77 protein-coding genes are annotated in these 86,104 nt (G+C 73.6%); 35 read left to right on the forward strand and 42 right to left on the reverse strand.

Annotation, left to right across the window (positions count from 1 at the left end; translation table 11 throughout):
- Positions 1–740: 740 nt before the first annotated feature.
- The 4 genes from E8D34_RS18765 to E8D34_RS18780 are packed head-to-tail and all read right to left on the reverse strand — an operon-like array spanning position 741 to position 7,052.
- The gene (locus E8D34_RS18765; protein ID WP_240771458.1) at positions 741–3,338 is read right to left on the reverse strand and encodes a non-ribosomal peptide synthetase; all 2,598 of its coding nucleotides are present in this window, start codon (positions 3,336–3,338) and stop codon (positions 741–743) included.
- Entirely contained in the window at positions 3,335–4,399 is a 1,065-nt protein-coding gene (locus E8D34_RS18770) for an ABC transporter ATP-binding protein (RefSeq protein ID WP_136596194.1), read from the reverse strand. The genes E8D34_RS18765 and E8D34_RS18770 overlap by 4 nt, the downstream gene beginning before the upstream one ends.
- Entirely contained in the window at positions 4,396–6,048 is a 1,653-nt protein-coding gene (locus E8D34_RS18775) for an iron ABC transporter permease (protein WP_240771459.1), read from the reverse strand. Before E8D34_RS18775 ends, E8D34_RS18770 begins: the two co-directional genes overlap by 4 nt.
- Positions 6,045–7,052, reverse strand: a complete 1,008-nt coding sequence (locus E8D34_RS18780; RefSeq protein ID WP_240771460.1) for an iron ABC transporter substrate-binding protein — start codon at positions 7,050–7,052, stop codon at positions 6,045–6,047. The genes E8D34_RS18775 and E8D34_RS18780 overlap by 4 nt, the downstream gene beginning before the upstream one ends.
- Before the next feature lie 232 nt (positions 7,053–7,284).
- On the opposite strand from E8D34_RS18780, the gene E8D34_RS18785 reads away from it, so the two are divergent.
- Complete coding sequence (locus E8D34_RS18785) at positions 7,285–7,719, forward strand: VOC family protein (RefSeq protein ID WP_136596195.1); 435 nt, start codon at positions 7,285–7,287, stop codon at positions 7,717–7,719.
- A 12-nt stretch (positions 7,720–7,731) separates the two neighbouring features.
- Here the strand turns inward: E8D34_RS18785 and E8D34_RS18790 are convergent, their stop codons facing one another.
- Positions 7,732–8,181 carry an Lrp/AsnC family transcriptional regulator gene (locus E8D34_RS18790; RefSeq protein WP_136596196.1) on the reverse strand — a complete coding sequence of 150 codons (450 nt, stop codon included), beginning with the start codon at positions 8,179–8,181 and terminating at the stop codon, positions 7,732–7,734.
- A 158-nt stretch (positions 8,182–8,339) separates the two neighbouring features.
- On the opposite strand from E8D34_RS18790, the gene E8D34_RS18795 reads away from it, so the two are divergent.
- On the forward strand, positions 8,340–11,924 hold the full coding sequence (locus tag E8D34_RS18795) for an indolepyruvate ferredoxin oxidoreductase family protein (RefSeq protein WP_136596197.1): 3,585 nt from the start codon (positions 8,340–8,342) through the stop codon (positions 11,922–11,924).
- Between the two features lie 43 nt (positions 11,925–11,967).
- Here E8D34_RS18795 and E8D34_RS18800 read toward each other — a convergent pair whose 3' ends face one another.
- Positions 11,968–12,507: a hypothetical protein gene (locus E8D34_RS18800; protein WP_136596198.1), complete on the reverse strand. Its 540-nt coding sequence runs from the start codon at positions 12,505–12,507 to the stop codon at positions 11,968–11,970.
- A gap of 49 nt (positions 12,508–12,556) precedes the next feature.
- Between E8D34_RS18800 and E8D34_RS18805 the strand changes: the two genes are divergently transcribed.
- Both E8D34_RS18805 and E8D34_RS18810 read left to right on the forward strand, forming a co-directional pair.
- Positions 12,557–13,249: a response regulator transcription factor gene (locus tag E8D34_RS18805; protein ID WP_136596199.1), complete on the forward strand. Its 693-nt coding sequence runs from the start codon at positions 12,557–12,559 to the stop codon at positions 13,247–13,249.
- A complete protein-coding gene (locus E8D34_RS18810) occupies positions 13,249–14,535 on the forward strand; it encodes a HAMP domain-containing sensor histidine kinase (RefSeq protein WP_136596200.1) in 1,287 nt (428 codons plus the stop codon). Before E8D34_RS18805 ends, E8D34_RS18810 begins: the two co-directional genes overlap by 1 nt.
- Before the next feature lie 4 nt (positions 14,536–14,539).
- On the opposite strand, the gene E8D34_RS21170 is transcribed toward E8D34_RS18810, so the two are convergent.
- Positions 14,540–15,076, reverse strand: coding sequence for a hypothetical protein (locus E8D34_RS21170; protein WP_206056801.1), 537 nt, complete (start codon positions 15,074–15,076; stop codon positions 14,540–14,542).
- Between the two features lie 131 nt (positions 15,077–15,207).
- Between E8D34_RS21170 and E8D34_RS18820 the strand changes: the two genes are divergently transcribed.
- The 8 genes from E8D34_RS18820 (at position 15,208) to E8D34_RS21450 (ending at position 21,009) form a co-directional block, all read left to right on the forward strand.
- Positions 15,208–15,687 (forward strand): hypothetical protein, encoded by a 480-nt coding sequence (locus tag E8D34_RS18820; RefSeq protein ID WP_136596201.1) that lies wholly within the window; start codon positions 15,208–15,210, stop codon positions 15,685–15,687.
- A gap of 2 nt (positions 15,688–15,689) precedes the next feature.
- Positions 15,690–16,613, forward strand: a complete 924-nt coding sequence (locus E8D34_RS18825) for an FAD:protein FMN transferase (RefSeq protein WP_136596202.1) — start codon at positions 15,690–15,692, stop codon at positions 16,611–16,613.
- Entirely contained in the window at positions 16,610–17,182 is a 573-nt protein-coding gene (locus E8D34_RS18830; protein WP_136596203.1) for a ferric reductase-like transmembrane domain-containing protein, read from the forward strand. The genes E8D34_RS18825 and E8D34_RS18830 overlap by 4 nt, the downstream gene beginning before the upstream one ends.
- Complete coding sequence (locus tag E8D34_RS18835) at positions 17,179–18,426, forward strand: NADH-ubiquinone oxidoreductase-F iron-sulfur binding region domain-containing protein (protein ID WP_136596204.1); 1,248 nt, start codon at positions 17,179–17,181, stop codon at positions 18,424–18,426. Before E8D34_RS18830 ends, E8D34_RS18835 begins: the two co-directional genes overlap by 4 nt.
- Positions 18,423–18,617: a ferredoxin gene (locus E8D34_RS18840; RefSeq protein WP_136596205.1), complete on the forward strand. Its 195-nt coding sequence runs from the start codon at positions 18,423–18,425 to the stop codon at positions 18,615–18,617. The genes E8D34_RS18835 and E8D34_RS18840 overlap by 4 nt, the downstream gene beginning before the upstream one ends.
- A gap of 100 nt (positions 18,618–18,717) precedes the next feature.
- Positions 18,718–19,755 (forward strand): class I fructose-bisphosphate aldolase, encoded by a 1,038-nt coding sequence (locus tag E8D34_RS18845; protein ID WP_136596206.1) that lies wholly within the window; start codon positions 18,718–18,720, stop codon positions 19,753–19,755.
- The gene (locus tag E8D34_RS18850; RefSeq protein WP_136596207.1) at positions 19,755–20,132 is read left to right on the forward strand and encodes a hypothetical protein; all 378 of its coding nucleotides are present in this window, start codon (positions 19,755–19,757) and stop codon (positions 20,130–20,132) included. Before E8D34_RS18845 ends, E8D34_RS18850 begins: the two co-directional genes overlap by 1 nt.
- A gap of 4 nt (positions 20,133–20,136) precedes the next feature.
- Positions 20,137–21,009 (forward strand): universal stress protein, encoded by an 873-nt coding sequence (locus tag E8D34_RS21450; protein ID WP_136596208.1) that lies wholly within the window; start codon positions 20,137–20,139, stop codon positions 21,007–21,009.
- Positions 21,010–21,037: 28 nt separating this feature from the next.
- On the opposite strand, the gene E8D34_RS18860 is transcribed toward E8D34_RS21450, so the two are convergent.
- Together E8D34_RS18860 and E8D34_RS18865 are read right to left on the reverse strand one after the other, a co-directional pair.
- The gene (locus E8D34_RS18860) at positions 21,038–21,433 is read right to left on the reverse strand and encodes an Hsp20/alpha crystallin family protein (RefSeq protein ID WP_168929534.1); all 396 of its coding nucleotides are present in this window, start codon (positions 21,431–21,433) and stop codon (positions 21,038–21,040) included.
- 140 nt (positions 21,434–21,573) lie between these two features.
- Positions 21,574–22,653 carry a histone deacetylase family protein gene (locus E8D34_RS18865; RefSeq protein WP_168929535.1) on the reverse strand — a complete coding sequence of 360 codons (1,080 nt, stop codon included), beginning with the start codon at positions 22,651–22,653 and terminating at the stop codon, positions 21,574–21,576.
- A 48-nt stretch (positions 22,654–22,701) separates the two neighbouring features.
- On the opposite strand from E8D34_RS18865, the gene E8D34_RS18870 reads away from it, so the two are divergent.
- The 3 genes from E8D34_RS18870 (at position 22,702) to E8D34_RS18880 (ending at position 26,931) form a co-directional block, all read left to right on the forward strand.
- Positions 22,702–23,778 (forward strand): P1 family peptidase, encoded by a 1,077-nt coding sequence (locus E8D34_RS18870; protein ID WP_136596211.1) that lies wholly within the window; start codon positions 22,702–22,704, stop codon positions 23,776–23,778.
- Positions 23,775–25,739 carry a CocE/NonD family hydrolase gene (locus E8D34_RS18875; protein ID WP_136596212.1) on the forward strand — a complete coding sequence of 655 codons (1,965 nt, stop codon included), beginning with the start codon at positions 23,775–23,777 and terminating at the stop codon, positions 25,737–25,739. Before E8D34_RS18870 ends, E8D34_RS18875 begins: the two co-directional genes overlap by 4 nt.
- Before the next feature lie 229 nt (positions 25,740–25,968).
- Positions 25,969–26,931 (forward strand): TerC family protein, encoded by a 963-nt coding sequence (locus tag E8D34_RS18880; protein WP_136596213.1) that lies wholly within the window; start codon positions 25,969–25,971, stop codon positions 26,929–26,931.
- Between the two features lie 23 nt (positions 26,932–26,954).
- On the opposite strand, the gene E8D34_RS18885 is transcribed toward E8D34_RS18880, so the two are convergent.
- The 12 genes from E8D34_RS18885 to E8D34_RS18940 form a co-directional block, all read right to left on the reverse strand.
- Entirely contained in the window at positions 26,955–27,248 is a 294-nt protein-coding gene (locus E8D34_RS18885; protein ID WP_136596214.1) for a winged helix-turn-helix domain-containing protein, read from the reverse strand.
- 204 nt (positions 27,249–27,452) lie between these two features.
- Positions 27,453–27,890 carry a hypothetical protein gene (locus E8D34_RS18890; RefSeq protein ID WP_136596215.1) on the reverse strand — a complete coding sequence of 146 codons (438 nt, stop codon included), beginning with the start codon at positions 27,888–27,890 and terminating at the stop codon, positions 27,453–27,455.
- 50 nt (positions 27,891–27,940) lie between these two features.
- Positions 27,941–28,714 (reverse strand): hypothetical protein, encoded by a 774-nt coding sequence (locus tag E8D34_RS18895; RefSeq protein ID WP_136596216.1) that lies wholly within the window; start codon positions 28,712–28,714, stop codon positions 27,941–27,943.
- Positions 28,711–29,208 (reverse strand): SigE family RNA polymerase sigma factor, encoded by a 498-nt coding sequence (locus E8D34_RS18900; protein WP_136596217.1) that lies wholly within the window; start codon positions 29,206–29,208, stop codon positions 28,711–28,713. Before E8D34_RS18900 ends, E8D34_RS18895 begins: the two co-directional genes overlap by 4 nt.
- Before the next feature lie 118 nt (positions 29,209–29,326).
- Positions 29,327–30,529, reverse strand: a complete 1,203-nt coding sequence (locus E8D34_RS18905; RefSeq protein ID WP_136596218.1) for an SRPBCC family protein — start codon at positions 30,527–30,529, stop codon at positions 29,327–29,329.
- A gap of 28 nt (positions 30,530–30,557) precedes the next feature.
- Positions 30,558–31,706: an N-methyl-L-tryptophan oxidase gene (gene solA, locus E8D34_RS18910; protein ID WP_168929536.1), complete on the reverse strand. Its 1,149-nt coding sequence runs from the start codon at positions 31,704–31,706 to the stop codon at positions 30,558–30,560.
- Positions 31,699–32,853, reverse strand: a complete 1,155-nt coding sequence (locus tag E8D34_RS18915; protein WP_206056802.1) for an aromatic ring-hydroxylating dioxygenase subunit alpha — start codon at positions 32,851–32,853, stop codon at positions 31,699–31,701. The genes solA and E8D34_RS18915 overlap by 8 nt, the downstream gene beginning before the upstream one ends.
- Positions 32,850–33,878, reverse strand: a complete 1,029-nt coding sequence (locus E8D34_RS18920; protein ID WP_136596220.1) for an ABC transporter ATP-binding protein — start codon at positions 33,876–33,878, stop codon at positions 32,850–32,852. Before E8D34_RS18920 ends, E8D34_RS18915 begins: the two co-directional genes overlap by 4 nt.
- A complete protein-coding gene (locus tag E8D34_RS18925; protein ID WP_136596221.1) occupies positions 33,875–34,843 on the reverse strand; it encodes an ABC transporter ATP-binding protein in 969 nt (322 codons plus the stop codon). Before E8D34_RS18925 ends, E8D34_RS18920 begins: the two co-directional genes overlap by 4 nt.
- On the reverse strand, positions 34,840–35,772 hold the full coding sequence (locus E8D34_RS18930) for an ABC transporter permease (RefSeq protein ID WP_136596222.1): 933 nt from the start codon (positions 35,770–35,772) through the stop codon (positions 34,840–34,842). Before E8D34_RS18930 ends, E8D34_RS18925 begins: the two co-directional genes overlap by 4 nt.
- Positions 35,769–36,818, reverse strand: coding sequence for an ABC transporter permease (locus E8D34_RS18935; protein WP_136596223.1), 1,050 nt, complete (start codon positions 36,816–36,818; stop codon positions 35,769–35,771). Before E8D34_RS18935 ends, E8D34_RS18930 begins: the two co-directional genes overlap by 4 nt.
- A gap of 61 nt (positions 36,819–36,879) precedes the next feature.
- Entirely contained in the window at positions 36,880–38,775 is a 1,896-nt protein-coding gene (locus tag E8D34_RS18940) for an ABC transporter substrate-binding protein (protein ID WP_168929537.1), read from the reverse strand.
- Between the two features lie 251 nt (positions 38,776–39,026).
- Between E8D34_RS18940 and E8D34_RS18945 the strand changes: the two genes are divergently transcribed.
- From E8D34_RS18945 to E8D34_RS18955, 3 genes are all read left to right on the forward strand, one after another.
- The gene (locus E8D34_RS18945; RefSeq protein WP_136596225.1) at positions 39,027–41,096 is read left to right on the forward strand and encodes a prolyl oligopeptidase family serine peptidase; all 2,070 of its coding nucleotides are present in this window, start codon (positions 39,027–39,029) and stop codon (positions 41,094–41,096) included.
- Positions 41,093–42,499 carry a M20/M25/M40 family metallo-hydrolase gene (locus E8D34_RS18950; protein ID WP_136596226.1) on the forward strand — a complete coding sequence of 469 codons (1,407 nt, stop codon included), beginning with the start codon at positions 41,093–41,095 and terminating at the stop codon, positions 42,497–42,499. The genes E8D34_RS18945 and E8D34_RS18950 overlap by 4 nt, the downstream gene beginning before the upstream one ends.
- A gap of 67 nt (positions 42,500–42,566) precedes the next feature.
- Complete coding sequence (locus E8D34_RS18955) at positions 42,567–43,940, forward strand: aspartate aminotransferase family protein (protein WP_136596227.1); 1,374 nt, start codon at positions 42,567–42,569, stop codon at positions 43,938–43,940.
- An 84-nt stretch (positions 43,941–44,024) separates the two neighbouring features.
- Here the strand turns inward: E8D34_RS18955 and E8D34_RS18960 are convergent, their stop codons facing one another.
- A complete protein-coding gene (locus tag E8D34_RS18960; protein WP_206056803.1) occupies positions 44,025–45,689 on the reverse strand; it encodes an FAD-dependent oxidoreductase in 1,665 nt (554 codons plus the stop codon).
- A 37-nt stretch (positions 45,690–45,726) separates the two neighbouring features.
- Between E8D34_RS18960 and E8D34_RS18965 the strand changes: the two genes are divergently transcribed.
- The 3 genes from E8D34_RS18965 (at position 45,727) to E8D34_RS18975 (ending at position 50,191) form a co-directional block, all read left to right on the forward strand.
- Entirely contained in the window at positions 45,727–46,578 is an 852-nt protein-coding gene (locus tag E8D34_RS18965) for an aldo/keto reductase (RefSeq protein ID WP_136596229.1), read from the forward strand.
- Between the two features lie 66 nt (positions 46,579–46,644).
- Entirely contained in the window at positions 46,645–48,783 is a 2,139-nt protein-coding gene (locus E8D34_RS18970; protein WP_136596230.1) for an ATP-binding protein, read from the forward strand.
- 67 nt (positions 48,784–48,850) lie between these two features.
- Positions 48,851–50,191, forward strand: coding sequence for a monooxygenase (locus E8D34_RS18975; RefSeq protein WP_136596231.1), 1,341 nt, complete (start codon positions 48,851–48,853; stop codon positions 50,189–50,191).
- A gap of 31 nt (positions 50,192–50,222) precedes the next feature.
- On the opposite strand, the gene E8D34_RS18980 is transcribed toward E8D34_RS18975, so the two are convergent.
- Entirely contained in the window at positions 50,223–50,684 is a 462-nt protein-coding gene (locus E8D34_RS18980) for a nitroreductase/quinone reductase family protein (RefSeq protein ID WP_136596232.1), read from the reverse strand.
- A 110-nt stretch (positions 50,685–50,794) separates the two neighbouring features.
- Between E8D34_RS18980 and E8D34_RS18985 the strand changes: the two genes are divergently transcribed.
- Positions 50,795–51,673 (forward strand): alpha/beta fold hydrolase, encoded by an 879-nt coding sequence (locus tag E8D34_RS18985; RefSeq protein WP_136596233.1) that lies wholly within the window; start codon positions 50,795–50,797, stop codon positions 51,671–51,673.
- Between the two features lie 75 nt (positions 51,674–51,748).
- Here E8D34_RS18985 and E8D34_RS18990 read toward each other — a convergent pair whose 3' ends face one another.
- Entirely contained in the window at positions 51,749–52,408 is a 660-nt protein-coding gene (locus E8D34_RS18990; protein ID WP_136596234.1) for a hypothetical protein, read from the reverse strand.
- 262 nt (positions 52,409–52,670) lie between these two features.
- On the opposite strand from E8D34_RS18990, the gene E8D34_RS18995 reads away from it, so the two are divergent.
- Together E8D34_RS18995 and E8D34_RS19000 are read left to right on the forward strand one after the other, a co-directional pair.
- On the forward strand, positions 52,671–53,660 hold the full coding sequence (locus E8D34_RS18995) for an aldo/keto reductase (protein ID WP_136596235.1): 990 nt from the start codon (positions 52,671–52,673) through the stop codon (positions 53,658–53,660).
- Positions 53,661–53,719: 59 nt separating this feature from the next.
- Positions 53,720–54,646, forward strand: a complete 927-nt coding sequence (locus E8D34_RS19000) for an SDR family NAD(P)-dependent oxidoreductase (RefSeq protein ID WP_206056804.1) — start codon at positions 53,720–53,722, stop codon at positions 54,644–54,646.
- A 42-nt stretch (positions 54,647–54,688) separates the two neighbouring features.
- Here E8D34_RS19000 and E8D34_RS19005 read toward each other — a convergent pair whose 3' ends face one another.
- The 14 genes from E8D34_RS19005 to E8D34_RS19070 all read right to left on the reverse strand — a co-directional run bounded on the left by E8D34_RS19005 (position 54,689) and on the right by E8D34_RS19070 (position 71,056).
- Complete coding sequence (locus E8D34_RS19005; protein WP_136596236.1) at positions 54,689–55,357, reverse strand: GAP family protein; 669 nt, start codon at positions 55,355–55,357, stop codon at positions 54,689–54,691.
- Positions 55,358–55,463: 106 nt separating this feature from the next.
- Positions 55,464–56,786, reverse strand: coding sequence for a DUF1254 domain-containing protein (locus E8D34_RS19010; RefSeq protein WP_206056805.1), 1,323 nt, complete (start codon positions 56,784–56,786; stop codon positions 55,464–55,466).
- A gap of 170 nt (positions 56,787–56,956) precedes the next feature.
- Positions 56,957–57,247 carry a hypothetical protein gene (locus tag E8D34_RS19015; RefSeq protein WP_136596238.1) on the reverse strand — a complete coding sequence of 97 codons (291 nt, stop codon included), beginning with the start codon at positions 57,245–57,247 and terminating at the stop codon, positions 56,957–56,959.
- Between the two features lie 228 nt (positions 57,248–57,475).
- The gene (locus tag E8D34_RS19020) at positions 57,476–57,940 is read right to left on the reverse strand and encodes a GyrI-like domain-containing protein (protein WP_136596239.1); all 465 of its coding nucleotides are present in this window, start codon (positions 57,938–57,940) and stop codon (positions 57,476–57,478) included.
- Between the two features lie 93 nt (positions 57,941–58,033).
- Positions 58,034–59,671, reverse strand: coding sequence for a helix-turn-helix domain-containing protein (locus E8D34_RS19025; protein ID WP_240771461.1), 1,638 nt, complete (start codon positions 59,669–59,671; stop codon positions 58,034–58,036).
- Between the two features lie 70 nt (positions 59,672–59,741).
- Entirely contained in the window at positions 59,742–60,866 is a 1,125-nt protein-coding gene (gene menC / locus E8D34_RS19030) for an o-succinylbenzoate synthase (protein ID WP_240771463.1), read from the reverse strand.
- A complete protein-coding gene (locus tag E8D34_RS19035) occupies positions 60,863–61,660 on the reverse strand; it encodes a GNAT family N-acetyltransferase (protein WP_136596241.1) in 798 nt (265 codons plus the stop codon). The genes menC and E8D34_RS19035 overlap by 4 nt, the downstream gene beginning before the upstream one ends.
- Positions 61,657–62,817, reverse strand: a complete 1,161-nt coding sequence (locus E8D34_RS19040; RefSeq protein WP_136596242.1) for a M20 family metallopeptidase — start codon at positions 62,815–62,817, stop codon at positions 61,657–61,659. Before E8D34_RS19040 ends, E8D34_RS19035 begins: the two co-directional genes overlap by 4 nt.
- Positions 62,817–64,232: a serine hydrolase domain-containing protein gene (locus E8D34_RS19045; protein ID WP_136596243.1), complete on the reverse strand. Its 1,416-nt coding sequence runs from the start codon at positions 64,230–64,232 to the stop codon at positions 62,817–62,819. The genes E8D34_RS19040 and E8D34_RS19045 overlap by 1 nt, the downstream gene beginning before the upstream one ends.
- Entirely contained in the window at positions 64,229–64,981 is a 753-nt protein-coding gene (locus E8D34_RS19050) for an ATP-binding cassette domain-containing protein (RefSeq protein WP_136596244.1), read from the reverse strand. Before E8D34_RS19050 ends, E8D34_RS19045 begins: the two co-directional genes overlap by 4 nt.
- Positions 64,978–66,963: a dipeptide/oligopeptide/nickel ABC transporter permease/ATP-binding protein gene (locus E8D34_RS19055; RefSeq protein ID WP_136596245.1), complete on the reverse strand. Its 1,986-nt coding sequence runs from the start codon at positions 66,961–66,963 to the stop codon at positions 64,978–64,980. The genes E8D34_RS19050 and E8D34_RS19055 overlap by 4 nt, the downstream gene beginning before the upstream one ends.
- On the reverse strand, positions 66,963–67,970 hold the full coding sequence (locus E8D34_RS19060; protein ID WP_136596246.1) for an ABC transporter permease: 1,008 nt from the start codon (positions 67,968–67,970) through the stop codon (positions 66,963–66,965). The genes E8D34_RS19055 and E8D34_RS19060 overlap by 1 nt, the downstream gene beginning before the upstream one ends.
- 16 nt (positions 67,971–67,986) lie before the next feature.
- The gene (locus tag E8D34_RS19065) at positions 67,987–69,582 is read right to left on the reverse strand and encodes an ABC transporter substrate-binding protein (RefSeq protein ID WP_136596247.1); all 1,596 of its coding nucleotides are present in this window, start codon (positions 69,580–69,582) and stop codon (positions 67,987–67,989) included.
- Positions 69,583–69,640: 58 nt separating this feature from the next.
- A complete protein-coding gene (locus E8D34_RS19070) occupies positions 69,641–71,056 on the reverse strand; it encodes a beta-lactamase family protein (protein ID WP_240771465.1) in 1,416 nt (471 codons plus the stop codon).
- A 120-nt stretch (positions 71,057–71,176) separates the two neighbouring features.
- On the opposite strand from E8D34_RS19070, the gene E8D34_RS19075 reads away from it, so the two are divergent.
- A complete protein-coding gene (locus E8D34_RS19075) occupies positions 71,177–72,658 on the forward strand; it encodes an amidohydrolase family protein (RefSeq protein ID WP_206056806.1) in 1,482 nt (493 codons plus the stop codon).
- 30 nt (positions 72,659–72,688) lie between these two features.
- Here the strand turns inward: E8D34_RS19075 and E8D34_RS19080 are convergent, their stop codons facing one another.
- On the reverse strand, positions 72,689–73,381 hold the full coding sequence (locus E8D34_RS19080) for a hypothetical protein (protein WP_136596249.1): 693 nt from the start codon (positions 73,379–73,381) through the stop codon (positions 72,689–72,691).
- 133 nt (positions 73,382–73,514) lie between these two features.
- Between E8D34_RS19080 and E8D34_RS19085 the strand changes: the two genes are divergently transcribed.
- The 5 genes from E8D34_RS19085 to E8D34_RS19110 all read left to right on the forward strand — a co-directional run bounded on the left by E8D34_RS19085 (position 73,515) and on the right by E8D34_RS19110 (position 77,110).
- On the forward strand, positions 73,515–73,790 hold the full coding sequence (locus tag E8D34_RS19085) for a DUF3303 family protein (protein WP_136596250.1): 276 nt from the start codon (positions 73,515–73,517) through the stop codon (positions 73,788–73,790).
- A 36-nt stretch (positions 73,791–73,826) separates the two neighbouring features.
- Complete coding sequence (locus E8D34_RS19090) at positions 73,827–74,297, forward strand: PPOX class F420-dependent oxidoreductase (protein WP_136596251.1); 471 nt, start codon at positions 73,827–73,829, stop codon at positions 74,295–74,297.
- A 160-nt stretch (positions 74,298–74,457) separates the two neighbouring features.
- Positions 74,458–75,462 carry an IPT/TIG domain-containing protein gene (locus E8D34_RS19095; RefSeq protein ID WP_136596252.1) on the forward strand — a complete coding sequence of 335 codons (1,005 nt, stop codon included), beginning with the start codon at positions 74,458–74,460 and terminating at the stop codon, positions 75,460–75,462.
- 10 nt (positions 75,463–75,472) lie between these two features.
- The gene (locus E8D34_RS19105; RefSeq protein ID WP_168929538.1) at positions 75,473–76,405 is read left to right on the forward strand and encodes a hypothetical protein; all 933 of its coding nucleotides are present in this window, start codon (positions 75,473–75,475) and stop codon (positions 76,403–76,405) included.
- A 60-nt stretch (positions 76,406–76,465) separates the two neighbouring features.
- The gene (locus E8D34_RS19110) at positions 76,466–77,110 is read left to right on the forward strand and encodes a dihydrofolate reductase family protein (protein ID WP_136596255.1); all 645 of its coding nucleotides are present in this window, start codon (positions 76,466–76,468) and stop codon (positions 77,108–77,110) included.
- 7 nt (positions 77,111–77,117) lie between these two features.
- Here the strand turns inward: E8D34_RS19110 and E8D34_RS19115 are convergent, their stop codons facing one another.
- The gene (locus E8D34_RS19115; RefSeq protein WP_136596256.1) at positions 77,118–77,951 is read right to left on the reverse strand and encodes an isocitrate lyase/phosphoenolpyruvate mutase family protein; all 834 of its coding nucleotides are present in this window, start codon (positions 77,949–77,951) and stop codon (positions 77,118–77,120) included.
- Positions 77,952–78,329: 378 nt separating this feature from the next.
- Between E8D34_RS19115 and E8D34_RS19120 the strand changes: the two genes are divergently transcribed.
- A complete protein-coding gene (locus E8D34_RS19120) occupies positions 78,330–78,533 on the forward strand; it encodes a cold-shock protein (RefSeq protein ID WP_136596257.1) in 204 nt (67 codons plus the stop codon).
- A gap of 76 nt (positions 78,534–78,609) precedes the next feature.
- On the opposite strand, the gene E8D34_RS19125 is transcribed toward E8D34_RS19120, so the two are convergent.
- The gene (locus E8D34_RS19125; protein ID WP_168929539.1) at positions 78,610–80,646 is read right to left on the reverse strand and encodes an acyltransferase family protein; all 2,037 of its coding nucleotides are present in this window, start codon (positions 80,644–80,646) and stop codon (positions 78,610–78,612) included.
- Between the two features lie 74 nt (positions 80,647–80,720).
- Entirely contained in the window at positions 80,721–81,185 is a 465-nt protein-coding gene (locus E8D34_RS19130) for an Lrp/AsnC family transcriptional regulator (RefSeq protein ID WP_240771467.1), read from the reverse strand.
- Positions 81,186–81,422: 237 nt separating this feature from the next.
- On the opposite strand from E8D34_RS19130, the gene E8D34_RS19135 reads away from it, so the two are divergent.
- From E8D34_RS19135 to E8D34_RS19150, 4 genes are read left to right on the forward strand one after another with little or no spacing between them, the layout of a single operon-like run.
- The gene (locus E8D34_RS19135; RefSeq protein ID WP_240771468.1) at positions 81,423–82,511 is read left to right on the forward strand and encodes a spermidine/putrescine ABC transporter substrate-binding protein; all 1,089 of its coding nucleotides are present in this window, start codon (positions 81,423–81,425) and stop codon (positions 82,509–82,511) included.
- A complete protein-coding gene (locus tag E8D34_RS19140; RefSeq protein WP_136596260.1) occupies positions 82,495–83,640 on the forward strand; it encodes an ABC transporter ATP-binding protein in 1,146 nt (381 codons plus the stop codon). Before E8D34_RS19135 ends, E8D34_RS19140 begins: the two co-directional genes overlap by 17 nt.
- Positions 83,640–84,485 (forward strand): ABC transporter permease, encoded by an 846-nt coding sequence (locus E8D34_RS19145; protein WP_136596261.1) that lies wholly within the window; start codon positions 83,640–83,642, stop codon positions 84,483–84,485. The genes E8D34_RS19140 and E8D34_RS19145 overlap by 1 nt, the downstream gene beginning before the upstream one ends.
- Complete coding sequence (locus tag E8D34_RS19150) at positions 84,482–85,354, forward strand: ABC transporter permease (RefSeq protein ID WP_240771469.1); 873 nt, start codon at positions 84,482–84,484, stop codon at positions 85,352–85,354. The genes E8D34_RS19145 and E8D34_RS19150 overlap by 4 nt, the downstream gene beginning before the upstream one ends.
- The last annotated feature ends 750 nt before the right edge of the window (positions 85,355–86,104 follow it).

Consider the following 86,104-nt stretch of genomic DNA (forward strand, 5'->3'; position numbering starts at 1 on the left):
TTCCAGCGTCGACACACATCGACGCAGATCAGATGTCACCTATCCGTGCAGCAGACCCGACCGCCGTCCAGGCGGCCTAACCCCAACTGTCACCTGTCCGTGCAGCAGTCCCTACCTTGGCCATGCGGACCCAGGCTTCACGCTCCGGACCTACACGCACCTGATGCCCACATCGGCAGAGCGCACCGGGAACGCGATCGACGAGACGCTGAGAGTACCCAGTGCGCCCCCAGAGGAGCCCGACTAAGCGTTTTCGCAGGTCACAGGCGCGTCCCCAGTCAGTACTACGACATCTGATCCCGGGGTTCTCACCCTGATTCAGTAGTGGTCGGAAACGGCCCCTGACCTGCACGGACGTTGCTCGACGTCGCGCAGCGTCAGGGGCCGTTTCCCGTTGGCCCGTGGCCCCGGTGTGTCCCCAGTGTGGCCCCAGCGACCCCAGCGGCCCGTGAGGCGGTCGCGGCGGCACGTGGGACCGCCCTCCCCACGCAGCAGCTCCACGGCCTCGAAGGTCGGCGTCGCTCATCGCCGTCGCGCTGTGCGCTCGGGTGCGCAGCGGTGGCGCGGGTCGTGTGCCCGAGAGCCCGCTATCCCGATGCCTCAGGCACACGACTCCAGCCGAGCCCCGACACCAACCGCGTCGTGTGCCCAGGACCCCGCTATGTCGATGCCTCAGGCACACGACCCGGCCCGGCTCCAAGGACAACGGACTCCCGGGCGGCCGCGTGGGTCGTCGGGGTCTACCCGACGCCCGAGCCCGCCGAATCCGCCGGCTCCGCCGAATCCGCCGACTCCGCCGGCCGCACGATCGGCGAGGCCGGAGCCCGGCCGCCCCGGCCGGCCCTGACCGCACGCCCGGCGCGACGGACCAGCCGCGAGCCGGCCGGCACGACCCGGTGAGCCGCGACCCCCACCGCGAGGGAGGCGACCACGGCCCAGACGGGATGGCCGGCGTCCTCCAGCGGCGGGTAGACCTGCCAGTGCGTCAGGTAGATCCACAGCGAGGCAGCGGCCAGGCCGGCCACCGGCGCGGCGAGCGCCCGCGGCATCCGCACCGGCCGACCGAGGAGCAGCAGCAGCACGCCCGCCACCACGATGGCCTCGCGACGGGGGTCGCCGAAGAAGCCCACCGTGGCCGCGATCGCCAGTGCCAGCACGAGCAGCCGTTGCCACCGGCGCTGCGCGAAGCCCGCGCACGCCCCGAGCGCGAGGCACCACGCGACCACCCCCGGCGTGTAGCGCTCGGTCGCGCCGGCCTCGATCCCGGTCCACCAGAAGCGGAGCGCGAGCGCCGCCCCGAGCACCAGCAGCGCGCTGGCGAACGGCGCCGCCCGCTGCGCGCGGGAGAGGGCGGGCACCGCGAGCGCCGCGGCCACGGCGACGTACGACCAGACCAGCGCCTCGAGGAACCAGAACTGCCACTGGTCGTCCCAGGTGTCCGCGCCGACGGCGCCGTTGAGCAGCAGGGCCGTGGGCCACTCGTACTGGTGCCCGAGGACGGCCAGCGTGCCGACGAAGGCGGTCACCGGCAGCGCGACCGCGCGCGCACCGCCCAGCACCGCGCGCACCCGCTCCCGCTGGCCCGGGACGGACAGCTGGAAGCGGGCAAGGTTGTACCCCGCGACCGCGAGCAGCACATGGGCGCCGCCCTGCACCTGCAGCAGGTCGGCATGGGCCACGACGACCAGGACGATCGCGACAGCGCGCAGCAGCACCGCCATGTCGACCGCGACCCCCGGCCGCCGGCGACGCGTCGGGACCGTGCCGACGGTCGGGGCGGCTCCGGCCTCCGCCAGCGCCGCGGCGGTCATCGTCGGCCAGCCGGCGGGCAGCGATCCGAGACGCTCCCCGAGCCGGGTGGAGACCTCGACGTAGGAGAGCGAGTCACCGCCCAACCCGACGAAGGTGCTCCCGAGGTCGGCGTCCGGGCGGTTCAGCGCGACGGCGTACAGGTCACGGATCTCCTCGGCCGTGGCCGGTCCCCGCGGCGCGGGCGCCCGCAGCGCCTCCTCGCGCTCGACGTGCGCACGCAACGGTCGATCGTCCGGCTTGCCCGCCGACGTCACCGGCAGCCGGTCCCAGCAGACCACCCGCACCGCGGTCCCGCGCAGACCCGTGCGGTCGGCGACCAGGTCGCGCACACGGGCGCGGCGGCGCTCACCGGTCGTGAAGACCCACAGCGCCTCGGGGCGGGCCAGCAGCCGGACCGGGTGCCCGGCATCGGCCGCCGCGGCCTCGACCCGGTCGAGATCCACCCGGTGGCCGAGCACCTTGGCGTGCCGGTCGCGGCGCCCGACGACCTGGAACAGCCCGGCGTCGGTGACCCGGGCCAGGTCGCCGGTGCGCAGCTCGGTCAGCTCGCTGCCGCGGGCCAGGTCGGCCAGCGACTCGGCGTACCCCATCATCACGTTCGGCCCGGAGTAGACGAGCTCGCCGACGCCCTCCGGGGCGCCCGGGACCGGCTCGATGCGCAAGCGGCCGCCGGGCACCGGCACGCCGATGGTGTCCGGGTGGTCCAGCGCGAGATGCGGTGGGAGGTAGGCCATCCGCGCGGTCGCCTCGGTCTGGCCGTACATGACGAACAGGTCGATGCCACGCTCCCCCAGCGCCCCGGCGTAGGAGCGCACCCGCTCCGGCGGCATCCGGCCGCCGGCCTGGGTGAGGTAGCGGAGCGTCTCCAGTCGTGGCAGCACCCTCCTGCCGAAGTCGATCGCGTCGAGCAGCGCGTAGGTGTGCGGCACGCCGGCGACGCCGGTGACGCCGGTGCGCTCAGCCAGGTCCCAGAAGCAGGCGTCGGCGACGGAGAGCTCCGTGAGGACCACGGTGGCCCCGGCGACCAGGTGGCTGTGCAGCACCGAGAGCCCGTAGCAGTAGTGCAGCGGGAGCGCCGTGATCGCGACGTCGCTCGGACGCAGGCCGAGGTAGTCGGCGATGCTGCGTGCGTTCGCCGCCACGTTGTCCCGTGACAGGCGGACGAGCTTGGGCGATCCCGTCGAGCCCGAGGTGGAGAGCAGCAGCGCCAGGTCCGGGTGGAGACCGGCGGCGGTGCCCGGCGGGTACGCCGCCGCGAGGTGGCCGTGACGGTCCCGGTCCCCCGGCGCGATCAGCAGCACCGGGTCGGCGGCGGCGAGCGCGGCCAGGTAGTCGACCACGAACTCCAACGTCGGCGCGGCCTCCAGGAGCACCAACCGGCGCGGCCCCGGGGTCCGCGCGGTCCGCACCAGGGCGCCGAGCTCGCCGTAGCTGACCGTCCGGTCGTCGACGACGAGCGCCGGGTCCTCGTCGGCACCGCCGAGCAGCCAGTGGGTGGTCCCGGAGGCCAGGAGCGGCGCACTCACGCCGGCCCCTGGGGGAAGGCGAGCACGTCTCCGATGACGCGGAGGCCGATCCGGCTGCCCGGCGCGGGCACCTCGTCCGCCGCGACCCGCGCGGTCACCTCGACCGCGTCGGCCCCGTTCAGGACCCGCACCCGCACCGTCGCGTCGTGGCCGAAGAACGACACCTCCAGCACCTCCGCGGAGCGACTGCCTGGGTCGTCGGACGCGGTCACGGCGACCTGCTCGGGCCGTACGGCGAGGAGCACGGCGCCCTCGGCGGCGCCGCGGACCGGGACCGGGCCCAGCGCACAGTCGGCCAGGCCCGCGGTCGCACGGCCGCGCACCAGCGCCGCGCCGCCGACGAACGAGGCGACCGCCGGTGTGGCGGGCTCGAGGTAGAGCTCGGCCGGCGGCGCCACCTGGACGAACCGGCCGGCCGCCATCACCGCGACCTGGTCGGCCAGGGAGAGCGCCTCGCCCTGGTCGTGGGTGACCAGCACCGCCGTCGCGCCACTGGCGCGCAGCGCCCGCGCCACGCCACGTCCGGTCTCCTCGCGCAGCGCTGCGTCGAGGGACGAGAAGGGCTCGTCGAGCAGGACCACGTCCGGACGTGGCGCGAGCGCCCGCGCCAGGGCGACCCGCTGCTGCTGGCCGCCGGAGAGCTCGTGGGGCTGGCGGTCGGCGAGCGCCTGCGGCAGCTCGACGAGGTCGAGCATCTCCGCCACGCGCCGCCGCGCCTCGCGGCGCCCGCCACCCGGACGGCGCCGGCCGGACAGCCCGAAGGCCACGTTCGCGGCCACGTCGAGGTGCGGGAAGAGCGCCCCCTCCTGGGGGACGTAGCCGATCCGGCGCTCGCGGGGCGGGACCGCCCGCCCCGCCCCCGCGACGACCCGGTCGCCGAGGGTGATGGTGCCGCGGTCCGGGTCGATGAAGCCGGCCACCATCCGCAGCAGGGTTGTCTTGCCGCAGCCCGAAGGACCGAGCACCGCGGTGAGCCCACCCGGCACCTCGAGGTCCACGCCGTCCAGCACGCGGGCGGTCCCGAACGACTTGGTCAGGCCCGACACGATCAACCCGGTCATGCCGGCCTCCCCTGCTGGTGACTCTGCTGATGACTCTGCTGGTGGACGACGGCGACGCGGCCGAGCAGCCACGTCGCGGGGACGGACAGGACGATCAGCGCCAGCGCGTACGGCGCGGCCGCGCCGTACTCGACCGCGGACGCCCGCGCCCAGAACTGCGTCGCCAGCGTGGACGTGCCGGTCGGGGCCAGCAGGAGCGTCGCGGTCAGCTCGGTGGCGACGGCGAGCGAGACCAGCGCGACGCTGGCCGCGAGCCCCGGCAGCACCAGCGGCAGGGTCACCCGGCGGGCGGCGCCGGCGCGGGTGCAGCCGAGGGTGGTCGCGACGTCGTCGAGGACCGGCGGGGCCAGCTCGAGCGTGGACCGGACGCCCACGGTGGCGCGCGGCAGGAACAGGATCAGGTAGCCGATGACCAGCAGCGGGAGCGTCTGGTAGAGCGCCGGCACCACGTTGATCGAGACGGTCACCAGCGCGAGGGCCACCACGATCCCGGGCAGCGCGTTGGCCGGGTAGACGCCGCGCTCGAGGAGGGTCGAGAACGCACCGCGGTGGCGGACCGCCAACCACGCCACGGGGAGCGCGGCCAGCGTGGTCAGCAGGCCACCCGCGATCGCCAGGCCGAGCGTGGTGCCGATCGCCGCACCGAGGCCGCTGTCGGAGAGCGAGGAGGAGCTGCCGCGCAGCAGCCAGCGCAGCAGGCTGGTCAGCGGCACGCCGAGGGTGAGCACCGCGAACCCGGCCAGCACCGTCGTCCAGGCGGCCGCCGAGCGGCCGAGCCGGTGCCGAGCCGCGGGTCGACCCACGCCCGCGCCGACGCGGGACAGGCGCCGCCGGCCGCGGGCCAGCGCCTCGAGGCCGAGCAGCGCCAGGCAGAAGACGACCAGCACCAGCGCCAGCAGGGTGGCCGCCGGTCCGTTGAAGGAGACCCGGTACTGGTCGAGGATGCCGGTGGTCAGGGTCGGGTAGTTGAGCAGTTGCAGGGCGCCGTACTCGCCGAGCAGGTGGAGCCCGACCAGGAGCGCCCCGCCGAGCACCGCCGGGCTGATCGCGGGCAGGACGACGCGGAGGAACGAGGCGACCGGCCCGACGCCGAGGCTGGCCGCGACGTCCTCGACCGAGGCGTCGAGTCGACCCAGCGCCGCCACGGTGGGCAGGTAGACCAGCGGGTAGTAGGAGAGGCTGACGATCAGCACCGCGCCCCAGTACGACGACTGGACGGCGTGCGTGGCGGAGATCCAGCCGTAGCCGTTGACGAACGCCGGCACGGCGAGCGGCGCGCAGAGCACGCCGTGCCACAGACCCGACAGGCGCAGGTCGGTGCGGGCCACCAGCCACGCGAAGCCGACGCCGAGGACGACGCTCAGGGCGACCCCGCCGACTAGCAGCCGGCTGGTGTTCCACAGCAGGTCGGCGAAGCGGGGCCGGGTGAGCAGGTCCCAGGCCTCTGCGGGTCCCATCTGGGCCGTCGACCAGAGCACGAACCCGAGCGGGACCAGGCTCGTCGCGACGACCAGGACGCCGAGCGCGAGCAGTACCGCCGGGGGTCGCGGGTGCGCGGCCCGCTGACCGGACGCCGCGCCGGCGCGCGCGAGCGCCAGCGCCTCCGCGGGGTCGGGCGGGGCCGGATCGACGCCGGCGGGTGCGCTCACAGCACGAAGCCCGCGTCGGAGAGCAGTTCCACCACCTTGTCGCCGTCGAGGTCGCTGATCGCGACCGCGGGCGGCTCGAGGTCGGCGAACGGCTTCACCGGGGGCGCCAGGCTGACGGCGGGGTTGAGCGGGTACTCCAGGGCGTAGCTGTCGGCGAGCGCCTGCTGGCCCGCCTCGCCGGTCAGGAATGCGACGAACTGCTGCGCCTCGTCGGCGTGCTCGGCGCTCTCCAGGACCGCGGCACCGGAGACGCTGATGAAGGCGCCCGGGTCCTGGTCCCCGAAGAAGTGCAGGGCGCTGTCGTCGCTGTTCTCACCGGACTCGGCCTGGTCGCGGTACCAGTAGTAGTGGTACTCGATCCCGGTGGCGACCTCGCCGGAGTTGACCGCCTCGAGCACGACGTTGTTGCCGTCGTACACAGTGCCGTTGGCCTTGAGGCCCTCCAGCCAGGCCCGGGTCGCCTCCTCGCCCTCCAGGTCGAGGACGGCGGCGACGATGGCCTGGAAGTCGGCACCGGTCGGCGAGAAGGAGACCTTCCCCGCCCATTCCGGCTCGGCCAGGTCCAGCAGCGACTCCGGGAGCTCGTCCTCGGCGACCAGGTCGGGGTTGTAGACCAGGACCGTGGAACGGGACACGAAGCCGGTCCACAGGCCGCTGTCGGGGCGGTACTGCGCGGGGATCGGGTCGGTCGCCTCGGCGTCGAGGGGCGCCAGCAGCCCGGCGCGCTCCACGGCGGCCATCGCCGGGGAGTTCTCGGTGAGGAAGACGTCGGCGGGCGAGGCGTCGCCCTCCTGGATCAGCTGGGCGGCCATCTCCGAGTCGGAGCCGTTGCGCAGCACGACCTCGATGCCGGTCGCCTCCTCGAACTTCGGGGCGAGCTCCTCGAGCAGCTGTTCGTGCTGGGCGTTGTAGACCACGACCTGGGGACCGTCGTCGCTGGAGCAGCCGACGACGCCCAGGGCGCCGACCAGCGCCAGGGCCATGACCAGAGGGGTGCGCTTCACGGTGGTCTCTTCCTCCGAACCCGCGGCATGGGCCGCGAGGACTGCATTAGGGAATGCTTACCTTAGGCGAGGTGGCGCGCTCCGACGAAACGGAGTCTCATCGACGGGCGTCGTCCAGGCCCGGATCAGCGAGATCGCCCGTGCCGATCTGCGCGCCGGGGCGTGTCGGCGGCCCGCCGAGGGCCCGGCGCAAGGAGGCGACGACGTCGGTGACCGGCCCTAGCCTGGCGGCATGCCGTCGGTGAAGCAGGTCCAGGTCACGTTCGACTGCGCCGAGCCGGAGCGGGTCGCCCGCTTCTGGTGCGACGTGCTGGGCTACGTCGTGCCGGCGCCGCCGCCCGGGTTCGACAGCTGGGAGGCCTTCGCCGCCACGCTGCCGCCGGAGCAGCAGGACTCGGCGTTCGCGTGCGTCGATCCGACCGGCGCCGGCCCGAGGCTCTTCTTCCAGCGCGTCCCCGAGGGCAAGGTCGTCAAGAACCGCGTGCACCTCGACGTGCGGGTCGGGACGGGCCTGGTCGGCGACGAGCGCGTCGCCGCGCTCGAAGCCGAGTGCGAACGGCTGGTCGCTCTCGGCGCCACCCGGGTGCACCTGCTGCGGGCCGACGGGGTGAACGAGTCCTGCCTGGTCATGCAGGACGTCGAGGGCAACGAGTTCTGCCTGGACTGATCGGCGCCGTCCTCACGCCAGCCGGTTCCACTGCTCCAGGACGACCAGGGTCTTGGTGCTGGCCACCGCCTTGCCCGAGCGCAGCGAGCTGACCACCCGGCGCAGGTCCTCGACGCCCTCGACCCGGATCCGCACCAGCGCGTCGGGGTCGCCGGCCAGGGTGGCGACCTCCTGCACCTCGGGGACGTTCGCGACGTACTCCATGATCTGCGCGAGGTCCACGTCGTCGGTGAAGTGCAGCTCGCACATCGCCTCAATGCCGGTGGCGATCCGCCCGTGGTTGACCTGGATCGTGTAGCGCTCGATGACCCCGAGCCGCTCCAGCCGCGCGATCCGGCGCTGGACGGGCGCCACGGTCAGCCCGACGGACCGGGCGATCTCGCGCAGCGGCCGCCGGGCGTTCTCGCGGAGCAGGTCGAGGATCGCGCGGTCGGTGTCGTCCAGCGTCGCCTGATCGGTCACGCAACAAACTGTAACTGCCGGATTGCTTCCATCGCTCGCCGGCATCTGATTACGACGCATGCATTGCGCATCGTCGCCAAACTGGACGACTTCGGTTGTGATCTGACCCACCCGACCGCCAGGCTCGCGTCACCACCCCCGACCGCGTTGGAGGACCCTTGACCGAGCTCCTGGACCGGCCCGCTGCGGCACCCACCGCCGCACCCGCGACGGCGCCCGAGGCGGCGTACGACCTCGCGGACCGGTACCGGCACGGTGGTCCGCCGACGCTGCTCACCGGTGTCCAGGCGATCGCGCGGCTGCTCGTCGAGCACCGCGCGCTCGACCGTCGCCGCGGCCTGCGCACCGCGTCCTTCGTCTCGGGTTACCAGGGCAGCCCGCTCGGCGGCCTCGACCGGCTGCTCGCCGGGATGCCCGACGTCCTCGACGCCGACGACATCCGGTTCGTGCCCGGCCTCAACGAGGAGCTCGCCGCCACCGCCGTGTGGGGCACCCAGATCGACCTGCCGCTCGGCACCGCGACCCACGACGGGGTGACCGGGTTCTGGTACGGCAAGGGCCCCGGCGTCGACCGCGCCACCGACGCCCTGCGCCACGCCAACATGTACGGCGTCAACCCGCGGGGCGGCGCCGTGCTGCTCGTCGGCGACGATCCGGCCTCGAAGTCGTCGACGGTCCCGGCCGTCAGCGAGCGCTCCCTGGCCGCACTCGGCATCCCGGTCCTCTTCCCGCGCAACGCCGCCGAGGTCGTCACCCTCGGCCTGCACGCGATCGAGATGTCGCGAGCCTCCGGCTGCATCGTCGCCCTCAAGATCGTCGCCGACGTCGCCGACGGCGCCTGGGTGGTCGACCCGGCCGTCGGCGAGCTGCAGCCCGTCACCCCCAGCATCGAGTGGGACGGCAAGCCCTACGCCTACGAGCAGCGCCCGATGGTGGTCCGCCCCGACGCCATCGTCCGCGCCGAGGCCGACCTGGTCGGCCCCCGCACCGAGCTGGTCCGCGCGTACGCCGACGCCAACGGCCTCGACATCCTCGACGTCGACCCGGAGCACGCGACCGTCGGGTTCGTCGCCACCGGCAGCTGCTACGACGCGCTGCGCCAGGCGATGGCCGACCTCGGCGTGACCGACCACGAGCTGACCGCCGCCGGGATCCGGGTGCTGAGGCTCGGGCTGATGAGCCCGGTCTCCCCCGGCACGATCCGCCGGTTCGCCGAGGGCCTGGACCGGGTCGTCGTCATCGAGGACAAGACGGCGTTCGTCGAGACCCAGGTCCGCGAGATCCTCTACGGCACGCCCGCGGCGCCCGCGATCCTCGGCAAGCGCGACGCCGACGGCCGAGCACTGATCCCCGCCGACGGTGAGCTCACCTCCGGCCGCCTCCTGGCGCCGCTGCGCCACCTGCTGCAGGGCACCGTCGCGATCACCCCGCCCGCCGCGAAGCGCACCCCGCTGCCGCTGCTGTCGGCCAGCCGGTCGCCGTACTTCTGCAGCGGCTGCCCGCACAACCGCTCCACCGTCCTACCGGAGGGCTCGATGGGCGGCGGCGGCATCGGCTGCCACGCGATGGTCACCGTCTCCGACCGCGAGGAGAGCGCGGTCACCGGCGTCACCCAGATGGGCGGCGAGGGCGCGCAGTGGATCGGCCAGTCGTGGTTCACCGACGCCGAGCACGTCTTCCAGAACGTCGGCGACGGCACGTTCTTCCACTCCGGTCAGCTCGCCGTGCAGGCCTGCATCGCCGCCGGCGTCAACATCACCTACAAGGTGCTCTACAACCAGGTCGTCGCGATGACCGGCGCGCAGGACGCGGAGGGCGCGTTGTCCGTCCCGCAGCTGACCCACAAGCTGCGGACCGAGGGCGTGCGCAAGATCGTGGTCTGCACCGACGACCCGCGCAAGCACCGCCGCCGCGACCTCGCGCCCGGCACGCTGCTCTGGCACCGCGACCGCCTCGACGAGGCGCAGCGGATGCTGCGCGAGATCCCCGGCGTCACGGTGCTCATCTACGACCAGCACTGCGCCGCCGACGCCCGCCGCCAGCGCAAGCGCGGCGCACTGCCCACCCGCACGCAGCGCGTGGTGATCAACGAGGCGGTCTGCGAGGGCTGCGGCGACTGCGGCGCCAAGAGCAACTGCCTCTCGGTGCAGCCGGTGGAGACCGAGTACGGCCGCAAGACGCGGATCGACCAGACCTCCTGCAACACCGACTACAGCTGCCTCGACGGCGACTGCCCGTCGTTCGTCACGGTGGAGACCGCGCCCCGGTCGCGTCGCGCGGAGCGCCGGGCCGCCCGCAAGGCGGCGCGGCAGGCGGCGCGGCAGGCTGGCAGCCGGGCCGAGCGCCGCGGGTACCCCCAGCCCCCGTCGGTCGCGTCCAGCCCGGCCGAGGAGCGCGTCACCGCCACGCAGAACGTCTTCATGGCCGGCATCGGCGGCACCGGCATCGTGACCGTCAACCAGGTGCTCGCCACCGCGGCGCTGCGCGCCGGGTACGCCGTGGAGTCGCTCGACCAGACCGGGCTGAGCCAGAAGGCGGGACCGGTCACCGGCCACCTCCGGTTCGCCGCCGGGGACCTGGAGCCCGCGAACCGGCTCACCCCCGGCTCCGCGGACTGCTTCCTCGGCTTCGACCTGCTCACCCTCGCCGAGGACCGCAACCTCGCCTACGGCAGCGCCGCGACGACCCGCACCGTCGTCTCGACCAGCCGCACCGCGACCGGCGCCATGGTCGAGGACCCCGCCGTGCGGCACCCCGAGGAGGCCGACCTGCTCGCCCGGGTCCGCACCGCCTCGGCCGACCTGGTCGACCTCGACGCACTCGAGGCCTCCGAGCGGATCTTCGGCAACACCGTCGCCGCCAACTTCCTGCTCGTCGGCGCCGCCTACCAGGCCGGTGCGCTGCGGCTGCCGGCCGCGGCGATCGAGGAGGCCATCGAGATCAACGGGACGGCGGTGGCGGCGAACGTCGCCGCGTTCCGCTGGGGCCGCGTCGCCGTGGCCGACCCCGCGACCTTCCGCGCCGCCGGCGCGGCGGCGCCCACCGACCCGGTGGCGCCGGAGGCACCTGTCCCGGCCTCCGTCGCCGCCGCGGGGCTCGACGGCGAGGTGCTGCGCCTGGTCTCCCGACGCGCCACGGACCTGGTCGCCTACCAGGACGAGCGCCTCGCCGACGCCTACGTCGACCTGGTCGCCCGGGTCGCTGCCGCCGAGCGCGCGGTCACCACCGAGACCCGGCTCAGCCAGGCCGTCGCCCGCCACCTGTTCGCGCTGACCGCGTACAAGGACGAGTACGAGGTCGCCCGACTCCTCACCGACCCGGCCTTCCTCGCCTCGACCGGCGACGCGTTCCCCGGCGGCTCGATCTCGTTCAACCTGCACCCGCCCGCCCTGCGGGCCCTGGGCCGCGAGAAGAAGATCTCCTTCGGCCCGCGCTCGCACGGCAGCCTCCGGGCCCTGGCCCGGATGAAGCACCTGCGCGGCACGCGGGCCGACCTGTTCGGCCGGGCCCACCTGCGGAAGGTCGAACGGGCCCTGCGGGACCACTACCGGGCGGTGATCACCGACCTGGCCTCCTCCCTCACACCGGCGACCTACGACCGGGCGGTGCGCGTGGCCGAGCTCCCGGAGATGGTCCGCGGCTACGAGTCGGTCAAGCTGCGCAACGTGGCCCGCTACGTCGCCGCGCTGCACGACCTGGGCGTCGCGACGCCGCCGGTGCTCGGCGAGCCGGCCGCGCACTGAGACCGCGGCGCGCGGGGGTCGGCGCGGGGGCGGTCGGCGCGCATCAGTCGCGCTCGCGCTCCACCGCGAAGGCGGGCGCGCCCGCGACGCAGCGCGCGACGACGGTGACGCTGCCGCCCTCGTCCTCCCCGCCCTCGAACTCGACCTCCAGCGCCTCCGAGGAGCCGTCGCCGACCTTGGCCCGGTAACCGTCGGCGGGCTGCGCGGAGACGAGCCGGACCGCACGCCCGCTGCAGGATGCGGTGACCACGCCCCCGGCGCCCTGCCAGGTGCCCTCCCGCGCCGCCGGCGCCTCGGTCGCCGTCCCCCCGGAGGGTGCCCCGTCGCGGTCGGGCGGGGTCGGGGTCCCCGGCGTCTGCGAGGCGGGTGCGGTCGCACCGGCGCCCGAGGACGGTGACGTCGACGGCCGCAGCGCCGGCCGGGTCGGCGTCGCCGGCACGGTCCCGGTGGTGGCCACGAGCGGCTGCTGGGCGTCGACCAGCTCGCTGCCCGTCCGGGAGATGACCGCCCACACCACGCCCGAGATGCCGGCCGCCACCACCAACCAGACCACGACGAGGGCGAGCACGCGGGGCCGGGTCATCGACTCATCCTTCCGAGGGATCCTGATACGCGGAGGCTACGGTTCCAGCATGACCAGCATCCTCGTCGTGGAGGACGACGAAGCGATCCGCACGGCCGTCGCCCGGGGGCTCCGCGAACGGGGGCACGCGGTGGCGACGGCAGCAACCGGCCTGGCCGGACTCGAGCACATCATCCAGGAGCGGCCGCAGGCCGTGCTGCTCGACCTGGGGCTGCCCGACGTCGACGGCCTCACCCTGATCTCGATGATCCGCGCCGCCAGCGACGTGCCGCTGATCGTGATCACCGCCAGGGACGACGACCCGACGATGGTCAAGGCCCTCGACCGCGGCGCCGACGACTACGTGGTCAAACCGTTCGGGACCGACCAGGTCGCGGCCCGCGTGCGGGCGGTGCTGCGCCGCGGCGGTCGGGACCAGACGCCGACGGTCGTCAAGGTCGGGGGGCTGGTCGTCGACGAGGGCACGCGGCGCGCGACGCTCGACGGCACGGTCCTGGAGCTCTCGCGCAAGGAGTTCGACCTGCTCGCGCTCCTCGCCTCGCGGCGTGGTCAGGTGGTGACGAAGCGGGAGGTGCTGGCCGAGGTGTGGCAGCAGCCCTCCGGCGGGCCCGACCGCACGGTGGACGTCCACGTCTCGTGGCTGCGGCGCAAGCTGGGCGAGTCCGCGGCGGAGCCCCGCTACCTGATCAGCGTCCGCGGGGTCGGTCTCCGCCTGGTCGACCCCGGGGCGACGGATCCCTGATGCAGCGCCGCATCTCATGGCTCGTCGTGGCCGCGACCGCCACGGTCGTGGTCGCCTTCGTGATCCCACTGTGCCTCCTGGTCCGCACCCTGGCCGAGGACCGAGCGATGGCGGCCGCCGACCAGGAGGCGCGGAACGTCGCGATCCTGGTCTCCGGCCTGGACGACGACCCCCAGCTGGCGCGGCTGGTCGCCGACATCGACAACCGCGGTGTGCCCACCACCGGCGTGCTCACCTCGGACGGACGCCAGCTCGGAGCCGCCGGGGTCGACCTGGCCGGTGACCCGGAGGTGCGGCGGGCCCGCGACGGCGAGGCGTTCACCGTGGTCGACGACGACGGTGGCCGGGTGTTGCTCCCGGTGATCCTCGACAGCGGCACCCAGGTCGTCCGTTCCAGCGTCGCCGAGTCCGACCTGCACCGCGGCGTCGCCCAGGCGTGGGCCGGCATCATCGGCCTGTGTGCGCTGCTCCTGGCCGGCGCGGCCGCCGTCGCGTGGCAGCTCGGCCGCCGGATCAGCGAGCCGTTGCGGGAGGTGGCCGCGACGGCGCACCGCCTGCGCGGGGGCGACCTCGCCGCGCGCGCCAGCCTGAGCGGCACCGACGAGACGCGGGAGCTGGCCCGCGCGCTGAACGGGCTGGCCGACCGGACGGTCGAGCTCCTCGCCGTCGAGCGCGCCGCCGCCGGCGACCTCTCCCACCGGCTCCGCACGCCGGTCACCGCCCTCCGGCTCGACGCCGAGGCGGTGGACGACGCGGAGCTCGCGCAGCGCCTGCAGGACCACGTGGCGGTGCTGCAGCGGACGATCGACGCGATCGTGCGGGAGGCGCGCCGCCCGGTCCGCACCGACCTCGCACCGACGTCCGGGGCGACCGGGATCGTCCGCGCCCGGATGGAGTTCTGGCGCCCGCTCGCGGAGGACCAGCACCGCGCGCTGACGGTGCTGCTCCCGGACGAAGAGCTCTGGGTGCCGCTGGCCGAGGAAGACCTCCGCGACCTGGTCGACGTGCTGGTCGACAACGTCTTCGCGCACACCCCCGAGGGCACCGCCCTGCGCGTCGGGCTGCACGTTGAGGGAGGGGCGGAGCAAGGGCGAGCGGTGTTGACGGTCTCCGACTCGGGACCGGGTCTCGCCGCCCGCCGGCCCGGAGACCGCGAGGGAAGCACCGGCCTGGGCCTCGACATCGCCGCCCGCACGGCGGGCGGGTGCGGCGGCGACCTGACGATCGGGACGGGCGACGAGGGTGGGGCGCTGGTCGTCGTACGGCTGCCGCTGGTCCGGGGCTGAGCGCTCAGTCGTCTCCGTGGTCATCCCCGCGGTTCTCCGCGCGGTCGTCCCCGTGCTCGGCCCCGTGCTCGGCCACGCGGTCCTCCCCACGGTCCTCCCGGTGCTCGGCCTCCTGCTCAGCCTCGTGCTCACCCTCGTGCTCACCCTCGTGGTCGCCTTCCCGCTCGACCTCGGCCGCGCCGCCGTACCCGCCTCCCGCCTGCCGCCCCGCGGCGACGGGAGCAGGCGCGGGCGGTGCCGCGGGCGCAGGCGCGGCCACGGGCGCCGCGGCCGGCGCAGGGGCGGCGGGCACCACCACGGTCCGCACCACGTCGGTCACGCACACGCCCTTCTCGAGATGGCTGTCACCGGGGCAGGGGGCCCACCGCACCCGCGTCCTGACCGGCGGGGGCGGCGCCGCGCGCTTCGCGTGCACCGCAGGGACGCCGGGGGTGTCGGGGGCCGCGACGACGCCCACCGTCTGGCCCCGGTAGGCCACGACCGATCCGGCCACGCCGGCTGCGAGGATGGCCGACGTGACGCCGGCGGCGATGATCTTCATGCCGCCGACCATGCGCCGATCCGGCCTAACGGCGCCTCGGGACAGCATCAAGTCCAGGTCAAGGCCCACCTTGAGGTCGACTTGACGTCTCCATGAGGACGCCTTGCCGCCGCGGCCGGCACCGTGTCCCCATGACGTACGACGCACGAACCCGAGACCGGTACCGACTCGCGGTGTCGGCGACGACGGCGACCGTCGCCGCCGGGGCGATCACCGCCACCGGCTGGCTCGCCGGCAGCGCCGCCCGCGACCATGCCGCCGCCGACGCCCAGGCCCAGGCGGCCCAGGCGGCCCAGGCGGCACCGGCGGACCGGGACCGGGCCCGAACGGCCGGCCAGCGCGCCCGACCGCAGCATCGGCGCACCCGGGTCGTGCTGCGCGACCGGCCGACCCGCACCCGGGTGACCACTCGGTACGTGGCAGGCGCGAGCTCCGCCGCGATGGTCTCCTCGGGCGGCACGCTCACCGCGTCCGGCGGCTCCGCTCCGCAGTCGAACCCGGCGCCCGCGGCGCCGGCGCCCGCCCCTCAGGCCGCACACCCGGCGCCCGCCCCAGCGCCCGCGCCGGCCCCAGCGCCCGCGGCCCCTGCGGCACCGTCGAGCGGATCCTGACGATGAGCGACGTCTCCGCCACCTTCCGTGCGCTGGGCACCTCGGTCTTCGTCGCCGTGCGCGATCCCGGAGAGCTGGCGCGTGCGCGACACCTCGCCGCGCAGGTGCTGGCCGACGTCGACGCGACCTGCAGCCGGTTCCGGTCCGACTCCGACCTGTCCCGCGTCAACGCCCACCCCGGCGAGTGGGTCGAGGTCGACCCGTTGCTGGTCGCGGCCGTCGAGGTCGCCGTCGCGGCAGCCCGGGCCACCGAGGGGCTGGTGCACCCGCTGCTCGGGCGGCGGCTCGTCGAGCTCGGCTACGACCGTGACTTCGGGACGCTGGTCGAGGTCGGGGACCGGGAGGGCGTCGAGTCCGATCCGCCCGAACTGCTGGCGTGGGCCCGGATCGGGCTGGACCCGACCGGGGCGCTGCGGATCCCGCCGGGCACCGCGCTCGACCTCGGCGCCACCGGGAAGGCGTGGGCGGCCGACCTGATCGGCAGCGCGTACGACGAGCACCTGCGGGCGTCCGCGGCCGTGAGCGTCGGCGGCGACCTCCGGATCGCCCGTCCCGACGGGCGCGGGTGGCAGGTGGCCATCAGCGAGCGCCCCGACGCACCGCCCGAGGCACTGGTCGATCTCGACCGCGGCGGCCTGGCCACCTCGAGCACCCGCGTGCGCCGCTGGACCCGCGCGGGCGCCCGCCACCACCACGTCCTGGACCCGAGGACCGGGCACCCCGCCCGGGAGGTCTGGCGCACCGTGACGGCCACCGGCGCCACCTGCTCGGCGGCCAACACCGCCAGCACGGCGTCGATCGTGCTCGGAGGCGAGGCCCCCTCGTGGCTCGCGGACCACGGCGTCACGGCCCGACTGGTCGCCCGGGACGGCGCTGTCCGCACGGTCGGGTCCTGGCCGGTGGACGCGATCGGGGGCGCGGCATGACCGACGGCCCTCTTCTCTGGTACCTCAACCGCGCCACCGGGGTGGTGGTGCTCGTGCTGCTGACGCTCAGCGTGGTCCTCGGCGTCCTCGCGCTGGGGGGCCGCCCCGGTCGCGGCCTGCCGCGGTTCGTGACCCAGTCCCTGCACCGCAACCTCGCGCTGCTCTCGGTCGTCACGCTGGTCGTGCACGTGGCCACCGCCGTCCTCGACACCTACGTGGACATCCGATGGTGGCAGGCGCTGTCGCCCGTGGGGGCGACGTACCGCCCCGTCTGGCTGGGGCTGGGGGCCGTCGCGCTCGACCTGATGGCGGTCGTCGTCCTCACCAGCCTCGTTCGCGCCCGCCTGCGCCACCGCGCCTGGCGAGCGGTCCACGTCCTGTCCTGGCTGGCCTGGACGGCGGCCGCGGCGCACGCGGTCGGTATCGGCACCGACCTGGCGGCCCCGAGCGGCGCGGCGGTGCTGCCGGTGGCGGCCTGCGCGGCCGCGGTGCTGCTGGCCGTCGCCGTGCGGCTGGCCCGGGTGGCGCGCCGGGGAGCGCGGGTTCCGGCGGTCGGGAGGGCGGCATGAGCGCGCCCCTGTCGCCCGTGCCGATCCCCACCCACATCGGCCTCCACGCCGGCCCGGCACTCCTGTCCGGCATCACGGACGGCCCGAGCCTCGAGGCGCACCGCGAACGGTACGGCCCACTGCCGCCGCTCGAGCTCGACGACCTCGTCGACCTGGCCTCCCGCGCCGGGCTGCGCGGCCGGGGTGGTGCCGGCTTCCCGTTCGCCACGAAGCTGGCGGCGGCGGCGCGTGGTCGGCGCCGCGAGCTGGTCGTCAACCTCAGCGAGGGCGAGCCGGCCAGCGCGAAGGACAGCGCCCTCGCGCTGAGCCGCCCGCACCTGGTGCTGGACGGCGCCGTGGCGACCGCCCGCGCGCTCGGCGCCCGGGAGGTCCACGTCGTCCTGCCCGGCGACCGTCCCGCGCCGGCGCGGCAGATGCTGCGCGCGCTCGGCGAGCGCGACCGTCGTGAGGACCGGGTGCGACTGCGGCCGCTCACGGCCGAACCGCGTTTCGTCGCCGGCCAAGCACGTGCGGTGGTCGAGCTGATGTCGGGCCGCCCGAACCTCCCGGTCACCTCGTGGGCGCCGGAGGCGGTGGCCGGCTTCCGCGGGCGCCCCACGCTGATCTCCAACGCCGAGACCTGGGCGCAGGTGGGCCAGCTGTTGCTCGCCGGCGAGCGGGCCTACGTGCGACGCGGCACCCCGGGCGAGCCGGGCACCACGCTGCTGACCCACAGCCGCCACGGAGTGGCGCCGGAGGTCTGGGAGGTCGACCACGGCACGCCGGTCGGCGACGTGCTGCCGCCGCTGACGCCGGAGACACCGGTGCTGGTGGGCGGCTTCCACGGCGCCTGGACGACGTGGTCGACGTTGGCCCGAACGGGGGTCTCCCGCCTGGCGATGGCTGCCGAGGGCCTCCCGCTCGGCGCCGGCGTGATCCACGTGCCGGCCCCGGGCGGCTGCCCGCTGGGGTTCACCAGCGCCGTCGTCGACTACCTCGCCGGGCAGAGTGCGGGACGGTGCGGGCCCTGCCTGAACGGGCTGCCCGCGCTCGCCGAAGCCGTCCGCGGCGCCTGGCAGGGGCGCGACACCACGGCCCGGGTCGACCAGCTGGCCGGCCTGCTGGTCCGGCGCGGCGCCTGCGCGCACCCCGACGGGACGGTGCGCCTGGTCCGCTCCGTGTTCACCGCGCTCCCCGCCGAGGTCGACGCCCACCGCCGCGGCTCCTGCTCGGCGGCCACCACCGGCGCCGGAGCGGCGTCGTGAGCCGCCGGCTGCGCGTCGACTGGCCGATCTGCCAGGCCCGAGGCCTCTGCCACGAGCTGCTGCCGGAGGTCGTCGAGCTCGATGAGTGGGGCTACCCGGTCGTGACCGCCGAGCTGCCCGACTGGCTGCTCGCCGACGCCAGGGCGGCCGTCCGCGCGTGCCCGCGGCTCGCGCTGCGGATCACCGACTGACCCGCAGGGGCGTAGGTCACTGCGTGGTTGCCCCGAAGTCCCCTGGCCCGCCCTCTCTGACGGGGCGAGGGTGGAGGGGAGCAACGGAGGTGCGCAGACGATGACCGGTGAGGCGATGGCGCAGACCGCACAGTCCCTGGTGGCGCCGGGCAAGGGGATCCTGGCCGCCGACGAGAGCACCCCCACGATGGCGAAGCGTCTCGCGACGATCGGGGTCGAGTCGACGGAGCCCGTCCGCCGCGCGTACCGGGAGATCCTGTTCACGACGCCCGAGCTGTCGCGGTACGTCAGCGGGGTGATCCTCTTCGACGAGACCATCCGGCAGCGCGCTGCGGACGGCCGCCCGTTCGCGGAGGTCCTCCACGGGGCCGGGATCATCCCGGGCATCAAGGTGGACGCCGGCACGAAGCCACTCGCGGGGTTCCCCGGTGAGCTGGTCACCTCCGGTCTCGACGGGCTGCGCGAGCGGCTCGAGGAGTACGCCGGGCTGGGAGCCCGCTTCGCGAAGTGGCGCGCCGTGATCCGGATCGGCGACGGGCTCCCCACCCCGACCTGCGTCGAGGCCAACGCGCACGCGCTGGCGCGCTACGCCGCCCTCGCCCAGGAGGCCGGCCTGGTACCGATCGTCGAGCCCGAGGTGCTGATGGACGGGGCGCACACGGTCGAGCGGTGCGCCGAGGTCACCGCCGACGCGCTGAGGGTCGTGTACGACCAGCTGGCCCGCCACCGCGTCGACCTCGACGCGACCCTGCTCAAGCCCAACATGGTGGTCGCGGGCACGGACTCCGAGGTCCAGGCGGACGACGACGCCGTCGCCAGGACCACGCTGGAGGTGCTGCGCCGCACGGTCCCCGCCGCCGTACCGGGCATCGTGTTCCTCTCCGGCGGGATGAGCGACGAGCAGGCCACCGCGCGCCTCGATGCCCTCAACCGGCACGGCCCGCAGCCCTGGCAGCTGAGCTTCTCCTTCGGCCGGGCGCTGCAGGGACCGGTCCTGCGGGCCTGGGCCGGCGACGAGGCGAACCGGGCCGCCGCCCAGGAGGCGTTGCTCCACCGGGCCGCGCTCAACAGCGCCGCCCGGTTCGGGACCTACCTCCCGGACATGGAGCGCGAACGGGTGGGCGAGGGGCGGCGGTGATGAACGACGGCGTCGCACGTCCGACCGCGGAGCACCTGGTCGAGCGGGTCCGCGGCATCGCCGAGGCCATGGCCGGCGTCGGCAAGGACTCGGTGTCGGCGCTGACCGCGCCCGGCCGGCGGTCGGTGGTCCACCTGCTCACGACCCTGGACCAGCTGTTGGACCAGGTGCCGCCGATCCATGAGGAGCTCGACGTGGTGCTGTCGGAGCTGCACGCCCAGCGCCTGAGCGTCCAGTCCGTCCGTGCTCAGCTCGAGGCGCTCGACGCGCAGCTCGAGGTGCTCGAGCGCTCACTGGCGCCCCTTCAGACCTGGAGCGACGCGTGGACGAGCGCCCGCGACTCGCTCGACCGGGCGGTCGCCCTCCTCGAGACCTGACGACATGGACCAGTCTCCTGACCACAGCGACGAGCAGCCACGTGCGCCACGCGTCGTCGTCGGGTACGACGGATCGCCCGACGCCGACGCCGCCCTCGCGTGGGCCGTGGAGAGCGCCGGCCCGCTCCGCCGACCGGTCGAGGTGGTGGTCGTCGGCTCCGCCATGGACCCGGTCGTCGGCCACTTCCGCGAGCAGGAGGACCGCAGGGTCGAGCGGAGGAGGGCGGCGGCGCTCGACCGGCTCGCGGAGCTCGGTGTCGACGGCACCGTCACGGTGCGCCGCGGCCCGACCGTGCCCGAGCTGCTCCGGGCCTCGGCGGGCGCCGCGATGCTGGTGCTCGGCAGCAGCGGCCACGGCCTGGCGGCGGGCTCGCTCACCGGTTCGGTCAGCCAGCATGCGGCCCGCCACGCGAGCTGCCCGGTGGTCACCGTGAGGCCCGCCCGCTCGACGCACGCGCACCGGATCGTCGTCGGCCTCGACGGGTCCGAGGAGTCGGCGAAGGCGCTGCGCTTCGCCTGCGAGCGAGCCCAGAGCACCGGCGAGTCCGTCACCGCGGTGGTCGGCTTCTCCTCCCCCGGCCCCGCGGCGCTGGGCCTCGACGACGCCGACGCCAACCGGCGGGTGCGCCGCAGGGAGGACGCGGAGCGCACCGCCGCCGCGGTCTGCGCCGACTGCACCAGCGACTTCCCCGACATCGACATCGTGATCGAGGCCATCGGGGTGCGCCCCGCGAAGCTGCTGGTCGACTGCAGCGCCACCGCCTCGCTGGTGGTCGTCGGCTCCCGCGGTCGCGACGCCTTCACCGAGCTGCTGCTGGGGTCGGTCAGCCAGCACGTGCTCCAGCACGCCGAGTGCCCGGTCGCGGTGGTCCGCTGAGCCGGGCACCCGTCGGCGTGGCCGTCGGCTACTCCGGCTGCGTCACCGGGATGGTCGTCCTCTCGACCGGCGCCCGGTCGGGCATGCTCACGGTGAGCACGCCGTGCTTGTACTCCGCCGTGACATCCTGCGGGGTCGTGCCCGTGGGCAGCGGCAGGACCCGGTCGAAGCTGCCGTAGCGGATCTCGGAGTGGTGCTGGTCGTGCTCCTCCGCGCGTCGCTCGCCGTGCAGCCGCAGCACCCCGCCCTCGACCGAGAGCTGGATGTCCTTGGTCGGGTCGACCCCCGGGATGTCGGCCCGGATCACGCGCCGGTCCCCGTCGACGTACTCCTCGACGCGTACCTCAGGTTCCGAGGCAGCGCCCATCCAGTTCATCAGCTCGCCGAAGATCGACGGGCTGGTGCGCTGCACCGTGGTGCTCATGGTGACTCTCCTCTCCATCGTTCCTCTGGTGACTGCCCCCCTTCCAGGAGAGCGCGGCCGCCCGTCCGACGCAGGAGGAGAAGGTCACGAGCTGAGCGACGGTGGTCACCGCCGCAGCGGGCCCCGGGACGAGCGGCGACTCAGGCGTCCCCGTGGCCGCGCAGGTACGCCGCGACGAGGCCACCGAGCGTCGGCAGGTGGTAGCCGCCCTCCTGCACCATGACGCTCGGCAGCCCGAGGCCGCCCAGCGCGCGCCCCGCGCGCTCGTACCCGTCGGCGGTGACCCGCAGCGGGCTCTCCGGGTCGTCGGCGGCGGCGTCGACGCCGAGGGAGACGACCAGCGCGGTGGCGCCGCCGGCTGCCGCCCAGTCGGCCAGGTCGGCGACGGCCTCGACCCACGGGCCGTCGCCGGTGCCCTCGGGCAGCGGCCGGTTCCGGGTGGCGCCGGCACCGGCGCCCGCGCCGGTCTCGCTCGCGTGGCCGAAGAGGTGCGGGAACCAGCCGGCGGCCGGGTCGACGTGCAGCGAGCCGTAGAGGACGTCGGGCCGCTCCCAGAAGACCGCCTGGGTGCCGTTGCCGTGGTGGGCGTCGACGTCGATGACCGCCACCCTCTCGTGGCCGGCCGCGCGCAGCGCCTCGGCCGCCACCGCGGCGTTGTTGAGGTAGCAGGACCCGCCGTAGCCGAGCGGGGTGACGTGGTGGCCCGGCGGGCGACAGAGCGCGTACGCCGCCCGCTGACCGCCGACGACGAGGTCCACCGCCGTGAGCGCGGCGTCGACGGCGGCGCGCGCGGCCTCCCAGGTGCCCGGTCCGACCAGGGTCATCGTGTCGTAGCAGTACTGGCCGGTGCGGGCGTGCAGCGCGGCGGGCGGCGTCGGCTCCATCCCGGCGACCAACGCGGGGGTCTCGAAGAAGTAGGGCACCACCCGGTCCTGGCCGACGACCTCCTCGTAGCCCTCCCTCGCCCAGGCCGCGGCGGCGGTCTCGAGGAACTCCAGCAGCCCCGGGTGGTGGACCACGCGGAGCAGCTCGTCGCCGTGGGCGACCGCCTCGTGGAGGTCGTGGTCGCCGAGCGCTCCCAGGATCTCGTCGACGCGCTCGGGGACCTCGGTGCCGGGCGTCGGCACGCCCAGCCAGACCTCGTGCCGGGGCACGTGCAGGCGGGTCGCGGGCGACCACACCACGGGGATCGGATCGGCAGGGGGCGCGGGATTCGGCACGGCCCGAGCATCCCACCCCGGTGGCCCGGCGTCGGGCAGGATGCGGGCATGCCGCGCGCTCGTGACCTGGGGATCCGGATCGGCGCCCTGCCGACCGGCCCGACCAACTCCGTGCTCGACGTCGCCGGGGTCGGCCTCGGCCACGCGACGGTCCACCGCGACGAGCCCCTGGTGGCCCGCACCGGCGTCACCTGCCTGGTGCTGGCCGACGACGCCTACCGTCGACCGCTGCCGGCCGGCGGGGCGGTGCTCAACGGCGCCGGGGAGTGCACCGGGTTCCTCGCCGCCGGCGAGTGGGGCGCCGCCGAGACCCCGGTCTACCTGACCTCCACCATGCAGCTCGGCCGCGTGTACGACGCGGCCTGCGAGATCGAGCTGGAGCGCGACCTCGGGGTCGCCGACGACGTCGTCATCCCCGTGGTCGGCGAGTGCGACGACTCCTTCCTCAACGACTGCCGGCGGATGCACGTGACCGCCGACGACGTGCGCGCGGCCCACGCCGCCGCGCTCGCCTCCCGCGGGGCCGCGGCGCCGCCGGCCGAGGGCGCGGTCGGCGCCGGCACCGGCATGTCGTGCCTGGGGTTCAAGGGTGGCATCGGCACCGCGTCGCGGGTGAACGCCGAGGGCCACACCGTCGGGGTGCTGCTGCTGACGAACTTCGGCACCCGCGAGGAGCTGGTGGTCGACGGCCTCCCGGTCGGCCGGCTGCTGCCGACGCCGCCCGCGACCCCTCCGTCCCAGCCCGCGAAGCCCGCCGGCTCGTGCCTCGGGATCGTCGTCACCGACGCCCCGGTCGACGGCGCCTCCTGCGCCCGGCTGGCGCGCCGGGTCGGGCTGGGCCTGGCCCGGGCGGGATCGGTGGCCCACCACGGCAGCGGCGAGATCTTCCTGGGCTTCGGCACCGGGCTGCGGCTGGACCGCGACCAGCGGCCCGACGGCGTGGCGCTCACGGGCCGCGGCCTCGACCCGCTGTTCACCGCCGTCGTCGAGGCCGCCGAGGAGGCCGTCCTGAACTCGATGCTCACCTCCCCCACCACGGTGGGCCGCGACGGCCACACGAGCGCGTCGCTGCACTCCCCCGAGCTCCTGGCGCTGCTCGCCGACCACCGGGGCGGCGCCCGGTGACCGCCGGGACGACCCGCGAGGTCCGGATCCCGGTCCGCGACGGTGTCGAGCTGGCCGCGACCCTCTACCTGCCGGACGGCTCCGCCCCGCACGGCGCCGGGCCGCAGCCGTGCCTGCTGGAGGCGCTCCCCTACCGCAAGGACGACCTGACCGCCTCCTACGCGACCGGGTACGAGGAGCTGCGCGACCGGTTCGGCTTCGCGGTCTGCCGCCTCGACCTGCGCGGCACCGGGTCGTCGTCGGGCGACGCCACCGACGAGTACCCGCTCGAGGAGCAGTCCGACCTGGTCGAGGTGATCGCCTGGCTCGCGGCGCAGGAGTGGTGCAACGGGCGCGTCGGCATGTTCGGGACGTCGTACTCGGGGTTCAACTCGCTGCAGATCGCCTGCGAGGACGCGCCCGCCCTCGGCGCGGTCTTCGCGATCTACGCCAGCGACGACCGGTGGACCGACGACGTGCACTGGCGCGGCGGCGCGCTGCGGCTGGTCGACCTGGTCGACTACTGCCACTACATGACGCCGATGTGCGTGCTGCCGCCCGTGCCGGAGGTCTGGGGCGAGGGCTGGGAGGACGAGTGGCACCGCCGGCTGGAGACGAACGAGCCGTGGGTGCTGACCTGGCTGCGCGAGGACCGGCACGGCGACTACTGGCGCGGGGGGTCGGTCCGCCTCGACGGCGCCGAGGGTGGCTACGAGCGGCTCGACGTCCCGACGATGCTGGTCGCCGGCTGGGCCGACGGCTACCGCAACAACTCCTTCCGCACCGTCGCGCGGCTGGCCGAGCACGGAGTACCGCACCGGCTGCTCGCCGGGCCCTGGGCGCACGCCGACCCGCGCACCGCGATGCCGGGGCCGCGGATCGACCTGGACGTCGAGATGGCCGCGTGGTTCGACCACTGGCTGCGAGGCGACGCAGAGCCGGCGCCGTACGACTCCGGGAGCGACGTCTTCATCCGCACCTCGACCCGCCCCGAGCCCGACCTGGACCTGCACGAGGGCTACTGGCTGCGGCTGCCGTCGGTGCCGCCGACCGAGGAGCTGGCGGTTCCGCTCGCCGTCCCCGCCGACGGGCTCGCCCTCCCGGTGCTGCCCGACACGGGCACGGCCGCCTGGATCGACTGCGCCGGCCACCTGCCGTGGGGCCTCTCCGGGGACCAGCGGTACGACGACGCGCGGTCCCTCACGTGGGACTGGGCGCCACCCCCCGGCCCCGTCGTCGGCCACCCCCGCGCCGTCCTCCGGGTCAGCGCCGACCGGGCGGCCGCCTCGCTGTCGGTCAAGCTCTGCGACGTCTTCCCCGACGGCACCTCGGCGCTGGTCAGCCGCGGCACGCTCGACCTGGCCCTCCGTGACGGCGTGCACGGGGCGCCGGCGCCCCTGGTGCCGGGCGAGGTCTACGAGGTCACCCTCGACCTCGACGCCTGCGCCTATGCGTGGGACGCCGGCAACACGCTGCGGATCAGCGTCGCCGGCGCCGACTGGCCCAACACCGTCGCTCCCCCGGAGCCGGTGACGCTGACCGTCCACGGCGGGTGGCTCACCCTGCCGGCGCTCACCGGCGACCACCCGACCCCGACCTTCACGCCCGGCGAAGAGCACTCCTCGGAGTCGACGGAGGGCGTCGACTGGTCGATCACCGACGACGTGCTGCGGCGCACCACCACCGCCCGCACGCGCTCGGTCTCCGAGTACGAGACGCCGTACGACGGCACGGCCCGCGAGGACTACCTCGGCGAGGTGGTCGTGGACCGCCGTACCCACCGGCAGACGGCGCACGCGGTGACCACGTTCGACCTGACCTGGCCGGGCGTCGAGATCCGGGTGGCCTCGACGATGGACGTGGAGGTCACCGGCGCCGGCGTCGAGGTGGCGATCGAGACGGTGGCGTCGCGGGACGGCGAGATCGTCTCGGTGCGCGGGTGGCGCGAGTCGCTCCCGGGACGCGGGTCCGGAGCGCGCTGACGGTCGCGGCCCCGAGCGGTCGGGCCCCGGCGGGCCGTCATCGCCTTGACACCCGAACTCCGTTTCGTGAATACTTCGTCGCACGAGGGGAGTACCCACACCAGCGACGTCATCGTCAGTTCGACCGGCCCAGCCCGGTCCGGTGCGTCGGCCGCCCGACCGCTCATCAGGGAGGCTGGGGAGACCTCCATCGGTCCGCGCGCGGCGCGGCACGACGGAAGGTGTGGAGATGGATGTTCCCCTGTGGGCGTGGGCGGCAGTGCTCGCCGTCATCGCGGCGATGCTGGCGGTCGACCTGCTCGCTCATCGCGACGCGCACGTGGTCTCGGTCAGGGAGGCCGCGGTCTGGTCGGCCGTCTGGGTCTCGCTCGGCCTGGCGTTCGGTGGCGTCGTCTGGTGGGCCTACGGCGCCCAGGCCGGCGGCGAGTACTACGCCGGCTACCTGATCGAGAAGTCCTTGGCCGTGGACAACGTGTTCGTGTTCGCGCTGCTCTTCACCTACTTCGCGGTGCCTCGCGAGTACCAGCACCGGGTGCTGTTCTACGGCGTCCTGGGAGCACTCGTGTTCCGGGCGATCTTCATCGCCGGCGGCACCGTGCTGCTCGACAGCTTCGCGTGGGTGCTGTACCTGTTCGGCGCGTTCCTGGTCCTGACCGGGTGGAAGATGTTCCGCCACCGCGACGCCCAGCTGGACCCGTCCGGGAACCCGGTCCTGCGCCTGATGCGCAGGTGGGTGCCCTCGACCGACAGGTACCACGGCCAGAGGTTCTGGGTGAAGCGCGGCGGCACCTGGGTCGCCACTCCGCTCTTCACCGTGCTGGTGCTGGTGGAGACCACCGACATCATCTTCGCCGTCGACTCGATCCCGGCGATCCTCGCCGTGACCCAGGAGCCGTTCCTGGTCTTCACCAGCAACGCCTTCGCGATCCTGGGGCTCCGCGCGATGTACTTCCTCCTCTCGGACCTCATGCACCGCTTCGTCCACCTCAAGGCCGGGCTCGCCGCCATCCTGGTCTTCGTCGGGGTCAAGATGCTGCTGCTCGACGTGTACAAGATTCCGATCTGGCTCTCGCTCGCCGTCATCGCCGCCTGCCTCGTCGTCGCGGTGGCGGCCAGCCTGCGCGCGACCCGCGACCGCACCGGGGTCCGGGAGGTCGACCGGACCCCCGCAGGATCTCGGGGTGCCCGCTGACCCGCGGGCCGGTGGTCGTCCCGTCAGCCGGCTTCGGGGCGGCCGGCCAGGAGGTCGAGGAAGTCCCCCAGCTCGACGCTCGCCTCCAGCGCGTGGCGGAGGTGGGCGGCACGGACCACGTCGTACCGGTTGCGACGCCCCACCCGTTCGCGGTGCACGTAGCCCTGGTCGACGAGGTCCCGCACGATCTGCTGGACCGCACGCTCGGTGATCCCCACCATCTCGGCCACGTCGCGCATGCGTACGTCGGGGTCCCGCGCGAGCGACACCAGGACGTGCCCGTGGTTCGACAGGAACGTCCACTCCCCCGGCCTCATGCGAACCACGATACGCGAGATGCCCTTCCTCTGTGGCCCCCGGCGAGCCTCCCGGCCAGCACCGGCTCGGCGCCGGCGGCGGGCAGCACCAGCAGGCGGGAGGCGTCGCCGTTCGGCCGCTCCCCCGCAGGCTGATCCGCTCTCGAGCCGTGCGGTCCTGACGCCGTTCCCACGGCGCCGAGCGCGAGCGGCCCGCCCGCTCGATCAGCCCGGACCGCTCGCGGCCCCCTCGCGGAGATCGGTCGAACCCGCAGACGCGCACCGGGCGGCGACGCGAACGCGCGCGTCGTCCCAGGCGCTTTCAGCGTCCGCCAGATCGCCGTCCGTCGAGGCGGTCATCCGGGCGCGATTCGCCTCGTACAGGACGGACACGACCTCCCGCGCCTCGGCGTTCCCCGCCGACGCGAGCCGCCCCAGGTCGCCGGCGAAGGCCTCCCAGACCATGTCCTCCCGCGGCACGTACGTGGCCGGCATGGCGCGCGCCAGCAGGCGACAGGTCTGGCGAAGCGTCCGCGTCCCCTCGGCCTCCGCCGTCGGGCCGGCCACCGCGTCGGCCGCCGCGTCGGCCACCGCGTCGGCCGCACCGCGGTCGCCCACCGGCTCATCCGCGCAGGCAGCGAGCAGCAGCAGGGCAGCGACCACGACCGCTGCCCGGGCCGGCGTCACCGGCCGGCTGGGGCGCCTCGGCGGCCTCACCGGAACCACACCTCGCTGCGCGCTGCCCGGAGGAGCTGCTCGGCGGTGAAGGGCGGATCGGACGAGAGCACGGGCTCGGTCGGGTCCTTCCTGTTCGCGCTGGTGAGCCGGATGTCCCAGCCGTCGAGCGTGTAGAGATCGACGAAGCGCAGCGCGGTGTCGTCCACCCTGACCAGGCTGGTCCGCCATGCGGCACCGGTGGTGTCGACGTGGCACCGGGCGGGCGTGGTGGTGCCGGTCTGGCACCGCTCGAGCGGTGGGCCGGCATCCTGCCAGCGTCCCCGCTCCATCCGGCCGGTCTCGCGGTTGCGCAGACCGCCGGTGGAGGCCGGCATCCACCGGACGCTCGTGGCGAAGCCGTTCCACAGGAACTCCACGCCGAGCGCCCTGATCCGCAGGGGGGACGTCTCGGAGACGGTCCCGGGATAGAGGGAGGCGAACAGGGCGGGAACCTCCTCTGCCGTCACGGCCAGCGCGCGGTGCCGGGGAAGATCGTCCTTCCCCGAGGTCGACGGGGTCACCGTCGCCGGCGCGGTCGGCTCCGCTCCCACCGGCGCGCGCCCGCCGTCGGCCCGGCGTGCCACGATCGTCGGCGCGCCCACCGCCGCCACCGCGACGGCCGCAACGATCCCGGCCGCCAGCCGCCGTCGACGCTTGCGCAGCCGCGCCACGCGGGCGCGCACGACGCTCTCCTCAGGCCTGAGCGAGAACGGGATCTCCGTGCCGGCGACGTGGTCTCGCAACAGCGTCTGCAGCTCGTTGTCGATCATGACAGCTCCTCGGTCGGAACGAGGTCGTGCAGGTGGGCGCGCAGCGTGCTGATCGCGCGCGAGGTCTGGCTCTTGACCGTGCCCTCGGCGATGCCGAGGGCGTCCGCGACGGCGGCCACGGAGTGGTCCTCGAAGAAGCGGAGCGCGACGATCGCGCGCTGCTGGGGCGAGAGCAGGTCGAGCGCACGCCCGACGTCGAAACCGACGTCGGGCGGTTCGGGTGCGCCGGCTTCCGGGAGATCGGACGTCGGCCATTCGCGGCGACCGCGGCGCGCGGTGCTGATCGCTTCGTTGACCACGGTCCGGCGCGCGTAGGCGTCGATCGTCTCGACGCGCAGCCGCGGCCACGCCAGGTAGAGCTTCGTCATGGCCGCCTGGGTCACGTCGTCGGCGACGTGCCAGTCGCGCACGACCAGGTACGCCGTCCGGCGCAGCGTGGGACCCCGTGCGAGGAAGTACTCCTCGAACTCCGCCTCCATGGATGGTCTCTTCATGCGCGCCCCTCTGACTCGGTTGCCGGGAGTACGCTCCCGGACCGCCGATGGGTTCGCAGCCGACGTGCAAGATCTCGCGCTGCCAGCGCGGGCGTCGGTGACGCCGAGGCCCGGCCGGCTACTCGCGGCTGAACGCGACGTCGTGCACGGACTCCCCGACGTAGGCACGCGACACCAGCGCCACGAAGTACTCCACCGCGTTCTCGCTCGGCGAGAACGGGCCGGGCGCGTAGTGGGGCGACTCCAGGCCGCGCTGCACGGACTCGCAGGCGGCCCAGTCCTGGCGGTTGGTGAGGTCCCAGAACTCCACGGCGAAGGCGGGGTCGGGCACCGATCCGTCGGGGCCGGGCCGCAGGTACCACGAGCACTCGATCCAGGTACGCCCCGGCGCGAGCGGCACCAGCCGGTGGGTCATCACGTAGTCGGGGTGCGCCGAGACGAGCAGGTTCGGCAGGAGGTGCACGTACTCCACGGTGGTCGGCGGGACGCCCGGGATCGGGTGGCCGCCGGAGTCGCCGGTCAGTGACATCGTCGCCATCCCGTCGCGCAGGTCCATCGAGCCGCCGACCCAGGCGCCGGGGAGGTCGTAGTTCTCCCCCGACATCGGCGGGGAGACCTGGCAGAGCTCCGGGTGGATCAGCGGGCAGTGGTAGCACTCGTGGTAGTTCTCCGCGACGATCTTCCAGTTCGCGGCGATCTCGTAGGTGTGCCGATCGGCCAGCCGCAGCGCGCCCGGGCCGTAGGGCTCCACGATCCCGGACAGGGCGCCGCGCCAGTCCTCGAAGGGCACCAGACCGGGGTCGCCGAGCGGGTGCAGGGCGTGGCCGAAGACCCACCCCGCCCAGACCGCGACCGGCAGCTCCACCAGCGCGTACGACGCCGCGTCGAAGCCCGGCTCGTCGCGGTAGCCCGGTGCGGCCTGCAGGTCGCCGGCGAGGTCGAAGGACCAGGCGTGGTAGGGGCAGAGCACCGAGCGGCGCGCCGAGGCCTCGCCGTCCGGAAGCAGCTCGTGGGCGCGGTGCCGGCAGGTGTTGGCGAACATCCGCACGTCGCCCGCCGCCCCGTCGGCGGAGGGCTCGCGGGTGAGCAGCGCGGAGACGTCGCCGACCATCACCGCCCGCTGCGTGGCCGGCCGGCCGTCGTCCAGGTCGGTGGGCAGCAGCTCCTCGAGGCGCCCCAGGCAGGTCCAGCCGCCGGCGAAGAGGTGGCGCCGCTCCCAGGCCAGGACCTCCGCCGACGTGTATGCCGCGGCCGGGAGCATCGCGGGGACGGCGCCGCCGCGCGCCCGCACCTCGGCCTGCAGCCGCTCCAGGTCCCCCATGGCGCTCTCCCTCCTCGGACCAGCCTGCTCAGACCAGCCAGTGTGCCGCGTAGGTCGGGTCGGTGAGGGCCGGTCGGTCCAGCGCGAACGTCGGCGACGCGGCCTTCCCCGGGTCCACGACCAGCTCGGCCAGCAGCCGCCCGAACGTCGGCGCGAACTTGAACCCGTGGCCCGCGCCGAGGCCGACCACCAGGGACGGGTGGCCCGGCACCCGGTCGATCACGAAGTCGCGGTCGGGGGTGAGCGTGTACTGGCAGCGCAGCGACCGCACCGGCCGCCCGGAGCCGGGCAGCGTCCGGGCCACGTGGCCGGCGAGCAGGTCCAGCATCGCCTCGTCCGGCTCGGTGCCCCGGGCGTCGGGGTCCACCGCCGGGCCGCCGCAGTCCTGGGCCGCCTTGATCGTCGGCTCCCCGTAGCAGGGGAAGCCGTAGAAGGACGGCTCGTCCATCCAGATCCACAGCGGCATCCGGTCCGGCGCGAACTCCTCGGGCCGCTCGGGCGCGAAGTACGTCGCCTGCTCGAGCGTGACGGTCAACGGCAGCTCGTGGCCGAGCGGCGCCAGCAGCCGGTTGGTCCAGGCGTCGGCGCAGAGCACCACCGCACCGCACTCCACGGTGCTGCCGTCGGCCAGGGTGACCGACGTGCCGGTGACCGCGGTGACCGAGGCCCGGTCGCGCAGCACGGCGCCGTGACGGCCGGCCAGCTCCTGCATGGCCGCGGTGCCGGGTCCGGCGGGCACGATCGCGCCCCGCTCCTGGAAGAGCCCGACCGTCCCCTCCGGCAGGCGGAACTGCGGCCACCGTGCCTCGATCTCCTCGACGGAGAGCAGCTCGAACGGCACACCGACCTCGGTCAGGGCGTCGGTGTAGTCGATCATCGGGATCGCCGGGTCGGTCGGGAACAGGTCGAGGCCGCCGACCACGGTGACCAGGTCGCGGCCGGCCGCGGCGGAGAGGTCCGCCCAGTCGGCGTACGCCTCCTGGGTCAGCCGCACGTACTCGGCGGTGTGGTAGCTGTGCCGCAGGATCCGGCTGGTGTCGTGGCTGGCGCCCCGCGCATGGCCCAGCTCGAACTGCTCCAGCCCGAGCACCGAGAGGCCGCGCCGGGCCAGCTGCCAGGCGGCCGCGGAGCCGAGGGCTCCGAGGCCGACCACCACCGCGTCGTAGCGCTCACTCACCACTGTCCCCCTCGGGTGCGAGCCGCGGCAGCAGCCAGCGGCGGATGTCGGCGGAGTCGTCCTCCATCGGCGCGAACCACCCGTGCGTGTAGGACCGCGAGGACATGCCGCGCTGCACGGACTCGCAGATCGCCCAGTCCTGCCGGTTGACCAGGTCCCACAGGTCGCCGGCGTCGGACGGGTCGAACCCCGGGTCCGCGACGGCGTCCGGGTGGAAGAGCAGCAGGCACTCGATGCGGGTCCGGTCCACCGACTGCGGCGCCAGCACGAACGCGGCGACGTGGTCGGCCGAGGCCGACAGCATCAGGTTGGGGTGCACCAGCTCGCCCTTGTGGCGTACCCGCTCGTCCTCGTCGAGCCCGGGCAGCGGCGCCCGGTCGGTGGTGCCGGACGTCGTGAACGTCCAGGCGCCCTCGCGGTGCGGCACCCCGCTGTCCCAGTCGATGCCACCGCCGCCACCGCCGAAGGCGGGCACCAGCCGGGTCAGCTCGGGGTGCACCGGTCCGCAGTGGTAGCACTCGTTGTAGTTCTCGGTGACGACCTTGTAGTTGGCCGCCACCTCGTAGGTGAACCGCAGCCCGGTGACCAGCTCGCCCATCCGGTAGTTCGCCAGCGTCCGGGCCGGCCGCGCCATCGCCGCGGCCAGCGGAGTGGCCGGTGTGCCCAGATGCACGAAGACGAAGCCCGCCCAGTCGTCGACGGCGATCGCGGTGAGCGAGAACGCCGGCAGGTCGGCGTCGACCAGGTCGGCGTGCGGCGCCTTGAGCAGCGAGCCGTCCAGACCGTAGGTCCAGGAATGGTAGGGGCAGCGCAGCGAGCCCGCGGCGGCGCAGACCGTCGGCGCGCCGGGCGACGAGGCGACCAGCTGGGCGCCGCGGTGCCGGCAGACGTTGTACGCCGCGTGCAGCGCGCCGTGCTCGTCGCAGGTGAGGAGCACCGACTCCCCCACCACGTCCACCACCGCGAGCCGGCGGGGCTCGTGCAGGCCGAGGTCGTCACGGCGGCCCACGCAGAGCCACTCGCCGAAGAGCACGCGCTCGCGCTCGACCGCGAACGCTGCCGGGTCGACGTACAGCTCGCGCGGCAACGCGGCCTGCAGCCCGCCGGGCCCGGTCTGCTGATCGGGACCGGTCGGGCCGTCGGTCACGACGACACCTTCTGCCGGGCCGCGACCAGGTGGCAGGCGCAGCCGCCGCTGGCCGGGAGCACCGGCAGCGGCGTGCGGCGGCAGTCCGCGTCGACCCCGGCCGCCGCGGCAGCGCCGGAGGCGAGCTCGGGGCAGCGCGGGTGGAACCGGCACCCGGCCGGGATCCGGGTCGGGTCGGGGATCTCGCCCTGCAGCACCACCGGGGAGACCCGGTCGGTCTCGGGCACCACCGAGAGCAGCGCCTTGGTGTAGGGGTGCTGCGGGTTGGTCAGCACCTCCTCGGTCGGGCCGGCGTCGACGATCCGGCCGAGGTACATCACCGCCGTGCGGTCCGCGATGTTCCAGGCCAGGCCGAGGTCGTGGGTGACCACCAGGACTCCCAGGCCCAGCTCCGCCCGGAGCTTGAGCAGCAGCGCGAGCACCTCGCCGCGGATGGAGGCGTCCAGGCTCGAGACCGGCTCGTCGGCGATCAGCAGCTCGGGCTGCAGCGCCAGCGCCCCGGCGATGAGCACCCGCTGCCGCTGGCCGCCCGACAGCTCGTGCGGGTAGCGCAGGTACAGCCGCTCCGGCGGCCGGAGGCCGGCGGCCGAGAGCGCGTCGGCCACCATCTGCTCCTCGGTCCGGTCCGCGCCGCGGGCCAGGCCGTGCAGCCGGATCCCCTCGGCCACCGAGTCGTAGACGGTGTGCCGCGGGTTGAGGGCGCCGGCCGGGTCCTGCAGCACCATCTGCACCCGGCGGCGCAGCGCCTTGAGCTCGCGGCCGCGGCGCCCCATCGGCGCGCCGTCGACCAGCACCTCTCCCCCGGTCGGCGGCTGGAGCCCGGCGAGCGTCCGGGCCAGGGTGGTCTTGCCCGAGCCGGACTCGCCGACCAGCGCCACGATCTCGCCGCTGCGCACCGAGAGGTCGACGCCGTCCAGCGCGGCGGCGACCGCGCCGCCGCGGGAGGTGAAGGAGACCGCGACGTCGCGTGCCTCCAGGCTCAGCCCGCCCCCCGGGCCGTGTCCCGTGCTCGTCGGCTCGCTCATGACTCTCCCACCCGGATGCAGGCCGCCGACCGGTCCGGCCGCTTCAGCTCGAGGACCGGCTCGGCGTGCGTGCAGGCGTCCGTGGCGCGCGGGCAGCGCGGCGCGAAGGAGCACCCGGGCGGCAGCGCCCGCAGGTCCGGAGGATCGCCCGCCAGGCCGGCGGGCGCGTAGCGGGCGGCGGGGTCGCCGACCCGCGGGAACGAGGCGCCCAGCGCCGCGGCGTAGGGGTGCAGCGGGTCGGTGAAGACCTGGCCCGCCGGGCCCTGCTCGACCACGCGCCCGGCGTACATGACCGCGATCCGGTCGCTGACCTCGGCCAGCACCGCCAGGTCGTGGCTGATGAAGATCATCCCGAGGCCGGCCTCGCGGACCAGCGTGGTCAGCACGTCGAGCACCTGGGCCTGGACCATCACGTCCAGCGCGGTGGTCGGCTCGTCGGCGATCACCAGGTCGGGGCGGCAGGCCAGCGCCATCGCGATCATCACCCGCTGCCGCTGCCCGCCGGAGAGCTGGTGGGGGTAGGCCCTGGCCCGACCCGCCGGCAGGCCCACCTGCTCGAGCAGGTCGGCGACCCGGCGGTCGACCTCGGCGTCCCCGACGCCCGGCTCGTGCAGCCGGATCGGCTCCGCGATCTGCTGACCGATCCGCCGCACGGCGTTGAGCGAGTGCAGCGCGCCCTGGAAGACGATCGAGGCGCCCGCCCAGCGCAGCGCCCGCAGGTCGCCCCAGCGCATCGTGACGACGTCCTCGCCGTCCACCAGCACCCTGCCGTCGAGGGTCGCGCTGGCCGGCTGCAGCCGCAGGATCGTGCTGGCCAGGGTCGACTTGCCGCAGCCCGACTCCCCCGCGATGCCCAGCACCTCGCCGCGGTCGACGCTCAGCGAGACACCGCGGACGGCCGGGACCGGCCCCTCCTGGGTGGCGTAGGTGACCGAGAGGTCCTCGATCCGCAGCAGGTCGCTCATCGCTTCCTCAGCTTGGGGTTCAGGACGGCCTCGAGGGCCTGTCCGACCAGGGTGAACGACAGCACCACCAGCACCACGCAGACACCCGGCGGCACGAAGAACCACCACGAGCCCGTCGTGATCGCGCCGACGCTGTAGGCGTCGTCGAGCATCGAGCCCCAGGAGACCCGGGTCGGGTCGCCCAGGCCGAGGAAGCTCAGCGTGGTCTCCGACAGGATCGCCACGGCGACGCAGAGCGTCGTGTTCGCGAACACCAGCGGTACGACGTTCGGCAGGACGTGGCGGCGCAGCAGGTGGCCGTGCCCGGCGCCGAGCGCGCGAGAGCGCTCCAGGTAGGCGCGCTCCTTGATCGAGAGCACCTGGCTGCGGATCAGCAGCGCGGTGCCGGCCCAGGAGGTCACCCCGATCACGATCACGATGTTGAGCAGCGAGCGGCCGAGCACCGTGGCCAGCACGATCGCCAGCGGCAGGAACGGGATGGCCAGGAACCACTCGGTGATCCGGAACAGGGCCGCCCCGACGAAGCCGCCGAAGTAGCCGGAGGTCAGCCCGACCACCGTGCCGATCAGCATCGAGATCAGCGTCGCCATCAGGCCGACGAAGAGCGAGATCCGCGCGCCCCAGATCAGCAGGGTGAGCACCGAGCGGCCGTTGTCGTCGGTGCCGAGCCAGAACTCCGATGACGGCGGCTCCAGCACCCCACCGGTGGCCCGGGTGACCTCGAGCCCGGACTGGTCCGCGAGCAGCGGCGCGCCGAGCGCGATCAGCACGAACAGGCCGAGCACGACCAGGCCGACCAGGCCGCCGCGGTTGCCGCGGAACTCGCGCCAGCCGCTGGCCCACGCCGCCCGGCGGCGCCGGCGTACCAGCTGGCGGGAGGTGAGGGCGGGCGTCGCGTCCACGGCTGCTCCGTCCGGTGCCGCGCTCATGTGCGCACCCGCGGGTCGAGCCAGCCGTAGATCAGGTTGGCGCCGAGGTTGGCCAGGATCACGCCCGCGGAGGCGAGCAGGAAGACGCCCTGCAGCAGCCAGTAGTCCGGCACCGCCAGGGCGTCGGTGGTGAGCAGGCCCAGGCCGGGGATCGAGAAGATCGTCTCGACCGTGATCGCGCCGGCGACCACGAAGCCGAAGTTCAGCGCGACCACCGTGGTGGTCGGCAGCAGCGCGTTCGGCACCGCGTGCCGGCCGCGGACCTGGACGTCGCGCAGGCCCTTGGCCCGGGCGGTGGTCAGGTAGTCCGAGCCCGCCTCGTCGACGAGCGAGCCACGCATGATCAGCGCGTAGTCGGCCAGGTAGGCCAGTGTCAGCGTGAGCACCGGCAGCGCCAGGTGCCAGATCGTGTCCAGCACCCCGCTCAGCGTGCCCGGGTCGGCGTCGACCGAGTGCAGACCGCCGGTCGGGAACAGCCCCGGCAGCGGCCCGACCCCGACCGAGAGGGCCGCGATCAGGATCAGGCCCAGCCACCACTCCGGCATCGAGTAGAGCGTCAGCGAGGTGCCGGTGGAGAGCCGGTCGAACGTCGAGCCGCGCGCCCAACCGGAGCGGATCCCGAGCCACACCCCGATCGTCGCCGCGAGGACCGTCGCGGAGCCGACCAGCAGCAGCGTGGGCCACAGTCGGTCGAGCAGGATCTCCGAGACGTCGCGGTGGTAGAGGATCGAGTACCCGAGGTCGCCCTGGGCGAGGTTCTTCAGGAACGTCCAGAACTGCGACAGCATCGGCTCGTCCAGCCCGTAGGTGGCGTTGAACTCCGCGAGCTGCTCCGGGGTCGAGAGCCGACCACGGCCCAACGTGCGGGCCGGGTCGCCGGGCAGCACCCGGAACAGGAAGAAGTTGACCACCAGCATGAAGGCCAGGCTCCCCAGCGAGCCGAGCACCTTGGCGCCGGCGTACCGGCCATAGCCACCGCGCCCGCGGCGGCGCCCCGACCCCGCCTCCGCCGAGAGGGCGGCGGGGTCGGCTGCGACTGCACTCATCGTCGACTCACCCGAGACTCATCGTCGTTCGGTCGGCTCGCTCGTCCATTCGCTCACCGGCTCACTCACGGTCGCCCGCGGTGCCGCGGCGACGCAGGGCGAACACCGCACCCAGGCCGACAACCGCGAGGCCGGCCACGCCGATGCCGACCATGGTCCCGGTGCCGACACCGTCGTCCGCGGCCGACGAGGTGGCCTCGGTGGCGTCGGTGACGCCCCCGCAGTCACCGGCATCCGCGGCCGGGCGCATGTTCAGGTAGTTGTAGACGCCGTACTGGAACAGCCACACGCCGCCGGGGTTGGGCTGCTGCACGAGGCAGGCGAACCGGTCGGAGCGGAACGCCTCGCCGACGGTGTTGTAGGCGGTGACCAGGTAGGGCGAGTCCTCGAAGACGATCTGCTGCATCTGCTTCACGAGCTCGACACGGGCGTCGTGGTCGGTCTCAGTGAGCTGCTGCTCGTAGAGCGCGTCGTACTCGTCGCTGCAGTACCAGGAGTCCGACCAGTTGCCGCGCTGGTCGCACGTCATGTAGCTGAGCATCGAGGTCGGGTCGGGCTCGACGTACCAGCCCCACTGGAAGGCGTCGAAGTCACCGTCGAGGATCACGTTGGTGAGCTTGCTCGACTCCATGCTGGTGACCTCGGCGTCGATGCCGATGTCGCCCAGCCACTCCTTGAAGAAGTTCATGGTGTCCAGCGAGGTCGGCGACTCCGAGCGCGCGAAGAGGCGCAGGGTGCCGATCGGCGAGCCGTCGGGCATCGTCCGCAGGCCGTCGTCGCCCTCCGTGTAGCCGGCCTCGTCGAGCAGCTGGCCCGCCCTCTCCGGGTCGTAGGAGAAGGCGTCGTCGCCCTCGGGCGCCCAGTGGTACTCGTACGCCGGCGGCACGATCGTGGAGCCCGGGAGTCCGGCGCCCTGGTAGACCTTCTCGATCAGCTGGTCGTTGTCGATCGCGTAGCCGAGAGCGTGCCGGAAGGCGGGGTCGAGCAGCGCGGGGTTGCCGTCGCCGATCGGCTCGCCCGAGTCGAGGTCGACGGAGCCGACGTTGAAGGCGATCTCGTCGAAGCCCGGTGAGTCCCCGTCCTGGGCGGTGATGCCGTCGACGCCCTCGAGGGCCCGGACCTGCAGCGCGCTGATGCCGTCGGCGAAGTCGACCTCGCCCTTCTTCAGCGCCTGCACGAGCGGGTCCTCCGACTTGTAGACGCGGAAGACGACCCCGTCGAGGTGCGACGCGCCCTTCCAGTAGTCGGGGTTGGCCTCGAACTTGACCGTCGAGCCGCCGGCGCTGCCCTCGACCAGCCGGAAGGGGCCGGAGCCGACGACCGGCTGCCCGCCCTCGGGCTCGTTCTTGTAGGCCTTGACGTCCTGCTTGCCCTCGACGTCCTTCCAGACGTGCTCGGGGATGATCGGGATCGGCAGCAGCGGGAGACTGGAGCTCGGCTTCTCGAGCTCCAGCACCAGCGTCGCGTCGTCGGGAGCGGTGATCGAGGAGACGTTGGCCAGGTAGGAGCCCCACGTCGACGCCTCCGGGCCACCGTCGAGCACCCGGTTGTAGGTGTAGGCGACGTCCTCCGCCGTCAGCGGCTCGCCGTCGGACCAGCTGGCCTCGTCGGTGATGTCGAAGGTCCAGGTGAGCCCGTCCTCGGAGGTCTCCCACGAGGTGGCGAGCCCGGGCTCGACCGACATGTCCTCCATCGAGTACGAGATCAGGTAGTCGTACATCAGGGCCCACATCTCGAACGACGTGATCTCGATGCCGAGGAAGGGGTTGAACGAGTCGACCTCGTTGAGCACGCCGACCGTGAGGGTCACGTCGTCGTCCGCGGCGGCGTGGGCGGCACCGGACGGCGCGACCGCCATGGCCGGTGCCAGCAGGCCGACGCCGAGCGCCGCTGCGGCCAGGCCTCTGGTGAGCCGCGACCTCCGCGGATGCTGGCCGGTGACTGTTGCTGTGCCCATGTGCGCTCCCCTGCTCTGGACGGTGGACGTGCTTCGAGGACTTCTCGCGACTGGCGACAGGCGCCTCGGCGTTGGGGCGCTCCGTCTGTCCATGTCCTACTACAACGTGCGACGAATTTGACCCTTCGATCCGAAATTCGCGTCGGAATCTTTATGGAGGAAACAGTTTGGAAACCGATTCCTCCGTGAAATCTCCGTTTCGGCACGAAATCGGCATTCCACGTCCGGGTCCGGGAGGTTAGGTTGCCGGGGTGACACAGGTTTCCCCTCCGCGGGCGGTCCGTCGCCCGTTCGAGCACCGCGAGCACGACGTCCCCCGTGCCGACCCGTACCACTGGATGGCGGCCGGGGGCGCCGAGCTGGTCACCCACCTCGAGGCCGAGCGGGACTACTACGACGCGGCGACCGCGCCGCTGCGCGAGCGGGTCGAGGAGCTCGCCGAGGAGATGGTCGCCCGGGTGCCGGCCACCGAGGCCTCCCCGTGGTGGGCTCGGACCCGGTACCGGTACTCCCTGGTCACCCCGCCCGGCGGCGAGTACGCCGACCTGGTCCGTCGACCGCTGGGCGCCGCGACCGACGCCGCAGCGGAGACCGTGCTGGACGTCTGCGGCCTGGCCGACGGTTCCGACTACTTCGAGCTCGGCCTCACCCTGGTCAGCCCGGACGAGCACCTGCTGGCCTACTCCGTGGACACCGAGGGCGACGAGGTCTACGAGCTGCGCTTCCGCGACCTGCGCACCGGAGCCGACCTGGACGAGGTCGTGCCCCGCAGCTACTACGGCGGGGCCTGGAGCGCCGACGCGACCACCTTCTTCTACACCGTCCACGACGAGGCCTACCGTCCCCACCAGGTCTGGCGGCACCGTCTCGGCACCCCGGCCGGCGAGGACGTCCTGGTGGTCGCCGAGCCCGATGAGCGGTTCGCGCTGACCGTTCGCGGCTCCCGCAGCGGACAGCTCGTGCTGATCCGCAGCGAGAGCCGCGACACCGGCGAGGAGTGGGCGATCGACGCCGCCGCGCCCGAGGCACCGCCGCGGACCGTGGGCGCACGGCGCCCCGGGATCGTCTACCGCAGCGAGCACCTCCGCGACGGCCCTCTGCTGGTGGTCACGAATGACGGCGCGACCGAGTTCCGGCTGGTCGCCGCGCCGGTGCCGCGCGACGCCGACCAGGACCACACCGTGTGGAAGGAGGTGCGCGCGGAGGACCCCGCCGAGCGGCTGGAGCGCGTCGACGCCTTCGCCACCCACGCGGTGCTGAGCCTGCGCGCCGACGCCGAGCACCGCCTGCGCGTCGTCCCCCTCGACGACCTGGCCGCCGCCGGCACCGTGGTGCGCAGCGCGTTCGACGGCGGTGCGGTCCGGCTGGCCCGCACGACGTCGTACGACGTCGGGGCGGTCGTGGTGGCCGACCAGGCGCACGTCGCGCCGCCGGTGTGGAGCGACCTGACCCTCGCCGACGGCACCCTGCGCGAGGTGCTGCGCGCGGAGGCCCCCGGCCACGAGCCGGGGCGCTACCGCACCGAGCGGATCACCGTGCCCTCGACGGACGGCACCCCGGTGCCGGTGACGCTGGTGCGCCACCGCGACACGCCCCTGGACGGCACCGCGCCGCTGCTGCTCTACGGCTACGGCTCCTACGAATACACCTTCGAGCCCGACTGGGACCCCGCGCTGCCCAGTCTGCTGGACCGCGGCGTCGTCTTCGCCCACGCCCACGTGCGCGGCGGCGGCGAGGGCGGGCGCCGCTGGTGGCTGGACGGCCGCCTGGAGCACAAGCAGCACACCTTCACCGACTTCGTCGCGGTCGCGGACGGGCTGGCCGGCACCTACGTGGACGGGGACCGGATCGCCTCCCGCGGGCTCTCGGCCGGCGGCCTGCTGCAGGGCGCCGTCTTCAGCCAGCGGCCCGACCGGTGGCGGGCGGTGGTCGCCGAGGTGCCGTTCGTGGACGTGGTCACCACGATGCTCGACGCCTCCATCCCGCTGACCGTCAACGAGTGGGACGAGTGGGGCGACCCGCGACGGCGCGCCGACTTCGACTGGATGCTGGCCTACTCCCCCTACGACAACCCGCCCCCGGCCGGCGGTCGCCCCGACCTGCTGGCGACCGGCGCGCTGCACGACCCGCGGGTGATGGTCCACGAGCCGGCCAAGTGGGTCGCGCTGCTGCGCGAGACCGATCCTGAGTGGGCGCCGCGCTGCCTGTTCCGCGTGGAGACCGGCGCCGGCTCGCACACCGGCCCCTCGGGACGCTTCGGGCACCTGGGCTACGAGGCGGAGGTCTACGCCTGGGTGCTGGACCGGCTGGGCGTGGCATGACCAGCCCCGCCGTGCCGCAGACGTCCCCGGAGGCGCTGCACCGCGAGGTGCTCGAGGTCGCCCGTGCGCTCATCCGGTTCGACACCTCCAACGCACCGGAGTCCGCGCTCGGCCGCCCGCCGGGCGAGGAGACCCCGGCCGCGGAGTACCTGCGCGACTACCTCGCCGCGGCCGGTGTCGACTGCGAGCTCGTCGCGCGTGACCCGCGCCGGGCCAACCTGGTCGCCCGGATCCCGGGCACCGGTGCCGCCGGCGCGGATGGGCAGCCGGCGCCGTCGCTGGCCTTCGTCGGCCACCTCGACGTGGTGCCCGCCGACGCGCGGGACTGGACCCACCCGCCGTTCGCCGCCGTCGTGGACGAGGCGGGCTGGCTGTGGGGCCGCGGGGCGATCGACATGAAGAACGAGGTCGCCGCCCGCGCGGTGGCACTGGCCGAGCTGGCGCGCACCGGCTTCCGGCCGCGCGCCGACCTGTGGTTCATCGCCGTCGCCGACGAGGAGGACGGCATGTACGACGTCGGGATGCGCTGGCTGCTCGAGGCGCGCCCCGACATCCGGCCCGACCTGGCGATCAACGAGGGCGGCGGGGAGCGACTCCCGCTGGCCGACGGGCGGGTCGTGCAGACCGTCGGGATCGGCGAGAAGGGCACCTACCCGGTGCGGGTGGTGGCGCACGGCGAGGCCGGCCACGCCTCCACCCCCGACGTCGGCAACAACGCCGTCCCGATCCTCGGCGAGCTGCTGCGCCGCGTCGGCCGCGGCATGCCCACCCACGTGCCCTCGCCGCTGGTCGACAGGATCCTCGCCGAGCTCCTCGGCGAGCCGTTCAGCGACCTCGACGGCGGGTTCGACGGTGGGTTCGACGAGGCCGTCGCGCGGGCGGCCCGGCTGCACCCGGTGCTGGCGCACACCCTGCCCGCGCTGGCCGGGACGACCATGGCGCCGACGCTGCTCGCCGGCTCCGGCAAGCGCAACGTGATGCCGGCCCGCGCCTCGGTCGAGCTCGACTGCCGGATCCTGCCCGGCACCAGCGCCGCCGACGTCGAGCGCGCGGTGCGGGCCCGCCTGGGCGACGACCTCCCCTACGACCTGGAGTGGCCCGAGCACCTCGTCGCCGGCAGCGCCTCGACCCCGGACTCCGACCTGATGGCGGCGATGGCGCGCGTGCTCTCCGCCTCCGGCGACGACGCGACGCTGCTGCCGATGCTGGGCACCGGGTTCACCGACTCGGTCTACCTGCGCGAGGCGGGCACGCCGACGGCGTACGGGTTCAGCCCGTTCCGAGCGACCTCCGCCGAGGTGATCACGGCCGGCTTCCACAACGCCGACGAGCGGGTCCACATCGACGACCTCGCGCTCGCGGTCGACTTCCACCTGGCGCTCGCCCGGGAGCTCCTCGGCTGACCCGCTACCCGGCACCCACGACCCCGCGCCGGTGACCACCGGCCACACCGCACTCGCAGGAGGAACCATGAGCATCACCATCGACCCGGCACGGATCGCCGAGCTGACCGCGCGCGAGTCCGCCCGGCTGAACGAGCGCACCTCGGGCTCGCGCGACCTGTACGAGCGCGCCCGGGTCCACCTGTCCGGCGGCGTCGCGTCGTCGTACCAGCTGCGGGACCCGTGGCCGATCTACCTGGAGAAGGGCTCGGGCCCGCTGGTCTGGGACGTCGACGGCAACCAGATGTGGGACTTCCACAACGGGTTCGGCTCGATGGTCCAGGGCCACGCGCACCCGGCGATCGGCGCGGCCATCGCCCGGCGCTACCCCGAGGGCACGCACTTCGCCTGCCCGACCGAGGACGACGTCTGGGTCGCCGACGAGCTCGCCCGGCGCTGGGGCCTGCCCAAGTGGCGCTACACGAACTCCGGCTCCGAGGCGACGATGGACGCCATCCGGATCGCGCGCGCCTTCACCGGCCGCGACACCGTCATGAAGATCTTCGGCTCCTACCACGGCCACCACGACGGCGTGATGGTCTCGATCGGCGTCGACTACGACCGGATCGGCGACCGCGAGAACCTGGAGTCGCTCGCGTACGGCGCGGGCATCCCGCAGTCGGTGGTCGACATGACCGTCGCGGTGCCGTTCAACGACGCCGGCGCCATGGAGCGCCGGATCGAGCGGCTGACCGCCGAGGGCCGCAAGCCGGCCTGCGTGATCATGGAGGCCGCGATGATGAACCTCGGCGTCGTGCTCCCCGAGCCCGGCTACCTCGAGTCCGTCCGCGAGATCACCCTCCGGCACGGCATCGTGCTGATCTTCGACGAGGTCAAGACCGGACTGTGCATCGCGCCCGGCGGCGCGGTGGAGAAGTTCGGCGTCATGCCCGACATGGTCACCCTCGCCAAGGCGCTCGGCGGCGGCCTGCCGACCGGCGCCATCGGCGGCTCCGAGGAGGTGATGTCGGTGGTGGAGGACGGCTCGGTCTACCAGGTCGGCACCTACAACGGGAACCCGCTGACGATGGCCGCGGCGCGCGCCTCGCTGGAGGAGGTCCTCACCGCCGATGCCTACGCCCACCTCGACCGCCTCAACGACCGGATCGTCGGCGGCTGCCAGTCGGTGATCGACAAGTACGACCTGCCCGGCTACGCCCTCGGCATCGGCTCCAAGGGCTGCGTGACCTTCGCGCCGGTGAAGGTCACCGACTACGAGTCGTTCAAGGCCCACCAGAACGGTCCCCTGGCCGACCTGGCCTGGCTGTTCAACCTCAACCGGGGCATCTTCATGACGCCGGGCCGCGAGGAGGAGTGGACGCTCTCGGTCACCCACACCGAGGAGTCCGTCGACGCCTACGTCGCCGTGTTCGACGAGCTGGCGGGCGAGCTGACCGCCTGAGGGTCGGCGAGAACGCGCGGTCGTGTGCCCCGGAGACCGGTGGGCCGGTGTCTGGGGCACACGACGCGACCCGGCGCGCCCGGCTCAGGTGGTCGCCGAGGCCAGGTAGGCGTGCACCAGTGGCACCACCGACGCTCCCTCGCCGCTGGCCGACGCGACCCGCTTCATCGATCCCGACCGCACGTCGCCCGCGGCGAAGACGCCGGGCACGGTGGTGGCCAGGTTCTCCGGCGGTAGCCCCTCGACCCAGTGCTCCTTCGGCACGTCGCGACCGGTGAGCACGAAGCCCCGGTCGTCCCGGGCGATCTCCGGCGGGATCCAGTCGCAGTGCGGCTCCGCACCGAGCAGCAGGAAGAGCCCGGAGGCCCCCACCCGCTCGACGTCCCCGGTCCGGACGTCCTCCAGCGCGAGCCACTCCAGCCGCCCGTCCCCGCCGCCGTCGACCACCCGGCAGCACGTCCGCACCGAGATCCGGGAGTTGTACTCGATCTCGCCGACCAGGTACGACGACATCGTCTCGGCCAGTCCCTCCCGGCGCACCAGGATGGTCACCGAGCGCGCGAACCGGGCCAGGTGCACGGCCGCCTGGCCGGCCGAGTTGCCCCCGCCGACGACGTACACGTCCTGGCCCTCCAGCTCCCGCGCCGCGGTCATCGCCGCGCCGTAGTAGACACCGGACCCGACCAGGGCCTCCACCGGCTCCACGCGCAGCTTGCGGTAGGCCACCCCGCTGGCGATCACCACCGACCGGGCCCGCACCTCACCGGTGTCGGTGCACAGCACGTGCGGGACGCCGTCGGCGCCGGGCCGGAGCTCGTCGACGACCTGGCCGGAGTAGAAGCTGGCCCCGAACCGGACCGCCTGGTTGCGCGCCCGCTGGGCCAGGCGCATCCCGGAGATGCCGCGCGGGAAGCCCAGGTAGTTGCGGATCATCGAGCTGGTCCCCGCCTGCCCGCCGATCGCCTCGGCCTCGAGGATCACGGTGGAGAGTCCCTCGGAGGACGCGTAGACGGCGGCCGCCAGCCCCGCCGGTCCCCCGCCGACGATCGCCACGTCGACCACCTTGTCCACGTCGATCGCGGTCGGCGCGCCGTACATGCTGATCGCCACGTCGCGCACGCTGGCCGGCTGGATCACGTCGCCGCGGATGGTCGAGACCAGGGGGAACGCCACCGGTCCGTCCCACCGGTCCAGCACGTACTGGCCGGCGTCGCTCTCGGGCTCCCACACCCGGCTCGGCATCCCCATCCGGTCCAGGAAGTCACGGATCGCCAGCGTCAGCCCGTCGCGGCGGGGCGAGATGATCTTGACCGCGACCACCTCCGGGTCGGGGACCGTGGAGCCCCAGTCCGAGAGCAGGTCGGTGATGGCGTGGTGGAACTCCTCGTCGCGGACCCCGCGCGGCATCAGCAGGTAGGCGTCGTACTTCCCCTTGGCCATCGCGGCCCGCAGCGGCGGACCGTCGGTGAGGAAGCGGTCGATGTGGGCAGCGATCAGCCGGCGCGCGGTCGGCACCTTCTCCCGCAGCTTGTGGAAGCAGTGCAGCACGTCCGCATCCGGCAGCACGGACTCGGCGGCGTAGAGCGCGACCGTGCCGCCGGATCCGAGGATCTCGTGGGTGACCTCCAGCGCCTCGGCGCAGGAGCGGGCGAGGCGGACGTCGTACTCGGCGACGTAGCGGCCGAACCCGGACTGCATGTCGTCGGCGTGGTCGGGCGCGATGAGGACGATCGCGGGAGCGGTGGGCACGCCCCCAGCGTAGGAGGCGCACCCTACGGTGGGGAGCATGAGCGAGAACCCCGCCGAGCTGCCCCGGGTAGCCCTGAACGACGGCACGTCGCTGCCCGCGATCGGCTTCGGCACCTACCCGCTGACCGGCGACGAGGGCGAGGCCGCGATCCGCAGCGCGCTGGAGGTCGGCTACCGCCTGCTCGACACCGCCGTGAACTACGGGAACGAGGAGGAGGTCGGCCGCGCGCTCCGCGCCTCCGGCGTACCGCGCGACGAGGTCTGGCTGACCAGCAAGATCCCCGGCCGCCACCACGGGTACGACGACGCGATCGCCTCGACCAAGGACTCCCTGCGGCGGCTCGGCGTGGACCACCTCGACCTGCACCTGATCCACTGGCCCAACCCCAGCGTCGACCGCTACGTCGAGGCGTGGCGAGCGCTGGTCGACCTGCGTGAGCAGGGACTGGTGCGGTCGATCGGCGTCTCCAACTTCTCCGAGGCCCACCTGGACCGGATCATCGCCGAGACCGGGGTGAAGCCGGCGGTCAACCAGATCGAGCTGCACCCCTACTTCCCGCAGGTCCGGATGCGCGCCGTCAACGACGCCCGCGGGATCCGCACCGAGTCGTGGAGCCCGATGGGCAAGCGGCGGGCGCCGTTCGCCGAGCCCGCCGTCGCCGACGCAGCCCGGGCGCACGGGGTGACTCCCGGCCAGGTGATCCTGCGCTGGCAGCTCCAGATCGGGTCGCTGCCCATCCCGAAGTCGGCGACGCCGTCACGGCAGCGGGAGAACCTCGACGTGTTCGGGTTCGAGCTGACCACCGCGGAGGTCCAGGCGATCACCGCCCTCGGCCGCACCGACGGGCGGCTCTTCGGGGGCGACCCGGAGACGCACGAGGAGATGTGATCCCGGCGGTCCATCGGGCCCGCACCACGGTGGACGACTCCCGTCACCCGGGATCAGGATGAGCCCATGGTCCCGACCCACGCCTCCCGTGTGCGCGCCGCGCGCCGCGAGGCGTTCGTCGGCAGGGAGGCGGAGCTGGCGTCGATCTGCGGCTCCCTCGACCGGGAGGACGCGCCCGCGGTGGTCTACGTCCACGGGCCCGGCGGGGTCGGCAAGTCGACGCTGCTGACCGCCCTGGCGGACCGGCTGAGCGACCGGGGCCGGGAGAGCCTGCGCGTGGACGGCCAGGACGTCGAGCCCTCCCCCGCCGCGCTGGCGGCCGCGCTCGCGGCGCTGCGGGACGCCCCCGGCGCACAGGTCGCCGACCTGTGCCCGCCGGGCGGGGTGGTGCTGCTGGACCGGTTCGAGCTGCTCGCCGGTGTGGAGCGCTGGCTGTGGCGCGACCTGCTGCCGGCGATGCCCGGCGACAGCGTCCTGGTGGTGGCCGGACGCAACCCGCCGCCGGAGGAGTGGCGGTCGGATCCGGTCTGGTCCGCGCTCGCGCTCGAGGTGCCGCTGCGCAACCTCACCGCGCCGGACGCCGCGGCCCTGCTGCGGGCCCGCGGGGTCACCGACGAGCCGCTGGTCGAGGACCTGGTGCGGGCGACCTGTGGTCACCCGCTGGCGCTGGTGATCGCCGCCGACCAGGCGCTGGCGGCGCCGGCCGCGGGGGCGCCGACACCGGGCGGTCCGTTGTTCGCGCACCCCGACTCCGCGGCCCGGCTCCTGGGTCGGTTCATCGACGACACGGTCACCGCCGAGCAGCGCAGGGCGTTGCACGTGTGCGGACACGCCCGCCGGGTCGACCGGGCGCTCCTGCGCGAGGTGCTCGACCTGGACGAGGAGGCCGCCGACGCGCTGCTGAGCTGGTTGCGCGAGCGGCCGTACGCCGAGTCGCACCCGGACGGGATGACGGTCCACGACGTGGTGCGCGACGCCCTCGACCACGACCTCCGGTGGCGCGACCGGGAGGCCTTCGCCGACCTCCACCGGCGGATCCGCACGGTGATCCTGCACCGCATCGAGCACGGCACCGCGGCCGAGGCGCACCGGGCGGCGAACGACCTGCTCTTCCTGCACCGGGGCAACCCGACAGCGACCGCGCTGTACGCCTTCGCCGACCTCGGTTCGCTGGTCCCGCGCCAGGTGACGCCGGAGACCCACCACCTCGCGGTGGACGCCTTCGCCCGCAGCGAGGGCCCGACCCGCGCCGCCGCGGCCGCCCACTGGCTGGCCGCCCAGCCCGGCGCCGGGCACCTGGTGGAGGACGCCCGCGGAGCGCTGCGCGGCGCCCTCGTGCACCCGGTGCTGTCCGAGGCGAGCGAGGAGGAGCGCGCCGCCGACCCGGTCGCGGCGTTCGCTTGGGAGGCGATCTCACGGCGCCGGCCGCCCGAGCCCCGCGAGGTGGTCTTCCACTGGGCGATCGCCGACGTGGTCTCGCCCGACAGGCTCGGGGGCTTCTCCGACGTGGTCGCCGCGGTCTCCCTGCGCGGCTGGACGGTGCCGCGGTTGGGCTGGGTGCTCGTCTCCTCGCTGTGGCACCGGACGTGGGCCCCGATCTGGACCTACATCGGGTTCGAGCCGCTGGGCGAGGTCGACGTCGTCGGCCCGGCCGGGGAGCCGCGGACGGTCGGGGTCTGGGCTCGCGACTTCGCACGGAGCGACTACTCGGACTGGCTGGAGGGCATGGCGGCCCGCGAGATCGACGAGCACGGCACGGTGCCGCCGCCCCGGGCGGCGCCCGTCGCGCTGGCCCGGGAGGACTTCGACGCCGCGGTGCGCGCGGCGCTCCGAGACCTGACCCGCCCCGATCGGCTGCACGCCAGCCCGTTGCTCGACTCGCGCCTGTGCCGGGCCGACGACAGGGACGGGCCCGAGCCCGCCGCCCTGGTGGCGAGCGTCCGGCGCGCCGTCGAGCAGATGGGTTCCGATCCCCGCACCGCCGTCGCCGCCCGCGCGCTCGACCGCACCTACCTCCGCCCGGCCGCCACCCAGGAGCGGGCCGCGGAGGTTCTCGGGCTGCCCTTCAGCACCTACCGCCGCCACCTGCGCGCCGGTGCGGAGCGACTGTGCGACGTCCTCTGGTCCTGGGAGCTGCACGGCCCGCCCGCCGCGGAGGGGTCGCCCGGCGGACCGGCGCAGGGACAGGAACCGGACAGCACCTGACCTGGTGGATGAGCAGTTCCCGGCCGGACGGTGGGCCTCCCATCCACCCAGTCCACCGGAGGACCTCATGGCCACCACTCCCACCATCCCGGAGAGCCGCTCCGCCGGCACCGTGATCATCGCCGGCGGGAGCATCGCCGGCCTGCTCGCCGCGGCGGCCTGTCAGCCGTACGCCGAGGAGGTCATCGTGCTCGAGCGCGACACGCTCCCCGACGGACCGGCGCCGCGCCCCGGCACCCCCCAGGTCGGTCACGCCCACGGGCTGCTCGCCGGCGGACGCCTGGCCGCCGAGCGGCTCCTGCCGGGGTTCTCCGAGGACCTGCTCGCCGCCGGGGCGGTCACCAAGGACGACCTCGGTCGCAGCGGCCGCTGGTTCATCGGCGGCGGGCTGCTGGCCGACACCACCATCGGGCAGGACGGCATGAGCGTCTCGCGGGAGACGGTCGAGTCCGCCGTACGCGACCGCGTCCGCAAGCTCGACAACGTCACCGTGATCGAGGGCATCGACGTCTGCGGACTCCTCGCCGAGGCCGGTCGCGTGGTCGGCGTCCGGGTGCGTCACCCCGGAGCGGGCCCGATGGAGGAGACGATGCGCGCCGACCTGGTCGTCGACGCCACGGGCCGCTCCGGCCGCGGCGTGGGCTGGCTGCGCGACCTGGGGCTGCCCGTCCCCCGGGAGGAGCGCGTCAAGATCGGGCTCACCTATGCGACCACGCACATCGAGCGACGCCCCGACGACATCGACGGCCGCCTGGTGTCGGTCTCGGGCCCGGTGCCCACCGTTCCCCGCGGCGGCGTGGCGATCGCGCAGGAGGGCGACCGGTGGATCGTCACCCTGTTCGGCTACGTCGACGAGCACCCGCCGCTGGACGAGGACGGGTTCCGCGCCTACGCCCGGCAGCTGGTCAACACCGACCTGGGCCCGCTGCTCGCCAGCCGTCCGCTGCTGCACGCTCCGCGCGGATACCGGTTCCCGGACTCGCGGCGCCGCTACTTCGAGGAGGTCGCGGACCTGCCGGTCGGGTACGCGCCCATCGGCGACGCCATCTGCTCCTTCAACCCGTCCTTCGGGCAGGGCATGAGCGTCGCCGCCTTGGAGGCGGTGGCGCTGGGCGACGCGCTCGCCAGCGGCCTGGGGGCGGTCCGCACCGACTACCCCGCCGGTGCCGCGGAGGTCGTCGACCGCGCCTGGGCGATGGTCACCGGCGCCGACCTGCAGATCCCCGGCGTCGAGGGGCCGCCGCCCTCGGCTCCGGCCTGGGTCGCCGCCTACATCCGACGGCTGCAGCGCGTCGCGCGCCGGGATCCGGTCGTGGCGGCGGCCTTCTTCCGGGTGACCAACCTGATGGACCACCCGAGGCGGCTGCTCCGGCCGAGCATCGCCTGGCGGGTCCTCGCGCGCGGATGACCCGACCCGCGGCCGGTGCGCGGCGCGTCGCTCAGGCGGCTCGGCGGGTGAGCTTGACCAGGGGGATCTCGCGATCCGTGCTCTCCCGGTACTTGGCATACCGAGGCGCCGAGGACACGACCGTCTGCCAGGCACGCTCGCGCTCCTCACCGTGGAGCTGCACGGCCGAGACCTCGACGTGCTCACCCGCGACATCGATCGCGACCTGATCTGGCGCGGCGGCGAGGTTGAGGTACCACGCCGGATTGCGGGCGGCGCCGTTCGCGGAGGCGACGACCACCCAGGACCCGTCCTCGCCGGGGAACCACCCGAGCGGGGTCGACCGACGCTCGCCGGTCTTGCGGCCCACCGTGGTCAGGACGAGCGCATCGAGCCCGGCGACCGACTTCTTGCCGGATCGGATCCGGCGGATGGCGAACCTGTTGAACGTGGCCAGGACGAAGCCCCGCGGCTGCCTGCTACCGCGCGTACCGGCCTCGGACTCGAAGGACATGGCACCTCGATGCGCTCGCGGACGGGTGGCGCCGTCAACCTTACGCCGCGCGACGGGCCGCCACCGGTAGCGTCGGCGCTCCGGCCCCGGCACACCCCAGGAGAGCTCCCATGAACAGCAGCGAGGTGGTCGCCACCCACGAGCGCAGCGGCCGGCGGTTCGAGGCCGCCGGCGTCGGCAGCTTCGTGCTCGACGAGGGCACCGGGCCGCCCGTGGTGTGCCTGCACGGTGTGCCGGCCTCGTCGTTCCTCTACCGCAAGGTGGTCCCCGAGCTGGCCGCACGCGGCCTGCGCGGCATCGCCTTCGACCTGCCGGGCCTCGGGCTCGCGGACCGGCCGGCCGACTTCGACTACTCCTGGTCCGGCCTGGGCCGGTTCGCCGCGGCGGCGGTCGACGCCCTCGGACTGGACCGGTTCCACCTCGTGGTGCACGACATCGGCGGCCCGGTCGGGTTCGAGGTCGCGGCCGCGATGCCGGAGCGGGTCGCGTCGATGACGGTGCTCGACACCATCGTGGAGGTCGACACGTTCACCCCGCCGTGGAGCATGCGCCCGTTCCGGGTCCGGGGCCTCGGGCCGGCGTACCTGAAGGGGCTGACCAAGCCGGTCTTCCGGATGTTGATGCGCGTCCAGGGCGTCGCCCACCCGGACGCACTGCCCGCTGCGGAGGCCGACGCCTACGTCGACCTCCTGCGCCGCGGCGACGGCGGAGCGGCCTTCCTGCGGATCATGCGCGGGTTCGAGCTGACCCGCGCCAAGCGCGACCTCTACGTGGGCACGCTGGGCGAGGCGCCGTACCCGGTGCAGGTGGTCTGGGGCGAGCGCGACCCGGCGCTGCCTCCGGGCCGGTACGGCGAGGAGGCGCGCCGCGCCGCCGGGGTGGACGGGATCACCCTGCTGCCCGGCAAGCACTTCCTGCAGGAGGACCACGCCCCGCAGATCGCCGACCTGGTGGCCGCGTTCGTGACGGGCGACGCCGCGGACGGCTGACGATCTCGGTCCGCCTCCCGGAGCGAGGCCCAGGAGGCGGACCGAGCGCGCCCGGTCGTCCGCCTCGTCCGGGACCTAGTCCGAGAGGCTGCGGATCTGACCCCACAGGCAGGTGGCGTACCCGCTGCCCATACCGATCGGGTTCTTCGTCACCGCGCCGATCAGCACCATGGCGCCATGGCAGGTCACCTGGACGCGCCGCACGGTGTTCTCAAGGTCGGGAAGGTCGTCGCAGCCGAAGAACCAGGACGCGTTGCCCAGCGGACCCGTCACGCAGCGGGTGTTGTTGAGCTTCTTCGCCGTCCACTCCAGCCAGCCCCAGTCCCAGTCCTTGAGCCGCCGACCGTGCACGTCGATGATCGGCCGCGCGCTCACCGGCGCCACCTCGGGGTGCTTCCTGACGTACCTCTTGGCCTTCTTGAACACCCACCTCGGGGCCTTGATGTCCTTCGCCGTCCCGTACTTCCCGTCCTTGAACCGCTTCTTCATCTTCTTCGGCTTGGCCAGGGGGTAGCAGTCGACGTACGGGTTGTCGTCGCACACGGGGCTTGCCGCCCTCGCCGCACCGCTGGGCGTGGGCGCGGCGCTCGCGCCCGCCCGTACCGCCACGGCGGGAACGGCCGCGTCGGCCGGGTCGGTCGCGGTCAGCCACGTGCCGATCAACGCGAGGCCGAGGATCGCCACTAGGACGCGGAGGCCGATAGGTCCACGCCCGAGGATCTTGATGTCGCCCATTCGTCAGTTCCCTTCGCTGAGGTGATGGCACCGAGCGGCCGAGGATCGGCCGAGCAGTCCCGTGTCAGCCGGTTGCCGCCGCGTGCGACAGGCCGCAACGCGCCCGCCGGACTCCCGAGACCGCCCCGACGCCTAGGTCAACGTCGGGGCCGCAACCGGGTCACGCCCCGCCGGCACCCGTGGACCGGCGGCGAGGCGCTCGCACGGCCCAGCGGCGCTCCCCTACGGTGGGACGGCCCACCGACCCGAAGGACACCACCCGATGAACACCCGCACGCTCGGCCCCGGCCTCGAGGTCTCCGCCATCGGCCTCGGCTGCATGGGCATCAGCCAGAGCTTCGGTCCCTCCCCCGACCGGGCGACGATGATCGGGTTCCTGCGCGAGGCCGTGGAACACGGGATCACGTTCTTCGACACGGCCGAGGTCTACGGGCCGTTCGCCAACGAGGAGATCGTGGGCGAGGCGCTGGCTCCCGTGCGCGAGGACATCGTCATCGCGACGAAGTTCGGCTTCGCGTTCGACGAGCAGGGCCGCCAGACCGGGATCAGCAGCCGCCCCGACAGCATCCGGGCCGCGGTCGACGGGTCGCTGCGCCGGCTGCGCACCGACGTCATCGACCTCTGCTACCAGCACCGGGTCGACCCCGACGTGCCGATCGAGGACGTCGCCGGCACCGTCAAGGAGCTGATCGAGGCGGGCAAGGTGCGCCACTTCGGTCTCTCCGAGGCCGGGCCCACCACGATCCGCCGCGCGCACGCCGTGCAGCCGGTGACGGCGCTGCAGAGCGAGTACTCGCTGTTCTGGCGCGAGCCGGAGGAGTCCGTGCTGCCGACCGTGGCCGAGCTCGGCATCGGGTTCGTGCCGTTCAGTCCGCTCGGTCGTGGCCTGCTGACCGGGCAGGTCACCCGGGGCACCAGGTTCGGCACCGGGGACATCAGGGCCACCCTGCCGCGCTTCGCCCCCGAGGTGCTGGACCACAACCTGGACCTCGCCGACCGGGTCGGCACGATCGCCGAGCGGATCGGCGCCACCCCCGGCCAGGTGGCGCTGGCGTGGCTGCTCGCCCAACAGCCGTGGATCGTCCCGATCCCCGGCACCCGCCGGATCGCGCGGGTCGAGGAGAACCTGGGAGCCGCCGAGCTCGCGCTCACCGCCTCGGACCTCGCCGAGCTGAACGCCGCCGCGGACAGCGTCGCGGTGCGGGGTGAGCGCTACCCGGAGGCGATGGCGGCCTGGATCGACCGGTCCTGACCGGACCGCAATCCGCGGACCCGTCGCGCCGGGTCCGGGCGGCACCCTAGGCTCGCGGCATGAGCGAGCGACCGGACACCCCGTCGGACCGGCAGACCGACGAGCGGACCGACGAGCGGACCGACGAGCGGACCGACGAGCAGACCGACGAGCAGAGCATGGCCGGCCGCACGGTCCTGGTGACCGGCGCGAGCGACGGCATCGGGGCGGAGTCGGCGCGCACCCTCGCCGGACTCGGCGCCACGGTGCTGGTCACCGGCCGCTCCGCCGAGAAGCTGCGACCCGTCGCGGAGGCGGTCGGCACCGAGCCGCTCGTCGCGGACTTCGCCCGCCTCGACGACGTACGCCGCCTGGCCGCCGACGTGGCCGAGCGGGTCGAGTCGATCGACGTGCTGATGAACAACGCCGGCGGCACGTTCGCCCCGTCGCGGCGGACCCACGACGGCCACGAGCCGAACTTCCAGATCAACCACCTGGCGCCGTTCCTGCTCACCAACCTCCTCCGCCCGCAACTGGCGGCGGCGGGCTCCTCGCTGGTGGTGAACACCTCCAGCATCGGCAACCTGGCCGGGAAGATCGTCCTCGACGACCTCGACTACGAGCACCGCCGCGCGATGGAGTTCCCGGCCTACGGCACCGGCAAGCTGATGAACATCCTCTTCACCCGCGGCATCAGCCAGCGCTGGTCGGGCGACGGCATCTGCGCCGTCGCCGTCCACCCCGGCCCGGTGGCCAGCTCGTTCGGCCGCGACTCCTGGTTCGTCGGCCTGCTCTACCGCACCCCGCTCAAGCGGTTCGGCACGATCACCGTCGAGGACGGCGCCGCGCCGCTGATCGCACTGGCGGTGCACGGACCCGACCCCGAGATCGACGGCCGTTACTTCAGCCGGTTCACGATCGACGGCCGGGAGAACAAGCAGGCGCACGACCAGGCGCTGATCGACGGCCTGTGGGAGCGGTCGGCGCAGCTCGTCGGGCTGGAGTGACGGGCGTCCATCCGCCCACGGTGGGCTTCTCAGGGCGCCAGCTCACGAGAGGATCTGGAGGGCTTCCCCGACCAGACTGACGCCGAAGAGGACCAGGAGCACGGCCATGACGGTGGCGTTGTTCGCCATCAGCCAGGTCTTGGTCCGGTCCAGTGCGGGGTCCAGCCGCTGCCCGCCGATGAGATAGCCGAGCACGGGAACCGTGACGGTGAGAGTCGCCACGGCGGTGAACGCAGTGATGGCACCGGCGGTCTGGCTGGTCGACAGGGGCAGCGCCCCCAGGGAGGCGCCTGCCGCGGCGGCGAGGAGCAGGTTCTTGGGATTGACCGCCGACAGCACGAATCCAAGTCCCAGCGCGCCACGGGGACGGAGCTCGTCGATGCGGGACATCCAGCCCGGAACCGGGGGTTCCGCCCTGGGGGCCGGTCGTGACCGCCACTGCCGGGCAGCGAACAGCAGGAGCAGGGCGCCCAGCATCAGCTTGATCCAGCCGGTGGTCCGGCTCGGCTCCGACTCGTCGGTCTCGAGGCCGGGGATGAGCACGACGATCGTCGTGACGAGGGCGACGCCGACGATCCAGGCCACCATGAAGGAGATGCTGTTGGTTCGGGCGCGGGCGCTGAACAACATCAGGATGACCGCGGCGATCGGAATGGGACTGATCGCGATGCCCACCGCGAAACCGAGCGTCGCACCGATTGCGTCACCCATCGTCGACCTCGCACTCTCGGTTGGTCTCCGCCGGGGTCGCGCGCCGGTGAACCTGGCGCATGCCCCGATCGGACTCGGCCTCAGGCCCCTCCGCTCGCCACGTGGCTCACGCGCGTCGCAGCGGTGGCGGCGTCCAGCGCCCGTCGAGGATCTCGGGACGTGGCCCGTAGAGGCGGAAGGTCAGCCCGAGGGGCCCTTCGGGGGCGGGTAGCCAGTTCGCCCGGCGCTCGGGTCCGGGATCGGTGCGGCTGATGTACAGGTCGAGCGAGCCGTCGGGGTTGTGGACCAGCGGGTCGCGGTCGCCGAGGGCGTACCGGTCCATGGCGTTGGGGACGGGGAATCCGTCGCCGTCGTACATCGTCAGGGACCAGAACGCATCGACGGGCGGGTGGGCGTCGGCGTCGAAGTGGAGCAGGTAGTTGCGCTCCCCGACCGGCGGCTCGCCGTTCTCGTCGGCCAGGAGAAGGGGGTAGATCGCGTCCTCGGGAAGGTTGGCGCCCAGACCGACCATCGCGATCACCGCCCGGTAGAGGTAGTCCGTCCCGTAGACGCCGATACCGGCCCGTCGCACGGCCCACCCGTCGACGACCGGGGCGGAGACGGGGACCGCGGCAGCCATCCGTGACAGTGCCTCCGATGGGGCCGCGTCGATCGCCGCCAACACCTCGGGGCTCGCGGTCCCGGCATCGAACGCCCGGCCGGGCTCCAGGCCCAGACGGCGAAGCCGCGCGAGGATCGGCTGGTCGGTCAGGTGCGGCGGGTTCTCCGAGAGCAGGCGCGCCCCTCTGGCGAAGAACTCCCTCCCGGTCATCGAGGCGACGTGGTCCATCGGGGCCACGGACAGGTCCACACCGCCCTCGGGGGCCACGGCCCCAACGGTGGCCTCGGGCTGCTCGGTCAGCGGACGCAGGGCGAAGCCGTCCTGGATCGCATGGACAGCGTCGTAGTCCGCGGGCCCGTTGGTCTGGGTCCGCCCCACGATCCACACCCATGGCGTCGGCGCGTCGATGCGGACCGTCCCCTCGGGCACCGACCCGTCCCACCGCGGAGGCACGATCGCGTACTGCGCCGGTGCCCCACCTGTGGTCCGGCTCCCGACGACGGCGAACACGTCCGTCCACATGTCCAGCATCGGCAGCATGAAGTACTGCTCGACGGCGCGGTCGACGCACACCACCTGCGGGCCGTTCGTCAGGTCCAGCCACGCGATCGAGTACAGGGTGTCGAAGTTCGGGCGGACCACGTCCCTGAAGTCTCCCGGTGGGAACGTCCGCATGTGCGAGAACGCGTTCGGCGGGCCGAATCCCGGCCGGACGCCGGCGGGCAGGCTCGTCGCCACCCGCCGGGTCACGTCCATGAGCACCGCGGGGTACAGGTAGTGGTACCCCTCGACGGCGATCCGTTCGAGCTGCGGCGATGCAGGGGCCACTCGGCCCACCTCCCGATCTTGTGGGGACATCCCCCCGGAACCTTCCTGCCGGACTGCTGCGGCCGGGTGGTGCGACGTCACATGGTTCTTCGCCCCGAGATCGGTGCTTCAGGGGCGGATATCCAGGTGACGCGGCATCCCCGGGCTCTCGATCGGCCGCGTCGATCCGGCTACAGGCAGGCGTCGATGCTCAGGCCCAGCTCGTTCGCGACGAAGACACCGAGGGACGCCATCGAGTCGTCCGGGATGATGCCCGCGTCGGCGAGCGCGCGAGCGAGGTTCTTCAGGCCGATGCGTGGGTTGGCCTGGCTGGAGGAGTGCTCCCCCATCGCCCCGGACTGGGCGAAGACCTTCGTCGCCTGTCCCCAGCAGGACGGCTGCGCCGCCTGGGCCGGGGCGGCGACGCCGATCGCTCCGACCAGGCTCGCGGCCGCGGCCGCCACCAACAGCTTTCCAGTCATGCCATCACTTCCTTGTGGTGAGTGGACTGCGTGCTCTCGGACATTGCCACGCGCCCATCGGCGGGTCCACCGCCGATCTCTCGGTGGTCCAGACCACCGGACCGCGGGATCGAGCAGCCCCGCGACCAGACGCGCGACCAGGCGCGCGACCAGGCGCGGACCGATGGGCTGAGGGAGCGGTCCGCGACGCCGGTCGCGCGGTCGTGGGCCCTCCGCGGCGAGCGGCCATCAGGAGACCGGGCAGGTGATCAGGGTCCGCCAGGTGGCCGGGTCGGGTTCGGTCTCGGGGTCCGACAGGTACGACTCCCACATGCCCGCCGCCGGGACCAGCCCGCGCTCGGTCATCCAGGACGCAAGCTCGTCGTACGTCCTCTCCAGGCCGTCGTACGGTCCGACGTGCATGGCCTGCACGGCGCGGCCACCGGGCAGGAGCAGCCGGTGCGCCCGCCCGTGCGCCTCGGGCCGGGCGGACACGGGGAAGCCCGCCTCCACCTCGACCGTCTCCGTGGGCATCCTGGGATAGAAGCCGAACGGCGGACCGGCAATCCCGACGCCAGCGGCAGCCGCGGCCTGCGCGGCGTCGCGGAACGCATGCCCGAAGAACTCCGGGAGCTCCGCCGGCGCGACGTCGCCCCGTACGGCGATCGCCTCCTGCGGTTCGATCTCGATCACCTCTGCGACGAGCTCAGCCATACAGCCACGATCGCTCCGCGGCGCCGGCACGACCAGGGTCCAAGGTCTCTGGAACGTCGGACGGCTGGATCGACCCGGGCCGCCTGACCGGCGTCAGCGCGGCGCCAGCAGTCGCAGCTGCAGGCTGGCGGCGAACCGCTGCTCCGGGTCGGCGAGGTCGAGCCCGCTGACCTCCTCCAGCCGCCGCAGCCGGTAGCGCAGGGTGTTCGGGTGGATGAACAGCGCGGTCGCGGCCGCGCGCACGTCGCCGAGCGCGTCCAGCCAGGCGTCGAGCGTCTCGACGAGCCCGGAGTCGTTGCGCTCGTCGTACTCCAGCAGCAGCGCCAGCGGACCCACGGGACGCTCGCCGCGGGCGGCGGCCAGGTCCCGCAGCTCCAACAGCAGGGACTGGGTGTGCACGTCGGGGAGCCGCGCGACCCGGCGCGTCCCGTGCCCGTCCTGGAGCACCCGGAGCACGCGGGTCGCGGTCGCCCGCGAGGCCGCCACTCCCCCGACGTCGCTGCCGGTGCCGCCGATGCCGACCAGCGCGGGCAGCCGGGAGCCGAGCCGGTCGCAGAACTCCTCCGCCAACCGGGCCGCACGCTCCTCCGGCTCGCTCGCGGTGCCGCCCGGCCCGAGCGGCAGCAGGGCGTAGGCGATGCCGCCGACCACGGCGACCGCCGAGAGCGGCAGGGACGCGGCCAGGTGCAGGCTGAGCGCGTCGGCGACGCGCTCCAGGTCGCTGGTGTCGCCGGGGGCCCGCTCGGACTCGGCCGTCCGGTCGGCGCGCAGCCCGACCGCGAGCACTACGACGTGCTTGCCGGCGAGCCCGAGACGGCTCAGCGCGTCGCGCGCCCCCACGCCACCCTCGACGGCGCTGCCGACCAGGTCCGTGCGCAGCCGACGCTGCACGTCGGCGCCGGCCCGGACGCGGAGCATGTGCAGGGCCACCAGCTTCGCCGCGTCCTGGAGCGCGGCGCTGCGCTCGGGGGTGAGGTCGCCGTCCATGGCGGCCCAGATCGATCCGAGCACCTCGTCGCCGGCCCGCACCGCGATGGCGACCCGCTGCTTGCTCACCGCGTCGGCGCCGAGGTCGGCCGGATCGACCACCACCGGCCGGTGCTCGCGGTAGAGCTCCCGGAAGACACCCAGGTCGGTGAGCATCCGGGCGTAGCGCTCCGGCACCTGCCGGCCGATGATCGTCTCCACCCGGGACGGGTCGGCCTCGTCCTGGCGCCCGGAGAACGCCAGCACCCGCGAGCTGCGGTCCTCGATCGTGACCGGCGCGTCCAGCAGGGAGGCGACCGCGTTCGCGACCGCGAACAGGTCGCCCGAGGGCAGCCCTCCGATCGACTCGCCCTCGCCATGGGCGACGTCCCCCTCGGCCAGCACCGAGCGCAGCAGCGCGGTCAGCTGGGCCCAGGTCGCGCCGCGGCGCAGTCCGAGCAGCGCCAGGCCCGCGGCGGCCACCGCCGCGTCCAGCTCCGGGGTGAGCGCGACGGGGGCCCGCACCACCAGGCCGACGCCGCCCTGGCGACCCACCGCACGGACCAGGTCGGGCAGCTCGGCCGCGGGCACGCCCACGCCGACGACCAGGGCCCCCGGCGGCAGCACGGGCTCGTCGTCGGGGTCGTGGATCACGACGCCGCCGATCTCGCCCTCGTGCGCCGGGTCGCCCGCGACCAGCTCCAGCAGCGAGTCGCCGAGGTCGTCGAGCACCCGGCCGAGACTGGCGCGGGGTCGCTGGTTCACGGCGTCAGGGTACGAGTCGTGCGCGATCACCCCGACAGCACCTCGACCCCCGCCGCACCCCGGACTCGCCTCAGAGCGCGATCCACTCCGTGCCCGTGGTGACCGCGTCGAGGATCTCCGGGATCGGCGTGACACCCAGGCCGGGGCCGGTCGGGACATGCATGTAGCCGTCCTCGATGGTCAGCGGCGCGGTGATGTCGGTCTGGTAGAAGCGGTCCGAGGCCGAGATGTCGCCCGGCAGCGTGAAGCCGGGCAGCGCACCGAGCGCCGCGTTGGCGGCGCGCCCCAGCCCGGTCTCGAGCATGCCACCACACCAGACGGCGAGCCCGTGCGCCGCGGCCACGTCGTGGATCCGCACCGCCTCGAGGTAGCCACCGACCCGGCCCGGCTTGATGTTGATGATCGAGCAGGCGCCGAGCTCGATCGCCGCGGCGGCCGACTCCGCCGAGACGATGGACTCGTCCAGGCAGATCGGGGTGGCGACCTGGCGGGCCAGCGCGGCGTGGCCGACCACGTCCTCCTCCTCCAGCGGCTGCTCGATCAGCAGCAGGTCGAAGTCGTCGAGCTTGGCCAGGTGCCGGGCGTCGCGCAGGGTGTACGCCGTGTTCGCGTCCACCTGGAGCAGTACGTCGTCGCCGAACCGCTCGCGGACCGCGCGCACCGGCTCGAGGTCCCAGCCAGGCTCGATCTTGAGCTTGATCCGCACGTAGCCGGCGTCGAGGTAGCCGCCGACGACGTCCAGCAGCACCGGGATGCTGTCGTAGATGCCGACCGAGACACCCGAGGGCACCCGGTCGTGGACCGCCCCGAGCTCGCGGCCCCAGGAGCGGCCCTCGGCGCGCAGCTCGGCGTCCAGCACCGCCATCTCCAGCGCCGCCTTGGCCATCCGGTGGCCCTTGAACTTGCGCAGCAGCGCGGCGACCGCGTTCGCGCCGTGCCGGCGCAGGTCCTCGGCGCCGTCGGTCAGCGCGGGCAGCAGGAACCGCCGCAGCACGTCGGCCGTCGCGTCCACGTACTCGGAGGAGTAGAGCGGGTCCGACATGGCCACGCACTCACCCCAGCCCTCGCCGTCCGCGGTGACGGCGCGCAGCAGCAGGATGTCGCGGGCGGTCTGGGTGCCGAACGAGGTCCGGAACGGCGAGACCAGCGGCATCGCGACCCGGCGCAGCTCGACGCCCTCCAGCTTGACGCTCACTCCATGTCTCCTTCGAGGTCTCTGTCGTGCGGCAGGACGAGGTAGCCCTGCTCCTTGTCGAAGCCGGCGACGCGGCCGCCGGCGCTCAGCGCGGTCAGCAGCTGCTCGCGCACCTTGGCGCGCCAGCCGCGCGCCTGCTCGGGATCGGTACGGCGGTCCCGCTCGACGTCGCGGGGCACCTGCACCCACGCCGCCGCCGCACCGGGCGGCAGCACCGGCCGCGCCGGCTCGCCGGCGCAGGCCGCGACGACCTCGGGGGCCGCCAGCGGCCAGTGCACCAGGATCCGGTCGCTCTCCTCGTCGCGGTTGATCCCGTCGGTCATCGCGCCGTAGAAGTCCGGCAGGTACTCCGCGACATACGCCCCGAGCTTCGCCAGGTTGAAGTAGGCGTTGCGGGAGACCAGGGGGTCGAACGTCCACTCCATCAGCTCGATGCCGCGGTCCAGGCACCAGGCGCGCTGGTGCAGCTTCAGCGCGAAGCCCACGTGCCGCCCGGCCATCGCCGGGAGCACGCCGGCGATGTGGCTGTGCATCGTCCGCGACGCCGGGGTGGAGTGGAAGCCGACGCAGACCCCGACCATGGTGTCGCCGTCGTAGGCGCCGGCGACGTAGCTCTCCGCCTTGCCCATCGCTCGGAGCAGCTCGGCGCTCATCGGCGGGTTCTCCGGGACGCCCCAGATCGCGCCGAGCACGTCGGCTGCCTCGCGCAGCTCATCGATCTCTGCCAGCTGACGGACGACGACCCGGGACGCCGCGGCCGCCGCCTCGTACGACGTCCAGGCCTCGCCGCTCACGACGCCGTCCCCGGCGGATCGGTGACGGGATCGGCGAGCAGGTCGGCGAGGAGTGCCCGGAGCAGCACCGTGCGGTCGAGGATACGGTCGACCAGCACGTGCTCGTCCTCGGCGTGCGCGCCGCCGCCGACCGCCCCGAGCCCGTCGAGGGTCGGCGCGCCGACGCCGGCGGTGAAGTTGCCGTCGGAGGCGCCGCCGACGGCGGCGCCGGTGACCTCGGGCATGCCGAGCTCGGCGGCGAGTCGCTGGGCGCGGGCGAACAGGGCACGGGAGGAGGACTCCTCCAGCGGCGTGCGGTTGATCCCGCCGGAGACCAGCAGCTCGGCCCCGTCCAGCACCGGGACGAGCGCGCGCACGGCGGCGTCGACCCGGCGCTGTTCGGCGACGGTCCAGGCGCGGACGTCGACCGAGATCCGGGCGTCGGCGGGCACCGTGTTGACGGTGGTGCCCGCGGCGGCCACCGTCGGGGTCACCGTGGTGCCCGCGGCGGCGTCGCCGAGCGCGGCGATCGCGAGGATCTGGTGGGCCAGCTCGACGCTCGCGTTGACGCCCTTCTCCGGCTCCAGGCCGGCGTGCGCGGCGCGGCCGACGACGTCGATCCGGTAGAGCGAGGTGCCCTTGCGGGCGGTCTTGAGCGCGCCGCCGTCGGCCGAGGCCTCCAGCACGAGGACCGCGGCCGCGTGGCGCGCCTCCTCCTCGATCAGCGCGCGCGAGGTCGGCGAGCCGAGCTCCTCGTCGCCGGTCACCAGCAGGGTGACGCCGGAGGGGTCGTCCAGGTCGGCGATCGCGTGCAGCGCCATCGCCAGGCCGGTCAGCATGTCGAAGCAGCCGGGTCCGCGCAGCTCGCCGTCGACGATCTCGAACGGCTGGCGGGCCAGCGTGCCGATCGGCCAGACGGTGTCGTGGTGCCCGAGCACCACGACCCGGCTCGGCGTCAGCGGGTCGCCCAGGCGCCACCGCAGGTGGTGGACGCCGTCGACGACGATCCGCTCGGGGGCTACGCCGAGCCGCTCGGTGCCCAGCCGCGCGACCAGGTCCGCGGACCGCTCCACGGCCGCGTGGTCGTGGGAGGGCGACTCGCACTCGATGAGCTCGCGCAGGTCGGCGAGGAGCTCGTCGAGCACGGTATCGGTGGGGGTCAGCGTGGCCGTGGCCATCAGGCGGTCCGCTTCGGGGTGGCCCGGGCGCCGAAGTGGATGTACTCCTGGCCGTTGGGCAGGGAGTAGAACCGCACCGGGTAGTAGGCCTCGCTCTTGTCGGGCTTGACCGCGAACAGCGCGTCCGCCACGGGGACCAGCTCGTGGGTCTCGGGCTCGGCGCCGCCGGAGGCCTCGGCGACCGCGCCGGAGACCGTGGTCCGCATCCAGACCTTGCCGTCCTCGATGAAGACCTCCTCGAGCACCGACTCGCGCTGGTAGGCGCCGACGTACGGCGTCGCGTCGACCTCGACCGGCTCGGCCGGCACGTCGAAGTCGGCCGGCACGTGGACGCCGGCGAGCTCGGTGAAGATCTCGTCGTACAGCTCCCGGTAGAGCGGGATCGCGCTGCCGATGTTCGTGTTCATGGCGACCGCGATGCCCGCCTCCGGCAGCAGCCGCAGGAACGCGGCCTGGCCGATGGTGTTGCCGTCGTGGCCGATCGCTCGGTGACCGTTCCAGTCGCAGCGGAACCAGCCGAGGCCCCAGGAGTCCCCGAGCAGGTCCTTCTCCGGGCACTCGACCTGGTAGGCGGCCATCGCGGCGACGTTGGCCTCCGAGAGCACACGGGTGCCGTCGGCGGCTGCGCCCCCGGTCAGGTGCATCCGGGCGAAGGCCAGGACGTCCTCGACGCGGGAGGTGATCAGGCCGGCGGGCCCGACCGAGCGGGGCATCCCCCACACGGGCGCGACCTGCGGGTCGTCGCCGCCGGTGAGGTGGCCCACCGAGTGACCGAAGACCATCGCCTCCTCGGGGAGGGTGGTGGTGTGGGTCAGGCCGAGCGGGGCGAAGAGCCGCTCCTTCATCGCCTCGTCCCAGGTCAGGCCGGTGACGACCTCGATGATCCGGCCGAGCAGCGAGTAACCGGAGTTGCAGTAGGACCAGGTGGCGCCGAGGGGGTGGTTCTGCGCGGCGTCGCCGAGCACGGCGGTGTACTTCTCCAGGGCGTCGTCGCCGCGGCCGGTGTCGGTGAAGACGTCGCCGTCGATGCCGCTGGTGTGGGTGAGCAGGTGCCACACGGTGACCGTCTTGGTGACGTCGGGGTCGCGCAGCGCGAGGTCCGGGACGATCTCGGCGACCGGCGTGTCGAGGGCGAACCTGCCCTCGTCGACCAGCTGCATGATCACGGTGGCGGTCCACACCTTGGAGACCGAGCCGATCTGGAAGACCGAGTCGGTCGTCGCGACCTGGCCGGTGCCGGCATGCAGGACGCCGGTGGCGGTGGTGAACAGCTCGTCCGCGGCGCCGTCCGCGCCGACCTTCAGGATCCCGAGCTGGGCGCCGGGGATGCCGTGCTTCTTCACCAGCTCGGCGAAGCGTGCCTCCCAGTGGGCCGGGTCGATGAGGCGGTCGGCGGCGGGGCCGGAGGTGTTCATGCGCGGATCTCCTTGTTCGGGATGGGGTGGCCGCCGGGGACGGCGGCGAGGAGCTGGCGGGTGTAGTCGTGCTGCGGGCGCTCGAGCACGTCGGTCGTGGCGCCGTGCTCGACGATGCGTCCGCCCTCGAGGACGGCGACCTGGCTGGCGACGTACCGGACGACGGCCAGGTTGTGGGAGATGAAGAGCATCGAGAGGCCGAGCTCACGCTGCATCTCGCGGATCAGGTTGAGCACGGCGCCCTGGACGGAGACGTCCAGCGCCGAGGTGACCTCGTCGGCGATCACGAGCCGCGGCCGCCCGGCGAGCGCACGGGCCAGGGCGACCCGCTGGCGCTGGCCGCCGGAGAGCTGCCGGGGCAGCTGGTCGGCGCGACCTGCGTCGAGGTGCACCAGCTCCAGGAGCCGGGCGATCTCGGCGCGACGGTCCGCGCGGGAGAGCCGCTCGGGGATCGCCTCGGCGATGCTCTCGCCGATCGTCATCCGCGGGTCGAGCGAGGAGAACGGGTCCTGGAAGACCATCTGGATCGGTCGGCGGCGGCCGCGGTGGCGCAACGGCTGTCCGTCCAGCACGATGCTGCCGCTGTGCACCGGGGCGAGCCCGACGACCGCCTTGGCCAGGGTCGACTTGCCCGAGCCGGACTCGCCGACCAGTCCGACGATCTCGCCGTCGGGCACCGTCAGGCTCACCTCGTCGAGCACCGTCGTCGCGCCGTAGCGGACGGTGACGTGGTCCAGGTGCAGGCTCATGCGGTCGCCTCCTCGGCGGTGAGCGGCTCCCCGGTCGCGGTCGTGCCGATCGGCTCCCCCGCGTGCCAGCAGGCGACCCGGCCCACGCCGGCTCCGTGGTCGGCGCCGGTGACCAGCACCGGGTCCTGCTCCCGGCACAGCGCGGTGGCGAGCGGGCAGCGGGCGGCGTAGGCACAGCCGGCGGGGACCGCCGAGGGGTCGACGGGCTGGCCGGGGATGGTGGCCAGCGGGGCGTCCGGGTCGGTGCCCATGTCCGGTACGGCGGCCACCAGCGCCCGCGTGTACGGATGCTGCGCGCGGGTGTGCAGGTCGGCGGTGGGCAGGTCCTCGACGACGCGGCCGGCGTACATCACCAGCACCCGGTCGCAGACGTCGGAGACCACGGAGACGTCGTGGCTGATCAGCAGCAGAGCGGCGCCCTGCTCGCGGCGCACGTCCTGCAGGAGCGCGAGCACCTGGCGCTGCACGGTGACGTCGAGGGCGGTGGTCGGCTCGTCGGCGATGATCAGGCGCGGGCTGCCCATGAGGCCCATCCCGATCATCGCCCGCTGCCGCATGCCGCCGGAGAACTCGAAGGGGTACTGCCGGGCGCGGCGCTCGGGATCGCGCACGCGGACCGCACCGAGCCGGTCGACGGCGCGGTCGGCCGCGGCCCTGCGGTCCAGGCCCTGGTGGTGGCGTCCGACCTCGGCCAGCTGGCTGCCGATCCGCATCGCGGGGTTGAACGAGGTCATCGGGTCCTGGAAGACGACCGCCAGCGAGGTGCCGAGCATCCGGTCGCGCTCCTTGGCGGCCCTCCGGTCAGCGGGCTCGGCCAGCAGGTCCTCCCCGCAGAAGGCGAGCCGGTGGGCGTCGACCCGCCCGGGCTCCTCGATCAGCCTCGCCACCGACAGCGCCGTGAGCGACTTGCCCGAGCCGGACTCGCCGACCACGCCGACCGCCTCGCCCGCCCGGAGCGCGAACGTGACGCCGCGGACGGGGCGCACGGGTGCGTCCACGCCGGGGAACGAGACCTGCAGGTCGCGCACGTCGAGGACCAGGTCCTCGGTGCCGGCGTCGTGGGCGAGCTCGGCGCCCGGGGTGCGGCCGGTGGGCACCCTCAGCGCGCGGCCGACGCCGGTGGCCGGGGTGACGCCGAGGGCGCCGGCGATCGCCTCGCCGGTGAGGTTGAACGCGAGGCCGGCGACGATCACCATGATGCCGGGCGCGAGGGCCGCCATCGGGTGCAGGTAGATGCCGGCCAGGCCGTCCTGCATCAGCCGGCCCCAGTCGTAGGCCGGCGACTGCACGCCCAGGCCGAGGAACGACAGTCCCGCGAAGCTGAGCAGCACGCCGCCGGCGCTGATCGTCACGTTCACCACGAGCGGCTCGGCGATGTTCGGCAGCACGTGGCGGAAGAGGATCCGGAACCGGTTGACGCCGGCGATCCGTGCGGCGGCGACGTAGTCCAGGTCGGCGACGCCGGCCACCAGCGTCTGGCACAGGCGGGCGAACGACGGGGCGCCGGCCAGGCCGATGGCGAGCACGGCGCCCTGCGCGCCGACGCCGAAGACGACCGCGAAGAACAGCACGAGCAGCAGCCCCGGGAAGGCGACCAGGATGTTGACCAGCGCGGTGACCAGCCGCCCGAGCCGGCGGCCGAGCAGCAGGGGCGCCGTGCCGAGGATCAGGCCGACCACGGTGCCGAGCGCGGTGGCCAGCAGGGCGAGGGTGATCGAGAGCCGGGTGGCGACGAGCACCCGGTAGAAGAGGTCGCGGCCCAGGTTGTCGGTGCCGACCCAGTGCTCGGCCGACGGGCCGGCCAGGATGTTGTCGGTGTCGACGGCGTCGGCGCGGTCCCCCCACAGGATCGGCGCGAAGACGGCCAGCAGCAGCACCAGCGTCAGCAGGCTGACGCCGACGACGCCGACCGGGGTCCCCAGGACGCGCGCGAGCCGGGACGGGGTCGACGTCGCGGCCCGTCGGGACGTGGTGGCGGTCATCAGGAGTCCCCGATCGTGGAGCGCGGGTCGAGCACGGCCAGGGCGATGTCGACCACGTTGTTGACGACCAGGACGATCACGCCGTACACGAGCACGGTGCCCTGGACGAGCGGGTAGTCCTTGGTGACGATCGACTGGACGATGGTGCTGCCCAGGCCCGGCCACGCGAAGACGTTCTCCACCAGCACGGTGCCGGCGACCATCGAGGCCAGCAGCATGCCGCTGAGGGTGAGCGTCGCGGTCACGGCGTTGGGCAGGGCGTGGCGCAGGTTGATCCGCCGCGCCGGCAGCCGCTTCGCCCGGGCGGTGCGGACGTAGTCGGCCTCCAGGACGCTGAGCATCTCGACGCGGACGATGCGGGCCAGCACCGCCGCGGGGCCGATGGCGAGCGCCGTCACCGGGAGCACGTACGACGCGGCGCCGTCGTTGCCGGCGACGGGGAACCAGCCGAGGTTGACCGCGAGGACCGCGACCAGCGCGACACCGACCAGGAAGTCGGGGATCGAGCCCAGCACGACGCTGCTGCCGGCGAAGGCCAGCTCGGTACGCCGCCGGCGGCCGCGCCGGGTGGCGACGGCGACCAGGACGCCGAGCGGGATGGCGATCGCCAGCGCCACGCCGAAGGCGAGGAACGCCAGCGAGGCGGTGGCGGGCAGCCGCTGGGCGATGATCTCCGAGACCGGCAGCTGGGACCCGATCGACTGGCCCAGGTCGCCGTGGAGCAGGTTGCCCAGGTAGTGCAGGTACTGGGTGAGCAGCGGGTCGTCCAGCCCGAGCGACTCGCGCTTCGCGGCGACGAGGTCGGCCGGAGCGGTCATCCCGAGCGCGGCGCGCACCGGGTCGCCCGGGATCAGGTGGATCATCAGGAACGACGCGGTCACCAGGACCCACAGCGACACCAGCAGCCGCCCCGTGCGGCGGAGCGCGAAGCGTGTCCAGCGCCCTCCGAGGAGCGCGGCCAGCCGCGACGGCTCGGTGGCGGCGGCTGCCGGTGTCAGTGTGGTCATGCTGCGATCAGGCCCCTCAGCCGAGCATCCGGATGCTGGTGGGGACGACGTTGCCGACGACGTCGAACTCGGCACCCTTGCCGAAGAAGGGCAGCAGGTTGTTGGCGAACGGGATGACGTCGTCGGCGGCGAAGAGCGCACCCTCGGCGGCCAGCCACTCGTCGCAGCCCTCGGCGCCGTTGGTGGTCATCGCCTTCTCCACGCCGGCGGTGTAGTCGGCGTTGTCGATGCCGGAGAAGTTCGTCCCGCCGTCGGCCAGGCCGGGGCCGGAGACGAAGGGCACGATCTGGTCGGGGGTGTTGATGTTGACCGGCTCCCAGGCGATGTCCCAGTCGCCGGTGCCGAACATGGCGCCCGCGATGGCGGTCTGGTCGAGCTGCTTGCCGGTGACGTCGATCCCGACCTCCTTCCAGGCGGCGACGGCCAGCTCGGCGGCCGCGCTGCCGCCGGTGCCGAGCGAGGCGTCGTAGACGAAGGAGAGCGCCAGCTTCTCGCCGTCCTTGGCGCGGATCCCGTCAGAGCCCTTGACCCAGCCGGCCTCGTCGAGGGCGGCCTCGGCGGCCGCCACGTCCGTTCCGGCGACGTTGCCCTCGACCGAGGAGCCGGTGCAGCCGGCCGGTGCGACCACGGCGAACTGCGTGGCCGGACCACCCTTGCCGGAGGTGAGCACCTTCTGCAGCTCCTCCAGGTCCAGCGCCCGGGTGAGGGCCGCGCGGACCGCCGGGTCGGCGGTCAGGTGACCGTCGTTCTGGTTGTACCACTGCTCGCCCTGGACGGCCTGGGCGTCGACGCGGGTCAGCCCCGCGGCGTCGAGGCGCTCGGCGTCGGGGCCGACGATCCCGGCGAAGTTCAGGTCGCCCGAGAGGAGCTGGTTGGCGGCGGTGGTCTCGTTCGTCACCACCTTGGCGACGATCGTGGCCGGGGTGCCGGTCTCGGAGGTGCTGGCGCCGTCGGGGCCCCACGTGTAGTCCTCGCGGACCGAGTAGGTGTAGCGGTCCCCGGGAACGGCCTCGGTGAGCGTGTAGGGGCCCGTGCCCGCGGTGCCGTCCTTGAGGGACTTGCGGTCGGTCAGACCGGCGTCGCAGACCATCGGCAGGTTCGCCATGGAGGCGAGGACGAACGGCGAGGGCTCCGCGAGGGTCATCGTGACGGTGCTGCCGTCGGCCTCGGCGGTGGCACCGGCCGGGATGAAGACGCCGAGGAACGGGCTCTGGTTCTTCGGGTCCTCGACGTAGGTGATGTTGTCGACCACCGTCTGGGCGGTGAAGTCGGAGCCGTCGGCGCAGGTGATGCCGTCGGCGATCTCGAACGTCACCGTGGTGCCGTCGACCGACCAGTCGGAGGCGAGCTGGGACTCGACGTTGCCGTCGGCGTCGACCGAGACGAGGCTGTCGTAGGCGAGCTTGGACAGCTGGAACAGCGTGCTGGTCACGCCGCCCTGCGGGTCGAGGGCGCCGGGGTCGCTGGTGAGCGCCAGCGAGAACGACTGGCCGTCGACGTAGTTGCTCTCCCCGGCGCCGGTGCCGGGGTCGGAGCCACCGCAGGCGGTGAGGCCGACGGCGGCGACGGACAGGGAGAGCGCCAGCAGGGCACTCGGGCGGACCGGCCTCATGGGCGTTCCTCTTTCTGGTGGTGTGGTGGTGATGCGGGGGTCTGGAGCAGTACGCCGCTCAGTCGGCGCGCGAGACTACGCGGCCGTAGTGGACGTACTTGGCCCTGGCCTCACCCGAGGGGCCGGGCGCGTTGCCGATGAACGCGAAGACGACGTGGATGCCGTGGAACGGCTCGGCGGTGATGAAGGAGTCCCCGTCGAAGTGGACGAGCTCGAAGCGGATCGGCTTCTCGCCGATCTCGGCGTGGATGTCCTTCGGGGTGCGGTCCAGCCAGAGCCGGCCATCGCCGTCCTGGCTGACCTCGATGTCGTAGATGGTGTCGGCGTAGCGGCCGAGGAACCGGTCGACCTCGACCGTGCTCGGCTCGGCCGGCGGGGCCGGTCGGTCGGCGAGGACGACGCCGGTCAGGTCGGTGAGCAGCGCGGCGACCACGTCGGAGAAGAGGCCGAAGACGTCCCCGCCGTTGGTCAGCAGCGCGATCGCCACCCCGGCCTCGGGCACGACCCGGAGGAACGCGGCCTGGCCGATGGTGCCGCCGTCGTGGGCGACCACCGTGCCCTGGGGCGTGTCGAACAGCTCCCAGCCCAGGCCCCAGGCGTCCCCCATCCCGGCCAGGCGCGGCAGGTCGACCTGGCGGGCCTGCATCGCGGCCACCGACTCCGCGGCGAGCACCCGGGTGCCGTCGGCGGCGGTGCCGCCGTCGAGGTGCATCCGGGCGAAGCCGAGCAGGTCGGTGGCGGTCATCGCCAGCATCGATCCGGCGGGCGCGTTGGATCGCGCCAGGGCCCAGGTGGTGGCGGCGGCGAGCTCGCCGTCCTCGCCCGGGACGTGGCCGGTCGCCGCACGGTGCCGGATCGCCTCGTAGGGGCTGGGGCTGACGGTGGCCAGGCCGAGCGGCCCGGCGAGGCGCTCGAGCAGCACCTCGTCGTACGGCGCGCCGCGCAGCACCTCGACGAGCCGGCCGAGCACCACGAAGGCGGTGTTGTTGTAGGAGAACGTCTCCCCCGGCGCGAAGAGCTGGGGCAGGTCGGTGAGGGTCGCGACGTACTTCTCGATCGCGTCCTCGCCGCGCCCGGTGTCGGTGAAGATGTCGCCCTCGAAGCCGGCGGTGTGGGTGAGCAGGTGGCGGGTGGTCAGCGCCGTGGCGGCCTCGGCGTCGGCGATGCGCAGCTCGGGCAGGTAGTCCAGCAGCGGCCGGTCGAGGTCGAGCAGTCCGTCGTCGACCAGCTGCATGACCAGCGTCGTGGTCCAGATCTTGGTGATGGAGCCGATCTGGAAGACGGTGTCGGTGTCGACCGGGACGCCGGTGGCGAGGCTGGTGACGCCCGCGGCCGCGGCCGTGATCCGCCCGTCGGTGAGGACGGCGACGGTCGCGCCGGGCACGCCGTGCTCGGCGACGATGCGGTCGAAGTTGTCCTCCAGCCACGCGCTGGCGGCGTCGAGGCCCTGCTGCGAGGACATGGCGGATGACATGGCGGCAACCGTAGGGACAACAGTCGGGGGCTGTATTCGTCCGATCGGACAGCCGACCGCCGCGCCGGTTGTCCGATCCTCCAGTGAGGCCGCCGAGTGCCCCGGTGTTGGATGGTCCGCGTGCTGATTCTTCGTGGCGGGCGCGTCGTCGACCCGCGGACCGGGACCGAGCGGGTGGCCGACGTGGCCGTGGACGGGGGCACGGTGGTCGCCGTGGCGCCGGCCATCGCCGCCGAGGGCGCGCTCGCGGGCGCCGCCGAGGTCGACGTCACCGGCCTGGTGGTCGGGCCCGGCTTCGTCGACCTGCACAGCCACGTGCACTCGATCGCCGGGCAGCGACTGCAGGCGCTGGACGGCGTCACCGCCACGCTCGACCTCGAGGCCGGCCTGATGCCGGTCGAGAAGGCCTACGCCCGCGCCGCGGCCGACGGCCGACTGCTCCACTACGGCTTCTCGGCGTCGTGGGGCGACGCCCGGGCGGCGGCCCACCTCGGCCTCACCCCGGACGCCGACCTGAACGCCTCGCTGCGGATGCTCGGCGACCCCGCGTGGCAGCGCACCTCGACGCCGAACGAGCGCCGGCACTGGCTCCGGCTGCTGGAGTCCGAGCTCGAGGCGGGCGCGCTGGGGGTCGGCGTGCTGATGGGCTACGCCCCGCGCTCGGACCCCGAGGAGTTCCTCGACGTCGCCCGGCTGGCGGCCGCGACCGGGACCGCCACCTTCACCCACGTGCGCGAGATCGTCGAGGCCGACCCGACCACGCCGATCGACGGATCCTTCGAGATCACCCGGGCCGCGGCGGAGACCGGCGCCTCGATGCACCACTGCCATGTCAACAGCACCTCGCGGCGCCACATCGACCGGGTGCTCGGCCAGCTCGAGGCGGCCCGCGCCGGCGGCTCCCGGGTCACCGTCGAGGCCTACCCGTACGGCGCCGGCAGCACCGCGATCGGTGCCTTCTTCCTCGCCCCCGAGCGGCTCGGCGCCTGGGGCCTGACGCCCGCGTCGATCTCGATGGTCGGCACCGGCGAGCGGATCGCCTCGATCGAGCGGCTGGCCGAGCTGCGCGCCACCGACCCGGGCGCCGTCTGCGTGGTCCGGTTCCTCGACGAGGAGGACCCCGAGGACGCCGCCATGCTGCAGCGGGCGCTCGCGTTCCCCGACTCCATCGTGGCCAGCGACGCGATGCACGTGGAGTGGAAGGACGGGTCGACCGACTCCCGCGAGTGGCCGCTGCCGTCGGGCGGCCAGACCCACCCCCGCACCGCCGGCACCTTCGCCCGCTCGCTGCGCCGGATGGTCGTCGAGACCGGGACCTGGACCTGGGCCGAGGCGTTCCGCCGCTGCTCCTACCTGCCCGCGCAGGTGGTCGCCGGGTTCGCCCCCGCGGTCCGCACCAAGGGCTGGCTGGGCATCGGCGCGGACGCCGACCTCGTGGTCATCGACCCCGCCACGATCAGCGACCGGGCGACCTACGTGGACCCGACACGGCCCTCGGTCGGCGTACGGCACCTGCTGGTGGACGGTCAGTTCGTGGTCCGCGACGGCGAGCTCGACGTCGAGGCGTTCCCGGGGCGCGCGATCCGCGCCGCGCTCGGCTGAGCCGCGGTCCGGCCGCGGGCCCGGCTCCGGTCAGCCGGGGTAGCTGTCCAGCGCGTCGCTGACCAGCTGGCTGGGCGTGACCCGCCGCCGCGCCGCCTCCTCGGCGACCCGGCGCTCGACCTCCACCGAGAGCAGCCGGGGCGACGAGTCCCGGGCGGCGGAGCCCGAGCCCTGCTCCGGTCCTCGCCGCCCGAGGCTCGTGGCGGCCACCACCACGGTGCCGAGCACGTCGAGGATGGCGACCACGCCGAAGAGCCGCCAGTAGCCGTCGCCGATGCCGCTGTCGTCGATGATCGGGATGACCAGCAGCAGGGCGACGGCGGCGATGGTGGCCATCGTGAGCGCCAGCAGCGGGCCGGGCGCCCGCCGGTCGGCGAGACGCAGCAGCAGCGACGCCTGCGCCAACGAGGCGGCGATGGCCACCGTGACCCCGAAGGCCCGCCACCCGTCGTCGCCGCCCCAGGTCAGCCACAGCGCGAGGAGCGTCGCGGCGACCGAGAACGCGCCGCCGAGCGCTCCGACCGCGGCGAACCGATGTCCTGCCAGCGCGAGGTAGCAGAGCGCCGCCATCGACTCGGTGCCGACGATCACCGTGGTGGTCAGGACCCGCGCCTCGCCGGTCCCGAGCGCCCCGCCGCCGAGCAGCGCTCCGATCCCGAGGAGGGCGGCCACCGAGAACGAGACGATCACGGCGGCGACGGCGAGGCGGCGTAGGTCCTTCACGGGGCCGATGGTGGCAGCCGCGGACCAGATGCGTGCCGCTTTCTCTGTGCACGGAGCCCCGATTTCGACCATGCCACACTCCGCGGCCGGGTCTAGCGTGGAAGGTCCGTCATCAGCCGACAAGGGAGTCCTGATGCTGTTCCTGACCACTTACCACGTACGTCCGTTTCTCACGAAGGCGGAGGTCGCCGCCATGATGGGGGTCTTCGCCGAAGTGGGCGACGCCCCCGGCGTCCAGGCCCACTACGTCCACACCGACGGCAGCGGCGGCACGCTGCTGACGGAGAACGACGACCCGACCGTGGCCTACCGCCACCTGCTCAACTTCGGCGAGTGGATGGAGTTCGACACGAAGGTGGTGCTGCCGGTCGACGACGCCGTCCCCCACATCCTCGACGCCCTCTCCTGAGGCGGCGCGCTACCACCCGGCGGGGAGGATGAGGCCATGCCCCGCGCCATCGCCACGAACACCGCCGTCGACCTCGACGACCTCCTCGACTTCGTCCGCCCCCGGCACCGGATGCTGCTGATCACCGAGCGCGCCGACGGGAGCCCGCAGGCCTCGCCGGTGACCGGCGGCGTCGACGACGCCGGGCGGCTGGTGATCTCGAGCTACCCGGACCGCGCCAAGACGCGCAACGCCCGGGCGCGGCCCACGGTGAGCGTGGTGGTCGTCTCCGACGAGTGGGACGGTCCGTGGGTGCAGGTCACCGGCGCCTGCGAGGTGCTGGACGCCACCGACGGCGAGGGGGCGCTGGACGCGTTCGTGGAGTACTTCCGCACCATCGCCGGGGAGCACTCCGACTGGGACGAGTACCGCCGGGCGATGCTCGACCAGGGCAAGTCGCTGCTGCGGATCACCCCGACGTCGTGGGGACCGGTCGCCACCGGCGGGTTCCCGGCGCGCCTGGCCTGAGGCCGCCCCACACGCCGCCCCACACGCCGCCCCACACGCCGCCCCACACGCGGCCAACCCGCCGCGCGGCGCGACGACCCCGGGCCCCTTGCCCCGGGCGCCGGCCATCGACCACTCTGGCAGGAGCACGGTTCTTTCCTGGGCGAGCGGACGGGAGTCGATGCGTCCCCAGTCAGTCCTCGGCAACCTCGATCCCCACGGGGCGGGAGGCGGGCGGCGTACGGCCCGGGGACGTCGGGCGGCGCGAACGGCGACCGTGCTCGCCTGCCTCGCGGCGCTGGGCCTCGCCGCCTGCTCGAGCGGCGCTCCCGACAGCGCACCCGACGCCGACAGCGCGGATGACCCGGTCGGCTCGTCGAGCGACGGCGAGGACTCCGCGTCGACGGCCGACAAGGGCCTCGGCACGACCATCATCGAGTGGGTCGTCTCGCTCGGGCCGAGCGCGCCGGGTGGGAACCACAACGTGCCGCTCGATGCCTACCTGTCGTTGGTCAAGGGCAACTGTCGACACGTCGTCGACGTCGCCCAGTACGCCGACGAGCCCTACAACCGGCTGCTCTACGAGGGCGTGGGCAGCGCGTGCCTGGCCGCGTTCGAGGGCGAGTCGGAGCGGTGGGCGGTCGCCGAGCAGAACCTCGACCTGCTGGCCGATCAACGCGACCGCACGGGGTGCTACGGCCGCGGCGCCTTCGACCTCCTCGACGCGCTCGTGGCGGCCCACCGCAGCGCCCCGGACGCGGAGCTCGTCCGCCAGGAGGGGACGTCCGGGTCGGGTTGCGTGCTGGTCGAGGGCATCAGCCCGGACCGCGGCAGCGCCGCCGGCGGCTACCCGGTGACCGTCACCGGCTCGCACTTCCCCGATCACGGCCTGATCACCATCGGCGGCACCGTCGTCGGCTTCGACTCCACCGACGGCGGCACGCGGATCGAGTTCACGATGCCGCCGCTGGAGGTGACGGGTGAGCAGTACATCGTCGTCGACGGTGAGGACGAGTACTGGAACTCGGCCGCCGAGTTCACCGTCGAGCCGGTGGAGACCCCTGACGGGTCGGCCACCGGCACGGGCCCGAGCCCGACCCTGCCCTCCCCGACCCTCACCGGTCCGTCCTCGCCGACGACGGGGCCGCCCCAGGACGCGAGCCTGAGCCCGGCGGCGCCGTCCTGACCGCGCACCGATGACCACCCCACCCCGTCCCGAGCGCGCCGACGGCGAGACCGACACCTCCCCACCCCGTCGCGGCGATGGCGGCGCGGGCGATGGCGGCGCGGGCGGCGGCGCGGCCCCGGGCTGGCTCAAGACCTTCACCACCATCGCCTCCCCCATCGCCCTCGTCACCGCCCTGCTCCTCTACTTCGGCTGGGTGCGTGCGGACGCCCAGGCGCGCGAGCTGGGCTACGACGTGTCGCTCCTGGACTACTCGACCACCGACTACGTGCTGCGCAGCGTGAACGTGCTGTTCTTCCCCGTGATCGGCGTGATCGTGGCCAGCCTCGCCGCGCTCTGGCTGCACCACCGCATCGAGGCACGGCTGACGGCGCCCAGGCGGGGCCGGGGCGCCGACCTGGCGCTGGCAGCGGGCGGCTGGGCGTGGCTCTGGCTGCCCCTCCTCCTCGGCGGGGCGCTGGCCGCGGTGGCGGGCACCGCGCTGGTCGCCCTCGTTCCCTTCGTCCTCACCGCCGGTCTCGGCGCGGCCCTCTACACCGGGTTCCTCCGCGTCCGGATCGGGACCCGTCGGCCACCCGGCCGCCTCTGGGTGGGCCTGGTCGTGGCACTCGTGGTGGTCCTCCTCTTCTGGGACGTCCAGCGGATCGCCGCCGCCTTCGGCACCGAGTACGCGAAGTACGTCAAGGCCGACCCCTCTCAGTTCTCGACGGTGGCGCTGCTGTCGAGCGAGCCGCTCAACCTCGCGCCGTACGACGTCGCGGTGAGCGACACCGGTCCGGACACCGGCCACCGGTACCGCTACGACGGGTTCTGGCTGCTGACCTACGCGAACAGCCGGTACTTCCTGATGGCCCGCACCCCGACCGGCGACACCGCGGTGGTCGTCGTGCCGGACACCGACAGCCTGCAGCTCGCCTTCGCGGCGACCCGCACCGGCTCGTAGCGCGATGAGTCGCGGCGCCGCCCCGGGTCGACACCCGTGACGTCCACGAGGAGGCAACCGATGACCCAGCAGGTCCGCGTGCACAACCTCAGCGTGTCCGCCGACGGGTACGCCGCCGGCGAGGGCCAGCGGCTGGAGCGACCGTTCGGCCACGCCGACCCCAGCGAGCTGTTCGCGTGGGCCCTGCCGACGGCGAGCTGGCCGGGTCGCTCCGAGCCGGGCGGCAGCCGCGGGCTCGACGACCACCTGGTGCGGGAGTTCCACCGGAACATCGGCGCCGAGATCATGGGCCGCAACAAGTTCGGGCCGCAGCGCGGGCCGTGGCAGGACCACGACTGGCTGGGCTGGTGGGGCGACGAGCCGCCGTTCCACACCCCGGTGCTCGTGATGACGCACCATCACCGACCGTCGTTCACCCTCTCGGACACGACGTTCCACTTCGTCGCCGGCACGCCGGCCGAGGTGCTGGAGCGGGCGTTCGAGGTCGCCGACGGCCGCGACGTGCGGCTGGGCGGCGGCGCCGACACCGTCCGGCAGTTCCTCGACGCCGACCTCGTCGACACGCTGCACGTGGCCGTCGTACCGGTCGAGCTCGGCACGGGCTCCCGGCTGTGGACGGCCCCCGAGGAACTGCTCGACCGCTACCACCGGGACGTGGTGCCGAGCGCCAGCGGCGTGGTCCACCACCTGTTCTGGCGGCGCTGACCGGGAATCAGCTGTCGTCCGGTGCGGGGTCGGCCAGCCGCCGCTGCAGGTCGGCGTAGCCGATCACGCCGTCGAGGAAGCCGAGGGTGCCGGTCTCGATCAGCTCGCGACCGGCCCGCTCCACCAGCGTGAGCGCGGCGCGAGCGATGCTGCCGCCGAGGCTGACCCGCTTCACCCCCAGCGAGAACAGCGTCGGGGCGTCGGTGGTGCTGGCCAGGCCGGCGACGATGTTGAGCGGCGCCGGGATCTCGGCGGCCAGTCGGCGGATCTCCTCCTCGTCGGCGACACCGGGCACGAAGACGCAGTCGGCGCCCTCCTCGACGTAGCGGGTCGCGCGCTCGACCGCCTCCGCGAACGGATCCGCGCGGGGGCCCGCGAAGTAGGCATCGGTGCGCGCGTTGAGCACGAAGGTGCCCGCCGGCGCCGCCGCCCGCGCCGCTGCGATCCGCTCGGCGGCCTCCTCGAGGTCGAACAGCCCGTCCGCCCCGGCATCCTCGATGTTGGCGCCGACCACCCCGAGGCTCGCGGCGAGCGAGACCGTATGGGCCACCTCGTCGACGGTGTCGCCGTAGCCCGACTCCAGGTCGGCGGTGACTGGCACGTCGACGGCCGCGGCGATCCGGGCCACGTGGGCCAGCATCGCCACCCGGTCCATGGACCCGCCGTCGGGGTGGCCGCAGGACCAGGCGATCCCGGCGCTGGTGGTGGCGATCGCGGGGAAGCCGACCTGGGTCAGGATCCTGGCCGTCCCCGCGTCCCAGGCGTTCGGGAGCACGAAGCCCGGGCCCTGGTGCAGCGCCAGCAGCGTGGCCGCGCCCTCCGCAGCGGGTGCGCCGCTCACGCCCCGCTCACCCGGCCTCGGCCGTCACCCCGTCCTCCGGTGGGCACTCCCCCATGATCGCGCCTCGCAGCCGTCCGCGTCACCCCCTGCGGTTCGTCGTCCGGCGCCGGCGCGGAGCGGGACGCCCGGCAGCAGCGCCGGGAGGCCGCGGGCCACCGGTCCGCGGTCGACGAATGCCCGAACCCGGGTCGGGCCTGCTATTCTCGTCGTAGTTGAAGGGGCGCGTGCACCACAGGCGCCCCCGGTCAGGTTCGAGACTGGCCGCTCATCTTCGTAGTACTTGGTCTTCGGTTTTGCTGGGCATCAGGCGCCGTGCAGATGTCTTCAGCCTCAGGCGAGAGACACGGTGTTTCTCGCCATCATCACCGAGGAGTGAGCATGACTCTGGGAACCGTCAAGTGGTTCAACGACGACAAGGGCTTCGGCTTCATCGCGCAGGACGGCGGCGGCGCTGACGTCTTCGTTCACCACACCGCGATCGCCGGCACCGGCTTCAAGTCCCTCAAGGACGGCCAGAAGGTCGAGTTCGAGGTCACCCAGGGCCCCAAGGGCCCGCAGGCCTCGGACGTGCGCGCCGTCTGAGCCCGCATTCCTGCTCGAGGTCCCCGTCTGCCGCTCGGCAGGCGGGGACCTCGTCCTTTTCCGTCTCTTCCGTCGGTCAGGCAGGCCCGGCCGCGACCCGGCAGCCGGTGGCGGCCGGCCCGGATGCGGGGAAGGCCGTGGCCAGCGCGCTGGCGATCCGCCTGGCCCGCTGCCGGTAGCCCTCGGAGGTGAAGTGGACGCCGTCGGCGACGAACCACTCCGGTCGCACCTCGGCCCGCCAGTCGTAGAGGCGTAACGTCGGGTGCCGCTCGCACGCCCCGACCAGCTCCCGGTCGAAGGCCACCATGTGCGCGTCCGCGTAGGGCCCCGACCGCAGCTGCGAGCGCACGGTCAGCCACAGCACCGGGTGGTCCCCGATCTCCTCCATCAGCAGGTCCACCCGCTGCCGGGCCGAGTAGACGCCCCCGACGGCGAGGTTCGCCGCGTCGTTGGTGCCCATCGCGACCACCCAGCACGTGTCGTCGTCGACGTCGCCGCGCGCCGCCACCGCGTCCTGGGCGTTCGGCTGGTCGTGCCAGCGCTCCACGATCGAGCGGGCGCCGAGGATGTCGGTGTCCAGGTCGGTCACGCCGACCCGCTGGAGCCGGGCCGGCAGCCGGCTCGCGGACCGCGGAAGGTAGGCCGGGTCGACCAGCCCGAGCGAGGTGGACTCCCCGATGTAGACCACCGAGCGGCACGCGGTCCGGTCGGCACCCCCGCCGTCCCCTGCTCCGCCCTCCGAGCCACCCGCCGGCCAGCCCCCGGCAGCACGGGCCGCCGCGGGGGCGGACTGCCCGGCCAGCAGGGCGCTCGGCACCGCTCCGGCGACCGCGTGGCAGGCGACCAGCCCCACCGTGCCCGCCACGCCGAGCGCGACCACCCCGCTCGGCACCAACGGCAGCGGGACCACGCCGCGCCCCCAGGACGGAGGCAGCCGCCAGCCCCGCACCTCGCGCAGTGCACCGACCAACCCCCGGCGGCGGATCGGCTCCTCGACGGTGCGCCAGGACGCCTCCGCCAGAAGGAGGGTGAGGGCCAGGACGCCCATCGCCCGGCCCGGCGACGGGGCGAGGGCGAGCCCCGGGGCGAGCCAGGCGAGCACCGGCAGGTGCCACAGGTAGATCCCGTAGGAGCGTTGGCCGGCCCAGCGCAGCGGGCGCGCCCGCAGCAGCACTCCCATCACCGAGCCTGGCGCCGCCACCGCCGCGACCAGCACCGTCGTCAGCGCCCCCAGGGCGAGCAGGCGCCACGAGTAGAGCGAGGCGGCGTACTGGTCGGTGGTGAGGACGAGCCACCCGATCCCGGCCAGCGCCAGGAGCCCGGCGAGGTCCAGGGTCGCGCGCAGCAGCCCGGTCGCCAGCGATCCGGTGACCGCCAGGCGGCGCACCAGCGGCGGCCAGGCCACCGCCAACGCGGCCCCGAGGAGCAGCGCGCCGGCGCGGGTGTCGGTGCCCTCGTAGGCGCGTGTCGTGTCCAGTCCGGGGTGGGCGAGCTTGGCGAGGAGCACGAACGAGACCACGGCGAGCAGCAGCGCCAGCACGGCGACCTCGAGACGGGTCCACCGGAACGCCACCACGACGGCGAGCAGCAGCAGCGGCCAGATCAGGTAGAACTGCTCCTCGACCGAGAGCGACCAGAGGTGGTCGAACGGCCCGGGCGGCGCGAACCGGTCGGCGTACGACGTGCCGCTGGCGATCGCGTGCCAGTTGGCGACGTGGAGCACAGCCGCCCGCGCCTCCGCCCACCGGCGACCCATCGTGCCGGGCTGGGCGAGAGCGGTCGCGGTCAGGACGACGCCGAGCACGAGCAGCAGCGCCGGCAGCAGCCGTCTGGCCCGGTGCAGCCAGAACCGTCGCAGCTCCAGGGTGCCCGTGCGCCGGTAGCTCGACAGCAGCAGGCGCGTGATCAGGAACCCGCTGAGCGTGAAGAAGACGCCCACGCCGAGCAGGCCGCCGGCCAGCCCGGACCAGCCCAGGTGGAAGCCGAGCACGCCGGCCACGGCGAGCCCGCGGATGCCGTCCAGCCCCGGGACGTAGGGCAGGTCACCGGGGCGGCGCGTCGGCACGTCACCCGGCGGCGGCACGTGCCCCACCGTGGCCGGCCGGGCGAACACGACACGCAGGACACGCGCGCGCCGAAGGGATATCCCCTATTTCGGGGATCGACCAGGGGTGCGCCAGCCGAGGCTCAGCGCACGCCCCAGGCGTAGGTCTGCTTGCGCAGCTTGAGGTAGACCAGGGTCTCGGTGGCGAGCACCCCGGGCAGGGTCCGGATCCGCCGCGACAGGATGTCGAGCAGGTGCTCGTCGCTCTCGCAGACGACCTCGGCGAGCAGGTCGAAGGAGCCGGCGGTGATCACGACGTAGTCGACCTCCTCGATGTCAGCGAGCAGGTCCGCGATCGGCTCCAGCTCGCCGGTGGCCCGGATCCCGATCATCGCCTGGCGGGCGAAGCCCATCTCGACGGGGTCGGTGACGGCGACCACCTGGATCACGCCACTGTCGATCAGGCGCTGGACCCGCTGGCGCACGGCCGCCTCGGAGAGGCCGACGGCCTTGCCGACGGCCGCGTAGGAGCGGCGGCCGTCCTCCTGCAGCTCGGCGATGATCGCCTTGGAGTGGTCGTCGAGGTGCGCGGCCTTGTTCTTGGACACAGGGGGATCCTCACAGCAATCCAGCGGCCTGCGCAACGGGAATGTACGGATTCCGTTGCTTTTATGCTAATTCCCGACGGAATTCCTTGTTACCCGGATCACTCCGTGTCATGATCCGCGGAACCCCATGCAAGCTAGTGATGAACAGGGAGGTGGCGATCGGTGCCAGGCCGGATGTCCCGTAGAACGGCGCTTCGCGGCGGCGCGGGCGCGCTGCTCGGACTAGGGAGCCTCGCGGTGCTCCCCGCCTTCGGAACCCCGGACCGCAAGCAGGATCCCGCGTCCTGCTTCGCCGCGGACGTCTCCGACACGGACCGGAAGCTGGTGGTCTCCAACTGGCCGGCGTACATCGACGAGGACGGCAAGAAGTACGTCTCGACGCTGACCCAGTTCGAGAAGGACTTCGGGATCGACGTCTCCTACACCGCCGACGTCAACGACAACCTCGAGTTCTTCGCCAAGGTCGTCAACCAGCTCGGCGCCTGCGAGACCACCAAGCGCGACATGTTCATGCTCACCGACTGGATGGCGGCTCGGATGCTCCAGGTCGGCTGGATCCAGCCGCTGGACAAGTCGCGGGTGCCGAACCTCGACGCCAACCTGATCGACTCCCTCCGGGGCGTCGGCTGGGACCCCGAGCGCAACTACTCCGCCCCGTGGCAGAGCGGCCTGAGCGGCATCGCGTACAACAAGGAGAAGGTCAAGGAGGTGCGCTCCTTCGAGGAGCTGCTCTCCCGCCCCGACCTCAAGGGCCGGATCTCGCTGCTGACCGAGATGCGGGACACGATGGGCCTGACCCTGCTCTCGCAGGGCGCCGACCCCGCCAGCTTCACCGACACCGAGTGGGACAACGCGATCGACCGGCTGCGCAAGGCGCGCAGCGACGGTCAGGTCCGTGCGTTCACCGGCAACGAGTACATCCAGGACCTGGCGGCCGGCAACATCGTCGCCTGCGAGGCCTGGTCGGGCGACGTCGCGGCGGCCGAGGACCCGAACCTCGTCTTCGTGACGCCCGAGGAGGGCCAGATGATCTGGTCCGACAACATGCTGATCCCCAACCTCGCCACGCACCAGAGCAACGCCGAGGACTGGATCAACTACTACTACGACCCCGAGGTGGCGGCGAAGCTCGCGGCGTACGTCTGGTACATCTGCCCGGTCAAGGGCGCCCAGGAGGCGATGGAGAAGGTGGACCCCTCCCTCGTCGACAACCCGTTGATCTTCCCGACCGCCGAGATGATGGCCACGACCCACTCGTTCATGGCCCTCGAGGAATTCCAGATCCGTGCTTACGAAGGAGATTTCGCCGATGTCATTGGCGGCTGAACGCCCCACGGGGAGCGCCCGGGACCTCCGGCTCACCGCGCTCACCAAGGAGTTCACGAGCTTCACTGCCGTGGACTCCCTCGACCTCGAGATTCCCGCGGGGAGCTTCTTCGCGCTGCTCGGCCCCTCGGGCTGCGGCAAGACGACGACGCTGCGGATGGTTGCGGGCCTGGAGTCCCCCACCTCGGGCAGCATCCACCTCGGCGAGGACGAGATCACCTGGCAGAAGCCGTACCGGCGCCCGGTGAACACGGTCTTCCAGAGCTACGCGCTCTTCCCCCACCTCGACATCCACGAGAACGTCGCCTTCGGCCTGCGCCGCCGCAAGGCCAAGGACGTCGACCGCCAGGTCGAGGAGATGCTCGAGCTCGTGGAGCTCGAGGCGCAGGCCCGCAAGAAGCCGCCGCAGCTCTCCGGCGGTCAGCAGCAGCGGGTCGCCCTGGCTCGCGCGCTGATCAACCGCCCCGAGGTGCTGCTGCTCGACGAGCCGCTCGGCGCGCTCGACCTGAAGCTGCGCCGCTCGATGCAGCTCGAGATCAAGCGCATCCAGACCGAGGTCGGCCTCACCTTCGTGCACGTGACGCACGACCAGGAGGAGGCGATGACCATGGCCGACACGATCGCGGTGATGAACCGCGGCGTGATCGAGCAGATGGGCTCCCCGGGTGAGCTCTACGAGAACCCGCGCACCACCTTCGTGGCCAACTTCCTCGGCCAGTCCAACCTGATCGCCGGCACGGTGGTCAGCTCGGGTTCGGACGTGGTGAAGGTCGACATGCACGGCACCCAGGTCTCGATCCCCGCCGACCGCGCCCACACCGCCGCGGGCGCCGGTTGGGTGGGCATCCGCCCCGAGAAGGTGCTGGTCGCCCCGACCGGCGAGCCGATCGACGCGCCCGGCAACCACATGACCGGCGGCGTCATCACCGACGTCAGCTTCGTCGGCGTGAGCACCCAGTACCTGGTGCGGATGCCGTGGGGCCAGGAGCTGATGGCCTTCGAGCAGAACACCGGTCGGCGCGAGGTGATGCACCGCGGCACCGCGGTCGACGTCTCCTGGCGTCCCGAGTTCGCCTTCCTGCTCCCCGCCGACCAGGACGTCAACGCCGGCGTGATCGAGGAGGACTGATGCGCGGGCGCTTCACCGGCTACTGGCTGATGCTGCCAGCGGCCCTGTGGCTCGGGATCTTCTTCGTCGTCCCGTTCTACTCGCTGCTCGCGACCAGCCTGTACGACCCCGAGGGATCCGTCCTGACGGGCTACGAGGTCAGCTTCCACTTCGCGAACTTCGGCCACGCGCTGGAGCTGTACTGGCAGCCGCTGGTGCGGTCGCTGTGGTACGCCGCGCTCGCCACCGCCATCTGCCTGGTGCTCGGCTACGTGCTCGCGTACGCGATCGCGTTCAAGGCCGGCCGCTGGCGCAACCTGATGCTGGTGCTGGTGATCGCTCCGTTCTTCACCAGCTTCCTGGTGCGGACCCTGTCGTGGAAGCTGATCCTGGCCGACGACGGCTTCGTGGTGAACACGCTGCAGTTCCTGCACATCCTCGGCGACGAGGGCCGGCTGCTGGCCACCCCGGTCGCGGTGATCGCGGGCCTGGTCTACAACTTCCTGCCGTTCATGGTGCTGCCGCTCTACGCGAGCCTGGAGAAGATCGACGGGCGCCTGATCGAGGCGGCGGGTGACCTGTACGCCTCGCCGGTGCGCGGCTTCACCAAGGTGACGCTGCCACTGTCGATGCCCGGCGTGGTCGCCGGCACCCTGCTGACCTTCATCCCCGCCGCCGGTGACTACATCAACGCCGAGCTGCTGGGCAGCCCCAACGAGCGCATGGTCGGCAACGTCATCCAGAACCTGTTCACCAGCACCGGCGACTACGCGACCGCCGGCGCCCTCTCGGTGATCCTGATGGCGATCATCGTGGCGATGGTGATGGTGTACATCCGCAAGGCCGGGACGGAGGAGCTGGTGTGAGCACCACCTCGAGCACCACCCCGAACAGGGTGGAGAAGACCGCCGACCGCGGCGTCGGCACCCTGCAGCGCGTCGGGCGCTGGATCACCGAGCACCTGGTGCTGGCCGCCGGCCTGCTGGTGCTGGCCTACATCCTGGTCCCGATCGCCGTCGTGATGCTGATGAGCTTCAACGACGCCAGCAAGTCCCGCAACCTCTACGCGTTCCAGGGCTTCACGCTGGACAACTGGCTGGACCCCTGCAAGCCGAACGGGATGTGCTCCGCGGTCGTGCGCAGCATCGAGATCGGCCTCCTGGCCACCCTCGTTGCCACGATCCTGGGCACCCTCGCCTCGTTCGCCCTGGTGCGGCACTCCTTCCGCGGCCGCGGCGCGATCAACTCGGTGATCTTCCTGCCGATGGCCTCGCCCGAGATCGTGATGGGCTCCTCGCTGCTGGCGCTCTTCATCTCGGCGGGCCTGGGCGGACGCCTCGGCTTCTGGACGATCTTCATCGCCCACGTGACGTTCTGCCTCTCGTTCGTGATCGTCGCGGTGAAGGCACGCCTCGGCGGCATGGACGAGAACCTCGAGCAGGCGGCGATGGACCTCTACGCGAGCGAGGCGACGACGTTCTGGCGGGTCACGTTCCCGCTGGTCTTCCCCGGCATCGCCGCGGCGGCGCTGCTCAGCTTCTCGCTGTCCTTCGACGACTTCATCATCACGAACCTCAACGCCGGTCAGACGGTGACGTTCCCGATGTTCGTCTGGGGCGCCGCGCAGCGCGGCATCCCGATGCAGGTCAACGTGGTCGGCACCGTGATGTTCCTGGTGGCGCTCTCCCTGGTGGTCGGCAACATGCTGGCCAACCGGAAGAAGGTCGCCGCCTAGGCGCACGTCGCACACACCGCAGCGCGGGCCGGCAGGGACTCCCTGCCGGCCCGCGCTCGCGTTCGTCCCCGGCTCGGAGTCGGGTCGCCGCTGGCGGTCCGCGCCTACCTGAGCACGGTGACGCCACGCCAGGTGGCGAACCACCCGGACGCGGCGCGCGGGTCCTACGGCCCGTTCACCGCCACGATCGGTCGCCCCCACCGCTTCGACCAGGAGTACGCCGACCGCTCGTGGCGGCCGCGCGGCCGCTGCACCCGGCACGTCGCCGGCACCGAGGTGAGGTTCGGCTGCGACCAGGTGGACGAGGACGCCCTCGCCAGCAGCAGGGGCCGGGCCCCGCAGCATGCCTGGACCACGCTGGTCCTCGCCGTCAAGGTCGGGCGGGACTCCGCACGCATCCGTCGCACGCTGGTGGACCACACCGTGGGGACGTGCCCCACACGCTGCGCATCCGCTGGCTCGTCGGCGGGCAGGGCTATCGCCAGGCGGATGCCCGCCGCGGCTAGCCCCGACGAACGCCCCGACGAACGCCCCGACGTACGACGAAGGCGGCGGCCCGGCACCGGTGGGTGCGGGACCGCCGCCCTCGCGACGCGTGTCCGATCGGGGTCAGAGCAGCGTGGCCGCCTCGGTGAGGACCTTGCGGAGCTTCTGCTCCATCTCGTCGAAGTGCTCGGGGCCGCAGACCAGCGGCGGGGAGAGCTGGATGACCGGGTCGCCGCGGTCGTCGGCGCGGCAGTACAGGCCGGC

The sequence above is a fragment of the Nocardioides sp. GY 10113 genome, assembly GCF_004919105.1.
Classification (GTDB): domain Bacteria; phylum Actinomycetota; class Actinomycetes; order Propionibacteriales; family Nocardioidaceae; genus Nocardioides.

Excerpts from the sequence above, each read along its gene's own strand:
- E8D34_RS18975 (WP_136596231.1), top strand. The coding sequence starts at position 48,851 with ATGGCCACCACTCCCACCATCCCGGAGAGCCGCTCCGCCGGCACCGTG.
- E8D34_RS19105 (WP_168929538.1), top strand. The coding sequence starts at position 75,473 with ATGACCACCCCACCCCGTCCCGAGCGCGCCGACGGCGAGACCGACACC.
- E8D34_RS19090 (WP_136596251.1), top strand. The coding sequence starts at position 73,827 with ATGCCCCGCGCCATCGCCACGAACACCGCCGTCGACCTCGACGACCTC.
- E8D34_RS18950 (WP_136596226.1), top strand. The coding sequence starts at position 41,093 with ATGACCAGCCCCGCCGTGCCGCAGACGTCCCCGGAGGCGCTGCACCGC.
- E8D34_RS19050 (WP_136596244.1), bottom strand. The coding sequence starts at position 64,981 with ATGAGCCTGCACCTGGACCACGTCACCGTCCGCTACGGCGCGACGACG.
- E8D34_RS18785 (WP_136596195.1), top strand. The coding sequence starts at position 7,285 with ATGCCGTCGGTGAAGCAGGTCCAGGTCACGTTCGACTGCGCCGAGCCG.
- E8D34_RS18970 (WP_136596230.1), top strand. The coding sequence starts at position 46,645 with ATGGTCCCGACCCACGCCTCCCGTGTGCGCGCCGCGCGCCGCGAGGCG.
- E8D34_RS19140 (WP_136596260.1), top strand. The coding sequence starts at position 82,495 with ATGTCATTGGCGGCTGAACGCCCCACGGGGAGCGCCCGGGACCTCCGG.
- E8D34_RS18835 (WP_136596204.1), top strand. The coding sequence starts at position 17,179 with ATGAGCGCGCCCCTGTCGCCCGTGCCGATCCCCACCCACATCGGCCTC.
- E8D34_RS18900 (WP_136596217.1), bottom strand. The coding sequence starts at position 29,208 with ATGAAGAGACCATCCATGGAGGCGGAGTTCGAGGAGTACTTCCTCGCA.
- E8D34_RS19110 (WP_136596255.1), top strand. The coding sequence starts at position 76,466 with ATGACCCAGCAGGTCCGCGTGCACAACCTCAGCGTGTCCGCCGACGGG.
- E8D34_RS18860 (WP_168929534.1), bottom strand. The coding sequence starts at position 21,433 with ATGAGCACCACGGTGCAGCGCACCAGCCCGTCGATCTTCGGCGAGCTG.
- E8D34_RS19015 (WP_136596238.1), bottom strand. The coding sequence starts at position 57,247 with ATGACTGGAAAGCTGTTGGTGGCGGCCGCGGCCGCGAGCCTGGTCGGA.
- E8D34_RS18895 (WP_136596216.1), bottom strand. The coding sequence starts at position 28,714 with ATGATCGACAACGAGCTGCAGACGCTGTTGCGAGACCACGTCGCCGGC.
- E8D34_RS19085 (WP_136596250.1), top strand. The coding sequence starts at position 73,515 with ATGCTGTTCCTGACCACTTACCACGTACGTCCGTTTCTCACGAAGGCG.
- E8D34_RS18990 (WP_136596234.1), bottom strand. The coding sequence starts at position 52,408 with ATGGGCGACATCAAGATCCTCGGGCGTGGACCTATCGGCCTCCGCGTC.
- E8D34_RS18820 (WP_136596201.1), top strand. The coding sequence starts at position 15,208 with ATGACGTACGACGCACGAACCCGAGACCGGTACCGACTCGCGGTGTCG.
- E8D34_RS18985 (WP_136596233.1), top strand. The coding sequence starts at position 50,795 with ATGAACAGCAGCGAGGTGGTCGCCACCCACGAGCGCAGCGGCCGGCGG.
- E8D34_RS18830 (WP_136596203.1), top strand. The coding sequence starts at position 16,610 with ATGACCGACGGCCCTCTTCTCTGGTACCTCAACCGCGCCACCGGGGTG.
- E8D34_RS19070 (WP_240771465.1), bottom strand. The coding sequence starts at position 71,056 with ATGTCATCCGCCATGTCCTCGCAGCAGGGCCTCGACGCCGCCAGCGCG.
- E8D34_RS18930 (WP_136596222.1), bottom strand. The coding sequence starts at position 35,772 with ATGAGCGCGGCACCGGACGGAGCAGCCGTGGACGCGACGCCCGCCCTC.
- E8D34_RS18935 (WP_136596223.1), bottom strand. The coding sequence starts at position 36,818 with ATGAGTGCAGTCGCAGCCGACCCCGCCGCCCTCTCGGCGGAGGCGGGG.
- E8D34_RS18955 (WP_136596227.1), top strand. The coding sequence starts at position 42,567 with ATGAGCATCACCATCGACCCGGCACGGATCGCCGAGCTGACCGCGCGC.
- E8D34_RS19045 (WP_136596243.1), bottom strand. The coding sequence starts at position 64,232 with ATGAACACCTCCGGCCCCGCCGCCGACCGCCTCATCGACCCGGCCCAC.
- E8D34_RS19145 (WP_136596261.1), top strand. The coding sequence starts at position 83,640 with ATGCGCGGGCGCTTCACCGGCTACTGGCTGATGCTGCCAGCGGCCCTG.
- E8D34_RS18965 (WP_136596229.1), top strand. The coding sequence starts at position 45,727 with ATGAGCGAGAACCCCGCCGAGCTGCCCCGGGTAGCCCTGAACGACGGC.
- E8D34_RS18885 (WP_136596214.1), bottom strand. The coding sequence starts at position 27,248 with ATGAGGCCGGGGGAGTGGACGTTCCTGTCGAACCACGGGCACGTCCTG.
- E8D34_RS19060 (WP_136596246.1), bottom strand. The coding sequence starts at position 67,970 with ATGACCACACTGACACCGGCAGCCGCCGCCACCGAGCCGTCGCGGCTG.
- E8D34_RS21170 (WP_206056801.1), bottom strand. The coding sequence starts at position 15,076 with ATGAAGATCATCGCCGCCGGCGTCACGTCGGCCATCCTCGCAGCCGGC.
- E8D34_RS19020 (WP_136596239.1), bottom strand. The coding sequence starts at position 57,940 with ATGGCTGAGCTCGTCGCAGAGGTGATCGAGATCGAACCGCAGGAGGCG.
- E8D34_RS19120 (WP_136596257.1), top strand. The coding sequence starts at position 78,330 with ATGACTCTGGGAACCGTCAAGTGGTTCAACGACGACAAGGGCTTCGGC.
- E8D34_RS18940 (WP_168929537.1), bottom strand. The coding sequence starts at position 38,775 with ATGGGCACAGCAACAGTCACCGGCCAGCATCCGCGGAGGTCGCGGCTC.
- E8D34_RS18810 (WP_136596200.1), top strand. The coding sequence starts at position 13,249 with ATGCAGCGCCGCATCTCATGGCTCGTCGTGGCCGCGACCGCCACGGTC.
- E8D34_RS19095 (WP_136596252.1), top strand. The coding sequence starts at position 74,458 with ATGCGTCCCCAGTCAGTCCTCGGCAACCTCGATCCCCACGGGGCGGGA.
- E8D34_RS18995 (WP_136596235.1), top strand. The coding sequence starts at position 52,671 with ATGAACACCCGCACGCTCGGCCCCGGCCTCGAGGTCTCCGCCATCGGC.
- E8D34_RS19040 (WP_136596242.1), bottom strand. The coding sequence starts at position 62,817 with ATGGCCACGGCCACGCTGACCCCCACCGATACCGTGCTCGACGAGCTC.
- E8D34_RS18905 (WP_136596218.1), bottom strand. The coding sequence starts at position 30,529 with ATGGGGGACCTGGAGCGGCTGCAGGCCGAGGTGCGGGCGCGCGGCGGC.
- E8D34_RS21450 (WP_136596208.1), top strand. The coding sequence starts at position 20,137 with ATGGACCAGTCTCCTGACCACAGCGACGAGCAGCCACGTGCGCCACGC.
- E8D34_RS18845 (WP_136596206.1), top strand. The coding sequence starts at position 18,718 with ATGACCGGTGAGGCGATGGCGCAGACCGCACAGTCCCTGGTGGCGCCG.
- E8D34_RS18920 (WP_136596220.1), bottom strand. The coding sequence starts at position 33,878 with ATGAGCGAGCCGACGAGCACGGGACACGGCCCGGGGGGCGGGCTGAGC.
- E8D34_RS18805 (WP_136596199.1), top strand. The coding sequence starts at position 12,557 with ATGACCAGCATCCTCGTCGTGGAGGACGACGAAGCGATCCGCACGGCC.
- E8D34_RS18870 (WP_136596211.1), top strand. The coding sequence starts at position 22,702 with ATGCCGCGCGCTCGTGACCTGGGGATCCGGATCGGCGCCCTGCCGACC.
- E8D34_RS18825 (WP_136596202.1), top strand. The coding sequence starts at position 15,690 with ATGAGCGACGTCTCCGCCACCTTCCGTGCGCTGGGCACCTCGGTCTTC.
- E8D34_RS19000 (WP_206056804.1), top strand. The coding sequence starts at position 53,720 with ATGAGCGAGCGACCGGACACCCCGTCGGACCGGCAGACCGACGAGCGG.
- E8D34_RS19055 (WP_136596245.1), bottom strand. The coding sequence starts at position 66,963 with ATGACCGCCACCACGTCCCGACGGGCCGCGACGTCGACCCCGTCCCGG.
- E8D34_RS18880 (WP_136596213.1), top strand. The coding sequence starts at position 25,969 with ATGGATGTTCCCCTGTGGGCGTGGGCGGCAGTGCTCGCCGTCATCGCG.
- E8D34_RS19065 (WP_136596247.1), bottom strand. The coding sequence starts at position 69,582 with ATGAGGCCGGTCCGCCCGAGTGCCCTGCTGGCGCTCTCCCTGTCCGTC.
- E8D34_RS19005 (WP_136596236.1), bottom strand. The coding sequence starts at position 55,357 with ATGGGTGACGCAATCGGTGCGACGCTCGGTTTCGCGGTGGGCATCGCG.
- E8D34_RS18770 (WP_136596194.1), bottom strand. The coding sequence starts at position 4,399 with ATGACCGGGTTGATCGTGTCGGGCCTGACCAAGTCGTTCGGGACCGCC.
- E8D34_RS18925 (WP_136596221.1), bottom strand. The coding sequence starts at position 34,843 with ATGAGCGACCTGCTGCGGATCGAGGACCTCTCGGTCACCTACGCCACC.
- E8D34_RS18980 (WP_136596232.1), bottom strand. The coding sequence starts at position 50,684 with ATGTCCTTCGAGTCCGAGGCCGGTACGCGCGGTAGCAGGCAGCCGCGG.
- E8D34_RS18800 (WP_136596198.1), bottom strand. The coding sequence starts at position 12,507 with ATGACCCGGCCCCGCGTGCTCGCCCTCGTCGTGGTCTGGTTGGTGGTG.
- E8D34_RS18850 (WP_136596207.1), top strand. The coding sequence starts at position 19,755 with ATGAACGACGGCGTCGCACGTCCGACCGCGGAGCACCTGGTCGAGCGG.